The sequence below is a fragment of the Microbacterium amylolyticum genome, assembly GCF_011046975.1.
Classification (GTDB): domain Bacteria; phylum Actinomycetota; class Actinomycetes; order Actinomycetales; family Microbacteriaceae; genus Microbacterium; species Microbacterium amylolyticum.
This window is the reverse complement of sequence record NZ_CP049253.1, coordinates 2,400,304-2,512,670: the sequence shown is the minus strand read 5'-3', so window position 1 is coordinate 2,512,670 and position 112,367 is coordinate 2,400,304. Positions and strand designations below refer to the sequence as shown.

Sequence of the window (112,367 nt, the reverse complement as noted above, 5' to 3'; positions counted from 1 at the left end):
GCTTGCCCTTGTCCGCGAGACCAACGCGTTCGAGAGCCTCGGGGACCGCCGATCGAACGACGGCACGCGGGCGACCGATGACCTGTAGCGCGAACGCGATGTTCTGCGCAACAGTCTTCGAAGGAAGCAACCGGAAATCTTGGAAAACCGAGCCGATGCTGCGGCGAAAATAGGGTGTGCGGCGGTCGCTGAGGCTTCGGGTGTCCCTGCCGAGAACGAGGACACGCCCCGTTGACGGGACACCCTCGCGCAGCATGAGCCGCAGGCAGGAGGACTTGCCGGAGCCTGAGGCGCCGACAAGGAAGACGAACTCGCCTCGCGCGACCTCGAAATCTACGCTGTCGAGGGCGGGGCGCTTCGTACCGCGATACCGCTTGGTGACGTTCTCGAACCGGATCATGACCCCACGAGATTACGCGCGCGTCTCGCTGCTCAGCGGATCGACACGGCGGACCGGCGCCATCCTCAGGACGTGTTCAATTCCGGCGATCGCGTCGTCCCTGTGCGCAATCACGATCACTGTCATGTCGCGCCGCGCCGCAATCGCTCGACGAACCGCCGCCTGCGTCGCGGGGTCCTGATGGCTTGTGGCCTCGTCAAGGACGAGGACCCGCGGAGAACGGGCGAGGGCGCGAGCGAGGCTGAGCCGCTGACGTTGCCCACCGGACAGGGAGAGCGCATCCTCGGAGAGCTTCGCGCGGAGACCGTCGGGATGTGCGCGAACGTCGTCGGCGAGCGCTGCATCTTCCAGGGAGCGCCAGGCCTCGTCCTCGGTGAGGCGTGAGTTTCCCAGGCGGAGATTGTCGAGAACAGTTCCCGCGATCAGCACGGGACGCTGTTCGACGACGGCGATGGCGGCGCGGAGATCAGCAAGGGAGATCTGGCGCGTATCGACGCTTCCCTGCGCACCCGTGAGCACGATGGTTCCCTCGTCGGGGTCGCGCGCACGAACAAGAAAGCTCACGAGCGTCGATTTTCCGCTTCCCGATTCACCGACGATCGCGAGGCGTCCGCCGGCGGGAACGTTAAAGCTGATGCCGTCCACGACGCGTTCCCCGGAGAATGCGTGACCGAGGTCCGCTGCCGCCACGCCGAGGGGGCCGTTCGGAAGCGCTAGCGGTTGACGCGTATCGACCACAGAAGGCTCACGGCGCAGGACATCGAGGTAGCGTCGCGCCGAACCAAGTGCGTCCGGAAGGGTGCGGGCGAAAGCAGCGGTCGCGGAGGCGGCGGGCGCGGAACCAATCACGGCAAGCGCGGCGCCAACATGCGCGACAAGGTTGTCCGGACGAGCGACCGCAATAATCGCGATGGCCGCGGCGAGGGGCCAGGCGAGATCGATTGCGGCGCGAGGGGCCTGGACGCGGGCGCCGGCTCGCAGGGATTGCGTCACAACATCCTCTTCGCGGCCCAGTCCGCGAAGCCGAGTCTCCTCGGCGCCCATGCTCCGGATTTCTGCGAGACCTGCCTGGTCTTCCGCAAGATGACGAGCGATCCGCGAGCGTGCCAAAACGGCATCGTGCGATGCTTTCGTCGCTGTGCGTGCGCCGACGAGCGGAACAACGACCGCCCCGACGATGTATGCGCCCGCTGCGATGAGAGCCGGCCCTTCGCCCGTTGTCATGGCAATGCTGATGACGACACTGCCGGGGACGATAACGGCTGCCGCCGCCGGCACGATCGTATGGGCGAAGAACACTTCGACCCTGTCGATGTCGCGAGTGGCGATGGCCGTGAGCTCACCGGACTCCGCGCTCTCGTCCGCGGGCGTCAGCGGCGCAACGGCATCGAAGAAACGCAGCCGCATATCGGCGATGAGATCGAACGCTGCTCTGTGGCCGAGATAGTGCTCGAGGTACCGAAACGCTCCCTTCGCCGCCGCAAGCGCGATGAGGACCAGCGCCGTCGCGACGAGGTGGGGCGAGGGATGGGAGACCGCCAGCCAGGGGATCACGAGCAATGCGACCCCGATGAGGAGATTCAGCACGCGCGCGATCAGCGATCCCGCGAGCCACGGCCACGCGGGCCGGGCGATGCCGACGAGAGCGCGAATCATGCGGGCCGCCCTTCCGTGATCTGCGCAACGCGGCCCTCAGCAAGCGTCACGATGCGATCGGCGCGGGCCGCCTCGTCCGGCCGGTGGGAGATCATCACGACAGCGTGGTCTCGGGCGAGATCACGGAGGGTGTCGAGAACGAGGAGGGATGTCACGGGGTCGAGATTCGCGGTGGGCTCATCGGCGACAATCACGGGGCTTCCGGTGAGCAGGACCCGGGCGATGCTGATCCGCTGCGCCTGTCCGCCGGAGACACCGCTGGCGCCCTCCCCAACGCGTGTGTCGAGCCCGTGAGGCAGTTCGTGGCCGCCGCGAGAGAAACCCGCGCGGCGGAGCGCGGCGTGAAGAGTCTCGTCTCCCGCGTCCGGGGCCGCGAGGTGCAAGTTCTCACGAACGGTTCCTCTGAAGAAGACGACACGTTGCGGAACAGTGGAAACGGCGCGCCGAAGCTGGTGGGCAGAGGCGGGTTCGCCGCCGAGCAGGATGCCGTCGGCCGCGATGAGTCCCGCTATGGCCATGGCGAGCGAGGACTTTCCCGCGCCCGAGCGGCCGACGATCGCGAGCAGTCCACGTTCGGGAATCGTCAGGTTGACCCCGCGTACGGGGAGGGCTTCCCCCCGACGCACATGAACATCGTCAAGCGTGATCGTGACGCCACCGCGCATCTCCTCCGGCGCGTCGGCCGGGAGATCATCCCGGGCAGGGTCCTCGAGAAACGCCATGACGCGGTCTCCGGCAGCTCGTCCCGCGAGGCCGACGTAGAACGAGCGGCCGAGCCGGTCGACCGGCTCCCGCAGCAGTCCAGAGAGAAGAAGAAGGGACACGGCCGCTCCGGGCGTCAGCCACCCTGCCGCTGTTCCTGCCACGGCAAATGTCCCCAGCACGGCGAGAACGACGATGCCGAAAAGCGCATCGGTGGCCAGAATCACCAGCTGATTGCGGCGCAAGAGGCGCATGACTTCCTGCCGTACCGCCTCGGCCTGTTTCGCCAGCCGTTCCCGGCGAGAGGGGACGGCGCCGAGCGCCCGCACCGTGTGGCGCACTCGCATGGACTCGAGGAACGTCGCCGTGAGACGGCCGGACAGCATGCGGTATCGGCCGCTCGAGGCTCGGAACCGGGCGAAGAACCAGGCCACCATCGGCGGAATCACTGCGGTGCAGACGGCGAGTCCCACGGCCAGACCAGCGGATATCGCCGCTCCGATGATGAGCAGGACGACAACGGGGACGACGAAAGCCGCGACGAGCGGACCGAGAAACGCCGTGCGATAGTGCGCAAAGCGCTCGACCTCTTCTCCGGCCCGTGCCACAACCGTTCCGGCCGGCACCGCGCTGTCGATCGGCTCGGCGAAACCTTTCCGTGCGACGCGTTGACGCCACCGTGCTTCTTCCCGTCCCTGCGCCGCCGGCGGTATGTATGCCTCCGCGCCCGCCGCGAGAGCCGCGACGAGGAGGAGACCCGCAGCGAGGGCCCACGTCACGCCGGCAGGGGCACTCTGCGCGATGAGGTCAATTCCTCTTCCGGTGAGGAGCGCGGCGCACGCGAGCGCTGCGGAGCGGACGACGGCGAGGGTCACGACACCCCAGCCGGAACCCGGGAGGTCGCGTAGCGTGCGGAAGAACATCAGGCGTCCATTCTCCCCTGCCGGCAGTTCTGGTCCGTACGTAACATTCCGGTCGACACTCGTCTGCGATGTGCGGCAGACTGACGCCATGACGACCTCCGAGCCCCTCGTGTCTGACGATCCCCGCGCGATGCGAAGCAGGCAGCGTCTTCAGGAAGCTCTGCACCGCCTTCTTCCCACGGCGGCACTCGGTGAGATTGGTGTGGCCGAGCTGTGCCGGGAAGCAGGAGTTCACCGAACGACGTTCTACGGCCACTATGCAACCGTTGGTGACCTCGCTGCCGATGTGTACGCGGAGATGATTGACCAGGTGAGTGCCGTCGACGCCGACAGTGACCTCACAGCGCAGGGCGTTGTGCGGGTTTACCACGAGACGATGGTCGCGATTCTCGTCCGGGTGATGCGCGAGCGCGACGCGATTCGTGCTCTGTTCGAGTCGTCGGTTTCCATCGGTTTCCGCCGCCGTCTGCGCGAGTACTACGTCGGTCGCGTTTCCGTGGCGATCGACACATTGCGCAGAGCGAACCTTGCGGCCCCCGCGCACGCCGAGGTCGCGGCCGCGTTTATCGCTGGCGGGCTGGTGAGCGCCATCGAGTCGTGGGCGTTGTCGGAAGAGACGGATGCTGATTCCTTCGCACGCGCGATTCTGGAGAACATGCCGGTCTGGTGGCCGGAGCACAGCCTATGATCATCCCGAGATTGTTTCGGGGAGGTTTCGGAGAGATCACATGATCAGATCCGCTCTCCGAACGGCAGCGGCGGCCACTCTCGCCACCGCGCTCGTCGTTACGGCAGCGACACCCAGCCTCGCCAGCACAGGAGAGGGGGTGACGCCCCCTCCCCCGCGCCCCTCACTTCTCCCGCAGAAGACGGCCGCTATGTGGTTCTTCTGACGGACGAACCTCTCGCGCCTACCTCGCGCACCTCCGCAACGAACAACGCAAGATCGCCCGGGACAACGGCATTGAGCCAACGCACGAATACGGCGTGACCGTCAACGGTTTCAGCGCCGAGCTGACGGCCAAACAGGTCTCCGAACTCCGTGCCAACGACGCCGTTCTCACGGTTGTGCCCGATGAACTGCACAAGCCGACGGCACAAACGGGAACCGACTTCATCGGCCTTGGCGACGATGCCACGGGCACCGGAGGCGTCTGGGACCAGCTCGGTGGCATCGAGGCCGCCGGCGAGCGAATCGTCGTTGGCATTATCGACACCGGAATCGCCCCTGACCACCCCTCGTTCGCAGGGGAACCGCTCTGAACCGAGCCCGTGAAGACCACCTCGTCGAAACCCAGTAACGGCAAGGCAAAGGGACACAACAAGGGCAAGAGAGCTCGCGCGGCGACATGTCGCAGGGCTCGGTGCGCTCTATCTCGGTGAGCACCCGAACATGGCACCGGGCGATATCAAATCGGCTCTGATGACCACGTCCTACAACACGCTCGATGGCGCGGGGAACCCCTTCACCGATCCCTTCGCCCAGGGCGCAGGACACGTTGATCCGACCGCGATGTTCGAGCCCGGTCTGGTCTACAGCAACGACACCTCCGACTGGCAGGGCTATCTGCAACCGCACGCGCCGGTGTCCCTGGCATCGACGTCGTGGTGTCGCCGTCCGTTCTCACACTCGCCGCGGGCGAGAGCGCCGACATCCAGATCACGTTGACCGCTGGCTCTGCTCCGGCCGAGCAGTGGGCAACCGGCTTTTTGACCTGGTCGGGCGGCACGAACGACGTCCGGTCGCCTGTTGCGGCCTTCCCGGTCACGGCGGATGCCCCGGCCGAGGTCTCCTTCACGGGCGTCTCGGGAACAGGTGACGTGACAATCGTCTCGGGAATCTCGGGCGACATGCCGCTGCGCGTGGCCGGTCGCGCGGCGGAGCAGACCGTCGCCTCAGGTACGCAGGATTCGATCCGCCACACCTACACGGAGGTCACAATCGAGGAGGGGACGAAGCGTGCCCGCTTCGACCTTCTGACGGACGACGAGCAGGGCAGTGATAGTGCCGGCGAGGGTGAGCTCACAGCGCAGCCGAATCCCCTGACGGTCTCGCAGGGCGCTGAAGCGACCTACGAGGTCTCCTGGAGCGGACTGACGCCGGAGACGACCTACTACGGCGTCGTCAGCTACGCCGATTCCGATGTCGCGACGATCGTGAAGGTCATCGCCTCTGAGTAACTAACGCGGAGAGTGCCCCGGACGGAGACAAACCGTCCGGGGCACTCGTCGTTTCACCGTTGTGTCTGAGCCGCACGAACCCGCAATTCGCGGGCAAGGTGATCACGCTGCTCGATCACCAGACGCCGCAACGCGCCAGGCGCATCTTCGTGAGCAGCGAGCCACGCGTCGACAGCATCGGTCGAGTCTCCTGACGGGAACATCCCCGTCACCAGACGCCGAGATATCTCGATCGACCGCGACTCCCATACGCCAATGAGGCGCGCGAAGTAGTCGTCATCACAGTGCTGGGTCAGATCGCGTCGTCCGCCCGCGCGGAACCCGGCGATGACCGCAGCTAGATGATCGTTCGACAACGAGGTGTCCTCCCACGCGGACGTCCATGCGGCCGCCCTGACCTCGCGTTCGGGGAGCGACGCGTGCGCCTGGATCGCTTCCGTCCGGCCCGACATCGTATTGTCGCTTTGCCGTTCAGCCTCAATGTCCGCGCCTTCCACCCGACCGGTTGCGGCGAGCGCCTGCGTCCAGATCCACCGCAGATCCGCATCGAAGGGAAGCCCGTCCGGCCCCGCCTGATCACCGATGAGAATCGACCGCATGTCGTCGGCGCGCGCGGCGTCGAATGCCGCGGCGTGGCCGACCGCGCGCGCCCACACGAGCTGTCCATCACTGCCGGCAGCCGCGCCCTGAAGCCCCTGCCAGGCCGCGTCGAGCCACGTGGCGGAAGCCGCGTCCCTGTCGGCGTCCGCGACGTAGTGACGCACGGCGAACAGTGCATTCGCCAGCACCCCGGTGAGCAGGCCGACATTGGTCTCCGCGTGTGCGTGCCGCGCGACGATGTCGAGGAACCGCGATGCCGCCAGTTCGCCGTCGCGGGTGGCGTTCCACAGGGCAGACCAGATCAGGCCGCGGGCGAGAGTGTCGTCGAGCGACGACAACGACCGTTCGACGGTCCGCAACGATCGCTCATCCAGCCTCACCTTGGCATACGTCAGATCGCCGTCGTTCAGCAGAATCAGATCGGACTCTTCGCCGTCGATCTGCGGCACGCTGATCGACGTTCGCTCCTGATGAATGTCCACATCGATGCTCTCGCGCCGCACGAGCGCGCCGTCTTCTTCGCGGAACAGCCCGACGCGCAAACGGTGCGGCCGCGGGTCGGTCTGGACGATGTCCCGCGCCTCGCCTGCCCCCTCGAGTGAGAGGGTCGACATTCCGGTGGTCTCCAGCCAGGCGCGTGACCAGGCACGAAGGTCGCGTCCCGATGTTTCCTCCAGGGCGAGCAGAAGATCCTCGAGCGTTGTGTTGCCGTAGGCATGGCGAGCGAAATAGATCTGCGCGCCGCGGAAGAAGGCTTCCTCGCCGACATAGGCGACGAGCTGCTTCAGAACGGACGCACCCTTTGCATAAGTGATGCCGTCGAAATTGAGCTTGGCGGCCTCCAGATCGGGAATATCCGCGACGATCGGGTGCGTGGTCGGAAGCTGGTCCTGCTGATAGGCCCAGGCCTTTCGCCGGTTCGCGAACGACGCCCATGCGTCATGAAACCGGGTCGCCGCGACGGAGGCGTGAGAGCCCATGTAGTCGGCGAACGATTCCTTCAGCCACAGGTCGTCCCACCACTGCATCGTCACGAGGTCGCCGAACCACATGTGCGCCATCTCGTGGAGGATCGTGTTTGCACGCCCCTCGTGCTGAGCGTCGGTCGCGGCTCCGCGGAAGATATATGCCTCGGTGAACGTGACAAGTCCCGGGTTCTCCATCGCACCGAGGTTGTACTCGGGGACGAAGATCTGATCGTACTTGCCCCACGGATAGTCGAAAAGGAACGCATCGGTGAAAAAGTCGAGGCCCTGGCGGGTGATCTCAAGGATGTTCGCGGCATCGAAGTGTTCGGCCATCGATGCCCGGCAGAACGCTCCGAGCTCGACGCTGTGTCCAGCGCGCGTCCACTCCCCCGTGACCCGGTGATACGGGCCGGCGGCGACGGCGGTGATGTACGACGAGATCGGGAGCGTCGGAGCAAATTCGATGGTCTGCGTCGCCCCTCCTCCTGTTGTCACAACGGGCCGTTGATTGCTGAGAACGCGCCAACCGGTGGGAGTCGTGATGACGAAGGTGTACCTGGCCTTCATATCGGGTTGTTCGAAACAGGCCATCACCCGCCGAGAATCGGCCGGTTCGTACTGTGTGTACAGGTAGGTTTCGCCGTCGGCCGGATCAACAAAGCGATGCAGGCCTTCTCCCGATCGGCTGTATGCCCCGCGTGCTTCGACGGTGACCTCGTTCTCGCTCAGCAGACCGGACACCGTGATGCGCGCACCATCCCAGACAACGGGGTGATCAGCGCCATTCACGATGACGCGGCTGACCTCTTCTCCGAGGAAGTCAATCCACGTCGATTCTGCTGTTGCGTCAAACCGGAGGGTTGTCGTTGTGAGAAACCCGGTGGTGTCGGCATCGGGCGCCGTCGTCAGATCGAGTTCGACCCGCGCGTCGTGAAGGGTGATGGACGATGACCTGGCCGCCGTTTCTTCGCGGCTGAGGTTGGCGGCATTGTGTGCGCTCATTCCCCCATCGTAGGAACACGCGAGGTTTTCCTCAGCTTCGCAATGAGCCCGTGGCGCGGGGCGAACATCCACACCGCGACAAACACCGTGCCCTGGACGAGCACAACGAGGCCGCCGGAGGATGCGTCCAGCCAGTAACTGAGATACAGACCCGTCACCGAACAGGCGGCGGAGATCGTCGGAGCGATCACGAGCATTCGGCCGAAGCGGTTCGTCAGCAGGTAGGCGGTCGCGCCGGGAATGATGAGCATCGCGACAACGAGAATCACGCCGACCACCTGAAGCGCGACGACCGAGGTCAGGGCGAGAAGGCCCAGAAGAATGGCCGCGAGCAATCGCGGGTTCAGCCCGATGGCATGCGCGTGTGTGCGGTCAAACGCGAACAGCTCGAGGTCGCGCCGCTTGACCACGAGAATCGTGAAGCTGATGGCCGCGATCACCGCGATCTGCCAAAACTCGGCCGGGCCGACGCCCAGGATGTTCCCGAAGATGATGTGTCCGAGGTCTGTCTGGCTGGGCGTCACCGATACCAAAACGAGGCCGCCCGCAAAAAGCGTCGTGAAGACGATGCCGATGGCGGCATCTTCTTTGACGCGTGTCGTCCCGCGAATTGCGCCGATCGTACCGACCGCAAGGAACCCGAACGCAACGGCGCCGACAGCGAACGGCCAACCGAGGATGTATGCGATGACAACGCCGGGGAGAACCGCGTGCGAGACCGCGTCTCCCATCAGCGACCACCCGATGAGAACGAGCCAGCACGACAAAACGGCGCACACAACGGCCGCGATCACGGTGGTCGTGATGGCGCGCAGCATGAATTCGTACTGCAAGGGCTCGAGGAGCACATCGAGAATCATGCGAGATTGCCTTTCGTCACGAACCGTCGCCGCGGAGAAAACCGAGAGCGGACACGCTGAGCGGAGCGCACGGCTACGCCTCCAGGCCGAAGGCGCGGGCGAGCGTCGTCGGTTCCAGCGCGTCCTCGACCGCTCCGTGGAAAAGGACGCTGCGCATCAGCAAGACGGCCTCGTCGGCGAGTTCGGGAAGCGCGTGCAGGTCGTGCGTGGAGACGAGAACCGTGTGGCCGGAGGCCGCCATCTCCCGCAACAGCCGAACGATCATCGCTTCTGATCGCTTGTCGACACCGGCGAACGGCTCGTCCAGCAATAGGATCCGCGCTTCCTGGGCGATGCCACGTGCGACGAATGCCCGTTTTCTCTGCCCGCCGGAGAGCTGCCCGATCTGACGATGCTGTAGGTCGGTGAGGTCCGTCCGCTCGAGAGCCTGGTCGACGGCGTCGCGGTCAGCGGGGCGCGTACGCCGGGTCATCCCCTGATGCCCATACCTCCCCATCATCACGACATCGCGGACGGATACGGGGAACGACCAGTCGACCGCCTCGCTCTGCGGGACGTACCCGACGAGCCCTTTCTTTCGCGCCGCGGTTGGCGTTCCTCCCGCAATCGTCACGGATCCGGCGTCTGGACGCACAATGCCCATGATCGTCTTGAACAGCGTCGACTTGCCGGAACCGTTCATGCCGATCAGGCCCGTGACACGCCCCTCTGTGACGTGAAGGTTCACCCCGTCGAGCGCAACGACGTCACCGTAGGCCACACGGAGACCGACAGCTGAGAGCGCCGCTGTCACTCGGCCCCTCCCGTTAGCGCAGCCGCGATGACCTCGGCGTCGTGTCGCAGGAGGTCGAGATAGGTGGGAACGGGGCCGTCAGCCTGGGACAGGGAGTCGACGTAGAGCGTTCCGCCGAAAGACGCGCCTGTCTGTGCGACGACCTGCTGCATCGCCGCGTCGCTCACGGTCGACTCACAAAACACGGCGGGAATGCCACGCTCCAGGACAACATCGATAACGGCGGCGGTTTGGCGCGGTGTGCCTTCCTGCTCCGAGTTCACCGGCCAGAGGAAGTACTCATCGAGACCCGCGTCACGCGCCAGGTAACTGAATGCCCCCTCGCACGTGACCAGTGCCCGCGCGGCATCGGGGACGACGTCAAGAGTCGCGGTGAGTTCGTCGTGAACCGCGCGAAGCTGAGCGGAGTAGTCGTCGGCGTTGTCACGGAAGTCCTCGGCGTGTTCCGGGGCGAGCTCAGCGAACGCGTCAGCAATGTTGTTCACGTAGATTTCAGCGTTTGTCGTCGACATCCATGCGTGCGGATTCGGCGCGTCCGTTCCGGCGATACCGATCGGCACGATGCCCTCCGTCGCGAGAAGGTGCGGCGCATCAGCCGAGGCGAGGAACTTCGTGAACCAGTCCTCGAGCCCGAGCCCATTATCGATCACGAGGTCCGCTTCGCTGGCCCGCGCAACGTCACCCGGCGTCGGTTCATACCCGTGTACCTCTGCGCCGGGCTTCATGAGCGACTGCACCTGAATATGCTCTCCGCCGACATTCTGAGCGATGTCGGCGAGCACCGTGAACGTGGTGAGCACAACGGGTCGCTCATCCGACGCGCCTCCTGTCGCGCTTTCCGTTGCCGAACACGAGGCCGCCACGAGGGCAACAGCGGGAAGGACAAGGAGGGCAGACAGTCGATTTTTAGGCATACCGAAAAATGTACCGCGTCCGGATTCATCTCGCAGGCAGGTGTGCAGTTTTCGCAACACCACGCGTGCTGTTCACCACAAGCAATCCGGCTCAGCCGCTCGTCTCGCAGCACCTACGCACGCTGCGTCAGGCGGGGCTTGTCTCGCCAACGCGCAGCGGCAAGGAGGTGACGTACGAGGTGGCCGACCATCACGTGACCCACGTCATCACCGATGCGTTGACCCACGTCCGTGAGCCAGCGGACGCACATCGCACGAACGACGAACGAGGAGCGCCATGACCACGGAAACGCTCGCAGAGCACGCCCCCGCAGAGCACGCGCACCCCGCGTTTTATGCGCTCAGGCGGCGGTATCGCTGGAGCCGTCGCACGCCGGCGGCCCCCGCCGTCGGCCCAGACACCACTCCCTGAAGTCGGCGTCGCACCTCCTCGATATCCAGGTCCACGCCGATAGCGACGAGCGCGTTCTCCCCCTGCCCTGATCTCGCCGTTCGCACATGAATCGAACGGCCGACCAGGTTCACCAGGTAGCGCCGAGAGCACACCGGAACGGTTCCCTTGAGGCGGTACACGCCGCCCGGCGGATCCTCAAGCAGGTCAACGAGCGCCCCCGCGTCGACGGATCCAGACACTGGAACCGACACGGCGTCGGCGTGGACATGGTCACCGTGCCCGCGATGCTCTTCCCGCAGCAACGCCGCGATCGGTAGCTCGTCGACCGGGTCCTCCTTCTGCGCCACGTCAAAGACGAGCGCGGGATCGATCCGGCCGCGCACGGACGCAATGACGGGAACATGCGGGTTACGCTCGCGAATGCGTTCCGTGATCCGCGCACGGCGCTCCTCCGGATCTGCCACGGCATCCAGTTTGTTGATCACGACGAGCGTTGCCGCCGCATAGCGCGCGAGAGGAACGCCGCCCGTATCAACCGTGTGCTCGTGCTCAATCGCGTCGACAATGTCGATGACACCGCCCAGCCGAGCATTCTCCGCGCCCGAGAAGCGCACGAGACGCGCGAGCGCGAGGGGCTCGGCAACGCCCGACGCCTCGATCACCACCGCGTCCAGTCGGAGCTGAGGATCCGTGAGTTTCGCAAGCGCCTGGTCAAGACCGCCGTCGTCCGGCAGGCAGCAGATGCACCCGCCCGCGATGGACGCCGCCTCGTCAATCTGTCCGACGACAAGCCCGGCGTCAATATTGACGGCGCCGAAATCGTTGATGACAACGCCGACGCGTGCACCCGGCGCCGACAGCAGGTGATTCAGCACCGTCGTTTTGCCGGCGCCGAGGTGCCCCGTCAGGGCGATCACGGGAACTGACATTGGTGCGGTCCTTTCAGCGATGCTCGAATACACAGATCACACACCGTACGCTATTGATAATGATTCTCATCTGGTGCATGCGCCAGGAAAGCACGGTGACATGACTTCTTCTCCGCACCCCCTCGATTCTCTCGTGATCGGAGCGGGCCCCGCCGGGATCGGAACAGCGCTCGCTCTCGATGCCGTCGATGGACTCGCTCATAGCATCGTGGAACGTAGCGCGATCGGCCAAACCTTCCTCGACTGGCCGCGGGAGCAAACCTTCCTCACACCGTCCTTCACCGGAAACGGATTCGGCGCAACGGACCTCAACGCCGTCCACCACCGGACATCGCCTGCGTTTAGCCTCGCAACGGACTACCCAACGGGAGCCCAGTACGCCGCGTATCTGCGCGGCGTGGTGAAGGCCTTCGATCTTCCTGTTCTGCGTGACACCGACGTCGAGGATGTCACTCCTGCCGTCGATGGCAGCTATGAGGTGTCGACCTCCTCCGGCCCCATCCATGCGCGAACGGTTGTGTGGGCGGGCGGAGAATTCTCCGACCCGACGCCCCCGCGCGTTGCGGGCGGAGCCCTCGCCGTCCATAGCTCCGAGCGCGATGCCTGGGAATCGCGCCCCGGGGAGGTTGTCGTTATCGGCGGCTACGAGTCGGGTATCGACATTGCCTGCCACCACGTCGAGCGCGGTTCCTGCGTGACCGTTGTCGACGGCGAGGCGCCGTGGGATGCGGGACACGGCTCCGATCCGTCTTTCAACCTCGCTCCGCGATCACGAATGCGCCTGAAGAGCGCGCTGGCAACCGGCCGGCTCACCCTCACCGAGGCACACGCGGCGCGCATTAAACCGGACGGCGACGGTTTCATCCTGCTGCTGTCGACGGGTCAGCGATTGTCAACGCCCCACCGCCCGATCGCAGCCACCGGGTTCGGCTCGGGACTCGGGCCCGTCTCGGCCCTGTTTGCGCGCCGCATGGATGGATGGCCGGAACTCACAAAGGACGACGAGTCGACGATCGCGCCCGGCCTGTTTCTTGCCGGCCCGGCGATGCGCCACGGCGGGCTGAAATTCTGCTTCGTGTACAAATTTCGACAGCGCTTTGCCCACGTCGCGAACGTCATCGGCACACGCCTCGGCAAAGACTGCTCGGCCCTCGAGGAATGGCGTGAACAGGGCATGCTCACCGACGATCTCTCGTGCTGCGGAGTGGAGTGCGCGTGCTAAGGCGCGAGGCGCCCGCTTGGGCGATGACGGCGCTCCTGCTCACCGCGATCGTCCTCGGGAGCACCATCGGTGTAATGTCGCCGCGGGCGGGGGACGCCCTGCAGGAGGGAGTCGATCCCCTGATCCTCCTCCTCATCGGCGCTCTCGTCTTCGCGGTGCGTGTTGACGCCCTCCCGTCGCTGCGACGTGCGCCGCGCACAGCCCTGATTGCCATCGGGCTGAACTTTCTCATCGTCCCGCTGATCGCCGTGCCCCTCACGCTGATTCTCGTTCCCGACGACGCGCTGCGGCTGGGCGTTCTCATCTACTGTCTCGCGCCATGCACCGACTGGTTCCTTGGGTTCACACGCCTCGCCGGAGGCGATATGGCGACCGGCGCCGCGCTGATCCCCGTGCAAATGCTGTTGCAGCTTGCGCTCTATCCCGTGTGGCTGATGGTGTTCGCCGGTGAGCAGGTGGGCTCCGTCTTCGGGGAAGCCGGGGAATCGCTGCTGTTGTGGTTCGCCGCTCCCGTCGGCCTGGCCATCGCGCTGCGTATCCTTCTCCGCTTTGCCGCACGGTCATCGCTGCGAAGGCGCCTCACGCCCGTTCCGGCTCCGACACGACGAACACGCCCTCGTCACGATCACCACCTCGGCGCGAAACGCTCCGGTGATGCTCGGCGTGACGCTGGCGGCCTTCCCGGATCGCCCCGTCGTCGCCGCGGCCATCGTTCTGGGCATGCTGATCGAGTTCCCGCACCTGACAGCTGTCACACATCTGCTCCGACGACGCGTTCCCGCGGATGATCAGCCTGCTCCCGCCACTGCGGCGACAGGACAGTGAAGAAACCTGCGAGGACGGTCCTTCCCGCCGCGTTCCTCCGCGGTGTCGGCCCGGCGTTACATCGAGACGATCCCACCGAGGCGCCGGAACGTGCGGTCAGCAAACACCAGTGGTTCACCCGGTTCGCCATCGTCGATCTCGTCGACCTCGAGGACGACGAGCATCGAGCTCCCCACCGGGATCGTTCCCGCAATCTTTCCCGCCACCCGCGCACGGGCGCCGTCCAGGCGAGGCGAGCCATCCGCGTCGAACGACCACCCTTGTTCGGGCGTAAAACGCTCATCACCCGACCGGGCAAAGCTCATCGCCACCCCCGCGTGCTCCGGCGTCACGAAATGCACCTGCAGGCGTTCTGCGCCGAGCAAACCGCCCGCGGAACCGGTTGATCGCGTCACAGAAAACGACAGGGCCGGCGGATCGACCGCCACCGATGCCACGCTCGATGCGGTGAGGCCAACAGGGCCATCGGCGGTAATCGCCGTGATCACGGTGACGGCGGCCGGGTGATCACGAAAGACGGCCTTAAAGAGGTCGCCGAGCGGTGCGTGCTGCATACAACGACCGTATGCGCTGCTGATGGGAGGAGAGCGGAAATGGCCGGTTTCCCGGCCGTCCTTCACTTCGCGTCGCGATAGCGCAACATCGTGAGTGTCCCGAATACGACCACCAGTCCGGCCGCCCAGGCGAGCGTGAAGAACACCTCGCTGCCAACGGGCGTGCCTCCCATCAGCGAGCGCACGGCTGTGACGAGGTGTGAGATCGGGTTCACGGAGACAAAGCCCTGCAACCAGCTCGGCATCGTGCCGGGGTCAACAAAGATGTTGCTCACGAACGTCAGCGGCATGATCACCATCATGCTCACGCCCATCACAGCTCCGGATGAGCGCACGACGAGGCTGATGAAGGTCCAGACCCAGCCGATCGCGAAGGCGAACACCAGGGTGAGCAGAACGCCGAGGACGATTCCGATGGCACCGCCCTGCGGCCGCCATCCGATCACCAAGCCCAGCAGACAGATGATCAGCGACGCCAACGAAAACCGAACAGCATCGCCGAGCAGCATGCCGACGAGAGGCGACGGCCGCCAGATCGGCAGCGAACGGAAACGGTCGAAGACGCCCTTCTCGAGATCGGTGCGCAGCGTCGTTCCCGTGTACATCGTGATCATGATCACGGACTGCACGAGAATGCCGGGCAACAGGAACTGAATGTAGTTCTCCACGCTGCCGGCGATCGCGCCGCCGAAAAGGTACGTGAACATCAGCGTGAAAATAATGGGGAACAGCGTCACATCGAACAGCTGCTCCGGCACGTGTTTGATCTTCAGCAGTGCGCGCCACCCGAACGTCAGCGATGTCGAGAGGGCGCTGGGCCGCGGCGGACGATCGCGGTTGGCGAGAACATCGACGATCGCCTCGCGGCGCACCTCTTGTGTTTCGCTCATGCCGCCTTCTCCTGCTCTTCTTCCGCCGGGTGGCCCGTGATCGAGAGAAACACCTCGTCGAGAGTCGGCTGTCCCAGCGAGAGCTGCGCCAGGTCGATGCCCTCACGCTGCAAAGCGGCGAGCGCTTCTGTCGCGGCCGCCGAGCCATCGACGGTTGTCGTCAGAGCGAAGGGGTCGGCCTCCTCGCGCATCTCGGTGCCCAGAACGCGGTCGAGGATCTCCTTCGCCCGTTGGCGCTCAACGGCGTGGACAACGCGGACAACGAGTGAACCGGAGCCGACGGATGCCTTGAGCTCGTTGGATGTGCCTTCCGCCACGACGCGTCCCCGGTCGATAACGCTGATCCGGTCGGCAAGCTGGTCGGCTTCCTCCAGGTATTGCGTCGTGAGCATCACGGTTGTTCCGCCCGTCACCATGGCGCGGATCACATCCCATACCTCGTTGCGGCTGCGCGGGTCCAGCCCCGTTGTTGGCTCGTCGAGAAACAGCAGCTCTGGCGTCACGATGAGTGACGCCGCGATGTCGACGCGGCGCCTCATCCCTCCCGAGTACTTCTTGATCTGCCTGTTGGCAGCGTCAGTGAGTGAAAAGGCCTCGAGCAGTTCATCGGCGCGGTTGCGGGCGCTGGCACCGGAGTAGCCGAACAGCCGACCGATCAGTCGCAGATTCTCGCGCCCCGTGAGGTCTTCGTCCACGGAGGCGAACTGGCCGGTCAGGCTGACCCGCCGGCGTACCTCCGTTGCTTCGCGCACGACGTCTCGCCCCAGGACGAGCGCGGTGCCCGCATCCGGGCGCAGCAGAGTCGCCAGCATCCGGATCACGGTGGTCTTTCCGGCACCGTTCGGAAGAGGAAAGGGGTGTTATCGCTGAGTATCGCCCGGCGCGCCACGCTCGCGAAGCAGGACCAGCGCCTCGCGGAGATCACGCTGAAGATCGCTGACCTGCGAACGCAACTCGGCCATTTCGCTTCGCGTCTCGTGCACCTCTTTTTCCGCTTCGCTCTCATCCGGCCACGCATCGGGAACCTCGCGCAGGTTCTGCATCGAGTCGACGATCACCGCCACAAAGAGGTTCAGGACCGCAAAGGCCGACAGTACGACGAAGGGGACGAAGAAGGCCCACGCCCACGGATGGACCTCCATGACGGGACGAGCGATACCCATCGACCAGCTCTCCAGCGTCATCACCTGAAACAGGCTGTACGCCGATGCACCGACGTTGCCGAACCACTCGGGGAACGTCTCGCTGAACAGCGAGGTTGCCATGACGGCGCCCACGTAGAACATCAGGAGGAGGAGCGTTCCGATCGAGGCAATGCCGGGGATCGCGCCGGCGAGCGCCTCGATAACAAAGCGCAGACGTTTGACCAACGAAATCAGTCGCAGAATCCGCAGCGTGCGAAGAACGGCAAACCCACCGGCGTCGGGGACGAGGGCGACAGCGACAACGAAAAAGTCGAAGACGTTCCATCCGGACCGGAAGAAGGCAAACCCCTTTCCGTACAACTTGGCAACGATCTCCGTCACGAACACGACCAGACAGATCGTGTCGAGCACCATGAGCGTGCTGCCCACGCTCCCGCTGGCCCAGGACGTCGTCTGCAGCCCGAGAATAATCGCGTTCGCGATGATCACGACGATGACGATGCGCTGAACGACGGCGCTTTCTACCCAGCCGTCCACCCTGGCGCGCAGGCTGGGCGTAGCGGGAGGCTGTCGGTCTTTGGCGGTGATGGACGCGTTGGCACCGGTATCCGTCGAGACGTATTCCATGCTCAGCTGCTCCCCGTGAGTGTTGTCGTCACCCGCTCCAGGATAATTCGTGCGTGACGTCCGGAGCTGATCGTTCCGGAGGACGCCCGCACCTCGTCATCACCTGTAGCGTGAAGGCATGCGTTCGCCGTTTTTGTCACGCCTCGCCGATTCCGGATCGGTTACCCACGGAATCGCGACAACGGCGGTGATCGGAGGGTTATCGCTACTCTCTCCGCGACGGCTCTCCCCCACGAAACGATTGGCATACCGCCTCGCAAATGGCGCGATTGCCGCGTGGATGACGGTGGCTGAGTTCCGTTCACACGGACGAGGAGTTCTGTCTCGTGGCGCAGCCGCGGGCGCGGTCGTCGGTATCACCGGCCTCACGATCGGACTGTCGGAAGCCAGCGAGGCCATCGACGAGAGAATCCAGCAGCGCCTGGAGAAACGCGGTGTTTCTCACCCCCGGGTGTGGATCGCTGCGGCGAGCGTCGTGTTCGCCGCAGCAAGCTGGGCACTCGGTGCCATCAGCGCGCGCCGCGGGAGCCGCGAAACAATCTGGATGGACGGCGACGACGAGATCCTCGCCCTCACGCACGTTCCTCATGACGTACGTTCCCTGACAGAAGCACTTCTCGGCACGACATCGTCGTACGGCGCACCCGCGTTGCGACAGCAGTTGGCGTCGGCACGCGTCTCGGCCGACGATGTCGCACAGCATGATCGCCTGTCCGTCACGTTTGTTGTCTCAAGCGGAACAGACCTCGCGGTCCCGCACGATGGAGTCTTCCCGCACGCCGGCCAGTTCTCCGATGGGGACGGTAACACCATGCTGGTGCGCCTCACCGTGACGGCCGGACAGCTCGATACGCTCTTCGTCGAGTCTGCCGACGGAGAGAACGTCGATGCGACCACGTTCCTGCCTGCCGCCGACACCATCACATTGGTGGCCGAAACTCCGTACGGCTTCGAACCCGTCACGGAAGATCGTTGACACGTCGGTCTGATCTCGCGGGCATCGCCGCCGTCAGCGTGACATCACTCCTCTGGGGAACCACGGGAACGGCCGCAACGTTCGCGCCGCAGGCGGGACCGCTCGCAATCGGCGCGGCCGCCCTCGGAATCGGCGGGCTATTGCAGGCCCTGATCGCCCTTCCTTCCCTCCGGCGGGAGCGGAACACGCTCATCGCTCACCGAGCTGTTGTTCTCACGGGGGCCGTCGGCGTTGCCATCTACCCCCTCGCCTTCTACAGCTCCATGCACCTCGCCGGCGTGGCGATCGGGTCCGTCGTCTCGCTCGGCTCCGCTCCTCTGATGTCGGGCCTGATTGAGCGGATCGTGGATCGGCAGGCGTTGAGTCGACGGTGGATGCTCTCAGCAGGGCTGGGCGTGGCCGGCGTCGCCTTGCTCTGTGTGTCGAAGCTCGATCCCGCATCGATGTCCTCGGAAGGCACTCTTGCCGGCATCGCCCTGGGCCTGCTGGCCGGTCTCACCTATGCGACGTACTCGTGGGCGGTGCGCCGGCTCATGGGAAGCGGAATGGGGCGGGCGGCGGCGATGGGCGCCGTGTTCGGGGCAGGGGGTGCTGCGCTCATGCCCGTTCTTGTCCTCACGGGAGCTCCCCTCCTTGCCAGCGCGCATGCCTTCGGCGTCGCGGCGTATATGGCTCTGGTGCCGATGTTCGCCGGCTACGTTCTGTTCGGCTTCGGCCTCGCGCGTATTCCCGCGAGCACGGCCACAACCGTCACGCTCATGGAGCCGGCGATCGCGACGATCCTCGCCGTTGCGGTGGTCGGTGAGCGGCTCTCCCCCGTGGGCTGGTTGGGTCTCGTTGTGATCGCGGGCGTTCTGGCTATTCTGACCACCGCTCCCGCGGACAGTGCCCCGGCCCTCACCCGTCCCGTTCGTTGACGCTTCGCCGACCCCGGACATCACGAACAACGCGAGAACGACGCCTGGCAACAGGCTCCTCTCCGGAACCGACCGTCACCAGACGTCGTTCTCGTGTGTCACGCGCTACTTCTTGAACGCGTCCTTGACGTTCTCTGCGGCGTCCTTGACGTTTTCCGCGGCGTCCTTGAGGTGCCCCTTAAGCTGGTCAGCTTTGCCCTCAGCCTTCAGCTCCTCGTTGCCCGTTGCCTCGCCAGCGGTTTCTTTCGCCTTCCCGCTGATCTTGTCCGCCGCAGCCTGGAACTTGTCTTCAATACCCATCACGTTCTCCCTCTGATGGCCATGCCCGGTTGTCGGAAGCGGAATCGCCTTCCGTGAGTGATTCGACATCCTCGATGCTGCATTGTCAAGGCCCTCGTCACGCTTCGCCGCGGCCTCTAGCCTTCCGATCACGACACACACAACAGCGACGATGAGAAGAGGATCACGATGTCGGACGAGGCGCTGGCAGACGAAAGCCCGAACACCCCCGAACCAACAACAACCCACGCCGAGTGGGGCGCCGGCAACCCCCGTCTGATTGTGACGGCGGAGGGAGAGCGGTTCGTCCACGACCTCGACGTTGACGAGCTGACAATCGGATCTGCGGCCGCGTGCGGGCTCGTTCTGCCCGGCCTCGATGCTCTTCACGCCACGATTCATCACGATGCGCGAGACGAATACGTTCTGACGTTGCACGGGCCCGGCGAGACGAGCGCCAAACTCGTTGCGCTCGCAACGCACCCTGACGAGCACAGTCAGACGTTGCGCACGGGCGCCCAGTTTGCAGCCGGTGCCTGGCGATTTGTCTTCCACCGCGAGGAATACGCCGATCACGGCCGTCCGTACGGCGGCCGCCAGGGCGGCGAATACGCTGTGCAGCGTCCGCAGCCTCCGCGGCCCGATTACTCCGGCCCCGATGCGAACAGCACGGGCGAAGGGTCAGACGATACGACGGCGTGACGACTGCTCGGCAGCGGCCGTCACGCGGCGCCGTCCGCGTCCGCCTGGACGCCCCCCTCGAGGTGCTTCGGATCGAGCCGGATACCACCGGTTGAGTGCGACGACCGCACGAGATCGTCGAGCCACGCGGGGTTAAGTTCAGCGGGTTCGACATCGTCGAAGACGAACCACAGCGGGATGGAGGGATGGAGCCAGATCGTGCTGCGCCCTCCCGGTTGGTCGTCCGGATGGTCCCAGGACACCGTGAAGCTCTCGTCCCGACGGAGTTTGGTGGTGATAACCACCTTGAGATGCGCGAGAGCGACGTCGTCGATGACGATCTCCTCGCCGACTCCCCCGTATCGAAGTTTGCCCATGTCACATTTCCTTGCGTACGTCGTCGAAAAGGGATCCGCCGGTGCGTCGAAGGCTCAGCACGTCATTCACGCCGTCGCCGGTGCGTCGGCTGCGACAGGGGCGTCTTGCGGTTCAGACAGAACCCGCAAGCCCGACGGAGAATTTGCGGCGAATGCGAGGGCATCGATCCATGCCGGGTTCAGCGCGGGTCGACGACTTCCATAGAAGCGAAACACAAGAGAAGCCCCGGGGTGAAGCCACACGCTTGTGCGACCATCGCCGACGGACGCATCCTCACGCCAGGTGAAGAACATCGGCTCGCTCCGCCGGAGTTTCGTGCTGATCACGGCTTGGAGGTGCGCAAGTGCGCGGTCCTCGACCTCCAGCGACACCGTTCCGTCGTAGATAAACTTGCCCATCATTCTCCTCCGGTGTCGACACCGGTCCTTCCCGGCATGACTGCAGAGAAGGACACTTGTCGCTCAGAATGACACCGAGCGCTCAGAAAAGCACATATGCCGGCCGTCTTCGGGCGAATCCTCAGCTACGAGGTGAGGGAGAGTCCTGTCAACCCCCGCGACAAGGCGTACGGACATCGATACGGTGCCCACACGGTCGCCTGTCTCGTCTCAATTGGAACGTCACTCCCCCACGCACGGATGGACCAGACCGCAGTCCGGGACTTCTTCGCGGACCAGCCGGGCGCCGTCGTGCTTGTCGTGTGCACCGATCTGTGTTCGCTGCACCTGCGAACATCCGACGATCCGGAACAGATCGACGCCTGGGCCGTGCATCCGGGAGAACGGAGCATCCTCGATCGGGTGCAGAGCGGTCTGGACCTGCCGGATTCCGCTCCGGCTCCGTCGCGCGAAGTGCTGCGAGAGACGGGGAACATGTCCAGCGCAACGGTGCTGTTCATCCTGCAGCGCATCCTCGACGATTCCGCACTGCCCGAAGGAGCACGCGTGGCGGGAGTCTGTTTCGGCCCGGGGCTGACGGTCGAAAGCGCCCGGCTCACGCTCCGTGATGCACAGACGTGATGCGGCGCTGTCGATGACCTTGCGGACGCGGGATGAGCACCTCCGTGAGTTGATGGACGATCCGCTGTGCGCCCCGGCACGGCTCCGCCGCACGCTCCAACGGTTCGGCATCGTCAACCGCGCGGTGTCCTCCTGGGGCCGGGTCTATGAAAACCGCATCCGTCCCGTGCTGGCAGATGCAGCGAAACCGGCGTGCGTCCTGGACATCGGGTGCGGAGGAGGCGACGTGCTTCGTCGTGTCGTGAAGCGCGCTCGACAGGACGGTTTCAGCATCGAGGGTCTCGGCATCGATCCGAACCCCGGTGCGCTCGCCGTCGCAAATGAGCCTCGCCGCGCCCTCGCCGCGGTGAGCTTTCGGCTGGCCTACAGCCACGACCTCGTCGCGGACGGCGCATCATTCGACATCGTCATGTCCAATCACCTTCTGCATCATCTCGACGCAGATGCCCTGCCCCGTCTGCTGAGCGACTCGGAACACCTAGCGACCCGGATAAGCCTGCATTCCGACATCGCGCGCGGACGCCTCGCCTAGGCCGGGTTCGCCGTCGGCTCCGCGGCGATCGCCCCGGGAACGTTTCTCCGTGTCGATGGTCTGCGTAGCATCCGCCGCAGCTACACCCGCTCCGAGCTGGAGGCGTGCACGGCCCCGCTCTGGCGGCCATGGAGGCCGGCGGAGTCACGGTGGCGGCGCAGTCGAAAGACGGCACCATGACCACGACAACCGGGCGCGCCGTTGTTGTTGCCTCGGGAGCGGCCGCTCGGGATCTCACGGATCCGTCGATGCATCACCGGCTGCGGCCCGGACGGGACCGATATCTGATGTCTGATGTTGAGTCCGCGCCCGGAGAAGTCGCAGACGCCGCAACAATACGACTGTGTGTGTCCGAGCGGCGTTGTCGAGTCTTTTCCTCTTCCCCCGGGAGGGCGACGGATCGTCGCGTGGGATGAGGGGCCGCGACGCTCGGAAACGGATGATGCCCGTGCGTCACGCCTTCGCCGCATTCTCTAGGATCGCGGCGCGGCGCCCGAACTAGCCGAAGCCGTCGAGTCGGCAACGGCCTTCGGAATCCGCCGCACGATCGCCCGGCAGATGAAACGAGGACGTGTCTTCCTCATCGGCGACGCCGCTCACGAGGTCAGCCCGATCGGTGGCCAGGGCGTGAACCTCGGTCTTCTCGATGCAGCGACGCTTGCTCCGCACCTCACCGCGTGGTTACGCAACGAGAGCCGTAGCGCCGCTCTCAACGAGTGGCAGAAGCGGCGACTCCGCTCCGCCCGCACCGCCTCCGCCGAGACGAATACGAGAATAGGGTGTCCCCGATCTGACTGGGCGCACCGCACTCTCATCCTGGGGCTCGAACGGGCGATGAGAGCCCCCGTGCGACGGGTCGCGGCATCCGCGTTCTCCATGGGCTACGACCGCGACGCAAAGAGCCCGTTCTGACATAGACGAGACCGGCCGGCCGCAGGGGGCCAGCCGGTCTCGTCTTCGCGGATCGACGATCGCGCGATCAGATCACTTCTTTGCGCTTCGCCCCACGATCAGGCCGTAGATCAACAGAACAACAATCGATCCGCCGATCGCGAGCAACCAGCTTTGGATCGAGAAGAATCCTTCGAGATCGACATCGAAGAGAACGCTTCCGAGCCATCCGCCCACGATCGCTCCGATCACTCCGAGAACGAGGGTGAGTATCCACCCGCCGGGCCCTTTGCCCGGGAGGATGAGCTTCGCGATCGCACCAGCGATCAAACCCAGAAGAAGAAAGCCGAAGAAACCCATGGGGTCCCCCTTTCATCGAGACGGCTGAATGGGCGTGGCGCGCCTCCGAACGGAGGCGCGCCACGCGAGGACGTTACTTGTCGAAAGCGTCCTTGACGTTGTCCGCGGCGTCCTTTGCGGCTTCCTTGGCGTCGTCGGCGGCCGCGCGCATGTGGCCCTTGGCCTGGTCTGCCTTACCTTCGGCGACGAGGTCGTCCTTACCGGTTACCTTTCCTGCGGTCTCCTTTGCCTTTCCAGAGGCCTTTTCTGCCGCTGCCTTGATCTTGTCCTCTGCGCTCATCGCGTTGTCTCCCTTTTCTCGTGGTCCGCCGGATGACGGGGACCGCTCGGTTGGCGACGGATCTGCCGCCGGGTCGGTGCGGTGCAGGCACGTCGTGCCTGTCGCGGGACGAACGAGCGTGGCCGCGGTGGCGGTCCGCTCGGATGCGGTTGTGGGTTCATTCGACCGCATTCCAACGAATCGCTCAAGGGGGTTCCGCATGGTGCCCGGGATGCGATATAGGGGCGCACGCGCGCGGCGGAAGGCGTTCAGACACGGTCGCAGCGTCATGTGCGTATCTCTGCCACATCGGCGATATGGTCGACACACGGACCAGGCGCTGTCGGTCGAAGGAATAACCATCGGCCTCAGCACGAGGACATCTGACCTACCGCGTCGCCGACAGATAGTGAAGGGAGCAGGTCGCACCATGAGCACAGATCGCATTGTCGTTGCGGGATCATCCGGCTTGATTGGGACCGCCCTCGTATCGTCACTGCGAGCCGACGGCATTGATGTCACGACTCTCGTGCGGCGGGCACCGCGTGATGAAAACGAAATCGAGTGGCAACCCGACCGGCTCCAGCTCGACCCCGCAGCTCTCGCCGGCGCACGAGCTGTTGTGAACCTCTGCGGAGCCAGCATCGGAAAGCTCCCGTGGACTCGAGGCTACCGCGCACAACTCGCCTCATCCCGACTGCGGCCCACGCGCACGATCGCGGCAACGCTCCGCAGCCTCGGCCCGGATGCACCGGCCTTCGTTTCCGCATCGGCCGTCGGCTTCTACGGCGACCGCCCTGGTGAACGACTCACCGAAACCAGCGAGGCGGGCGACACCTTCCTCGCCACCCTCAGCGCTGATTGGGAGCATGAGGCGCTGCAGGCAGGACCTGCTGCCCGGGTCGCTCTGTTGCGCACGGCCCCTCTTCTGCACCCTCGCGGGGTACTGAAGCCACTGATGCTTCTGACCAAACTCGGCGTCAGCGGTCCACTCGGCCGCGGCGATCAGGTGTGGCCGTGGATCACTCTCGAGGATGAGGTGCGCGCGATCCGGCACATCATCAACGAGGGCATCACCGGCCCCGTGAATCTCTCCGGTCCCGAGCACGCAATGGCGAATGACATCGGCAGAGGTCTCGCGCGCCGACTTCGTCGCCCGTTTTTCCTTCCGGCGCCCGCGTGGGCGTTGCGGCTGGGGTTGGGCGCGGACGCGGCTGACTCACTTCTGTTGTCAGACGCGATCGTCGCCCCCGATGTGTTGCTGACAACGGGGTTCCGGTTTATGCACGGCACCCTGGACGAAGCGCTCGACGCGGCAACACCCTAGGCTCGCGCTTTAATTTCTTCGTACGCAGACAGCGCGCGAGCTCGGCTGGAACGCAGATCGACAAGGGGCGATCGTGACGCGCTGTCCGGCGCCCAGCGATTGGTGTAGTCGCCCTCTGGGTCGAAGCGTTCCTGCTGCGTGACCGGATTGAAGATCCGGAAATACGGCGCCGCGTCCGCGCCACATCCCGCGACCCACTGCCAGTTAAAGGGATTACTGGCGGCGTCCGCGTCGACGAGGGTGTCCCAGAACCATGCTTCGCCGATCCGCCAGTCGACGAGGAGGTTTTTCGTGATAAAGGATGCCGTGACCATCCGGACTCGGTTGTGCATAAACCCGGTCTGCCACAGCTCGCGCATACCGGCATCCACGAGCGGAAAGCCGGTCTCTCCGCTGCGCCATGCGGCGATGTCTTCGGACGCATCCTGATTCCAGGGAAACTGATCGAATTGCTGGTTGAGTCCGTGGAGGTGCAGCGCGGCATGATGATATGCCGTGTGCCGGGCGAATTCCCGCCACCCGAGTTCCGACAGGAACTTCCCGACGTCCATGCCCGAAGCAAGGGCGCGCTGCCACACGGTGCGCGGGCTGATCTCGCCCCAGCGCAGATACGGTGACAGCTCCGAGCCAACATCCGCCGATGGTCGGTCCCGCTGGTCGACGTAGCGCGTCGCCGCTTCATCGAGAAAGCGAACAAGGCGCCGCACCCCCTCGTCCTCACCCGGGGTCCACCGTTGGGCGATCCCCGTCGCCCAATTCGGCGACGACGGCTGCAACGCCCACGAGTCGAGGTGGTCGCTGTGAACAGGCACCCGAGACGCGTGGATGCTCTCCGGTTGGGGAAGCGGCGCGGCCGGAGCGGGCATCGCGAGGCAGGCGCGCCAAAATGCCGAATAGACGCGGTAGGGCCCGCCCGCCTGTGTGGAGATCGTCCAGGGTTCGAACAACACGCTGCCAGGGAAAGAACGCACCGGCGTCCCTGATTCGCGCAGGGCGGTCTTGATTCGTGCGTCGATGTGACGCTCTGCTCCGTAGCGACGGTTCCAGAACACGCCGTTCGCTCCCGCTTCCTTGGCGACGGCCGGGACGATCGTCTCCGCGTTGCCGCGACGAAGAACGAGGGGAACACCGTACGAGGCGAGGGCATCCGCGAGCCGCACAAGCGACTCATGGAGCCACCATCGCGCGGCGCCGCCCAAAGGCCGAACGCCCTCGGATTCTTCGTCCAGAACATAGAGCGCGACGCATCCGTCGGGGTCCTGGGCCGCGGCGCTGAGCGCCGCGTGATCCGTGAGCCGCAGGTCGTCTCGGAACCACACAACACTCGTCACGTCGCCATCGTACGCGTCGGGTGGCGCAGTGGTTATCCGTTCGGCGTCGGGTGCAGTCGCTGTTCCGCCAGCGGGCAGGTGAACACGTCGCGTTCGCCGAGACCGACACGGTTGATGTAGCGCACGACGATGGCGTACGACGCCAACAGCTCTGTTTCCGTGTACGGCACCTCATACTCTCGGCAGTATGCGGCGATCAGCGGTGCTGCGTGACGCAGGTGAGGGCGCGGCATCGAGGGGAAGAGATGATGTTGGAGCTGGTAGTTCAGCCCGCCCATCGCGGTGTCGAGCATGCGGCTTCCCCGAATGTTGCGGCTCATCATGACTTGCCGCCGCAGAAAATCGATCGTGGCCGAGCGTGGCACGAGCGGCATTCCCTTGTGGTTCGGGGCGAATACCATCCCCATGTAGAACCCGAAGAGCCGGAAAAGCGCCTTCCGCAAACAGCAGGCCATGTGGTAGGCACGGCACATGACTACCGCACTTTCCTCAGCGGCCTCCCTCCTTCTCCCGGTGACGGCATGAACCGCCGCGAGGCCGACCTGATCGTCATCGGCGCCGGCGCTGTCGGCGAAAACGTGGCCGACCGTGCCGTGCAGGGTGGGCTGGAGACGGTGATCGTCGAAGCGGAACTCGTCGGCGGAGAGTGCTCGTATTGGGCCTGTATGCCGTCGAAGGCACTCCTGCGTTCCGCGCAGGTTCTCGGCGCCGCCCAGGCTGTTGCCGGGGCGGCGAAAGCTGTCACAGGACAAATCGATATCCCGGCCGTCCTCGCGCGCCGCGATGACTTCACGAGCCATTGGCAGGATGAGGGGCAGGTGCGCTGGTTGGAGGAAACCGGCATCAGCCTCATCCGCGGAAGGGGCCAGATAACGGGCACCCGCGAGGTGACCGTCACGGCCGCGGATGGATCGATCACGGTGCTCACCGCGCGGCATGCCGTCGCCGTCGCAACCGGATCAACCACATCCCTGCCCGAGATTCCGGGGATAGCGGATGTCACACCGTGGACGACCCGCGACGCGACCAGCACGAAGTCGATCCCCGCCTCGCTCGCTGTCATCGGCGGCGGCGTTGTCGCGACGGAAATGGCCACGGCGTTCGCAGCGCTCGGGAGCATCGTGACGATCATCGCCCGCACGGGGCTGCTCACGAAGCTCGAACCCTTCGCGCGTGAGCAGGTCACGAAGGCGCTCGAACATCGCGGAGTTCGGGTTCTGTGCGACACAACCGCACTCGGCATGCGCCGCGATGCCAACGGTGTCCACATAGAGACGACGCAGGGAAGCGTGTCTGCCGAGCAGGTCCTCCTCGCCACCGGCCGGACGGCGGCCACAACCGACCTGGGTCTCGAATCGATCGGCCTCGAACCCGGCGAGTGGCTCAAGACCGACGACTCACTCCGCGTGAAGGGTCATGACTGGTTGTACGCCGTTGGCGATGTCAACGGACGCGCTCTGCTGACACACCAGGGGAAGTATCAAGCGCGGGCTGCAGGAGATGTGATCGCGGCTCGCGCAACGGGCAAGCCGGTCAGCGATGCGCAATGGGGTACCCACGTCGCCTCGGCCGATCATGTCGCTGTTCCCCACGTCATTTTCAGCGACCCCGAGATTGCCACCGTCGGGCTCACCGCGGCGCACGCGCGTGAGGACGGGCGCGATGTCCGCGTTGTCGACTACGACCTCGGACAGGTCGCCGGCGCAAGTCTTCAGCGGGACGGGTACAAGGGAAGCGCACGGATCGTTGTCGACGAACGGCGCCACACGATCATCGGCGCCACGTTCGTCGGCCCGGACGTCGCCGAGCTCCTGCAAGCCGCCACGATGGCCATCGTCGCCGACATCCCGATCGACCGTCTTTGGCACGTCGTCCCTGCCTATCCAACGGTCAGCGAGATCTGGCTCCGCCTGTTGGAAACATACGGTCGCCCCGGCGCCGGGGCCTCCGGCTGATGCCAAGTTCTTAGGGAAAGCCCGCTAGCCTCGTTGCATCGCCGCCGTGACGGCCACGACGTTGCTGAGGATGATCGTCGTGAGTGTGTGAGTGACGGCCGTGACCGCGGCTTCCGCCCCCAGTGTCAGTCCTTGAGCTCTTCGGCGCGCGCGATCACGGGCGATGACCACGGAATGTCATGGTTGAACTGCGGCAGGGTCCCGCTGGCATAAACCAGCGCGGCGGTCCGCGGCGCCGACTATGCGTGGGCCAACTCGCTCCGACTGCAGGCCGCTCTCGACCAGGCTCGGATCGACTACCGGCACCACCGCGAGCTTGCCCCCACCACAGAACTGCGTCAGCTCCAATACGCCGAGGACGACCGTCAAGGCGTCGGCAAGCGCACGCGCCGCGCACTGGCCACGGACTACACTCGCCGCTACACCGCAGAGATTCTGAGCCACGCCGATCTCGCGCCGGTGCTCGCCGACTTCCCCTCCTCCGGCTATGCCGCGCTGCTGTGCGTCGAACGCGACCCCGAAGCGTGTCACCGTTCCCTCATCACCCAGCGGCTCGTTGAGCGCTTCGGCATCGCAGCCGAACATCTCCTGCCCCGATGACGGGGAACCTGGACTGCCTGGTTGCGCCAGCACATCTCCCGCACGCGAGTCGCCACCACGCTGCCGCGGCCGTCTGACTCACTTGCCGCCGGGCGGGCCGATCAGCAGCAGTGCTACGTAGAGCGCGACGATGCCGGTGATGAGAAGGATGGCGAGTACCCATGGGCGTCGCAGGAACCAGCGCATCGCCCGGTCGTACCAGCGGCGATCGCGCGGATCCTCCGTGGCTTCCGGGCGCCAGTCGCCACGCAGTCTCTCTGAGCGATGCAGCCAGACGTCAACGGGAACCGTTGCGTACGGCACGACGGCGCTGATCACGGCAAGCGCACCCACTCCGGGGTGCCAACGCTGGTTGACGGCGACCAGCAGCGCGGTTGCAGCGTAGGCCAGGAAGACGAAACCGTGAATGCCTCCGCCGATGGTCACAACGATTGCCGAGGCACCAACGGCTCGGGCGATGATCGCGGCAATCAGAATCGTCCATGTGATCGCCTCGGCGATCGCAAGAACTCGGAACAGGCGGGCGGGGGTACGAAACACGGCGCTCCTCGGGGTCATGCGTGTCTCCAGCCTATGCGCGCGCAGCCGCCGCGCCGGCGCGGCGGAATACGTACTCGCGTCGCGTCGTTTCTCACCGCATGACCTCGATTGATCCCGCGGCCCTCGAACAGGTGCTCACATCCATCGATGTGGCGATCGGCACCGCACGGCGGGTGCGCCTGCAGGCTGCGGCGCTCTTGCCTCTCGCACCGGGCACCGCACTGCTCGCCTACGTCGCAGACGGGGTCGTTCACGGCGTTCCAACGGGTCCATCCGGGTGCGTCCTCGACGTCGATGCAGAATCGAAAACTGTCGCCGTCCGGCGCGCGGGCGATTCCGCACTCTGTGCCGGGGACGTGTTCGTCACGTTCGGCGCAGACACGTTCGTCCTCCCGGACCGTCGGTGATGCGCAAAGAAAAGACCCGGCGCCAGAGGCGCCGGGTGGTATGGCCCCACGCTAGCACTCGTCACCATGGTGCGGGCTTCGTGATCCGGGACGAGATCACGTTCGGGAGCTGATGCGCGTAGAGGTCATCGGGCTCAAGACGGTACCACCAGTGGTTGCCTGCGCCTTCGGTCGGCGTCCCTGCGAGCTTGCCCGCGCGGACCCCTTTCGTCGGGTTGATCAGGCCGACGGGAACGTGCTCGCGCGCGACGCCGATCGGGTAGGCGAGGTCGCTGTCATTGCTGATGACGACGGCCGCATCCACCCTACGGGTGAGCACGTCGATCAGCAGATGGGAGGCGACGTTCACGTCGCTGCCCTTCTCCTCGCGCCGGGCAACGGAGGCCATGAACGTCGCGCCCGGGACGTCCTGGCCGCTGTGGTCCTGGATCATGATCGGCCAGTCCGGTTCGACGAGAACAGGTTTGCTGTTGCGTCCTTTGACAGCCAGCGGCGCCGTCGACACGCGCGCGACGTACGTTCCGAAGCTGATCCTCGTCGCCGAGCCCGTGTGCGCCAGAGCCCGCAGGTACACGTCCTGCTCCCGCTGCCCCTCGGGGTTGCTCGCACCACTGATCCGGGCCGTGCAGTAGGTGACGTTCTCGATCGTCACCTCTCCCCAGTGCGAACGGGTGGCGATCACACTCTCGACCATGCCTCGCAGATCCAGCCCGCGCTATCCCGTCTGACCCCGACGAAGCAGTGGCTACTCCACGCGTTCCATCTCCCATCGAAGCCGCTGCGCAGGAGCGCCGTGGCCGAACACCGCCGCCGAATCGTCACACGCGATCGAGACCTGCCGAGGCGAGCGAGCGTCGCCTTCCAGGAGTTCCTCGACGCGCAGGAAGCCATCGATCACGACAGGCGAACGGCGCCTCCCGTGTCCCCGCGGCGCGGGCCGACGCGCGGCAGACGCGGCCGAGACGAGATCCGCCTCCGAAGTCTCGTCCGCCCCGAACCCGACGCGAAGCTTCTCGCGCAGGCGCTGTTGCTCGCCTGGACAGAAAGCACCTCGGGGAAACCCGACGACGATCCGCCTGGTTGACTTCCCACAAGGTGCCTGACGGGAAAGAAAACAAGACGAACCCTGGATTCACGGCGTAGCCAGGTATTTCTCTCCGAACTGTTGCCGAGATGGCGACGAGTCCTTCACTCTCAACACAAGAGTCAAGGTTGCAAGAAGAAGCCCCTTATCAGGCATTTTCTGACGTCCAATGAGAGACTTCCTCGTGTATCCGTCGGCCTTGTCCACCTCTGTTCCACTAATTCGCTAACAGGGGTGAGGACGGCGGATCTGCGCCAGATCCGGGCGCGTCGCAGCGCCAGGAACGAAGCCACTCGAAATGCGCCGCAGCCTCGCCGCAAGTGGAGTCGGCTGAGCGACGAAGCACGGGCTTCTGTGATCGCCCGCTACTCCGCGGGAGACACGACGACACGGCTGGCGGAAGACTTCGACGTCGCCAAGTCCACGATCCTCGGCATCCTCCGGGCGAACAACGTAGTGGTCCGGCGACAGCCGTTGACAGTAATGCAAGTCGCCGAAGCGGCGCAGCTCTACGAATCCGGCTTGTCCCTCTCGCAGGTCGCCGAGCACCTACAGGTGAATCAGGAGACGATGCGGGTCGCGATCCTCAAGGCGGGCATCACGATGCGGGCGCCCACTGGGGCGTGAGCGCCGTCCTCTAGAAATCCGTCCGCTCAGCGACCTACAGCTGACTAGCTATCGAGGAGCTCTCGCAGATCACGCTTGTAGAGCCGGAAGGCGATCCGACCATCTTCACTGAGCCGGATGTACGTGACCGCGGAACGCCCTTCGAGAACCTTCTCGATCGTGACGTAGCCGCTCTCCTCAAGCTTGCGTAGATGCGTGGCGAGATTTCCCGAGGTGACGGAGATGATCTCCTGGAGCCGCGGAAAGGCAAGCGAATCACCCGGTCCGAGAGTATCCAACACTGTCACGATCCGTAGACGGGCCTGGACGTGGATGACCGGATCGAGCTCACGCATCTGGTGCACGGTGAAGATCCCCGGCCACGAGATTCGGCCGGACGGCCGCGATTCCTGCCAGCGCCAAGTATCCAACCCCGCCGATCACGCCTGCTAGCAGGAGGTGTGGTGCGGGCAGAACGATCGAGAGTAGGCCAGCGATAATCGTCCACGATCCGAAGACCAACTGCGACCGGTCATTCCACAGCGCTGAACCGACGAGACCGAGCACTCCAACGATCAGGCATGGGACAGCAACCCAGTAGGGCAGCAGCGTAACCAGCGATAGGCCATCGCTGGCGAGCCTGCCTCCCAACAGCCCCATCATCGTGAACGCAACGGCGTACGTATTTCCGTAGATCGCGCCCTGCAGCCGTGAGGGCCCCCGCGAGCCCGTGGCTCTGCGCGTGACATGCGCACTGGACACCCAGATCCCAACGAGCAAGCTCACAACCCCGATACCCATCGCCAGCGGGAGCGGGAGAATCGGCTGCGCTTCAGGGACGAACGCGAGATACATGGCGAGGAAGCCGACAATCCACGCGAAGCCCCACACGAGGAACAGCAGTCGCGCGTCGGGCGTGAGGAATCTCTTCGCGCTCTCGGTGTCGTCCGCAATCGAGCGCAGAATCGACGCTGGATCCAGCTCCCCTGGCCGAGCCATGCGCCCTCCTCTCAGTTAGCGATGCTGTCGAGCACCTGCTCACTTTCTAGCACACGCGACTTTCCGCGACAGGCAACTTTCTGGTACAAAGTTCAGAGCACACGCTCCTGATGTGAAAAGCACATCAGCGAACCGGTTGACCTAGGTCGAGACTTCACTCATAGTCAAGGGCACAACTGAACAGGAGAACCCAAATGACGACGACCAGCAAAGCTTCAACGAAGACGACCACCGCGGAGTGGTTCGGTACCGCCGCGCGCTACGTCTCTCCACTCCCCCTCATCATGGGCTTCTTCATGCTCGTCTACGCCTTCTGGTTCATCCCCGCATGGGGCCTCCTCGGCGGGATCATCTTCGGTGCGCTGGCTGTGTACGCGGTCATCTGCGGGGCACTTGCGATCCGCAACATCAAGCACGCTGTCCGCCACCCGAGCATCAAAACCCCTGAAGGCGAAGCACAGGGAAAGAAGATGGCGGTGCTTAGTGGGATCACCTACCCGCTCCTCTGGCTGTCGGTCATTGCACTGCCTCTACTTGGACAGGCTCAATTCATCATGCAGGCCGTCGTCATCATCATCGGCCTTCACTTCATCCCGATGGCCAAGATCCAAGGACGACGCATCGACTACGTTCTCGGCCCGATCTCCGTTCTCTTCGGAATCGTCGGAGTCTTGATCGCGCTGAACAACTCAAGCGATTGGCAGCTCGCCTTCGCCGTTGCCGGAGTCGGTGGCGCTGGGGCGACCTTTGTCTACGCGTTCTACAACCTCATCGGCTACCGAAAAATGTCCGAACAAGCCCACGCGCTTCCGCTGTAGATCCGCAGGCGTCAGCGCGCCCCTCAGTTGCGGTTGAGACCGTGTCGTCGTGAGTCGAGCGCGACCTTGAAGTGGCTCTCGGCGGCGTCGATCTCTGGTGTCGGTGTCGACGGGTCGAAGACGCGCAGGAGCGAGTAGCGAAAAGTAGATGGATCGATTCCGCGTAGCTCGACGTTCCCGCCGTGACCATTCGTTGCGTAGACGCTCCAGCGCTGTCTCACACTCTCGACGCCATCCGCTTTGCCGACGTACTGACGACCGTCGCGGGTGTCGGTGATGAGGTAGATACCAACAACCGACGAAAGCGCGGTCCGCCACGATGCGTAGCGATGGTCGCGCATCACTGCTTGAAGGCGCGAGTAGTCGAGGACGAGACGATCGAATCCCGGGAAGGGGATCGGCTCTGCGTCGGCTGGGCTGACCCCGTTGCGTAGGTCCGGTGGTTCTGAGAGTCGTCCTGTTGCCCGAGGGTTCGGGCAGGGAGACTGGTCAGATCATGTCGAACAGCAGGAAGCGTCACACCCCGGAACAGGTCGTTCGCAAGCTCGGGCAGGCCGACAGGATGCTCGCCGATGGCGCGGATGTCGCGGCGGTGTGTCGGGAGCTCGGGGTGTCCGAGCAGACGTACTACCGGTGGCGGAACCAGTACGGCGGCCTTAAAGCCGACGACGCGAAGCGCCTGAAGGAGCTTGAGAAGCAGAACGCGACGCTCAAGCGGCTGCTCGCGGAGGCGGAACTGGAGAAGGCCGCGCTCAAGGAATTGGCTGAGGGAAACTTCTAGGCCCGGGCAGGCGCCGCGCCGCCGTCGCTCACCTCAAGCGCAAGCTGCGGGTGAGCGAACGGATGGCGTGCCGTCTGGCCGGGCTCTCACGCTCCGCATACCGACGCCCGCTCAAGGGCGACACGGTCGCGGACCCGGACCGGGCGTTGCGGGACTGGCTGCGCGCCTGGGCGAAGAGCCATCCCCGCTACGGGTACCGACGCGCGTATCACGACGCCCGCGCCGAGGGGTGGGTGGTGAACCACAAGAAGATCCAACGCCTCTGGCGTGATGAGGGTCTGCGCGTCCCGCAACGGCGTCATGGCCCTCTTGGGGAACGGAGCGTGGTTCTGGGTCAGACAAGACCGCTCGCCAGGAGGAAGATGCCTGATCCGTGAGCGAGGGTTGCTGGGATCACGCCACGCCGCATCCGCAGGAAGGCGCATATCAGGCCTTCGTAGAGTGTGAAGAGCATGAGCGGCCAGCCGACCGTGGTGACTGTGGTTGCTAGATAGGCGTGACACGCGGCGAAGAGTACGCCAGAGAGCAGTGCCGAGCGCAGCGGGGTCATGGTCTGTTCGAGCCGGCCTTGCAGGAAGCCTCGGAAGATGACTTCCTCGCCGAGGTTGCCCGACAAGGCAAGGAACGCCAGCGCTGGCAGCAGGGCTAGCGGGACCTCCCCACCCCGGCTCTCAACCGGCGAGAGCAACGAGAGCGCGAGGACTGGTGCGGCCACGAGCACGCCACCGCCCAGCCCGAGCGCGACTGTCGACACGTCGGGTCTGCCCCAGCGCACGAGCGCCCTCAGCCCGGGCATGGCGGCCAGTAGTCCAGCAGTCAGGGCGAGCGAGCCACCGCCAAACATCACGAGCACCAAGACATCGTCGGTAAACCGCAGCCAGGGCACCCCGTTGGACGCACCGAACTCCCAGAAGCCCGCCGGTGTCATAGCGTCGCGGATCAGGACGAAGCCGAGGATGAGCAGCATGACCCGGAACAGCAGATCGCGTTCCGGCCGCGCTAGAACGATCGCCGCACCGATGAGCAGCAACCCCGGCAAAACGAGCAGGCTGTAGTCGAGCATCAGTCCGGATCACACTCCTGTATACGTTTGACGCATGTTCGATGGGGAGCAACGGGCTTCGGTCGTCAAGCGGCGTTGACCCGATAGGCCCGAAGGAATGCTTGACTGCCTGCGGTGATGGTCTCGATCAGTTCCTGCTCGCCCAGCGGCATCGTCGCGGCGAACATGGTCTGGTTGCTGGGGATCCACAACAGCAGCCCTGCGAAATGGTGAGCCGCGAGGCGCGCTTCCGGGATCTCCATCATCCCGCGCTCGTCGAGGATCGACAGGCAGCGCGCAACCGAGTTCACGACGCGCAGGAACCCCTCCTCCCAGTACAGCTGCCCAAGGTCCGGGAAGCGGGTCGCCTCGGCGATCACCAGGCGCCGCAGCTGCTGCACGTACGGCGACATGATCGAGCGGCTGAACTGCGTCGCCATCAGCGCAACGGCGTCATCGGCCGAGTCGATATTGCGCATCTGGTCCACCAAGGGGGCGAACGGGTCGTCGACACGATCGCAGGCGAATCGGATCAGCGCCGCGAAGACGCCCTCTTTGTCGCCGAACTCCTTGTAGAGCGTCTGCTTCGACACCGACGCGGCGGCGGCGAGCTGATCTGTGGTGGTCCCGACATAGCCGTGCGCAACGAAGACCTCCAGAGCGCGCTCGAGGATGAGCTCGCGCTTCTGAACTGACCTGGCGGCATCCATGCGGACCCTCGACTTTCGTTGCAGGGATCGAGACTTGACAGTAGCACTGAACAGTACCGTACAGCGGAGTACTGATCAGTACTTTACCTGGAGGAATGAATCACATGACAAGCGACACGGTCCTCAGCGCCGACGGGACAACGATTGCCTTCGACGTGGAGGGAAGCGACTCCCACCCCGTGCTCCTCCGAGTAGACGGGGCAGCCTCGCACCGAGCGTTGGACCCCGGGCGTGCTGAGTTCACCCGCCGACTGGCCGACCGGTTCCGCGTGGTCTCCTACGACCGTCGCGGACGCGGTGGCAGTGGCGACCGCGACACCTATGCGGCGGAGCGCGAGATCGAGGATGTCACCGCGCTCCTGGACCGCTTCGGCGGGCGAGGATTCGTTGTCGGCCTGTCTTCCGGCGCGGTACTGGCGCTGCGATGCGCCGCTGCCGGTCTGCCCATCGACGGGCTCGCCTGCTACGAACCGCCCTTCGTCGTCTCACCGGACCGCGCGCCCGTCGCAATCGACTACGCGGAGCGGTTACAGACCGAGATCGACAGCGGCCGGCCGGCCAACGCGATGAAGCTCTTCATGACCGAGGCCGTCGGAATGCCGGCCGCGATGGTGGACGGGTTTGAACCTGCGACCCCTTGACATCACCGCTGGCAGAGACCGCCTGCTTGCGCAGGTGAACGCACGGGCATCACGCCAGGTCAGTCATTGTGATCACTTGTCGGCAACTAACGGTGCTTGGTGTAGATGTGTCTCGTCTGCCCCTGGCGAAGATGTACGCGGCCGCGTTCGCGCGGGAAGGCCTGACGCGGCCGGGTTCGCGGCTTCACGATTCCCTACCCTCGAGCAAACCCGTATCACGGCGCACTGCCGCACGTGATGCGGGTCGAGCCGGCGAGGACATTCCCACGTTGATGCGTCAGCCGAGCCGCATCCGTTCCATCGACTCCTGGATCGCGACGGCGGCGGCACCCCTTGCCCACGCGCGGAACCCGGACACGTCGACGTGGATGTCGATCGGGGCGGCCTGCGCGTCGCGTCCCGCTGCGAGCGCGTCGCGCACCGCCCGTTCCGCGACCCGGAACAGGCCGATGCCCTCCCCCGAGAGCACCACGGCGGACTGCAGGCTGAGGTTCGCGGCGAGCGCGATGAACCGTCCGAGGGCTGTGCCCGCGGCATCCACCACCGCCCTCGCGGCGGGGTGGTCGGACGCGGCGAGCCGGAGCGTCTCGTCGTAGTCGACCGCCCGGCCGAGCGCTGCGGACACCTGCGTCGTGATCGACCCGGCCGACAGCATCGCCTGCGCGCACCCGCGGTGCCCGTCGCTGCAGACGGGTCCGTAGGGGTCGAGCGGAATGTGCCCGCCGGTCCCCGTCGTCGCGTCGGGGGTACGGACGACCTCACCGGCGACGACGAGCCCGTAACCGACGCCCGCGCCGATCGTGATCGTCGCGAAGCCGTCGAGTCCCCGCCCGGCGCCGAACCAGCGCTCCGCCTCGGCGAGCGCGACGACGTCGTTCTCGACGCTCACGGGCACGCCGAGCTCCGCCTCGAGGGTGGCGCGGACGTCGACGTCGATCCAGTCGAGGAATGGAGCGAACACGGCGACCCCTCCCTGGACGACACCGCCGACGCTGACGCCGACACCCCGCAGGTCGGTGAGACCGAGGCCGCGGATCGTCGCTGCGACGAGGGCGAGGACCGCATCCGGAGCGTGATCGGACAACGGGCGTTCATCGCCAGCCACCGATTCCGCCCGGATGTCGGTGCCGACCGCGATGATCTCGTCGCCGGTGATCTTCACCCCGGCGAAGGTGCCGAGTCCTGGTGCGATGTCGAGGGGGCGCGACGGTCGCCCGACCGAGCCGTCGGTCACCTCGTCGAGCTCGATGAGGAGACCTCGCTCGAGCAGCGGCTTGGCGAGTCGGGTGAGGCTCGCCGGCGACAGGCCGAGCCGAGCAGTGAGGTCGCGTCTCGAGAGCGGGCCGTGGATCAGGACGGCACGAGCGACGGCGGTCTCACTCTCACTCATGACCACTCCTTCTGACGTTGATTTCATTCTGGCACGAATACGAGGCCCGATCGCGATCGGATCAGCCGCGGAGGGCACTCTTGACGTCGGAATATTTCCCCTGTAAAACTAATCTCATGATCGACCATGACGACGTCGTCCCCGTTCCTGCCGCGGCCACAGCGCCTGCCGTCGCTCACCTCCGCTCCGGCGGGACGAGCGTGGTCGTCGACCTCGGCGCCGCCGTCCCCGCCATCGCCCATTGGGGCGAGGACCTGGGCGACGCCCCGGAGGAGACCCTCGTATCCCTCGCGGTCGCGTCGCGTCTGCAGCGCGTCTCGGGCGGTCTCGACAGCACCGCCCGCCTCGGCGTCGTCGCCACCGCCGCCTCCGGCTGGCTCGGCACCCCCGCACTCGAGGGGCACCGCGACGGCGAGTCCATCAGCGCGCTGTTCGCCCTCACGGATTTCCGCGCGACGGACGACGCCCTCGAACTGCACTTCACCGACACGGAGACCGAGCTCTCGGCACGCTACGAGCTGCGCGTCACGGCATCGGGTCTCGTCCGCGCCCGCACGACCGTCCGCAACGACGGCACCGGGACCTACACGGTGCAGGCCCTGCACACGACCCTTCCGCTGCCGTGGGACGCCACCGAGATCCTCGACACGACGGGTCGCCACCTCCGCGAGCGGTCGGCACAGCGCCACGAGCTGACCTTCGGCACCCACCTCCGCGAGTCCCGGCGCGGTCGCCCCGGCGCCGACGCGACCCTCCTGCTCGCGGCGGGCACCCCGGGCTTCGGGTTCGAGCACGGCCGGGTCCACGGTGTCCACCTCGCCTGGAGCGGCAACTCGCGCATCTTCGCGGAGCGCATCCCGACGGGCGAGTCCTTCCTCGGGGCCGGCGAGCTGTACTTGCCCGGCGAGATCCGCCTCGCCTCCGGCGAGGAGATCGCCTCGCCCGAGCTGCTCGGCTCGTGGGGCGACGGCCTCGACGAGCTCGCCGTCCGCTTCCACGACGAGTGGCGCGCCCGACCGCAGCACCCCACGCGCCCCCGACCCATCACCCTCAACACGTGGGAGGCGGTCTACTTCGACCACCGCCTGCCCAAGCTCATCGCCCTCGCCGATGCGGCGGCCGAGATCGGCGTGGAGCGGTACGTGCTGGATGACGGCTGGTTCCGTCACCGCCGCGACGACACCGCCGGCCTCGGCGACTGGTACGTCGACGACACCGTCTGGCCCGACGGTCTGCACCCGATCGCCGACCACGTCGTCGCGAAGGGCATGGAGTTCGGCCTCTGGTTCGAGCCCGAGATGGTCAACCCCGACAGCGATCTCGCCCGCTCTCACCCCGACTGGATCCTTCGTGGCCGCACCGATCTGCCGCCGTCCGCCCGTCAGCAGCAGGTACTGAACCTCGCCCACCCCGAGGCGTACGCCCACATCTTCGGCGTCATCTCCGACATCCTCGCCGCCTACCCGATCTCCTACATCAAGTGGGACCACAACCGCGACCTCGTCGACGCCGCGGCCGGCCCCGGCGGAGCCGCGAAGGTGCACGCGCAGACGCTCGCCGTCTACCGCCTCATCGACGAACTCAAGGCCGCCCACCCGGGCCTCGAAATCGAGAGCTGCGCATCGGGCGGCGCCCGCGTCGACCTCGGCATCCTCGACCGCACCGACCGCATCTGGACGAGCGACTGCCTCGACCCCGTCGAGCGCCTCGAGAACCAGCGGTACACCGCGCTGGTCGTGCCGCCAGAGATGATGGGCATGCACCTCACCACCCCCCACGTGCACTCCACCGGCCGCACCGTGTCGCTCGCGATGAGCGGCGCCGTCGCACTGTTCGGCCACTTCGGCATCGAGTGGGACGTCACGACGCTGTCCGAGACGGATGCCGCCGAGGTCGGCGCGTGGGTCGCGCTCGCCAAGCGTGTGCGCCCCCTCGTCGCGACGGGCCGCGTGATCAACGTCGACGTGGCCGACCCCGGGCTCGACGTCCGCGGCGTGGTCGCGGCAGATGCGGCATCCGCCTTCTTCACCGTCACGCAGTCGCAGACGCTCATCTCATCGCCGACCGGCCGCGTGCGCTTCCCCGGGCTCGACGCCGACCGGACCTACCGGATCCGGATCGTCACCCCCGGCGGCGTCGTGCACAACCCGGCGCAGTCGCCGCTCGAGTGGGCCCACCACGACACCGTCCTCACGGGACGTCAGCTCGCCGTCGTCGGCGTGCGCCCGCCCGTGCAGAACCCTCAGCAGTCCACCGTCATCGAGATCACCGCCGCGTAGTGCGCGGCACTCGCGCAAGGAGGCGCACCATGAGACCCAGATCCATCCGCACCGCCGTCGCGGGCACCCTCATCGCCGGGCTCGCGCTCGGCATGGGCGGCTGCGCGACCGACGGCGGCGGCGAGGTCACCACACTCGACTTCTTCCAGTTCAAGGGCGAAGCGCTCAAGGACTTCGCCGACATCATCGACGCCTTCGAGGCCGAGAACCCCGACATCAAGGTCGTGCAGAACCAGGTCGCCGACTCGGAGACGCTCATCCGGACGCTTCTCGTGAAGGACCGGACCCCCGACGTCATCACGCTGAACGGCAACGGCAACTTCGGCAAGCTCGCCGAGGCCGGCGTCTTCTACGACTTCTCCGACGAGCCGGTGCTCGAGACCATCAACCCCGGCGTGCAGGACATCCTGGCCGACCTCGGCAACTACGGCGACGAGGTCAACAGCCTCGGCTACGTCAACAACGCCAACGGCATCATCTACAACCAGGATCTGTTCGAGGCGGAAGGGCTCGAGGTCCCGGAGACGTGGGATGAGCTCATCGCGCTCTGCGACACGCTCGAGGAGCGAGGCATCACCCCCTTCGCGACATCGCTCTCCGAGAACTGGACGGCGATGCCCTCGTGGAACGGCATCGGCGCGTACTACGCGCAGGGCGGCTTCTTCGACGAGATGCGCGCCGAGGGCGACACCGTCGGCGCCGACTCCCCCGTCTCATTCGAGAAGGACTTCCCCGAGGCGATGGAGCGTCAGGCCGAGCTCTTCCAGTACTCGCAGGAGGGCTATCGGGGCGCGTCGTACGACGACAGCACGTCGCTGTTCGCGAACGGCGGGGCGGCCATGATGCTGCAGGGCATCTGGGCGCTCAGCCCCGTCAAGGCGGTCAACCCCGACATCAAGGCGGCGATCTTCCCCTACCCCGTCTCGGAGGACCCCGAGGACCGGATGCTGGTGTCCGGCGTCGACGTCACGGTGACGATGGCCCGCAACACCCCGCACAAGGAGGAGGCGCTGCGCTTCATCGAGTTCATGTTCCGCCCGGACGTGATCGAGGAGTTCGCGGCTTCGCAGACGATGGTGCCGTCGGTCGAAGGGGCGGAGCTCAGCGACGACCCCGCGCTGCAGTCGATCGCGCCGTACTTCGATGCGGGCAGGATCACCGGCTTCATCGACCACCAGGTCCCGACCGCCATTCCGCTCGTTGGCGTCGTGCAGCAGTTCCTCTACGACGACGACACGCAGGGCGCCCTCGGGACCCTCGACAACGAGTGGCGCAAGGTCGCCGCCCGCACGATCACGACGAACGAGGAGGACTGAGATGGCCACCGTCACCGCCGACGGCACGCGCCGCGCCGAACGGGTTCGACCCGCGGCGCCGGACGCGCGTCGCCGCTCGAAGCTCGCGCCCCGCGCGTACTACTGGTTCGTCTGGCCGGCGGTCATCGCCTTCGCCGGCTTCCACACCGTGCCCGTCCTCATCGGCGTGTTCTTCAGCTTCACGAACTACGCCGGGTACGGCGCGTGGGACTTCGTGGGCATCGCGAACTACGTCAACATCTTCCGCGACGACCGGGTGCTGCAGGCATACGGGTTCTCGTTCCTCTTCGCGATCGTCGCAACCGTCTTCACGAACGCGATCTCGCTCGCGATCGCGATGGGGTTGAACGCGAAGATCCGGGCTCGGAACTTCTGGCGCGGCGTCTACTTCGTGCCGTACATCCTCGCGGTGCTGGTCGTCGGCTACGTCTTCCAGTTCCTGTTCTCGAACTCGCTGCCGAGGATCCTCTCCGGCATCCCGCTCTTCCGCGACAACATCCTGGCCAACCCGGACTGGGCCTGGACTGCGGTCGTCGTGCTGGCGGTCTGGCAGGCCTGCGCGTTCTCGATCATCATCTACCTCGCGGGCCTGCAGACGATCCCCGCGGACATCTACGAGGCGGCATCCATCGACGGGGCGACCCCCGCCCGCCAGTTCCGCTCCATCACGTTCCCGCTCATCAGCGCGTTCTTCACGATCAACGTCGTGCTGAGCCTGAAGGGCTTCCTGCAGGTGTTCGACCCGATCATCGCCCTCACGAACGGCGGACCGGGCACCTCCACCGAGTCGGTCACGATGCTGATCTTCCGCGGCGGCTTCTCGGGCGGCGAGTTCGCCTACCAGACCGCCAACGCGGTGATCTTCTTCATCGTCATCACGATCGTCTCGCTCCTCCAGTTCCGGGTCCTTCAGCGCAGAGAGGCCGACTTCTGATGTCCAGCTCCGTCACCACGCCCGTCGAGGCGGGCCCCACCACCATCGCCGTCGTCGTGCCGCGCAAGCGTCGCTTCTCGGGCGGCTACGATCCGTCCGACACCCGCCGCACCAACTGGTGGGCGACCGCCCTCATCGCCGTCTGCTCGCTCACGGTGCTCATCCCGCTGTACCTCGCGGTCGCCGTCGCCCTCAAGACGCCGGCGCAGCTCGCCGGCGGGACGGGCTTCGAGCTCCCTTGGCCGATCAACTGGGAGAACTTCGCCGTCGCCTGGGAGCGCACCTCGTTCCCGCAGGCGCTGATGAACACGGCCATCATCACGGTCGGCTCGGTGGTGCTCACGCTGCTGACGAGCTCGCTCGTCGCCTACGCGCTGGCGCGCAACCTGCACCGGCCGTTCTTCAAGGGCGTCTTCTACTACCTGCTGGCGGCGCTGTTCATCCCGTTCCCGATCATCATGCTGCCGCTGGTGAAGCAGACGTCGCTCCTCGGGCTCGACAACCCCGCGGGCATGATCGTGCTCTACACGATCTACGGCCTGAGCCTGAACATCTTCATCTACACCGCGTTCATCCGCTCGATCCCGATCGAGCTCGAAGAAGCGGCGCGGATGGACGGCGCATCGACGTGGCGCGTGTTCCGGCAGATCGTGTTCCCGCTGCTCATGCCGATGAACGCAACGGTCGGCATCCTCACCTGCGTCTGGGCCTGGAACGACTTCATCATGCCGCTCGTCGTGCTAACCTCGCCCTCTGACCGGACGCTGTCGCTCGCGCAGTACGTCTTCCAGGGGCAGTACAACACCGACTACACCGTCGCGTTCGCGTCGTACCTCATGGCGATGGCTCCGCTGCTGATCGTCTACATCTTCTCGCAGCGCTGGGTGATCTCCGGCGTGATGCGCGGGTCGATCAAGTAGTTCCGGACGGATGCCGCCGTCCCGCCGGCCGTCGCGGCTGCGGGACGGCGGTGGCGCTGCTCGCCCGATCGGACGAGTCCGCGGAGCGCATCGAACGGTCCTGGAGCGTCCCGGAAGGCATCAGCACCCGCGGCCGGGTGCTTCCATAAACCCCTCCGAAAAGGACAACAGAAACGACGAAGCCCAGGTGAGAAACCTGCTCTCACCTGGGCTTTTCTGTCGGGATGACAGGATTTGAACCTGCGACCCCTTGACCCCCAGTCAAGTGCGCTACCAAGCTGCGCCACATCCCGTTGTTTTGTTGTTGCCACGTGGACAACTCGAAAAGTCTACCTGACGCCGGGACGGTGTGCGAAACGGGGCTCTCGCCGGGCGCGTCTGCGCAAGAATGGTCGGATGGCAGATCCAGCTTCCGTGCGTATCGACGTGTGGCTGTGGGCCGTGCGCATGTACAAGACCCGTTCGAATGCGACCACCGCGATCCGCGGGGGTCATGTGCGCGTGGGCGGAGAGCACGTTAAACCCGCCTACAAGGTGAAGGTGGGCGAAGAGGTGCGCGTCCGCATCAGCGGCTTCGATCGGATTCTCGGTGTGAAGAAGCTCCTGCTCAAGCGCGTGGGCGCGCCCATTGCGGCGGAGGCTTATGAGGATCGCACTCCCCCGCGCCCGCCGCGCGAGTTCTACGCGCCGATCGTCACGCGCGATCGTGGTTCTGGGCGTCCTACCAAGCGCGAACGGCGCGAAATCGATCGCCTGCACGGGCGCGACGCCGACTAATCCGCGGCGCAAAGCGGCCCGCGGTCACTGCGGTCTGGTGGCCTTGCCGTCCAGCCAGAGGGTGTCGGACGCATCACTGTGCGATCCGCCGCTGCCGACGTGCTTCGCGTCGATCTTCGGGCCCCTCTTAATCACGTGCACGAGCGCCATGCCGTGTCCGCGCCCCAGGCCGTAGTCCTCCTTCAACCACTCGAGAATCCTCCCGGCCTTCACATCAGGCGCGTCGCGGGCGCCTGGTCCAGCAGTCTTTTCAGCCAGCTCACTCCCCGCACGTCCGCGCCCGCCTGCTCCAGCCGGCCCGTCAGCGCTCGGTCGCTCGTTACGGCCGTCACCCGCAGCCCCGCCGCAGCGAAGTCCGTCGCCCGGAAGACCAGCTCGTCATCGCCGGCCCCATTGGCGCGCACCAGCATCACCCGGCCGGCCGCATCGCACACGCCGTTTGCCTTCCCCTCCGTGACCATGACGATCGCGGGAAACCACTGCTGAAGCCCGAGGCCCAGCTCGCCCGACGCGACGCCGGATGCGGCGAGCGCCTCGAGCCGCGCGTACAGATTGTCGGCGGCAGCGACGCGGTCTTTCCACCATCGATTCGGAACCGATCCGACAACGTTGGCGGCGTCGATGAGCAGAACCGGTCGCACGCTGAGAGCGTCGCGCAGCGCGGGCCAGGCGGCTCCGAACCCCGGGTGCAGGGGCTTGTCGTCCACCTGATCAACGGGCACCCACTCGAGGGCGAGCGACTCCGGATCGGTGATCTCGGGGGCGAACGGCGCGACAACGTCTCCGGCCACCGTTGTGTATGTCCACACCCCGGCGTCGAAGACGTGGGTGAACCGCGGGACCATCACGCCGTTCGGCACTCCGGCCTCTTCCTGCGCCTCCCGCAGCGCGCCGCACACGGCGGATTCGCCCTGATGCATCGCGCCACCCGGCAGCCCCCACGTACCACCGAAGTGGCTCCACCCCACCCGGTGCTGCAGGAGAACGCCGCGCACGGGATCAACCGCGAGCAACCCCGCCGCCCCGAACCGCCCCCAGTACCGTGCGCCGTTCGGCGCCTCCACCCACGCGTCGCCGGGGTCGCGGGGCTGAGAGTCGAGGGGATGGCGCGTCACACGCCCACCCTATTGCCCCGGCCGTGCCGCTGCGCGGGACAAACACACCGCACACGACGAACGGCCCGGCCAGATGGCCGGGCCGTTCGGGGCATCATCAGCGCTTGCGGCGTTCCCGCACACGCATGTTGACAACGATCGGAGTTCCCTCGAAGTCGTACAGCTCGCGCAGGCGGCGCTGCACAAAACGGCGATACCCCGGGTCGAGGAAGCCGGTAGTGAACAGCACGAATGTGGGCGGACGCGTCGACGCCTGCGTGCCGAACAGAATGCGCGGCTGCTTGCCACCACGCAGCGGGTGGGGGTGCTCGGCGACGAGTTCCGAGAGGAACGCGTTGAACTTCCCGGTGGGGATGCGGCGGTCCCAGTTCTCCAGGGCTGTTTCGAGCGCCGGAACCAGCTTGTCCAGGCGACGACCGGTTTTGGCGGAGATGTTCACGCGCGGCGCCCACGCAACGTGCGCGAGGTCCTGTTCGATCTCACGCTCGAGGAAGCGGCGACGCTCCTTGTCTTCCATCTCGGGGGTGTCCAGCATGTCCCACTTGTTGAAGGCAAGAACCAGCGAACGGCCCGACTCCAGAACCAAGTCGATGATGCGAACGTCCTGCTCGCTGATCGGCTGTGTGACGTCGATGACGACAATCGCCACCTCGGCCTTCTCCAGCGCCGTCGACGTGCGCAGGGAAGCGTAGAAGTCGGCGCCCTGTGCCATGTGAACGCGGCGGCGAATACCGGCCGTGTCCACCAGCGTCCACAACTTGCCGCCGAGCTCGACAATCTCGTCAACCGGGTCACGCGTGGTGCCGGCCAGGTCGTTGACAACAACGCGCTCTTCGCCCGCAGCCTTGTTCAGCAGCGACGACTTGCCCACGTTCGGTCGACCCAGAATCGCCACCCGACGCGGGCCGCCGATCTCGTGCTTCGCGATCGCCGAGAGCTTCGGGGTCTTCGCCATCACGGCGTCGAGCATGTCCGCAACGCCGCGGCCGTGGATGGCCGAAACGGGGTACGGCTCGCCCAGACCGAGGTTCCACAGCACGGCGGCCTCGGCCTCGTGTGAGGCGTCATCAACCTTGTTCGCGATGAGGAAGACGGGCTTGTCCGACTTGCGCAGCAGACGAACAACGTGCTCGTCGGTGGCCGTCGGGCCCACCTTCGCGTCGACGACGAAAAGGATGACATCGGCCAGGTCGATGGCCACCTCGCTCTGCGCGGCAACGGAACGATCGATGCCCTTGGCGTCGGGCTCCCACCCGCCCGTGTCCACCAGCGAGAACTTCCGGTCCAGCCACTCGGCCTTGTACGTCACGCGGTCGCGCGTGACACCGGGGGTGTCCTCCACAACCGCCTCGCGGCGGCCGATGATGCGGTTGACAAGAGCCGACTTGCCCACGTTCGGGCGACCGACGATTGCCACAACGGGAAGAGCCGGAACGTACTCGTTGCCCTGCTCATCGACGTGGATGTCGGCCAGAAGCTCGGCGTCCTCATCGTCCAGCTCATAGTCGGCGAGGCTCGCGCGCAGGGTCTCCGCGCGTGCCTCGATCAGCTCGTCGTCGAGCTCCTCCAGGCGCCCCGCGAGGTTTTCGGCCCCCGCGGGCCCATACTCGTCATACTCGTTGTTCGCGGCCATCCTGGCCTCCCTTGCGCTTGCCGTCGATCACCGCGATGACGGCCTCAACAGACTGTTCGAAATTCAAATGTGTTGTATCGACGATGTCCACGCCCTCAGCTGCCGTGAGGAACTCCGACACCGTGGCATCGGAAGCGTCGCGGATCCGGATCGCCTCGGCCACTGCCGCAACATCCGCCGAGCCCATCTCGCGGCTGCGGCGCGCGGCGCGCACGTCGGGGTGCGCCGTCAACAGGATGCGGGCGGGGGCGTCGGGCGCGACGACCGTTGTGATGTCACGACCCTCCACAACAACGCCCGAATAGCTGGCCTCCGCGACGATCGCCCGGAAGAGGTGGTTGATACGCTCGCGCACCACCAGGTTTCTTGCCACACCCGCAACCGCGGCCGTGGTCTCGGGCGAACGAATAACCGACGTGACGTCGACGTCACCAACGCGCACATCACGCACATCGGGGTCGAGCGAAATCCGCGGCTCGAAGGCGTCGAACGCCGCGGCCACGGCCGTCTCATCGTCGGTGGCATACCCGAGGTGCACAACGTGCCAGGCAAGCGCCCGGTACACGGCGCCCGTGTCGAGGTACCCGAAGCCGAGCACCCGCGCCACCTGCTGGGACACGCTGGACTTCCCGGAGCCCGCCGGGCCGTCGATACCCACGAAGAATGTCTCAGTCACTGGTGCTCGCAATCCGCCAACCGCGCGCGGTCAGCCCATCGACGGCGCTCTGCAGCGTGGCCGGATCGACCGACACCTCGGCCAGGCCCAGCTGGGCGCCCGGCGAGTGCTCCAGACGGAAGTCCTCCACGTTCACGCTCAGCTCACCCAAATCGCCGAAGAGGCGACCCAGCTGGCCGGCCGCGTCGTCCACCATGACGACGAAGTTCTCGAAGGTGCGGCGCTGACCGTGCTTACCCGGCAGCCGTTCCACGCCGATGTTGCCCTGGCGGATCGCATCGGCCGTGCGGCGGCGCGCGCCGGGCGCATCGGGAGAACGCAGGGCGTCGGCAACGGCGCCGAGGTCCGCGGCGAGCGCGTCCAGCTGCTCGACCACCGGGGCGGCGTTGGCGGCAAGGATCTGCACCCACAGCTCGGGCGCGGACGCCGCGATGCGGGTGGTGTCGCGCACGCCCTGTCCGGCAAGGCTCAGCGACAGCTCGGGGGCATCGGCGAAGCGCGCGGCCAGAAGCGAGGCCACCACCTGCGGCACGTGCGACACGAGGGCAACGGACCGGTCGTGCTCTTCCGGTGTCATCTCAATCGGAACGGCGCCCAGGTCGAGCGCCAGATCTTCGATCAGGGCGAGAGCCGCGGCGGGCGTTTCGCCATCTCGGCAGATCACCCACGGCCGTCCCGTGAAGATATCGGCGCGGGCCGAGATCGCCCCGCCCCGTTCGCGGCCGGCCATGGGGTGCGAGCCGATGTAGTTGGCCAGGTTCAGGCCGCGATCACGCAGTTCGCGCAGCGGCTCCAGCTTCACGCTGGCGACATCGGTGACAACCGCCTCGGGGAAGCGCGTCAGCTCGGCGGCAACGGCGTCGGCAACGACATCCGGGGGTGTGCACACCACGACGATCGCCGGGGCGTCGTCTTCCGCCGCGGGACGACCGGCGCCGTAGTCAACGGCGAGGCGCAGCTGTGCGGGCGAGGTGTCAGTCAGCGCAACGTCAACACCGTTTTTGCGCAGCGCGTGGCCAATGCTCGATCCGAGCAGTCCCGCGCCCACAATCCGGACCGTTCCGCCCACGCGGGCACGACGACCGGCGACAAGAACCTCGTGCGGCTCACGCACGATCGAACGATCGCTCATCCGGTCTCCTCCCCGTCCGACGTCTCACCGCCGGAAACGGGCGATTCCTGCGTGGTCTGGCGCGCGAGAGTCAGCAGCGCACCACGTTCTACCTTATCGAGTTCCCGCGTGCGTCCGGCGGGGAGTGTTCCCAGGTGCAGCGGGCCGAACTGGCGGCGCACCAGCTCGACAACGGGGTGCCCCACCTCGGCCATCATGCGCCGCACAATGCGGTTGCGGCCCGAGTGCAGCGTCAGCTCCACCAGGCTGGAGCCGCGGGAGGAATCTAGCAGCCGCGCCTTGTCGGCACGAATGGGTCCATCCTCCAGATCGAAGCCCTTGGTGAGCAGCCCGATCGTCTGCGGTGTGACGGTTCCCTCGACCTTGGCGATGTATACCTTCGTCACCCCGTAGCGGGGGTGGGCGAGAACATTCGCCATCTCGCCGTCGTTCGTGAGAACGAGCAAACCCGAGGTGTCGGCGTCGAGGCGGCCGACGTTGTACAGCCGCTCCGGCCAATCGCGCGTGAACTCCGTCAGATCACGGCGACCGCGATCGTCCTTCATCGAGCTGACAACGCCCGTGGGCTTGTTGAGCAGCACATAGCGCTTGGTGGCGTCGAGCTGAACGGCCTGGCCGTCAACATCGACCAAATCGGTTTCCGGGTGGATGCGGTTGCCGAGTTCCGTGACAACCTTCCCGTTCACGCGCACGCGGCCGTCAACGATCAGCTGCTCGGAAACGCGACGTGATGCGACGCCCGCGTTCGCGAGCACCTTCTGCAGGCGTACGCCGTCTGCTGCGGGATCCATCTCAGACATCTCCCCATCATGACGGATCCACCTGGTCAGACGCAGGACACGGCCCGGCTCACCTACGTGATGTCGATTCCGTCGAAGCCATTTGCCCCGTCATCCAGCAGCGGCGAAATCGGCGGCAGCTCATCCAGGCCGTTGATTCCGAGCTTCTGCAACAGCAGATCCGTTATTCCGTAATGCATCGCCCCGGTCTCCGGATCGGCGTGCATCTCGGTGATCAGCCCCCGCCCCAGCAGGGTGCGCACAACGGAATCGACGTTCACGGCGCGGATCTGCGCTACCTGCGAGCGCGTGACGGGCTGTTTATACGCGATCACCGCGAGCGTTTCGAGAGCCGCCTGCGACAGCCGCGACGGCGCCTGACTTCCGACAAAGTCGGCCACAACGCGGTCCAGCTCCTCGCGCACGTAGATGCGCCATCCCCCGCCCACTTCGCGCAGTTCAAAGCCGCGGCGCGGGCCATCACTCTCGCCGTCATAGTCGGCGCGAATCGCCTGGAGTCCTGCGCGCACCTGGGGAACCGGCGCGTTCACGGCCGTGGCCAGGTTCACAACACTCATCGGCTCATCGGCAACGATCAGCATTGCCTCCAGTCGCTGCTGCAAAGAAAGATCATGCGTCATATTCGGCTCCCAGTGCGGCCAGGCTTTCGTCGTTCCACGTTTCGGCCGTCCACCGCACGGTGAGTTCGCCGAGCGGTTCGAGCTGCTCGAAGGCGACCGCATCGTGCCGGTACAGCTCGAGAATCGAAATGAACCGCGCCACGATCACCCCCGGGCCATCCGCGTTCGCGATCAGCTCCCGGAATGTCAGCGCGGTGTGCGTGCGCAGCGACGACACAACAATCGCCGCCTGCTCTCTGACCGACACCTGCGGAGCGTGCAAGTGGTCGAGGCCCACCGTGGGAATCTCCCGCGGCGCGAAGGCGAGAGTGGCCAGCGCCGCAAAATCCTCGGCGGTAAGCGTCCACTGCAGCTCCGGCGTCTTCGCGCGGTGCTTTTCTTCCAGCGGCACCTCGCGGGTGATGCGCCGATCCTCCCGCTGAATGTTGCCGGCGAACCATACCGACACCTCTTTGAAGGCGCGGTACTGCAGCAGTCGCGCGAACAGCAGATCGCGCGCTTCCAAAAGCGCGACGGCATCGGCGTCGACCAACTCGCCCTGCGGCAACAGACCCGCGATCTTCATATCCAGCAGCGTTGCGGCAACAACGAGAAACTCGCTCGCCTGATCCAGCTCTTCCGGGCCGTCCAGGTGCGACAGATAGGTGATGAACTCGTCCGTGACGGCCGACAGCGACACCTCGGTGATATCGAACTCACGCTTGGTGATCAGACTCAGCAGCAGGTCGAACGGGCCATCAAAATTCGACAGCGATACCCGAAAGCCGGAATCGCCCTCGCGCGCCTCCGAGAGGTCGCCGGCGGGATCAGCCGGCCGCGACACGGCTCTGCTGAGGCGCCCGCACCCGGCGGCGCATCGCTACGCGACCGCCCCGCGGTCGACGAGCTCGCGTGCCAGCCGCAGATATGCCTGCGCGGCGGGGTGCTGAGGCGCGTACTCGATGATCGGAACGCCCGACACCGATGAATCAGGGAACTTCACGGTACGCCCGATCACGGTCTCGAACACCTTGTCGTCGAACGTCTCAACGATGCGGTCGAGGACCTCACGCGAGTGCAACGTGCGCGAGTCATACATCGTCGCCAGCAGACCGTCTAGCTCCAGCGACGGGTTCAGGCGGTCCTGCACCTTCTCGATCGTCTCGATCAGCAGGGCCACACCGCGTAGGGCGAAGAACTCACACTCGAGCGGAACAAGAACGCCGTGCGCCGCCGTGAGCGCGTTCACCGTGAGCAGCCCCAGCGAGGGCTGGCAGTCGATGAGAACAACGTCGTAGTCGTTTACGACCTTGCGCAAAACGCGGGCGAGGATCATCTCGCGAGCGACCTCGTTGACCAGGTGCACCTCGGCCGCAGACAGGTCGATGTTGGCGGGGATGATGTCGAGACCCTCGACATGTGTTTCGACGATCGCGTCCTTCGGGTCGCGCTTGGTGTCGAGCATGAGGTCGTAAATCGTGGGGATGTCGTGCGTTGGCACGCCCAGGCCCGCCGACAGCGCGCCCTGCGGATCGAAGTCGATCGCCAGCACCTTCCGGCCATACTCGGCCAGCGATGCCGCCAGGTTGATGCTGGTCGTCGTCTTGCCGACGCCGCCCTTCTGGTTACAGAGGGCGATGATTCGCGCTGGTCCGTGGCGGTCCAGCGTCGGAGGGGTGGGGAAACCGCGGTACGGGCGTCCCGTTGGGCCCAGAATGACCTTGTCATCCGCGTTTGGCTGGTTGTTCTTCGCCACCGATGATCCTCCTGATACGACTGGGGCGAGTCTATCCGCACGGAGTTCGAAGAGGGCGAGAGGATCGCCGGGCATCGGGCACCCTGATCGCTGGCCGGCACCCAGCACACAGAACGCCAAGGCGGTACCGGAAACCTGTGGCTTTCGGCACCGCCTCGGCGCGTCTGTGCTCCGCTAGTTGCCGCGGAGCGCCGTGACCGGTTCGACCTTCGCCGCGCGGCGCGCCGGATACCAACCCGAGACCCAGCCGACGATGGCGCCGAGAGCAACGCCCGCGACGGCGAGGAGCGGATCGACAACGGCCGTCCACTGCTGGATCGCCGCAACGCCAACCACCCCCGCAACCCCCAGCGCCGCTCCGATCAGCCCGCCGAGCAGGCCGATCACCACCGACTCCACCGTGAACTGCGCCTGAATCTGTTTTCGCGTTGCGCCGAGGGCGCGCCGCAGACCGATCTCACCGATGCGCTCCGTCACCGACAGCAGCGTGACGTTCGCAATACCCAGGCCGCCGGCCAGGAGCGAAACGGCGCCGACGATGAGGAACAGCACGTTGACATCCGACTGCACGGCCGATCCCAGCTCGGACCCCGCCGACGGTGCACGTACCTTGAGCGTTTCGGGATCACCCGGCGCCAGGGTGAGAGGCGCCTGCTCCGCGATCTGTGGACCTGCCCCCACCGCGATACGCACAATCGCCTCACCGGGAGCGGACAGACCGAAGTCTTTCCGCGCCGCTCCGTCGGGAATGATCACGGCATCGCGCAGCTCCCCACGCGTGACCGTCTCCCCCACAACGCCGATCACGGCGTAGGCCAGACCGTCGATGAAAATCGACGGCTGGCTGTCGACACGCGTCACGTTCAGGCGTTCGGCAACGCGCTCTCCGAGAACCGCAACACGATCGCCGCGGGCGTCGTGCCCGTCGTCGAACATCCGGCCCATCGACAGCTCGCCCGAGATCACATCGATCAGGCCCGATGAGGCGGCCTTCACGGGCGGGGCGGCGAGCTGCGCCGCCGAGGGATCGTTGATGGGCACCGAGGTGATCTCGGCCTCCCCCAGCGGAACATCGGACAGCAGCGCCGCGCTATGCGCGCCGGCGAGCCGTTCCAGCCGCTCGGGAGCATCCCACGGGATGCGCCCGATTGCGCCCGACGGACCGTTCGATCCCAGCGAGCGCTCTTCGGGCGTGATCATGACCTGCGTTGCCGCCACCGCATCGAACTGGCTGGCGATCTGCGCCGACGCCGTCTGTGCGAACCCCCACGTCGCCACAAGCGAGCCGATTCCGAGCACAGTGCCCAGAATCGTCATGATGAGACGACCGGGACGCGAGCCGATATCGGCCGTCGCCTCGACGACGAGGTCGCTCGCCGAGAAGCGATCGCCCCGAGCAACGGGCTGCAGCAGATCCTGAGAAGCGCTCTCGGGCGCCGTGCGGCGGCCGAGGATGCCGCGGCGGCGTGGCCCCGGCTTCTTTTTCTCCTTTACGCGGCCCATGCCACCTCACTCAGACGCCCATCCGAAATACGAATAGAGCGACGCGCCCGTTCGGCGACGGCCTGATCGTGCGTAATCACCACGAGCGTGAGCCCATCGGCGTTGAGCTCTTCGAACAGCTCCATCACCTCGGCCGAAGTGCGCTGGTCGAGGCTTCCCGTTGGCTCATCCGCCAGCAGCATCTTCGGCCCGCTGACAACGGCCCTGGCCACGGCCACGCGCTGCTTTTCGCCGCCCGATAACGTTCCGGGAAGGAAATTCACGCGGTGGCCGAGGCCCACACGGTCAAGAGCAGCGCGTGCACGCTCCTCGCGCTCACCGCGCGGAACACCGCTGTAGAGCATCGGCATCAGCACGTTGTCGAGAACGGTTCGCCGCGGCATCAGGTGAAACGCCTGAAAGACGAATCCGATGAACTGCGCACGCGCAGCTGCCCGCTCATCGTCCGTCAGCGATCCCGTCGACGTGCCGTTGAGCCGATAGTCCCCCACCGTCGGACGATCGAGCAGACCGAGGATGTTGAGCATCGTCGATTTTCCCGAGCCCGATGGCCCAACGATCGAGAGGTACTCCCCCTCCTCCAACGTCAGGGACACGCCCTTGAGCGCCTGCACCTCCGGAGGACCAGGGAAAGAACGCGTGACGTCGCGCAGCTCAACGATCGGGGCCGTCACGACCCAACCACCACGAGATCGCCGGGAGCGAGCTCGCCATCGGTGGGAGTGATCTCCACGTATCCCCCGGCGGCCAGGCCCGTGTCCACTGTCACGAGAACCGTTTCGGCCTGATCACCATCACGAGGATCGCCCGTGACAACCTCCACACGAGAATCCCCACCGGGTCCGGCCGTCAGCGCGGCATACGGAACCGAAAGCACTTCGCCGTCGGTGGCGCCCACGGCGATCTCGAGACGCACGTTTGCCCCGCGCACCTCGTCCATCTGTTCCGGTGTGAAGGGATCGGGATCGAAGATCACCGTTGCGCGCTCTCCGCTCGACGTATCGATCTCGGCGATTTCCGCGCGATGGGGCGTCCCATCGGGCAGCTCGAATGTCGCCTCGTCACCCACCTCGAGAAGCTCGATGTCGGCCTGAGCGGCCGTTCCCGTGAGGCGCACGTTGGCACCGGAGACGGTCATCGCGGCGCCCTCAAGGGAGGAGCCTCGCGAAACACTGACCGAGTCGACACGGCGCGGCAGCTCCTGGAGGAACAGCACCTCGCTCGCGGGCAGATACGGGAGCGCGTCTTCCCGGGCAGCGGCGAGCGCCTCATTCGCCGCGGCGACGGCCTCAGTGGCACTGGTGACCATCGACTGCTCAACGCTGGTGTCGCGCGGGGCGTCGAGCGCCTGGCGCTGCAGCTTGGCGATCTCCAACTGGTCACGCAGGTCACGCGCGTCTTCGCCCTGGTTCTCGAGGGCAACGATCTGACGCCAAATGCTGTCGACCTGGCTGTCGGCCTCGCGAACGGCGATCTCGCTCGGGCCCTGGCCCGCTTCGGCAAGAGCCGACCGCGCGTCCACCAGCTGCTGTTCCGCCGCTCGCACGCCGTCTTCCGCCGCACGAACCGACTCACCAGAGCCCTCTTCCGGCTCGGGAGCAGGGTACCCGGCCTCGGTGTAGAGGACACCCACTGCCGAGGCAGCCGCGGCGTCGAAAACATCGGACTCGACGTTGCCGGGGTCGATCCCCACGTCGGCGAGCGCCTGCTTGAGCTGAAGAACGTCCGGCCCGGAAACGCCCACCCGAAGCGTGCGATAGGCGGGCAGGTCGCCGGGTAGCACGATCACGGGACGTCCCGTGACCTCCAGCGCGATCGACATCTTGTCGAGCTCATCGCCGACCGACGGAACCTGCCCGGTGACGATGGCCGCACCGGTGAACGACGTGGTGTCGAGGGTGAGGGAGACGGCGTCGGCGTACGCGACATCGCCGCGCATCGTCACGTCATTGCTGAGTTCGCCGAACTCCACCGGCACCGTGACGAGGCCGGGCTCAGGAGCTCCCGCGCCCGCCGCCGCGTCGAGCGGAGAGATCACGAAGCGACCAACGACGAGACCGGCGGTGAGGGCGATAACAGCGACGATCGCGGTGATCCACAGGGCACGGTTGCCCGTGAGAACGCGTCGCCATCCGCCGCCGCGGCCCGCTGTTTTCTCGGAAGCACCAGATTCCGCGGTTTCGGCGTCGCCGTCCGCCAGCATTTCGTCGAGTTCTTCTGGCGCGATCTGTTGTGTGTCGGTCACGGATCAGCTTGCCTGCTCGGCAGCCGATCGGAACGCCTCCAGGTCAGCCCGGTTGTCGTTGATGAACCGCTCTTCCAGCTCGAACTGAATCTCCAGCTGCGTTTCCCGATAGTTCAGCTTCTCGCGGCAATCAAAGTCTGCGAGCGCCGTGGCGATCTCTTCTTCGGCGGCTTCCGCCCACTCCGGCGACTGCATGGGGTCATCGGACGTCTGCGCTTCCAGCTGCTCGATCTCTTCTTCAGTGATCGTGTCCCAGTCGACGCCTTCCCACATCTCGTTCTGGGCCTCCCAGAACGGCTCCTGCTTGTCGTAGAACGACTGCTCCACCTCAGACTGCTTGGTGTACTGCGCGTAGCCGCTATCGGCCATGCACGACGACCACTCGGCGTCGAGCTCGATCATCTCGGGAGCGTTCTGTGCCTCGTCGTAAACGGCGAACATGCGCTCCATGAGCGGCTCGAACTGCTCATAGACGGCTTCCATCTCGTCGCCACCGTTCATCACGGCGTAGCCCTCGCCCCAGCAACCCTGAGGAAGCGTGCTCCAGTCGAAGTCCGGATCTTCCAACTGCTCATCCGTGGGGTTTCCGCCATGCAGAACCTCGTAGTAGGCGGTCTGCTCGGCTTCGGAAAGCGACTCGACATAGTCGGCGTTGGGGTCGACCCATTCGTCAACCGGCTGTTCTTCCTGCGGCTGGTCGTTCCACGGGTTATTAAAAACCCCGTATCCGTACTGAGCGACCCAGTCGCGGTCGTCCGGGTTCCACTCGACGTCATCGCCGAACGATACGGAGGACGAGCCCGTTTCGGGGATGTACTCGAAGCCCTCCGCCTGCATACATGCGGCAATGATGTCCTGCGCTTCTTTTTCCTGCTCGGCGTACTGCTCTTCCCAGTCTTCGGGAGACATGTCAGAGCCGTAGAGCGCCGCAAAGAACTCCGTGAGCGGTGAGTCCTCCTGAGTCGGGGTGGCCTGACCGCCGATCATCCCGCAGGAAGACAGGGTAAGCGCGGCTGCGGCTGTCGCTGCGACGGCCAGAACGGTGCGTGTGGAGCGCATGGAATTCCTCATCAGTGAAGTGCTGTGGTGCAGAACGCGAATACGTCTGGTTATACGTTTCCAGCAATTCCATACTGAGTACATCCCCCCAGAGGATGATCTTGGGGTGAACTTCAGACGGACGCGCGCGCCGCGCGCATCGCCCGTCAGGTCGCGCGTGGATGCGCCTGCTGATACATGTCCCGCAAGGTGTCGGCCGTGACGTGCGTGTAGATCTGCGTTGTCGCCACCGACGCGTGGCCCAACAGCTCCTGCACAACGCGCACATCGGCGCCGCCCTGAAGAAGATGCGTGGCGAACGAGTGCCGCAGCGTGTGCGGTGACACCGAGGACATCAGCTGGGCGTGCTCAGCCGCTTTCTGAATCACCAGCCACGCGCTCTGGCGCGACAACGGAGCTCCGCGCGCCCCGAGGAACAGTCTCGGCGTTGCCTTCCCCTTGGCCGCAAGGCTAGGTCGCACGCGTGTCAGATACGCATCGACCGCGTCGCGCGCATACGACCCCACGGGAACGATCCGCTCCTTGTTGCCCTTCCCGCGCAGACGCAAGACCTCCCCGGTGCGCAGATCGTCCACGTCAAGAGAGATCGCCTCGCTCACCCGTGCCCCCGTCGCATACAGCAGCTCAAGAAGAGCGCGATCACGGATCCCCAACGGCTCCTCCGAGCTGGGCGCCGCGAGAAGCGCCTCGACCTGATCGATCGTCAGCGCCTTCGGGAGCTTCTGCGCCTGCTTGGGCGGAACGATGCGGGCCGACGGATCATCATCCGCAATGCCCTCGCGCGCCAAGAAGCGGTGGAAACCGCGCACGGACGACTGCAGGCGAGCAATCGATGATGCCGCTGGCGGAGGAACGGCGCTGGACCGTTCCGCCGAGAACTCCGAAACGAGTCGTTCTGTGACGGCGTCGGTCTCGGCGATGCCCTGCTCCGCCAACCATCCCGAGTACACGGCGAGATCGCGGGCATAGGCCTGAACGGTGTGATCGCTCAGCCCGCGTTCGATCGCAATATGGCGCAAATACGCATCGACGGCGCGATCAAGGAGCACATCAGCTCCGGTCTCGGCGCAACCGCTCCGCCGTCATCAGCACCCCGACCATCAGGGCCGCATTGCGCATCCGGCCCGACATCACGGCAGCGACAGCATCCTCGAGCGGCACCCACTCGGCACGAATATCGGCCTCCTCAGCGTCCCGCGCGAAGGTCTCCCCAGACGAGGCGATGCCGCGCGCAAGAAACAGGTGGATGACCTCGTCCGAGCCACCGGGGGTGGGCGCCAGCTCACCCAGCCGTTCCCAGGAGGACGCGGTCAGATCAGCCTCCTCCGCGAGCTCGCGCGCCGCCGTGATCTGCAGATCTTCGCCGTCGACGTCGCGGAGTCCCGCCGGAATCTCCCAGTCGCGCGTCCGAATCGGATGACGATACTGCTGAATCAGCAGGACGCGGTCGTCCTCGTCCAGCGCAACAACCGCAACGGCACCCGTGTGATCGACATAGTGACGCACGATCTCATCGTCGCCATACCGGAAACGATCTTCCCGGATATTCCAGACGGCACCCCGGTAGGCGAGCTCGCTCGAGATCACCTCGACCTCGAGCGGCTCGTCCCGAAGGAGTTCCGTCACTCGGAAACCTCGAACAGCGCGCTGGCGCGCTGGCGCTCCAGCGCCGCGCCGACGAGGCCGCGGAAGAGGGGATGCGCCTGTGTGGGGCGCGACCGGAGCTCGGGGTGAGCCTGCGTTGCGATGTAGTACGGGTGGACCTCGCGCGGCAGCTCAACGAACTCGACCAGGTCGAGCGTGGCGTTGATCCCGGAGAAGTTCATCCCCGCCGACGCGATCTGCTCGCGGTAGGCGTTGTTCACCTCGTAGCGGTGGCGGTGACGCTCCTCAACGGACGTGTCGCCGTAAACCTCAGCAGCGATGGAACCCTGTGCGAGCGTTGCGGGGTACAGGCCGAGGCGCATCGTGCCGCCCAGGTCGCCTCCCTCGAGAATCTCGACCTGCTCCTGCATCGTCGCGATGACGGGAGCAGCGGTCTCGGGGTCGAACTCGCTCGACGACGCGCCCTCGATACCGGCGACGTTTCGGGCGTATTCGATAACCATGCACTGCAGACCCAGGCAGAGCCCCAGCGTAGGAATGCCCTGTTCGCGCGCAAAGCGCAACGCGCCCAGCTTTCCGTCAATGCCGCGGATACCGAAGCCGCCGGGAACACAGATGCCGTCGAGGTGTGTGAGCTGCTCGCGTGCGCCGTCTTCTGTTTCGCAGAGGTCGGAAGGAATCCACTCGATGTTGACCTTCGCGTCCCGCGCGAAACCGCCGGCCTTGATCGCCTCCGTCACCGACAGATACGCATCGGGCAGGTCGATGTACTTGCCCACCAAACCAATTGTCACCTCGTGCTTGGGGTGATGAACGGCGTCGAGCACCTGCTGCCAGCGGGTCCAGTCGACCTCGCCGGCTTTCGTCAGGCCGAGCTTGCCGACGATGTAGCTGTCGAGGCCCTGCGTGTTGAGGGTGGAGGGGATGTCATAAATGCTGGGCAGATCAACCGTGTTGACGACGCCCTCCAGGTCGACGTCACACATGAGAGCGATCTTGTTCATGTTCGACTCGGTGACCGGGCGGTCGCTGCGCAGAACGAGCGCGTCGGGCTGGATACCCACCTGACGCAGGGCAGCAACCGAATGCTGCGTCGGCTTGGTCTTCTGCTCCCCCGATGCGCCCATAAACGGCACGAGCGAAACGTGAACGAAGAACACATTGTCGCGGCCGAGCTCATGACGAATCTGACGAGCTGATTCGAGGAACGGCTGCGACTCGATGTCACCAACGGTTCCTCCCACCTCCGTGATGATCACATCGGGCTTCGGGTCGTCCTCAGCCTGCAGGCGCATGCGGCGCTTGATCTCATCCGAGATGTGCGGGATGACCTGCACGGTGTCGCCCAGGTACTCGCCGCGCCGCTCGCGGGAGATCACCTGCGAGTACACCTGTCCGGTGGTCACATTGGCGGCCGCGGTGAGGTTGATGTCGAGGAAGCGCTCGTAGTGGCCGATGTCGAGGTCGGTTTCCGACCCGTCGTCCGTCACAAAAACCTCGCCGTGCTGGAATGGGTTCATCGTGCCCGGATCAACGTTGAGGTACGGATCCAGCTTCTGCATGACCACGTGGAGACCACGCGCCGTCAGCAGATTGCCGAGGCTCGCTGCCGTCAGGCCCTTGCCCAAAGAGGAGACGACACCGCCCGTCACAAAGATGTGTTTGGTGGTGTCGTTGCTTGCCGCGTCAGAAGTCTGCATCACGGGCTTCGATCCTAACGCTCATCTCTGGGCTTCCGGTGGGTACGGCTGAATGATGGTGGTGTACTCGCGCCGAAACGGAATTGACTACGAGCATACTCAGGGCTCCGTCTCGCGTCAGCGTCTATCGTTCGCCGAGGGCGAGAAGCTCACGCGCATGCTCGATCGCGGCGTCGCTGTCGGCCATTCCCGACAGCAGGCGCGCCATTTCTTCTTCGCGTTGTGCGCCGACCAAGCGGGTAACGCTCGACGCCGTGATCGATCCGTCACTCGACTTCACGACGCTCAGGTGGTTGTTTGCGAAGGCGGCGACCTGAGCAAGGTGTGTGACGGCGATCACCTGGGCATTTTCCGCCAGCTTCGCCAGCCGGCGACCCACCTCGATCGCCGCGGCTCCGCCGATCCCCGCGTCGACCTCGTCGAAGATGAAGGTCGGAACGGGATCTGTTGCCGCGATCACCACCTCGATCGCCAGCATGACGCGGCTCAGCTCACCGCCCGATGCTCCCTTGGCAACGGGAACAGAATCGGAGCCAGGATGAGGCGAGAGAAGAAAAGCCACATCATCGCGCCCTTTTCTGGTCTCCGTGCCCGGAGTGACGTCCACAACGAGGCGCGCGTCCGGCATCGCCAGAGAGCGCAGTTCCTCTGTGACCGCCGCGCCGAGCCGGCCCGCAGCTTCCGTGCGTTCGGTCGTCAGCCGGTCTCCCGCGAGGTCGAGGGCAGCGCGCGCCTCATCACGCAACGCTGTAAGGCGTTCGGTTCGATCGCCGTCGTCATCGAGCTCCGCCAGACGCGCCGATCCGCTCTCCTGCAGCGCCAGGGCGGCCGACAGCGATCCGTGCGCGCGAACGAGGCCGGCCAGAGCGGCTCGGCGCTCTTCCACCTCGGCCAGTTCCGCCGGACCGTGCTCGTCCAGATCAGCCAGGTAGCTCGACAGTTCGATGGCCAGATCGTTCGCGCGATACCCGAGATCAGCGATCTGAGCGTTAATGGTGTCGAGTGCCGGGTCGCTCACGCGATCCAGCGCCGCACGGGCCACCCCGAGAATCGCCGCGACATCGGGAGTCCCCTCCTCGCTCGACAGTGCCTCGCGCGCAAGCAGCCCGGCTTCGCGCAGTTGCTCCGCGTTCTGCAAGCGCACCGCACGGGCATCCAACAGCTCGTCTTCCCCGTCTTCCGGTGCGATTGCTTCGATCTCTCCCAGCAGAACGCGTAAACGATCCGCTTCCGCGGCTCGCGCATCGCGATCGGCAATGAGCTGCGTCAGATCGTGATCGATCGCACTCCACGCCTCAAAGGCCTCGGCGAACGTGTTCAGCGCGTTCTGCACAGCGGGCCCGCCGAAGCGGTCGAGCGCATCGCGCTGCGCAGCGCGGGACTTCAGCCGCAGCTGATCGGTCTGACCGTGAACGGCCACAAGCCGCTCCGCCAGGTCAACGAGAACGCCGGCCGGGGCCGCTCGCCCCCCAACGGATGCGCGGCTCCGCCCTTCCGCCGCGATGGTGCGAGACAGATACAGCTCGCTGCGCCCGCCGCCGATCGGTTCGAGCTCTCCGCCCGCGTCGCGCACACGATCGGCCACCGGGCCCTCAGAATCCACTTCCCAGATGCCCTCAACAGCGGCGTTCGACGCTCCCTTGCGCACTGTTCCTCCGGCCGCACGAGCCCCGAGAAGCAGGCCGAGGCCGGTGACCACCATGGTCTTCCCCGCACCCGTTTCGCCGGTGATGGCGGTAAAGCCTGGCCCGATCGGCAACGCGGCATCGGCGATCACGCCAAGGTCACGCAGTCGCATCTCCTCGATCACTCAGATTCCTCCTCAGCACCCGATCGCGGCCCCGTCTCGGGGATCACTTTCACGGAGCTTGTCATCGTCGGTCCCATGGGTCCGCGCCAGCCCTGGACCGGAAGCTGGAACTTTCGAACCAGCCGGTCCGTGAATGCGGCCGGATGCAACCGCGCCAGGCGAACGGGGGTCTCGGCCCGTCGCACAGAAACGCGCGCTCCGGGCGGAAGGGGGTGAGATCTGCGCCCATCGCACCACAGGATGCCGCTTCCGCCGATCCCGCTCGCCAGTTCCACGGCCACCGCGTGCTCAGGTCCCACAACGAGCGGACGGGCGAACAGCGCGTGGGCGGAGAGTGGAACCACCACGATCGCCTGCACACTGGGCCAGATCACCGGGCCGCCAGCGGAGAAACTGTAGGCCGTCGACCCCGTCGGGGTGGCGATCACGCATCCGTCGGCGCCAAAAGCCGACAGCGGGCGCCCGTCGATCTCGATCACGAGCTCGATCATGCGCTCTCGAGAATCCTTCTCGATCGAGGCCTCGTTGAGCGCCCATGTCTCGTAGACCACCTCGCCCGTGCGATCACGCACACGAACGTTCAGCGCGAGGCGTTCTTCCACCCCGTAGTCGCCCGCGAGAATGCGATCGACGGCATCATCCATATCGTCGCGCTCGATCTCGGCAAGAAAACCGACGTGCCCCATGTTGATGCCCAGAATGGGGGCGGTGCCGCCGCGGACGAGCTCAGCGGCACGCAGAATCGTCCCATCGCCGCCCAGCACAATAGCCGCGTCGATCTCGGCCAAGGGCACATCGATGCCCAGCAGACGAACTGATCGCAGATCGGGGACAATCGCCGAAAGTTCTTCGCGATCGTCTTCGGCGAAAACCGGCGTCGCACCCTGCTCACGAATGATGGAGACGATGCGCGCGGCCGCCTCGACCGTGTCGTCGCGATACGCGTGCGCGACGATCAGAATGCTCCGACCGCTCATCGTCCTCCGTCCGATACGCTCGCGTCGCGGCGTGTGTGCCGGACGATCGCGTCTTCCCATTGTGTCGGATCGGAGCCCCTGCCCGGCGCGAGATGAACGACAACTTCCACGTTTCCGTGCGTGCCGAGCAGCGGGCTCGGCACAACGCCCAGAATGCCGAGGCCAAGAGCGCATGCCGCCTGGAGCACATCTCGAACTGCCTGTGCGCGCAGAGCCGCATCCTCCACGATCCCCGACCGAACGTTCGTTCTGCCCACTTCAAACTGCGGTTTGATGAGCAGAACAACATCGGCGCCCGGCGCGGCGACATCGGCTACCGCGGGCAAAACATGATCGAGAGAGATAAAGGACAGATCTCCCGTGATCACGCTCGGCAGCTCGGTGACCCCGGTGCGTGCGACAAGCGCCTCGCGCGTCATGAAACGGACGTTGAATCCCTCGACAACGTGCACGTGCTCATCGGCGGCGATGAGCGGCGCGATCTGATCGTGGCCGACATCGACGGCGAGAACCGGGGCGGCCCCGCGCTCACGGAGCACCTGGGTGAAGCCGCCCGTCGACGCTCCCATGTCGAGGGCAACGCGCCCCGCCGGGTCGATGCCGAATGCGTCGAGGGCCGCGATGAGCTTGTGGGCCGCGCGGCTGACGTACCGATCCGGTTCGTCGACGCAAATATCAGCTTCATCGGACACCCGGATGGATGCCTTCGTTGCTGTTGCACCATCAACCGTGACCCTGCCGTCAACGATCAGTCGCGCGCCGTGTGTGCGCGATCGCGCAAGGCCGCGCTCGGCCAGCGCGGCGTCCAGGCGGGACGTCACTCCGGTGCCTGCTCAAGAGTGCGCGTGAATTCCTCGTGAAGCCGCAGATACGACTCTGCACGCTCGGCAAGTGGCTGCGTTTCGATGACATCCAGCCGGGACACCAGCTCTTCACTCATGGGTCCAACGATACGGCTCCCCCGCGCCGGAGCCCTCGTGCGACGCCGATGCGACGAAGAAAGGCCCCGGGGCGGAAGAAGACGGGCTAAGGACGGTGGAAGGTGTCGCGGTACAGGCGCTCCGGAACACGGAACCCGAAGATCTGACGGCCCGTTGCCCAGATCGCGTGCGCACCGGCCCGAATCAGATCGAGGTCGTCGCTTCCCTCTGACTCGATGATCACATCGACGCCATCGATGCGAACGGACGCATCCCTGACCGTCGTGACATCACCCTTGTGGGTGACAACCGGATACGGCTCGAACATATCGCGCAGATCGCCGAGGATGTATGTCGGCCGCTGGTGGTCAAGTGCAGCAAGCACATGCTTCGGACGGTCGATTCCGGTGAGGATGATCGCCGAATCCACTCCGGCGGCCTGCGCCCCTTGAATGTCGGTGTCGAGCCGGTCGCCGAGCATCAACGGCTTCTTCGCGCCGAAGCGCGCGACCGCGGCGTGGAAGATCGGCGCTTCCGGCTTGCCCGCAACGGTAGCCAGGCGTCCGACCGCCGTGTGCACAGCAGACACGAGCGTCCCGTTACCCGGTGCGATGCCCCGCTCACGCGGAATCGTCCAGTCCGTGTTGGTGGCGATCCAGGGGATGCCGCCCTGATCCTCTGGCAGCGCAAGGGCGAACGCCGCCTCTGCAAGATGTGTCCACGCAACATCCGGGTTGAAGCCCTGCACAACAGCGGCAGGGTTATCCTCGGCGCTGCGGGTGACGACGAAGCCCGACTTCTCGAGCTCGACGACAAGGCCCTCGCCGCCCACAACAAGAATCGTCGAACCGGCCGGCACCTTCTCGGCGAGAAGCCGCGATGCCGCCTGCGGGCTGGTGACGACGTCTTCCGCCCGCGTACGCAGCCCCAGATCGGCCAGGTGCTGGGCGACAGCCGCATCTGTTCGGGAGGCGTTGTTCGTGATGTAGCCAAGACGGCGGCCCTCGTCCTCCGCGCGGTTGAGGCTTTCTACCGCGTGCGGAATCGCGCCAGGACCCGCATACACAACGCCATCGAGATCGGCGAAGAGGACATCGACGCCGTCGATGGGCGCGGGGCCAACCTTCTTCGAGAACAGACCCATTCGGTTACGCCTCCACCTGATCATCATCGTCGTCGTCCGTGATTCCCGCTGCCGCGAGGAGTTCCGTTACCTCGTCCTGGATCGAAGTGTCGTCGACAACAATGTCCTCAGGCGATTCCGGAAGGCCAGACTCATCGTCCGCCGGCTCTTCCTCGGAGTCGTCCTCAGCAGGGTCGAGGGGCAGGGAGTCCTTCCCCTCGTCAACAGCGTCTGCGTCTGCGTAAGCGGCCTCGTATGCAGCGCGCTCCTCGTCGGACATCTCGATTTCGATCTCGTCGATCACAATGGTGTCGTCTTCGGCGAGCTTCGCGGCGATCGCATCACCTGCGACCTCGGCGCGGTGCGCCCACATCTCTGCCTCCGATGTGCGACCGAGGTCTTCGAGAACCGCGGCGCGCGCAGCGTACAGACCGGCGCTCCACTCGAATGCGCGGCCCGGGTCGTCACCAGGAACATCGAGTTCGTGGAGCGCGAGCTCGGTCTGCCCCAAGTCGAGGCGTGCACCAGACATGGCGATCGCCAGCTCAACTCGCTGGCCGATGGGAAGCGATGCGAGGTCGGCCGAGCGGCCCTCTTCCAAGGCCTTCTCCGGTCGTCCAACACCGCGCTCGCTGTCAACAATCATCGCCACGTGATCGTTGCGTCCCGTGATGCGACGCACCGTGCGCAGCTCGCGCAGCGTCAGGGCGAAGTCACCGACGGTATAGGCGGTCACCGCGAGCGTCTCGCGGGCAACAGCAACACGTCCGGCGTGACGGACAGCCGCCTGCGCGTGCTCGTGCGCTAGCTCCGGGTCTTCCTCGATAACGGCGCTAGCCATCGCCAGGTGACGAGCGACGCGCTCCGCGTTCTCCTTGCTGAGAGTCTTCAGCTCGTTGCGCGCGGAAGGAAAGAGGTCCTTCGGCGTGATCTCATCCGGCAGTTCGGGGTCCGGAATGCGATCTGCCTGGGGCGGACGCGAGTTTCGGTCGTCGTCCCGGCGGTCGTCACGACCGTACGAGGGGCGACCGCCGCGGTCGTCACGGTTGTAGGACGGACGTCCACCACGGTCATCACGCGCGCCGTAAGGCTTGCGGTCCGAAGAACCGCCGCGGTCGTCGCGGTTGTACGACGGACGTCCACCACGGTCATCACGCGCGCCGTAAGGCTTGCGGTCCGAAGAACCACCGCGGTCGTCGCGCTTGTAGGACGGGCGTCCACCACGGTCGTCCCGGGAACCATACGGCTTCCGATCCGAGGAACCACCACGGTCGTCGCGCTTGTAGGACGGGCGTCCACCACGGTCGTCCCGGGAACCATACGGCTTCCGATCCGAGGAACCACCACGGTCGTCGCGCTTGTAGGACGGGCGTCCACCACGGTCATCGCGGGAACCATACGGCTTCCGATCCGAGGAACCACCACGGTCGTCGCGGTTGTAGGACGGGCGTCCACCACGGTCATCACGCGCGCCGTACGGCTTCCGATCCGAAGAACCACCACGGTCGTCGCGGCTATAGGGCTTCCGGTCCGAAGAACCGCCGCGGTCGTCGCGGTTGTAGGACGGGCGTCCACCACGGTCATCGCGGGAACCATACGGCTTCCGATCCGAAGAACGACCACGGTCGTCGCGGTTGTAGGACGGGCGTCCACCACGGTCATCGCGGGAACCATACGGCTTCCGATCCGAAGAACGACCACGGTCGTCGCGGTTGTAGGACGGGCGTCCACCACGGTCATCGCGGGAACCATACGGCTTCCGATCCGAAGAACCACCACGGTCGTCGCGGTTGTAGGACGGACGTCCACCACGATCGTTACGGGTGTACGGCTTCCGGTCCGAAGAAGCACCGCGATCGTCGCGGTTGTACGGTTTACGATCAGCAGAGCTACGCCCCTGGTATCCGCCGGAGGGGCGACCGGATCGGTCGGCGCTGCGGGAAGAGTCTCGGCCGCCTTCGCGGTCGAATCTCTTTCCGCCCCCACGGTTATCGCCACCGTCGCGTCGCGGGCGTTCGCCGCGCTCGTCGCCACGGCCCCGGGAGGGACGTTCGCCGCCATCACGACGTGCACGATCGCCGTCATTCCGGCGGTCGCGTGATTCTTTATTGTCGTCGGTGGCCATGTCCACTCCCCTATTGGCCGGTGTGGTTTCCCACCCAGCATATGTTGACTGCTGCGAAGCGGTCCCGGATGCTTTTGATCCTAGAACCTGCCCATAACGCACGAAAGGGCCGCCCTGCTTTGGGCGACCCTTTCGTCTCAAGTTAAGTCCGGCGGTGTCCTACTCTCCCACACAGTCCCCCATGCAGTACCATCGGCGCTGAGAGGCTTAGCTTCCGGGTTCGGAATGTAACCGGGCGTTTCCCTCTCGCTATAACCGCCGAAACACTCATCAACCAACCCAAAACGGGCGGTAAACCTATGCTTCGAACAGCAAATCACTATTCAAATATCAACAGCCCCCAGAACGGTGAAACCATACTCTGAGAACCACAAAGTGGACGCGCACACCCGCAGAAGGTGAAATGTTATCAAGTCATCGGCTTATTAGTACCAGTCAGCTACACACATTACTGTGCTTCCACATCTGGCCTATCAACCCAGTAGTCTGCTGGGAGCCTCTCGGACCGAAGCCCATGGAAGTCTCATCTTGAGGCCGGCTTCCCGCTTAGATGCTTTCAGCGGTTATCCATCCCGAACGTAGCCAACCAGCCATGCTCCTGGCGGAACAACTGGCACACCAGAGGTTCGTCCAACCCGGTCCTCTCGTACTAGGGTCAGATCCTCTCAAACTTCCTACGCGCGCAGCGGATAGGGACCGAACTGTCTCACGACGTTCTAAACCCAGCTCGCGTACCGCTTTAATGGGCGAACAGCCCAACCCTTGGGACCTACTCCAGCCCCAGGATGCGACGAGCCGACATCGAGGTGCCAAACCATGCCGTCGATATGGACTCTTGGGCAAGATCAGCCTGTTATCCCCGAGGTACCTTTTATCCGTTGAGCGACAGCGCTTCCACAAGCCACTGCCGGATCACTAGTCCCGACTTTCGTCCCTGCTCGACCTGTCAGTCTCACAGTCAAGCTCCCTTGTGCACTTACACTCGCCACCTGATTGCCAACCAGGTTGAGGGAACCTTTGGGCGCCTCCGTTACTCTTTGGGAGGCAACCGCCCCAGTTAAACTACCCACCAGGCACTGTCCCTGAACCGGATTACGGTCCGAAGTTAGATGTCCCAAATGACCAGAGTGGTATTTCAACAACGACTCCACACACACTAGCGTGAATGCTTCACAGTCTCCCACCTATCCTACACAAGCCATACAGAACACCAATACCAAGCTATAGTAAAGGTCACGGGGTCTTTCCGTCCTGCTGCGCGTAACGAGCATCTTTACTCGTAATGCAATTTCGCCGAGTTCGTGGTTGAGACAGTTGGGGAATCGTTACGCCATTCGTGCAGGTCGGAACTTACCCGACAAGGAATTTCGCTACCTTAGGATGGTTATAGTTACCACCGCCGTTTACCGGGGCTTAAATTCTGAGCTTCACCTTACGGTTAACCCGTCCTCTTAACCTTCCGGCACCGGGCAGGCGTCAGTCCGTATACATCGTCTTGCAACTTAGCACGGACCTGTGTTTTTAATAAACAGTCGTTCCCCACTGGTCTCTGCGGCCCACACACGCTTTCAGAGCAAGTCCTATACGCGCTGGGCGCCCCTTCTCCCGAAGTTACGGGGCCATTTTGCCGAGTTCCTTAACCACGATTATCTCGATCTCCTTGGTATTCTCTACCTGACCACCTGAGTCGGTTTGGGGTACGGGCAGCTAGAACCTCGCGTCGATGCTTTTCTCGGCAGCATAGGATCACCCACTTATCCTCATCACATCTCAGCCATCACGAGAGACGGATTTGCCTATCTCTCGGCCTACATGCTTGAACCAGGACAACCATCGCCTGGCATGGGCTACCTTCCTGCGTCACACCTGTTAATACGCTAACCGCACCAGCATGGGGTCGTGCGCTCCACCTCCCGGTGTCACCCGAAGGCAACGATAGAAGGTTTCGGGCACTTAGCACCACTGGATTAGCTTGGGCGGTTCTTCGCCGGTACGGGAATATCAACCCGTTGTCCATCGACTACGCCTGTCGGCCTCGCCTTAGGTCCCGACTTACCCAGGGAAGATTAGCTTGACCCTGGAACCCTTGGTCTTTCGGAGGACACGTTTCTCGCGTGTCATTCGCTACTCATGCCTGCATTCTCACTCGTGTGCCGTCCACGGCTGGATCACTCCGCCGCTTCACCCAGCACACGACGCTCTCCTACCCATCAACACGACTGGACCACGAAGGCCTATCGCATGTGTCAATGCCACAACTTCGGTGGCGTGCTTGAGCCCCGCTACATTGTCGGCGCGGAATCACTTGACCAGTGAGCTATTACGCACTCTTTCAAGGGTGGCTGCTTCTAAGCCAACCTCCTGGTTGTCTAAGCAACTCCACATCCTTTCCCACTTAGCACGCGCTTAGGGACCTTAGATGGTGGTCTGGGTTGTTTCCCTCTCGACGATGAAGCTTATCCCCCACCGTCTCACTGCTGCGCTCTCACTTACCGGCATTCGGAGTTTGGCTGACGTCAGTAACCTTTTGGGGCCCATCGGCCATCCAGTAGCTCTACCTCCGGCAAGAAACACGCAACGCTGCACCTAAATGCATTTCGGAGAGAACCAGCTATCACGAAGTTTGATTGGCCTTTCACCCCTATCCACAGCTCATCCCCTCAGTTTTCAACCTAAGTGGGTTCGGTCCTCCACGACGTCTTACCGTCGCTTCAACCTGGCCATGGATAGATCACTTCGCTTCGGGTCTAGAACACGCGACTCGATCGCCCTATTCAGACTCGCTTTCGCTACGGCTACCCCACTCGGGTTAACCTCGCCACGTATCACTAACTCGCAGGCTCATTCTTCAAAAGGCACGCTGTCACCCCTCAATGGGAGCTCCAACGGTTTGTAAGCAAACGGTTTCAGGTACTATTTCACTCCCCTCCCGGGGTACTTTTCACCTTTCCCTCACGGTACTTGTCCGCTATCGGTCATCTGGAAGTATTTAGGCTTATCAGGTGGTCCTGACAGATTCACACCGGATTTCACGGGCCCGGTGCTACTTGGGATACCTTCCACCGCAGAACACGCATGTCGACTACGAGACTCGCACTCTCTCTGGTCAGGCATTCAAACCTGTTCGTCTATACGCTTCTGTACGATCAAAACCACGGCAGCGATTTTAGGTAGGTCCCACAACCCCGAACGTGCAACGCCTGCCGGCTATCACACACGCTCGGTTTAGCCTCATCCGCTTTCGCTCGCCACTACTCACGGAATCACTTTTGTTTTCTCTTCCTGTGGGTACTGAGATGTTTCACTTCCCCACGTTCCCTCTACCCGCCCTATATATTCAGACGGGAGTCACTGGGATACGTAAACGCACCCAGCGGGGTTTCCCCATTCGGAAATCCTCGGATCACAGCCCGCTTATCGGCTCCCCAAGGCTTATCGCAGATTGCTACGTCCTTCTTCGGCTCCAGATGCCAAGGCATCCACCGTTTGCTCTTAAAGACTTGAAATCACATGAGTCACACAAAACAAAAGCCTTGTGTGTTCGCTTTCTTTAAGATGCTCGCGTCCACTGTGTAGTTCTCAAAGTACGGTCGCACCCACGCATCCACCACAAAGGCTTCAACACAGGGCGGAAAGCTGCAGTCAAACGACTGAGCCTTCAGGACCCAACAACGTGCACGCGCCCCCACCACACAACGACCCCGTTCCGACCAGCAAGCTGGTGTACTAAAAATCGCCCCGCAGAAGAGACGCCCTGTCAAATGTTCCACCCATGAGCAAACCCCTCCGAAGACATTCGCTCCGAACGAGGCTCTGGACACCCGAAAGTGTCAGAAGCTCCTTAGAAAGGAGGTGATCCAGCCGCACCTTCCGGTACGGCTACCTTGTTACGACTTAGTCCTAATTACCGATCCCACCTTCGACAGCTCCCTCCCAAAAGGGTTAGGCCACCGGCTTCAGGTGTTACCGACTTTCATGACTTGACGGGCGGTGTGTACAAGACCCGGGAACGTATTCACCGCAGCGTTGCTGATCTGCGATTACTAGCGACTCCGACTTCATGTAGTCGAGTTGCAGACTACAATCCGAACTGGGACCGGCTTTTTGGGATTCGCTCCACCTCGCGGTATCGCAGCCCATTGTACCGGCCATTGTAGCATGCGTGAAGCCCAAGACATAAGGGGCATGATGATTTGACGTCATCCCCACCTTCCTCCGAGTTGACCCCGGCAGTATTCCATGAGTTCCCACCATAACGTGCTGGCAACATAGAACGAGGGTTGCGCTCGTTGCGGGACTTAACCCAACATCTCACGACACGAGCTGACGACAACCATGCACCACCTGTATACCGACCACAAGGGGGCGACTGTCTCCAGCCGTTTCCGGTATATGTCAAGCCTTGGTAAGGTTCTTCGCGTTGCATCGAATTAATCCGCATGCTCCGCCGCTTGTGCGGGTCCCCGTCAATTCCTTTGAGTTTTAGCCTTGCGGCCGTACTCCCCAGGCGGGGAACTTAATGCGTTAGCTGCGTCACGGAGACCGTGGAAAGGCCCCCACAACTAGTTCCCAACGTTTACGGAGTGGACTACCAGGGTATCTAAGCCTGTTTGCTCCCCACTCTTTCGCTCCTCAGCGTCAGTTACGGCCCAGAGATCTGCCTTCGCCATCGGTGTTCCTCCTGATATCTGCGCATTCCACCGCTACACCAGGAATTCCAATCTCCCCTACCGCACTCTAGTCTGCCCGTACCCACTGCAGGCTGGAGGTTGAGCCTCCAGTTTTCACAGCAGACGCGACAAACCGCCTACGAGCTCTTTACGCCCAATAATTCCGGATAACGCTTGCGCCCTACGTATTACCGCGGCTGCTGGCACGTAGTTAGCCGGCGCTTTTTCTGCAGGTACCGTCACCCGAAGGCTTCTTCCCTACTAAAAGAGGTTTACAACCCGAAGGCCGTCGTCCCTCACGCGGCGTTGCTGCATCAGGCTTGCGCCCATTGTGCAATATTCCCCACTGCTGCCTCCCGTAGGAGTCTGGGCCGTGTCTCAGTCCCAGTGTGGCCGGTCACCCTCTCAGGCCGGCTACCCGTCGACGCCTTGGTGAGCCATTACCTCACCAACTAGCTGATAGGCCGCGAGCCCCTCCCGAACCGAAATTCTTTCCCACCAGAAGCGATGCCGCTCTGGTTCGTATCCGGTATTAGACGCCGTTTCCAGCGCTTATCCCAGAGTTCGGGGCAGGTTGCTCACGTGTTACTCACCCGTTCGCCACTAATCCACTCCAGCAAGCTGGAGCTTCATCGTTCGACTTGCATGTGTTAAGCACGCCGCCAGCGTTCATCCTGAGCCAGGATCAAACTCTCCATAAAGAAAAGATGCATACCACCGCGGGAAAACGCGGAAGCAGCGAGTTTGAACTGACCATATAAATAGATGTCATTGCTGACATCAAATGATCCAAAGGAATTCTCAAACACCCACAAAGTGAGTGCCGAGGATAATTTGGCATTTGACAAGTGCACGCTGTTGAGTTCTCAAGGATCAGACGCTCCCAGCCCCGACTCTTCCGAGCCGGCCCTCTGGGGCAACTTCTCTATCTTATCCGAAGCGATTCTCTCTGTCAAATCCGACACGCCGTAAGTTTCAAAGAAACCCAACAACTTGACGAATCAGAACCAGCAGAACCAAATCGGCGACAAGAAACTAACTTACTCGCTCTGCCTGAATGAATCCTGGGAGCGCCTCAAACGACAATCCCGATTCACATTCACTCCCGAAGAAGTAAAACCAGACCGAAACTCATAATAAGTTTTCCTGCCTGTCGCACGTCCTGGGGCGGGGAACCTTCCGGCTCAACCTCACCGCTTGGCGGCGACAAGGGATTACATTACGCGGAAATGGCCGCCCCGCCAACCCACCCCATCCCCGGGCGTGTCGTCAAGAGGCAAGGCATACCCGCACGTACACAGCCGCCCGCCCACACGAGGGGTCCTCGTCTGGGCGGGCGGCTGTGGTGACGGGCAAGGTCCTCTCGCCCTCAGCGTCGCGTGCGCATGCGCCACAGGAGCCAGAGGAAGTACGGGGTACCGATCACCGCGGTGGCCAGGCCCGCCGGCAACTGCGCCGGGGCGATCGCTGTCCGGCCGATCGTGTCTCCCATAACAACGAGCGTTGCGCCGAGCATCGCCGCAAGCGGTAGCACCCTCGCATGCCGTTTGCCAATCATCAGTCGCGCCGCGTGCGGAGCCACCAATCCAACAAACGAGATGACACCAACAGAAGCCGTCGCCACCGCCGTGAGCACAACGGCGATCGCAATGTGCAGAATCTGCGTGCGACCGAGATCGATTCCGAGCGTGCGCGGTGTGGTGTCGTCAAACTGCACGAGATCCAGATCACGGCCCGTTCGCGAGAGCACGACCCCTGCCGCCACGAGGACGACCAGCATCGGGAGCTGGTGCATGAGCGTCGCGCCATACGTCGATCCGCCGAGCCACGTGATCGCCAGCGTCTGGTTAAACGGGTCCGTGCGAACGATGAGCAGTGTTGTCAACGCGCCTGCCGCCGCCCCCACACCCACACCGACGAGAACCGTTCGGGCCGGAGACGCGCTGCGTCCCGTGCCCAGAACGAAAACCACAACTGCCGCGAGCGCAGCACCGAGGAGCGCCCCGCCCAGCGTCGACACGAAGCCGACGGAAGGAGCCGTGACGATCACCGCGACGGCTCCGAGCCCCGCGGCTCCGGAAATTCCGAGGATCCCGGGGTCGGCGAGCGGATTCCTTGTGACGGTCTGCACAAGGCAACCAGCGACGGCCAAGCATGCGCCAGCAAGCGCTGCAGCAAGGACGCGGGGCGTTCGCGTTTCCAACACGATCTCGATGTGAACCGAGGCGACTCCTCGCATCCAGTTCGTGACATCGCCGAGCAAAAGCGGGGTATCACCCAGCAGCGCACCGGTGACCGCGACGCCGACAAGAGCGATCGCGGCCGCGCCCATCACGACAGCCGGAAAGCGTCGCCCCCACCGCGTCCCCGCGCGCATTCCCGCGATGGCTTCGGAGGACACACCGGTGCGCACCGACTGCGCGAGCGCGATGAGGAAGATCGCTCCGATTAGGCCGTGTTGCTAAATCCATTGGAGGGCCGCGGAGAGGCAGAGTCCGGCCGCGTATGAGCGGGCGGTCTTGTCGTAGCGGGACGCGAGTGCTCGCCACTGCTTGACGAAGCTGAAGCATCGCTCGATCACGTTGCGGCCCTTGTAGCGCTCCTGCTGCTCGTCGCCGAAGTCGATCGGCCTGCCTCGCTTCTTGCGACGCTTCGCGATCTGGTCATCGCGCTCGGGGATCGTGGTCTTGATGCCGCGCTCGCGCAGCCAGGCCCGGTTCTTCTTCGACGGATACCCCTTGTCCGCGATCACGCGGTCGGGACGCCGGCGTGGACGGCCGCGTCCGGGGACGTGGATCTCGTCGAGTGGGTGAGCAGGTCGTCCCAGACGCCGTCGCTCGCCCATCGGCGGAAGTTCTTGTAGATCGTGTTCCAGTTCCCGAACCGCTCGGGCAGGTCCCGCCAAGCCGAGCCCGTTAGGAGTCGAGCGCGACGATCCGAATGTCGGAATAGTCGTAGCGAGCGTCTTCGGCGTTGGCCTGTTCGGCGAGCGCCTTCGCGAACCACACCGTCCAGTCCAATTCGTTCTGCTGCCACTGCCGGCCGCGCACCTCGTTCTGCGATGGCGACATGTAGGTGAACTCGATACCGAAGGTGTCATAGGCGGCCTCCATGGTTTCGAGATACCACGCGAAGCACTTGTCGTAATCGCCCTCCGTCCATGACGGTTCCGCCCAGCGCAACGCTTCGACGTTTATGTCGGGGTTGATCGTGCGCGCGTCCGCGACGAGGTGGAACCCGGCCCCGCGCAGCACGTCCGCCGGCTCGTCTTCTGCGCGCTTGGTCGCCGGTTCGGCTCCCGAGGACGTGTCGACATCGCCGCCGAGCTCGAGCTTGATGTGGTTCAGTCCCGCGCCGGTTTCCTCGTCGAAGATCGCGTGAAGGATGTTCCAGTAGACATCCGGGTGCTCTTCTTTGTAGTCGACCAGCAGGCTGGAGGTGTTGTTCGCCGAGACGGCTCCGAACCCACCGAACGTGTTGAACGGGGCTCCCGCCTCGTCGCGCTCGACGTCGTTTCCATCGACGATGATCTCTTGCCAGTCGATGAATCCCGGAGCATCCGATGCCGTCCCCTCGAGCGACATGTTGTTGACCTTGACGTAGGAGCCGGGCGTCTGGAAAACCACGCGGATTCCGGTTGCGTCCGGGGCGTCTACCGTGAGCTCGACGCGCCCGCCCGCGGGCGGCTGTTCGCTGGCGAGCTCGGTCCAGACGCCTTCAGAATCCCGCGCTTCCACCTGGAAGGACTGTGTTGTCCCTTCAATAATCGAAAACGACACGGAGCTGATGTTCCATGCGCCCGAGAAACCGGCCGTCAGGACGGCTTGCGCCGGGGCTCCTTGGTTCGGCGCCCAGGTGGACCAGGACGTCGAAGCTTTGCCATCACAGACGTTGCTCGCGGAATAGCTCGCACTTTCTGTGAACGATGCCGAAAGCCTTGTTCCCGAAGCAGAGCAGACGTCGACGACGGCATCGGCCGCAATCTCAACGGCCGCGGAGGCAGCGGGACGATGCCGAAGGCCCCCATGGACAGGGCCGTCGCAGCGCCGAGGGCCGATATCGGCACCAGCGATCATTTTCGATCATCTGCGCGGTCACACCGCGCACAAGGTCCTCAGCTCGCGACGAGAATCCCGAGAACGACGACGCCGGCGATCACCACGCCCGTCAGCGTCAGAAACGCAAAAACGATTCCCGCCATTGCTCCGCGGTCCTTGCCGTCGCGACGCAGACCCTTCGGCCCCGAGGGAAGCAGCTCAGCCGCGGCGGCGCGACGCTCTTCCAACGGCGACAGCTTGTCTCGCACACGATCCGCTAGCGCGGCCTGCGCATCACTCGTGTACTCACTCAGAAGCCTCGCCCTGCCCTCGGGCGTTCTCAGCGCCTCCGACTCGGCGAGAAGACGATCCGCAACGGGATCCGTGATCCCAAATTTCTCGGTTGCGTCACCCTTGACGTGGACGCCAAGTTCCCGCATTGCGGCAATACGCCCCTCCTCGCTGGACAGCTGGCGCACCTGCTCTAGCATCTGCGCCGCCTCGGGATCGCTCTCGAGCGCCGTTGCGAATCGGTGAGGGTCGCCGCCTTTCATCACATCAGCGCTCGCATCCGCCGCGCGATCGAGAATCGACGAACGTCGCTGCTTGTCCTTCGCCAGCTCCGCGATGCGCTCTGCGGTCTGATGCCACGGCATCGAAGAGGCCGATGGCGTCGGTGTTGTGCCCGTTTCGAGCTTGTCGCCGTTCTGCGCCATCGGTCTCTCCTCTGTTGTCATTCGACGTTAGCCGAAGAACACTCCTGCGAGTGCCTTCTTGCCGCGGCGAAGAACCGCAACACTGCCCGGCAGGCTTCCCTCGACAACGGCATCATCCGATGCCACCTTTTCACCGTTGACGGACACACCACCCTGTTTGATGGCACGCCGTGCCTCGGACGCGGACGTCACGAGTTCCGTTGCGACGAGCGCATCGATCACGGATGTTCCCTCGGTCAGCGTGGCGTTCGGGAGCTCAGCAAGCGCCGCCGCCAGCGTGCCGGCGTCGAGCGACCCGAGATCCCCCTTGCCGAAGAGCGCCTCGCTCGCCGCAATCGCCTTGACAACGGCGTCGTGTCCGTGCGCGAGCGTAGTTGCCTCGAGAGCAAGCCGCTTTTGCGCCGCCCGACGGAAGGGCTCGTCAACGACGAGCTGTTCGTACTCGCTGATCTCGGCGCGCGTGAGGAAGGTGAACACCTTCAGGCGCTCAATCACATCGCGATCGTCCGTGTTGAGCCAGAACTGGTAAAACGCGTACGGGCTGCACATATCGGGATCGAGCCAGATCGCGTTGCCCTCGCTCTTGCCGAACTTCGTCCCGTCGCTGTTGGTGATCAGCGGTGTTCCGATCGCATGCACCGAAACACCCTCAACGCGGTGAATGAGGTCGGTTCCGCTGGTGAGGTTGCCCCACTGATCGCTGCCACCGGTCTGCAAAACACAGCCGAAACGGCGGTACTGCTCGAGGAAGTCCATTCCCTGCAGCAGCTGGTAGCTGAACTCGGTGAAGCTAATGCCGGCATCCGAGTTGAGGCGCGCGCTGACGGCGTCCTTCTTCAGCATCGTGCCGACGCGATAATGCTTCCCCACATCCCGCAGGAAGTCGATCGCCGACAGCCCCTGCGTCCAGTCGAGGTTGTTCGTCATCCGCGCGGCGTTATCGCCGTCGAAGCTCAGGAAGCGCTCGATCTGGGCGCGAAGACTCTCTACCCACTCCTCGACCGTCTCCTTTGTCTGCATCATGCGTTCAGACGTCGGACGGGGATCGCCAATCAGCCCCGTTGCGCCGCCGACAAGACCCAGGGGCTTGTGACCGGCGAGCTGGAGTCGACGCATCAGCAGCAACTGCACCATATGACCCAGGTGCAGGCTCGACGCCGTCGGATCGAAACCGCAGTAGTAAACGATCGGCTCTCCGCCGAGAAGCTCGCGAAGCGCGCCCTCATCGGTGGAGACGTGAATGAGCCCACGCCAGACGAGCTCGTCCCACACATTCTCAAAGCTCGGGTCGTTGGCCTGCGCGGCAACAACCGCAGACGTTTCGCTCATGGGGTCCGATTCTCCTCACGGGTCAGGGCATGGAACGCGGCCTGAGCGCGTGTAGCCAGCTCGGCTCGCTGCTCAGTGACCCGCACGGGGGCAGTGCCGCCAACACCGGAGCGCGATGCCACGGATCCCTCGATCGTGAGCACCTCACGCACACCCGGCTTCAGGTGTTCCGAGACATCGGTGAGAAGCGCATCGTCTGCCTCCTCCAGGCCGATTCCTCGGTCTTCGCACGCACGAACGAGCGCACCCGAGATCTCATGCGCGTCGCGGAACGGAACGCCCGTTTTCACCAGCCATTCGGCGACGTCGGTCGCCAAAGAGAAGCCTTCGGGGGCGAGTTCGGCCATCCGCTCGGTGTGGAAGCGCAGTGTGGCGACCATGCCGGTGAACGCGGGCAGCAGCAACTCGAGCTGTTCAACGGAGTCGAAAATCGGCTCCTTGTCTTCCTGCAGGTCACGGTTGTAGGCCAAGGGAAGCGCCTTCAGCGTTGCAAGCAAGCCCGTCAGGTTCCCGATGAGCCGCCCCGACTTTCCACGAGCAAGCTCGGCGATGTCGGGGTTTTTCTTCTGCGGCATGATGCTGGAACCGGTGGAGTATCCATCGTCGAGCGTGACGAAGTCGAACTCTCGCGTGTTCCAGATGATGATCTCTTCCGCCATGCGCGAGAGGTCGATACCGATCTGCGCGGCGATGAAGGCGAACTCCGCGACGACATCTCGTGAAGCGGTTGCGTCAATCGAATTCTCTGCTGGACGGTCAAGGCCCAGCTCGGAAGCGACAAGGGCCGGGTCCAGCCCCAGAGTAGAACCGGCAAGAGCGCCGCCGCCGTACGGCGAGACACCGGCGCGCTCACGCCAATCGCGGAGGCGCTCGATGTCGCGCACCAGCGGCCAGGCATGTGCCTGCAGCTGGTGAGCCAAGAGCACCGGCTGCGCGTGCTGAAGATGGGTACGTCCGGGAAGAATCGCCTCGGGATGCGCCTCGGCCTGCGCGACGATCGCGTCAATGAGCTGCAGCAGCTCGCGCCCAATGACCTCGGCGTGATCGATCAGGTACATCCGGACGAACGTCGCGATCTGGTCGTTGCGGCTGCGACCCGCGCGCAGACGCCCGCCAAGCTCCTGGCCGACCTCGTCGAGGAGCAGCTGCTCCATCGCACCGTGGACGTCTTCGTCCGCCTGGCGCGGCTGAGCCTCACCCGATCGCACTTTCTGCGCCAGTCGCTCGAGCCCCGCGTGCATCTCGCGCGCATCGTCCGCCGACAAATACCCGGCACGTTCCAGAGCCGTCGTGTGCGCATGCGAACCACGGATGTCATACAGCGCGAGCTTCCAATCGAAATGCGTCGATCGGCTCAGCGCCTCGAGCGCGGGGCTCGGGCCGGATGCGAATCGACCGCCCCACAGGGCGCCGTCGTTCGTACCGTGTGCGGTGGTCTCAGACTCAGGCGTACTCACGCCCTCCAGCCTAGTCTCGTGTGTCCGAACGTCGGGCACGCCCAGCGCTCTCGGGAACGATGGCGCGCGCTGTGACCGCGAGCACCCATTCCAACGGCCCCCGCCCCACCAGCCAGGCCCACGCCGAGCAGGCCAGCAATATTCCCACCGTCAACGGCCAGAACGGCTCCAGGGCGACGAATCCAGCGATCGGGTCCACGAACTCCGTTCGGGCCTCCTCCCGCCAGATCCAGATGTTCCACACCATCAGCTGCGCCACATATGCCGTCAGCGGCATCGACCCGATCGCTCGTATCGGCCAGACGAAATAGCGCACGGGAGTGCGGCACATAAGAACGCACCCGGCGATGATCGCCACGGCAAGCCCGCCTGTCCCGACCGCCTCGCCGATACCGCCCGAGTGCGGCGCAGCGCTCAGTACGGGCCAGGCCTGTTCCCGTGCGCCGATCACATATCGCCCCAGAACCGCCAGCCCGGAGCCAACCATCACCAGGGCGATGGCGACACGGGGACGGCTCATCCGGGCACGGCCAATCGCGATTCCCGCCGCGATAAACGCGATCCACAGGACGAACGGATAGTGCCATCCGAGAAGGTCCGCCGCGAGATCGGAACCCGGCATCGCCCAGACCGCGGAGTCATTTATCGCGTACACGACAAAAGGCATGACGATCGCCGCCGTCACCGAGGTAGCGATCACCACTCCGGTCCGCAGCCTCAGCAGCGGTATCGCCACAAGAAACAGCACGCCGTATGCCGGAAGGATGACATACACCGGAACCGGCGTGAACACGAGCAGAACGCCGATGATCCAGATCATGACGGCACGCACAACGATCCGCCAGGAAGCGCCGGTCATCGCCGCGCCCCGCAAGCGCCTGTTCCCGCCCGTCAACAACGCGAGGGAAACCCCCGCGAGCGTGGCGAAAAGGATCGAGGAGGTGCCATTGACGGCCTGGACCCAGGTGGCGGGATCAGACCAGGTGAACGCCTCGGTCGGCATCGTCACAACATGCGCGGCAAACATGCCAAAAACCGCGAGCCCGCGCGCCAGATCGACGCCGGACTCGCGGCCGGGTGCGTCAAGAGAAGCTCGACGCAAAAAACGCATCGGACCTACGCCGACTGCTTCTGCTGACGCAGCAGCCACACCAGCAACGCCTTCTGGGCGTGCAGACGGTTCTCCGCCTCGTCCCAGATCACGCTCTGCGGTCCGTCGATCACCTCGGGATCCACCTCATAGCCACGATCTGCCGGCAGACAGTGGATAAAGATCGCCTCGGGGTCGGCCAGAGCCATCAGCTCCTGTGTGACCTTGTAGCCTCCGAGGTCGCGGAGACGCTCAAGCTTCTCCTCTTCCTTGCCCATCGACACCCAGGTGTCGGTGACCATAACGTCGGCGCCCGCAGAGGCTTCGATAACGTCAGTCATTAGCGTGACCGATCCGCCCGTCTCCTGAGCGATGCGGTCAGCGTCAGCAATCACATCGGCGCGGGGCGCGTACGACTCGGGGCTCGCGACCCGCACGTGCATGCCCGCCATGACCCCGGCGAGCACATACGAGTGCGCCATGTTCGACTTCCCATCGCCGAAGAAGGTCATCGTCAGGCCCTGTGTCGCGCCCTTGTGCTCGCGGATCGTCAGCACATCGGCCAGCAACTGGCACGGGTGGAAGTCGTCACTCAGCGCGTTGATGACGGGAACAGTTGTTCCCTCCGCCATCTCCTCGAGACCCTTCTGGGCATATGTGCGCCAGACGATCGCGGATACCTGACGCTCGAGAACGCGAGCCGTGTCGCTCGGGGTTTCCTTCCCGCCGAGCTGGCTGTTGGCCGTCGAGATGATCAGCGGCGAGCCGCCGAGATCCGCGATTCCCACGGCGAACGACACGCGCGTTCGCGTTGACGACTTGTCGAAAACGACCGCAACGGTCTGTGGGCCCGCGAGTATCTTCTCGGCCCAGCGATTCTTCTTCAGCTCGGCCGCAAGATCGAGGATCTCGGACTGCTCTGCCGGCGTGATGCTGTCGTCACGCAGGAAATGACGGGTCATGCTGTTGCCTCCACGGGGTGCTCCTCGCGAACGGCGGCGAGGGCCTGTCCGAACACATCGAGGAATTCGGTGATCTCGCTCTCCCCCACCGTGTAGGCGGGAGCAATTCGGATGACATCGGGCGCCGGAGCGTTGATGATCAGGCCGAGCTTGAGGGCCTCGGCGGCAATATCGGCGGCAACCGGCTCGGACAGCGTGATGCCAACGAGAAGGCCGGCACCGCGAGCGCCGGTGACGAAGGGAAGGTCGACCACGCTCGTGCGCAGCTCTTCACCACGGGCACGAACGTTCTCCAGCAGGTTTTCGCTCTCGATATAGCCGAGCACAGCGTTCGCCGCAGCGGATGCCAGCGGGTTTCCGCCGAAGGTCGAGTTGTGCATCCCGGGGGCGAACAGTTCGCTGGCGGCGCCGAAGGTGATCAGACCACCCATCGGGAATCCCGCCGCGATGCCCTTCGCGAAGGTCACGGCATCCGGCACGATGTCTTCGTGCTGGAACGCGAACCACTGGCCGGTACGACCCGAACCTGTCTGAATCTCGTCCAGGATCAGCAGCGCGTCGTTCGCCGTTGTCAGCTCACGTGCGCGGCGCAAGAAGCCGTCCGGAAGCTCGACGACACCGGCCTCACCCTGAATTGGCTCGATGAAGATCGCCGCGACGTCACCCGCTGCGAAGGCAGCTTCCAACGCCTCGATCGTGCGGCCGACAGCGCGCGTGCCGGGGACGAGAGGGGCGAAGGGATTCTGATAGGCCGCCTTTGGGGTCAGCGACAGGGCGCCCATCGAACGGCCATGGAACGCGCTGTCGAGGTGCAGAATCGTCGTCTTGCCCGTTTTCTGGCCGTGCAGTCGCGCCAGTTTGAACGCCGTTTCGTTGGCCTCGGTGCCCGAGTTCGCCAGGAACACCCGCCCCGCATCGCCCGTTCCCGCCAGGCGCTTCAGGCGCGCTGCCAGCTCCAGCTGTTGCGGCGTTGTGAAGTAGTTCGACACGTGAACGAGCTTCGTCGCCTGCTCGGCGATCGCCTCGGCCAGCACCGGGTGGGCATGACCGAGGCAATTCGTGGCGATACCGCCGAGAAAGTCGAGGTAACGGTTTCCGTCCGCGTCGTAGATGACGGAGCCGGAGCCGTGCGTGAACATTCGGCCGCGCGAGCCCAGACTCATCAGGTCGCGCTCTGCCGCCTGGGTCCAGTCGTTCGTCATGATGCGACGACCTCCGTTCCGATTCCGTTGCTGGTGAAAAGTTCCACGAGGACCGAGTGAGGCACCCGGCCGTCGATAATCGATGCCTTCTGGACGCCGCCGTCGACGGCGTCCAGGCACGCCTGCATCTTCGGAATCATGCCGGACTCCAGCTTGGGCATGAGGTCCCGAAGCTCGGACGATGTCAGGTGGGAGACGAGCGAATCACGGTTCGGCCAGTCGGCGTACAGACCGGGAACGTCCGTGAGGATCACCAGCTTCTTTGCGCCGAGAGCGCGCGCCAGCGCCGACGCAGCGGCATCCGCGTTGATGTTCAGGGTGTGACCGGGGTGATCGAGGTCGGGCGCAACGCCGGCAACGACGGGGATGCGGTCGGCCCTCAGGTGGTCGAGAACGGGCGTCGGATCCACCGTCTCAACGTTGCCAACGCGGCCAAGGCTCTCTTCGATGCCATCGATCATCACACCGCGACGACGTCCGCCAAACAACGCGGCATCCTCGCCCGAAATACCCACAGCGAACGGACCGTGCGAGTTAATTTTGGCCACGAGCTGCGGGTTGATCTGCCCCGTCAGCACCATACGCACAACGCTGATCGCCTCTGTCGAGGTGACCCGGTACCCGCCCTTGAACTCGCTCGGAATGGCCAGGCGATCGAGCATGCTCGAGATCTGGGGCCCGCCACCGTGAACGACAACCGGCTTGATACCGACATAGCGCAGATAGGCGATGTCTTCCGCAAACGCCTCCTGCAGCTCTTCCGAGATCATGGCGTTGCCGCCGTACTTCACGACGACAATCTGATCGCGGTATTGCTTGAGCCACGGGAGCGACTCGATCAGAGTAGACGCCTTGAACTCGGCTTCTTCGGGGCTTGTCTGTTGCAAGTCAATGGGTGTCATGAGCTGTATGCGCTGTTTTCGTGAACGTAGGCGTGCGTGAGGTCGTTCGTCATCACCGTCGCGGAGGAATCGCCCGAGAACAGCTCAACGAGGACATGGGTGTCGCGCGGAGTGAGATCGACGTCTTCGCGCGGGCGGTCGGGGCCACCCTGTGTGCACACCCGGACGCCGTTCATCGTGACATCGACGTTGTACGGATCGAACACCGCATCCGTTGTGCCGATCGCCGCAAGAACACGTCCCCAGTTGGGATCGTTTCCGAAGATCGCCGTTTTGAAGAGGTTGTTGCGCGCCACCGAGCGTGCGACCGTGACGGCGTCGTCCTCCGTCTCCGCGCCGCTGACCTCGATGCGGATGTTGTGGCTGGCGCCCTCGGCATCGCCCATGAGCTGGGTGGCCAGATCGAGGCACAGCTCCGTGAGGGTGTCGGCGAACACGTCGAGATCGGGGCTGACGCCCGAGGCGCCCGACGCGAGAAGCGTGACCTGGTCGTTGGTGGACATCGCACCGTCGGAGTCGAGGCGATCAAAGCTGACGCGCGTCGCCCGGCGCAGCGCTGTGTCCGCCTGCTCGGCGGTGAGAACGGCATCGGTGGTGACCACCACAAGCATTGTCGCCAGGCCCGGTGCGAGCATTCCCGCGCCCTTGGCCATTCCGCCGATCGTCCACCCGTCACGGTCGCGCACCGCTGTCTTGGGGACGGTGTCGGTGGTCATAATCGCGCACGCGGCGTCCTCGCCGCCATCATCAGAAAGCTGCGCGATCGCCCGTTCCGTTCCCTGCAGAACCTTCTGACGGAACACCTCGTCGCCGACACCGATCAGACCCGTCGAGCACACGACGACGTCGCCCGATGAGACATCGAGCAGTTCCGCGGCCTTCTCCGCCGTGAAGTGCGACGTTTGAAACCCAAACGCGCCGGTAAAGCAGTTGGCGCCGCCGGAATTGAGAACGACGGCCTCGACCCGACCATCCATGACAACGCGTTCCGACCACATGATCGGATTGGCCTTCGCACGGTTCGAGGTGAATACAGCGGCCGCGGTCTTGTACGGGCCACGGTTGACCACAACGGCCACATCGGGCTTGCCGGTCGACTTCAGTCCGGCGGCAACGCCGGCTGCCTCGAATCCTGCGGGTGCGGTCACGCTCACGGCGCCACTCCGTTCACGGTGAGTGCCGTTGCCTCGTCGAGGCCAAGGGCGATGTTCATGGATTGGATCGCGGCTCCGGCCGTGCCCTTTGCGAGGTTGTCGACCGCCGTGACGACAACAACACGATTCGCCGCGCGGTCAATCGCCAAGCCGATGAGCGCCGTGTTCGCGCCGACCACGTCTGCGGTTCGCGGCATCGCCCCTGCGGGAAGGAGCTGGACGAAGATCTCGTCGCCGTATGCCGCCTCCCACGCATCGCGGATCTGAGCGTCGGTGACACCATCAGCGATCGGCGCGGTGGACGTTGCGAGAATGCCGCGAGCCATCGGCACGAGAACGGGAGTAAAGGAGATGCGCGGGTCGGTGGCGCCCGCGGCGCGCAGCGCCTGCTGAATCTCGGGAATGTGACGGTGCGTTCCGCCAACGGCATACGGCGTGGCGGTTCCCATCAGTTCGCTGCCCAGGAGGTTCGTCTTGAGGCTCTTGCCCGCGCCCGATGGTCCAACCGCCAGAACGCTGACGATGTCTGACGAATCGATCACACCGGCCGCGACACCCGGCGCCAGGCTGAGTGACACGGTGGACGCATTACACCCCGGCGCCGCGATCCGCGTTGCGCCCCGAAGCACCTCGCGCTGTTTTCCGCCGGGAACGATCAGCTCGGGGACGCCGTACGTCCACGGCTCATTAAAGCCGTCGCCGTAAAACGCGTTCCAGTCGGATTCGCTCGTGAGACGGTGATCGGCGCCAGCGTCGATCACGAGCGCTGCATCGCCGAGAGCGTGCGTGTACTGACCAGACTGCCCGTGGGGCAGGGCAAGGAACACCACGTCATGGCCGGCAAGCACCTCGGGCGTTGTCGGCTGCAATTCCAGATGACGCAACGATCGCAGATGCGGTTGGTGCTGGATCAACGGGTCGCCCGCACTGGAGTGTGCGGTGACCGTGCGAATCTCCGCATCGGGGTGCTGCGCGAGCAGGCGAAGGATCTCGCCTCCCGCATAACCGGAGGCGCCGGAAACGGCGACCGAATACGTCATACCCTCTACCTTATTCGCCTCTCGCCGTGTGCCTGTGAAACGCCAGCGTTCCGGAGCCCGTCTGACGCTCGAAATCACCCCGATCAGTCGCGCTGCGTCGAGCGTGCGATCGCCGTTGCGTGAGCGATGACCGCGTGCCGACGCGTGGCCGCATCACGCATCACATCGGACAGCCTCACGAGGTTCCACTCGGCCAGAACGAGGGAGGTCACGGAGAACAACACTTCTCCCGCCACCCGATCGCACGCCCACGGCATCGCCCTGCGGATTCCCCTCTTCTTGTCGGCGCACATTTTTCGTCGCCGATCAGCCGACGCGGCTTCGTCCATTTCGAGGCTTTCCCAGGCAAGCAACCGTGCTGTCTCGGGGGATTCCCGAAAGCGGTCGAAGAGCGCCCCGGCATACGCCCCGAGCGCCTCGGGCCCCTCGCCGTCGATAGCGATGTCGTCGAGCAGGCGTGACAGGCGGTCAGCGAGCACCGCCTCGTACAACCCGTGCTTGTTGCCGAAGTACTGGTACACGCGCTCGGCGCTGATCCCGGCCTCGTTGGCGATTCCCTGTATGCGCGCTCCCGCATACCCTTTGGCCGCGAATTGCGTCGCACCGGCCGCGAGGAGGCGGGCCCGCGTTTCTTCTGTGTTCCAGGCCACGTGCTCACCCTACGCCGATATCCAAATATTCATTTGGTGAAAGTACGATTGACCGTAAGGTCATCTCCAATCACTCGTTTGGAGATTTCGATGAGACCGTTGCCCCTTCTTCCGCGCATCATCGTGACCGGGTACGCGATCTTTCCGCTGATCGCCACCGCACAGTACGCCCTGTCACCGTTGATCTCGGCATGGCCGCGGCTTGTGCAGACACTCGTCATGGTGACGATCGTCGTCCCCATCGCGGTGATCTGTGTCGTGCCGGTGATGTCCGCCGCCTACCGGAAGGTCTTCGCACAGGCCGCAGACTAACCCACGCCGAGCACATGTGCTCGGCTCACACGCAGCGAGCCCCCCTCGCGACGGGACGTGATCCCGAGACGAGAGGGGCTCGCTGCAAACGAGGTGCCGCGCTAGTCGCGAATGCGCGCGCCGAAGCGCTGCTCCGTCACCGCAACACCGGCCAGCTTCGCTTCGGTCGCCTCGGCAGCCGTCAGCGTTCGATCCGCCGCACGGAAACGCAGCGCGAAGGTCAACGACTTCTGGCCCTCATCAATACCCTGACCGCGGTAGTCATCCACAAGGGACACGCGCTCAAGCAAGTCGCCCGCCCCCTGCGTCAATGCATCCCGCACCGCGGCGGCAGGAACGTCGGCCCCGAGAACGAGCGAAACGTCCTGCGTTGCGGCAGGGAACGTCGACAGCGAAGACACGGTGACCCTCTCGCCCGCAAGGGCGATAACGCGATCGAGATCGAGCTCGGCAACCGTCACGCGCCCCATCAGATCGGCGTCCTTCGCCACCTGCGGCAGGAGCTCGCCAACGTAGCCGACCTCTTCGCCCCGGACCGTCAGAACTCCCGTTCGCCCGGGGTGAAGCGCTGCGCGCTCTCCCTGCGAGACGGAGATATCAACGCCGGCAGCGGACGCAATCGTTCGCACGGCGTCGATCGCGACCGAGAGACCTGCCGGCTCGGCAGCGTGACCGGGCTGCTTACCGGAAACGTCGCCGGCGAACAGCAGAGCCACGTGACGCGGCTGCGGAGGAATCGACGCGAGGATCTGTGCGAGAACCTCGTCTGAGGGCTTCTCAGCGCGTGCGGCGTTGAAGCTTGTTCCGTACGTCACCCCCGGCTCGGGCAGAAAAACGTTGCCGATCTCGAACAGCGACAGATCGGTTGTTCCGCGCGAAAGGTTGCGGTGCGCCACGTGCAGAAGTCCGGGAATCAGCGATCGACGCAGATAGGGCCGGGTCTGATCAAGCGCGTTCTGCAGTCGGACGCTGGGCAACACCTCACCCGACGCCGAACCGTGCAGGGCGTTCTCTTCATCCTTGACGAAGGGGAAAGCCTGAACCTCGACGAGGCCGGCCGCCGCAAGAGAGTTCGCCACCGTTCGACGCGCCTGCTGCTCACGGGTATATCCACGGCCCGAGGGGGCAATCGGCAGAATCGACGGAACCTTGTCGAGGCCGTCGACCCGCGCAACTTCCTCCGCGAGCGACCACTTGTCCTCAATATCAGGGCGCCAGGAGGGAGCCGAAACGGCGAATCCGCCCTCGGATGTCTCCACACGGCAGCCGATCGCCTCGAGAATCTCGCGAATGCGCTCCGGCGCATAGTCAACCCCGATGAGGCCGGCGACAAAACCGTCTGGCAGGTGAATGGTGCGCGCGGAAAAGGAATCGTCCAGCGACGCGCCCTGCTCGCCCGCTGTTCCTCCCGCCAGATCGACCATGAGATCGACAACGCGCTGCGCGGCGGCACGAGCGACGAGCGGGTCAACGCCGCGCTCGAATCGCTTGGACGCCTCGCTGGGAAGCTTGTGCCGGCGAGCCGTTCGCGCAATCGACACGGATTCGAAGGTGGCAGCCTCGACGACAACATTCGTCGTTTCGCCGCTCAGCTCGGTCGTCTCCCCACCCATGACACCGGCAAGTCCGATCGGACCGGACTCGTCGGTGATGAGAAGATCCTCGTCCGACAACACGCGCTGCGTGCCATCGAGCGTTGTGAGCTTTTCGCCCTCAGCGGCACGACGCACCGTGATCCCCCCTGTGAGGCGGTCGGCGTCGTAGCCATGGATGGGGTTGCCGAGCTCGAGCATCACGTAGTTGGTGATGTCGACGAGCAGCCCGAGCGAGCGAAGGCCGGCCAGCTGAAGGCGTGCGCGCATCCACGTGGGCGTGGGACGCGTCGGGTCGACTCCCGTCACGGTACGCAGAACGAACTGCTTCACGCCCTGTTCACCGCGGATCGGGTTGTCGTCGCGCACAGTGAGGGGGAAGCCATCGCCCGCCGCGATCTCTGATGCTGGGCGATCGGCGGGATCCGAGAACGCCGCGCCGGTTGCGAGAGCGTACTCCCTGGCGATACCGCGGATCGACAGCGCGTAGCCACGATCGGGCGTGACGTTCACGTCGACCGCGACATCGTCGAGGCCCAGAAGAGCGATCGCATCGGATCCGACCTCGGGGTCAAGCCCCCACTCGGACAATCGGATGATCCCGTCGGCGTCGTCGGTCAGACCCAGCTCGCCCGCGGCGGCGATCATCCCGTCCGAGGTGTGACCATACGTCTTGCGGGCGGCGATCGGGAACGGCCCTGGAAGAACCGCGCCGGGAAGCGTCACGACGACCTTGTCACCGGGGTGGAAGTTCTGCGCGCCACAGACGACGCCGCGAACGCCACCGTGTGCTTCGCCGACGTCCACCTGGCACCAGCGGATGTTCTTGCCGTTCTTCTGCGGCTCAACATCGAAAGACACCACCTGGCCGACGACGACGGGACCCGTCACATCGAAGCCAATGGCCTCTTCTTCTTCGAAGCCAACAGAGACAAGCGTTTCGAAGACATCGTCAGCCGTTGCCTCGCCGGGAACCGCGACATACTCACGCAGCCACGAAAGCGGAATACGCATCAGACCACCATCCCGAACTGCTCGCTGAAGCGCACATCGCCCTCGGCCATGTCGCGCATATCCTGCACATCGCTACGGAACATCAGCGCCCGCTCAATACCGATTCCAAAGGCAAAGCCGCTGTATTCCTCAGGGTCGATTCCGGCCGCGCGCAGCACGTTGGGGTTGACCATGCCGCAGCCACCCCACTCGATCCAGCGGGCGCCCCCCTTGAATGTCGGGTGCCACAGATCGAACTCGGCGGACGGTTCGGTGAAAGGGAAGTGATTGGTGCGCAGACGCGTCTTCGCCTCGGAACCGAACAGCTGCTGCGCGAGGTGATCCAGCGTGCCTTTGAGGTGCGCCATCGTGATGCCCTTGTCGATCACGAGGCCCTCGGCCTGCGTGAAAACGGGAAGGTGCGTCGCATCGAACTCGTCCGTGCGCGCAACCTTGCCGGGTGAAAGAACGTAGATGGGGACGTCGCGCTCGAGCATCGCGCGCATCTGCACAGGGCTGGTCTGCGTGCGCAGGACGAGGTGACGTTCGGCGGGCTCGACGAAGAATGTGTCCTGCATCTGGCGCGCAGGGTGGTCTTCGTCGAGATTCAGGGAGTCGAAGTTGAACCACTCGTGTTCGAGCTCGGGCCCCTCGACGATCTCCCACCCCATCCCAACGAAGATGTCGGTGATGCGCTCCTGCATCAGCCCCATCGGGTGGCGTGCGCCCTGGCGTGTGCGTGAGGCGACAGCCGTGATGTCGATGCGCTCGGCCTCGAGAGCAGCGGCGACCTCGGCGGCGGCCAGCTCCTGCTCGCGCGCCGCAAACGCCTGGTTGACGCGGCCACGAGCGGCGCCAACAAGCTTGCCGAACTCGGCCTTGTTCTCCTTGGGCACATGGCGCATCTGGGCGTTGAACGTGGCCAGCGCGCTTCCGTCGCCCTGATGGGCGGCACGCGCGGCTTTCAGCGCCGGGGTATCGGAGGCGGCACCGGCCGCAGCGAGCGCTTCGGCGACGGCGGCCTCCACCCCCTCGGGAGTGATCACAGGAACGTCAGACACGAGGCACGAGTCTACCGGGCGCGGATGACAGCTCCTTGCGGCCGCCGGTCCGGCACCGCTGCTCGCGTCAGCGGGCCTTCGGCGCGTGAAGCGCGACGCCCTCGTACGTCCAGTTGCGGTCGTTCTTGCGGATCCCGTCGGCCTCGGCGGCGTTGGCCGTGAAGAAGTGCTTGCGGAACTTATCGCTCCAGAAGCGATACACGGGAACGGTGTCTTTTGACCCGGCCGGCGCGGAGCAGAAGGCAATTCCCTCGTACGACCAGTTCTTATCCCCCGCGCGAATGTCGGACGCCTCAGCCGAGTTCGTTGTGAAGAAGTGCGATGCGAATGTGGACGACCAGAACCGGTGAACGGGCACCGTTCCCGACCGGCACGAGCCGCTCGAAACGGGCCAGACGCGGAAGTCGGTGCCCTGATACGTCCAGTTCGGGTCGGATTCCCTCAGCGTCTTCGCCTCGGCCGCGTTGACCGTGTAGAAGTGTGCGTTGTCGAACTTCGGGCTCCAGAAACGGTGAACGGACTGGCTATCGGCGGGATTGGGGCTTGCCGGGGTTTTGCCTGTTCCGCCTCCCGTCGGACCGAACCAGTCGGTGTAGTAGTTGTAGAAGTTCCGGTTGCCATACGACGCACACGGGTCGTTCGCCGCGCCGTATCCGGCTGCCAGCGAGGCCCGGTTGGGCTGGTACGGCGTGTAGTAGTACAGGGCAGCCGTTGCGTCATTCGCAATGTGCACCGGCCCGGATCCGCAGGAGCGATTGGGGTGCCACAACACCTGCGTTGTTTTGCCCACGGGATACCAGTTGAACGAGGGGTCCTTTGTGTAGCGCTGCAGCTGGTAGGCCGCCATGTACACCTGGTTCTGGAACCCGAAATACGAGGGGTCGCACGCCGCGTCGTCTGGGCACGCGAAGCCCATCGCGATGTCGTAGCGCCAATCGCTCGGCCAGGTGTGGGTGACGAGGCCCTGCTCCTTCTGGAGCATGACAATCAGCACTTTCTCGCTGACGCCACACGCACGAGACACCTTCGAAATGATCGTCGCCGCCGACTCCCGTGTGGCCCCCGAATAGGTGCCGCTGCAGTACGCGTTCGCCTTTTTCGTCACAGTCTTTTGGGTGAAGTCCTTCAGACACGTGTACTTCGGGTCGCAGCGGGAAACCTTCCCGTTGAAAAAACGCTGGATCTCCTGCGCCGACATCGTTCCCGATGTGTACATCTTCGCGTTACTGATGATGTTTCCCGCGGAGAAGCCAGCGAGTGACATCGCCCCATACCCGTCCACCTGCTCGGCGTATCCGCCGGGATCGGCCTCGTGCTGCGTCGTTGACCCGATGTATGCGCCGTCTTCCGGCGTCGGAATCTCCGCTGCGTCCAGAGAAACGACGTCGCTCTCCGCGGTTTCCGCGATCGCCGACGACGGCACGAGGGCCGCTGCCAGCACGCCGATCAAGGCGAGGAGAACAACGCCTCGACGCGTGCGAACGGAGTGCTGCGTGATCGTCTGAGGGCGCATGAAGCCAGTCTGTCAGAACCGGAACCGGCACCACTAAAGCGAAGCGCGCGGGTCCTGCTTCGCGATCACCGATGTCACGGTCGCGCCCTCGTGCGCTCGCGGGTTGGCCGCGGCCACGACGCCACGCACCTTGGGCGAGCTTCGCATCTGCTTCTCAACGCGGAAAGCGACATACGACAGCAGGATGCACAGCCCGATGTAGATCGTGCCGATGACGAGAGTGGTCGGGATGATCGGCGAACCGAAGTTCATGTTCGAGCCCAGCTGGCGACCGATGTAAAGCAACTCGGGGTACGTGATGATGAACCCGAGGGCCGTGTCCTTCAGGCACACAACAAGCTGAGCGATGATCACGGGCATCATCGCTCTGACCGCCTGCGGCATCAGGATGAACGTCATCACGCCGCTCTTGCGCAGGCCGATGGCATACCCCGCTTCGCTCTGCCCCGTTGGCAGCGAAACGATTCCGGCGCGGATCGCCTCGGCGATCACCGAACCGTTGTAGGCGATCAGCGCGATCACCACGGCCCAGTACGGCGTCATGGCAACGCCGATCACGGGCAGCCCGTAGTACAGAAGCATCATGCCGATCAGCACCGGAACGGCTCGCATGACCTCGGTGACCGCACCGGAGGGATAGCGCACAGTGCCGTGATGCGACAAACGCCCGACCGCGAGCGCGAAGCCCAGCACGAGCGATCCCACCGCTGCAACGGCAAAAGCGGACAGTGTCGCGCCGAGACCGCGCAGGATGCTCATCCACACGGTCGTGTATGTAAACAGCTCCCAGCGCCGCGATGCGAACTGGCCGGTTACCGTGAACCGCCAGATCACAAAGCCGAGAATGCCGAGCACAACCAGTACCGTCACGACGCCGATGATGCGGTTGCGAATAATGGCCCTGGGACCGGGCAGGTCATAGAGGACGGAAGTCATCGGGTCACCTTCAGACGTCGTTCCAGCACGTTCTGCAACCAGGAGAGGCCCATCACGAGGACTACGAAGATCGCCATCACCCACAGCAGAACTGCGAGCGAGCTCTCGCCGCGCTCGGACAGGTAGGCGCGGATCGATCCGAGGTTGAGCACCGAGAATCCGGCCGCAACCGTTGTGTTCTTGAGGAGCGCGATGAACACACTCATCATGGGAGGAATCACCGATCGTCCCGCCTGCGGAAGCACGACCTGCGTCATCACCTGACCGAACGTGAGACCGATGGCACGAGCGGCCTCCGCCTGACCGACCGGCACCGTGTTGATACCGGAGCGCACAACCTCGGCAACATAGGTGGCCGTGTACAGCCCCAGCGCCCAGATCGCGAGGACCTGGTAATCAACGCGGCCGGGAAACAGGAGCGGAAACCCAAAGGCGAAGAAGAAAAACACGAGCGTGAGGGGCGTATTGCGGACGAAGTTGACGTACACCGCCCCCACGGCGCGGGCAATCGGCACGGGGGAAACGCGCATTGCGCCGACGACAAACCCCAGGACGAGAGCAATGCCGCCTCCTGCGAGGAACAGCACGACCGTCCCCCACAACGCGTCGCCCCAGAGTCCGAGGTTATTGGTGATGGTTCCCACCGAGATCGCTCCTTGAGAGGTGTCGTCGGGCGGGGCACTCACGCCCCGCCCGACGACGACTGACGAACCTGACCGGTTTACTCCACCGCGTCGACGGTGGGCTGAACGCCATCAACGCCCGAGGCGCCGAGGTTGTGGTCGAAGATCTCCTGCCACGTTGCGCCGCCGTCGGTGAGAACCTCGTTGAGGTACTCGTTCAGGACAACGTCGTTGTTGGGCAGGCCGATTCCGTAGCGCTCCTCGCTGAAGGGCTCGCCGACAACCTTGAACGAATCGGGCTCAACTGCCGCGTAGCCGATGAGAATCGCCTCGTCAGTTGTGACGGCGTCAACCTGTCCGGTGCGCAGCGCCTCGATGCACTCGGAGTACGTCCCGAACTCACGCGTCTCGGCGTCGTAGTTGTCCTTGATGTTCTGAATCGGCGTCGAGCCGGTGGCCGAACACACGACAACATCGCTTGTGAGATCGGCGTCGGAGGTGATCGTGTCGTTGTCCGCGGCAACGAGCAGGCCCTGGCCGGTGAGGAAATAGGGGCCGGCGAAGTTGATCTGCTCGGCGCGCGACTCGGTCATCGAGTACGTGCCAACGTACAGGTCGACGTCCGAGTTCATGATCGCCTGCTCACGGTTGGCGGACTCGATCTCGGACCAGTTGATGTCCTCATCGGCGAAGCCCAGCGACGCTGCCATCCAACGGGCGATGTCGATGTCGAAGCCCGAGCGCTCGTTTGTCGTGGGATCGAGGTATCCGAGGCCGGGCTGGTCGGCCTTGACTCCGATGTTGATCGTGCCGCGGCTGGTGAGCGCATCGAACGTGGGGCTTCCGTCGAGCTCCGGCGAGGCGACGTCGAAGCTGACACCGCCAGCTGCGCCATCTTCCATGTCTCCGGGCTCGGCGCCCGGGGTTCCGCTGTTGCAGGCTGTCAGAGCGAAAAGAGCGGATGCGGCGATTCCCGCCACCGCGATGTTCCGAAACTTGCGCATGGTGTCCTCCTGGTAGTTGGTCGCGTCGCCACACGGGGCACGACGCGGGTAGAGAGCTGAATCAGTGCGTAATGAGTTTGGAGAGGAAGTCCTTGGCGCGCGAGGACTGAGGATTGGTGAAGAACTGGTCGGGAGTGGCTTCTTCCACGATCTCGCCCTCGGACATGAACACGACGCGGTCGGCGGCCTTGCGGGCAAACCCCATTTCGTGTGTCACGACGACCATCGTCATGCCTTCCTTCGCGAGCCCGACCATCACGTCCAGAACCTCGTTGATCATCTCGGGGTCGAGGGCACTGGTCGGCTCGTCGAAGAGCATCACCTTGGGGCGCATAGCCAGCGCACGGGCGATCGCCACGCGCTGCTGCTGCCCGCCGGAGAGCTGTGCCGGCAGTTTGTTCGCCTGCTTGTCGACGCCCACACGATCGAGAAGCACGTGAGCTTCGCTCTCGGCCTGGGCCTTCTTCAGCCCGCGCACCTTGATCGGCCCGAGAGTGATGTTCTCGAGGATCGTGAGATGGCTGAACAGGTTGAACGACTGGAACACCATGCCGACATCGGCGCGGAGGTTCGCGAGCCCCTTGCCCTCTTCCGGGAGCTTCTTCCCGTCGATCGAAATCGATCCGCTAGTAATCGTCTCCAGACGATTGATGGTGCGGCACAGCGTGGACTTCCCGGAACCGGAGGGTCCGATAACGACGACAACCTCTCCCCTGTTCACGGTGAGATTGATGTCTTTCAGTGCGTGAAAGTCCCCATAGTGCTTCTGGACGTCTTCAACGACGACGAGTGGCTCTGCCATGGAGCACACACTATGTGCCGGGCACCGCCCTGACCACGCGGTTTACCGAGTCGTAACACAACGTGTCGCGCGCATACCGCCCGTGCGCCGGAAAACCGTCAGGCAGTTCGTTGCGCGAAGGCGCTCTCGTACAGGCACACGCTCGCTGCCGTCGCCAGGTTGAGAGACTCGGCCTTGCCGTAGATCGGCAACTTGAGCGCGCCGTCACACAGGCCCAGTGCGTCGTCCGTCAATCCCCGCGCTTCATTTCCGAACACCCATGCTGTCGGCTTCGCCAGCGCATCGGACGCGCGCGCCCCGAGAAGGTCATCGCCCTTCACATCCGCCGCAAGAACCTGCAGACCGGCTCCGCGCGAGCGGGCAACAACATCTGCAAGGTCGCCATCCACGGCGAACGGGAGGTGGAACAGCGAGCCAGTGGTCGAACGCACCACCTTGGGGTTGAACGGATCAACCGTCCGCCCCGTGAGGATCACGGCGTCAGCCCCCGCTGCATCCGCAGCACGAAGGATGGTGCCAAGGTTTCCGGGGTCACGTACCTCTTCGCAGATCACGATCAGGCGCGGCTGGTCCCCGTCCGAGGGGAAGATGTCCTTCACAGCCGTCGGATTCTGGCGGGCAACAGCCACGAAACCCTGGGGCGTGACGGTGTCCGCCATCGACGCGAGGACCTCTTCTGTTGCGTATTCCCACCCGAGATCAGGGTTGTGCACCTGAGCGTCATCGATCAACGTGCGGATGCCGGGGTGACGTTCCATACCCGTCGGGGTGACGAAGAGTTCCTCAACGAGGTCCGGACGGTAGGTGAGCGCCTCGCGGACCGCCTGGGGCCCCTCCAGCAGAAAACGGCCGGTATCGCGACGCTCGTTTCGCTGTGACAGCTTGCGGACGTTGCGGATACGGGGGGCGCGGGGGTTTTCGAGCACGGACAAAAGTCTACGGACCCGACCTCAACAACTCCCTGGCACGCAAAAGGGGCACCCCTCGCGGGGTGCCCCTTTTGACGAAGAGCTTCTTACGCTGCCTTGGGCGCGTTGACGTCGCCGGGCAGAGCGCCCTTTGCGACCTCGACGAGCGTGGCGAACGTCGCGGGCTCGTTAACGGCCAGCTCAGCGAGCATGCGGCGGTCAACCTCAACGCCAGCCAGGTTCAGGCCCTGGATGAAGCGGTTGTAGGTAAGGCCGTTGGCGCGGGAACCAGCGTTGATGCGCTGGATCCACAGACGGCGGAAGTCGCCCTTGCGCTTACGACGGTCCCGGTATGCGTAAACGAGGGAGTGGGTGACCTGCTCCTTCGCCTTGCGGTAGAGACGCGAACGCTGACCGCGGTAACCCGAGGCGCGCTCGAGGATAACCCGACGCTTCTTGTGCGCGTTTACTGCGCGCTTGACACGTGCCATGAGATGTGTTCCTTACGAGTAACGAGTAACGAGCCGGTCAGATCAGCGGCCGAGGAGCTTCTTGACGGTCTTGACGTCGTTGCCCGAGACGATCTGATCCTGGTTCAGACGACGGGTACGACGGCTCGACTTGTGCTCAAGGTTGTGGCGCATACCAGCCTGCTGCTTCTTGAGCTTGCCGCTACCGGTGATCTTGAAGCGCTTCTTGGCACCCGAGTGGGTCTTCTGCTTCGGCATTCTTCGTGACTTTCCTTGACGTGTGCGCCTTAACGGCGACGTGGGGGCTGCCCGCCCGCGAGGCGGGAAGACTTCTGTGTGGGTCAGTCCTGATCGTCGGACTGCTGACGGGCCTGCTTCGCCTCGCGGGTGGCCTGGCGGCTCGCCGCGCGCTGCGCATTTTGCTCGGCCTTCGCCTCGGACTTGTTCTTGGCCGGCGCGATGATCATGACCATGTTGCGCCCGTCAATCGTCGGGCGAGACTCGACCGACCCCAGCTCAGAGACCTCTTCTGCGAACTTCATCAACAGGCGAACACCCATTTCCGGGCGCTGCTGCTCGCGGCCGCGGAACAGGATCATGGCTTTGACCTTGTCGCCAGCCTTGAGGAAGCCCTCAGCACGCTTACGCTTTGTCTCGTAATCGTGCTCGTCGATCTTCAGCCGGAAACGAACCTCTTTGAGGACCGTGTTCGCCTGATTACGACGGGCTTCCTTCGCCTTCTGAGCGGCTTCGTACTTGAACTTCCCGTAGTCCATGATCTTGGCTACGGGAGGACGCGACTCAGGCGCCACCTCGACGAGGTCGAGGTCGGCCTCCTGCGCAAGGCGAAGTGCTACCTCGCTGCGGACGACGCCGATCTGTTCGCCCCCCGGGCCGATGAGACGGACCTCGGGAACACGAATTCGCTCGTTGATGCGGGGATCGCTGATGCGGACTCCTAGGGTGCGATGTCGAGTAAGCCACCGCGGTGCGTTGGTCGCGCCACGGGCGGGAGAAAATCAGCATCCACCCGTGCAGCGCGCTCACTTGCGTGCGCACACAGTCCACCCAGAGAGCAAGGCCGAAGCCTTGCGCCAACTCTCCTCGCGGAGAGCGGAGTGTCACGTGACCCGGTAGCCTTAAGCGGCAAGCGCGGGTGGGATGAAGATCCTCTTTCGTCCGAAAAACATTTCGGAGCCCGCTAGAGACTAGCAGAAGGCAGTTCATGAGCACCACCTCGGGCGACCACGCCAGCCATTCTCACAGCTTCGATGCGGATCGGGTCGCCGAATGGGACGAGAGGGAGGCGTCGGCGGACTCCGCTGGCGCGGCACGCGACATTGCCGATGTGCCGGCCGTCGAGGTTCTCTCGACCGCATGTATCCACCTGATGAGCGCGGCGGCCGTCAAGCTCGGCCTCGGCGATGAAGAGGGGGCAGAGAGCTTCACCGACCTCGACGAGGCGCGCAAGCTGATCAACGCCCTGGCCGGCCTCGTTACCGCTGCCGCCCCGGAAATCAGCGACTCGCATGCACGTCCGATCCGCGACGGGCTACGCACCCTCCAGCTGCGCTTCCGGGAGATCTCGCTGATCCCCGACCCGCACGGGCAGGGACCCGGCGAAAAGTTCACCGGCCCCGTGAGCTAGGCACCTCAGACACAACGCGTGCGGCGCATGTCTTCTGAAGACATGCGCCGCACGCGTAAACGAGCGTCAGTCTTCGCTGGCTGCGAGCGTGACCTGCATGCTGTCGACGAGAACCGCAATGCGATCGTCGTTCGCCCAACGCTGGGCAAGGCGCTGAAGAACCGTGTCGAGTTCCGCGCGATCGAGCCCCTGCATCAAAGAAAGCACCACCCTGACCTCGGGTCCACGCAGGCGAGCTTCGGGGTCGCCCGGCAGCACGCGAAGATCATGAACCGCGAGCTCCTGCCCGATCGACGCATGGAACGCCGACACCACTTCGGGGTTGCCCCACGGTGGCATCCACGGCTGGGACTGGGCGATCGCCCACACCGCCGGCCGACGAACGACATACTCGGTTGCGCTGGTGGGGTCAATGACAACGAGGTCCGTTTCGTCCCCCGCGGCGGCAAGAGCCGCGCGCGTGCCCGCAACCGGAATCGGGCGAGCAAGCGGGTTCCAGCGACTCATCGTCTCGGTGCAGGTGAAAACCGGAAGAACCGTGCGTCCATCAGGAGCGGCGACCGTGACGATCGACAGCTCCTGTGTTTTGTCCACGGTCAGACCGGTGGGACCGACGCCCTCCTCGCCCTTCTCTGCGACAAGGGGCACGAGGAGGCGCGCCTCACGCAGGGCATCGACGATGCGCTCGTGAGAGCCCGTTCCTGCACGGAACTCGGTGAGTGCCTGCCACAAAACAGGATCAGCCGATCCGTCATCCCCGGCGGCAGGATTCGGTTGAAAGGCGCGCCCCTCCCAGGGCTGCCCCGCCGAGTCGGCGGCGCCCCCCGCGAGGTGCCGCAGATGGTCGGGAGGAGTCGCGCCCGCGGGGTCGTCAGACCCGCGCGACATCCAGAGCCTCGACGAGCGTGAACGCACCCGAGTAGAGGGCCTTGCCAACGATCGCGCCTTCAACGCCCTCGGGAACGAGATCGCGCAGTGCCGCGATGTCGTCAAGATTGGAGATACCGCCCGAAGCAACGATCGGCTTGTCGGTGCGCTCGGTCATCTCCCGCAGCAACTCGAGGTTCGGTCCGCGAAGCGTTCCGTCCTTCGTGACGTCGGTGACGACATAGCGCGCGCACCCTGATCGTTCCAGGCGTTCGAGGACCTCCCAGAGGTCTCCGCCGTCCTTCGTCCAGCCCCGTGCCGCAAGCGTCGTGCCGCGCACGTCCAGGCCGACCGCAATCGCCTCGCCGTACCGTGCGATCACGGCTTCCGTCCAGTCCGGGTTCTCCAGAGCGGCGGTGCCAAGGTTCACCCGCTCGGCGCCGGAAGCGAGAGCCGCCTCCAGGGACGCGTCATCACGGATGCCGCCGGAAATCTCGACGTTGACACCCTTCATGTGCTTGATGACCTTCTTCAGCAGAGCGGTGTTCGCTCCGCGACCGAAGGCGGCATCGAGGTCGACCAGGTGCAGCCATTCGGCTCCCTGGTCCTTCCACTGCTCAGCAGCTTCGACGGGGTCGCCGTAGCTCGTCTCCGATCCAGCCTCGCCCTGGGTCAGGCGAACTGCCTTGCCATCGGCGACGTCAACTGCGGGCAGAAGGGTAAGTCCCTGTGTAGACGCGAAGTCGTTCATTTCTCCTCGACGCCCGCAGGACTCTCCCGCGAGGACGCACGAGTCCCCACGTTAGACCCCCTACCGACAACGATCAAACCGGGCGTCGCCGCATGTCATTCTGGGCCGTGTGGGCGAGCCGTCGGAATCGCTCAGCGTGGCAACGTACCGATCCAATTCCTCAGGAGCTGAATGCCCGCTGCGCCCGACTTTTCGGGGTGGAACTGCGTCGCGCTGAGCGGGCCGTTCTCCACTGCGGCGATGAAAGGAACACCGTGTGTCGACCACGTCACCGCGGGCTGCGGGAACGGCGGGATGACGTCGAGCGTCCACTTCTGCGCCGCGTTGGAGTGCACAAAGTAGAAACGTTCGTCAGAAAGGCCGTCGAAGAGTCGTGAGCCTTCGCCCGCCTGCACGCGGCTCCACCCCATGTGCGGAACAACGGGCGCGTCCAAAGCCGTGACCTCGCCCGGCCACTCCCCCAGGCCCTCGGTATCAATGCCACGCTCGATGCCACGCTCGAACATGATCTGCATCCCGACACAAATGCCCATCACGGGCATTCCTCCGGCGAGACGTCGTTCGATGATCTCTCCGCCGCGGATCGCCGTCAGTTGTTCCATGACGGCGCTGAAGGCGCCAACTCCGGGAACCAGCAGCCCGGCCGCCTCAGCAATCAGCCCGCGGTCGCGCGTGAGCCGAGCATCAGCTCCCGCGGCCTGCAGAGCCTTTACGGCGGAGTGGACGTTGCCCGAACCGTAGTCGAGAACAGCGACGATCGGCGCCGCTACCGTCATCAGAGTGCGCCCTTTGTCGATGGCACGCCAACGACGAGCGGGTCAAGGGCCTTGGCCTGACGGAAGGCACGCGCAACGGCCTTGTACTCCGCCTCGGCGATGTGGTGAGGATCACGCCCGCCCAGAAGAGTGACGTGCATTGTCAGACCCGCGTGGAAGGCCAGGGCCTCGAATGTGTGACGCACCATCGAACCGGTGAAGTGACCGCCGATCAGGTGCATTTCAAAGCCGGCGGGCTCGCCCGTGTGCACGAGAAAGGGGCGACCAGAAATGTCGACGACCGCCTGCGCAAGAGCCTCATCCAGCGGCACAAGGGCGTCGCCGTAGCGCGAGATACCCGTTTTGTCTCCGAGCGCCTCACGAATGGCCTGGCCCAGCACAATCGCCGTGTCCTCCACCGTGTGGTGAACGTCGATGTGGGTGTCGCCCGTTGCCGTGATGCGCAAATCGGTCAGTGAGTGCTTCGCGAATGCCGTGAGCATGTGGTCGAAAAATGGCACGGAGGTGTTGATGGTGCTCTCGCCGGTGCCGTCAAGATTCAGCTCGAGCTCAATCGAGGACTCGCTCGTTGTGCGCGTCCGGCTCGCAGTGCGTGCAGTCGTCATATCAGTTCTCCTCAGCCGTTATGTCGCGAAGCGCGTCCAGGAATGCGGTCGTTTCTGCCTCTGTTCCTGCTGATACACGGAGGTGTCCAGGAATTCCGACATCGCGCACGAGAACGCCGCGATCGTAGAGCTTCTGCCAGACCGCGCGCGCGTCTGCCACCCCACCAAACAGAACGAAGTTGCTCCCGGTGCGGTACGGGTCGTATCCGAGAGCGGCCACCCCCTCAGAGATGCGGTCGCGCTGCAGAACGATGTCGGCAACCGTGCGAAGCATCTCCTCGCTGTGGCGGAGGGCGGCGAGAGCGGCCGCCTGCGTGACGGCGCTGAGGTGATACGGAAGTCGCACAAGACGAAGCGCGTCGATCACCACGGGATCAGCGGCCAGGTATCCCACGCGCGCACCGGCGAAAGCGAAGGCCTTGCTCATCGTGCGCGAGACGAGCAGGCGCTCCCTGCCGGGAAGAAGCGACAGCGCCGTGCCCGATTCGGCGGGCGCGAACTCGGCGTACGCCTCGTCCACAACAACAATGCCGCGGCTCGCTTCGTAGACCGCTTCAACCACGTCGAGCGACAGGGGCGTTCCCGTTGGATTGTTCGGCGAGCAGAGGAAGACAACGTCGGGGTTCGCCTCCCGCACCTGTCGCGCGGCGTCGGACGGCGACATCTCGAAGCGTTCGCCGCGCGTTCCTGCGATCCACTCAGACCCAACGCCGCGAGCGAGCAACGTGTACATCGAGTAGGTCGGCGTGAACCCCATGGCCGTCCGGCCGGGGCCGCCAAAAGCCTGCAGAACGTGCTGAAGAACTTCGTTCGATCCGTTGGCCGCCCAGATCTGCTCGGCGGTGAGGTCGTGCCCCAGATACCCGGCGAAGGCCTCGCGCAGATCGTAGAACTCGCGATCCGGGTACCGATTCAGGCCGGCAACAACCTCGGCCACCGATCGTGCGATGTCGTCGGCGACGACGGGCGGGACCGGATGCGTGTTCTCGTTGACGTTCAGCGCAATGGCGAGCGGCGCCTGGGGCGCGCCATATGGCGTCTGGCCGCGCAGGTCGTCGCGAAGGGGCAGGTCGTCGAGAGTTACCGTCACACCCCTATCGTAGAGGGATCAGTTGCCGTAGACGGCGGGGAGAAACAGCGTCTGCCCCGCGTGAACGCTCTCTCCGCCGATCTGGTTCAACGCGGTGATCTCGGCGATGACGTCTCGGGGATCTGCCGTGGGATCGATACGCTCGGCGATGGACCACAGCGAGTCGCCGGCGAGCACCGTGACGGACGGGAACGACTCGAGAGACATTCCCTGATCGGCCGATCCTGCGGCGCTGCCGCCCGCGAGAATCGCGAGCGCTGCTCCCGCCGCGATGGGAAGAGACGCGAGAGTGGAAAGAACGACCCGTCCTCGGCGCGTAATGCGCAGCCGCGTGGACGTACCTGCGGATCGTGCTGTGCTGCCTGCCGTCGTCATCGCTCGCCCTTTCGTTGGTGTGTTCCGAATATATCTTCGATTGTTCGACGCTGTCAACGCTTTTTCGAAGATCACTCCGATGGAAACACGACACACTCGAACAAAACTGCCGAATATTCCCGCACTTCCGGTACTTTCGGGGTAACGCATCACCACCTCACCAGGGACCCCTGACATTCGAAGGTCCTTGCCCCGCAAAAGGAGCCGCCGATGAGCGACGACCAGCAGCCAACCCCCCTCCGCGGAAGTCGTCGCCGCAAGAACCTCAGCGAGAAGCAGCTCGCGATCCTCGAGGTGATCCAGCGCTCGATCCAGGTCAACGGTTATCCGCCGAGCATGCGGGAGATCGGTGACGCGGTCGGCCTGAAATCGCTCTCGAGCGTGACGCACCAGCTGGGCCAGCTCGAGCTCAGCGGCTACCTTCGCCGCGATCCCGGCAAGACACGCGCCATGGAGGTCCTCATCGACCTGCCCGGCACCTCCACGGAAAATCCCGCAGACTTCGCCCCCTCGGTCGGCGACGCCGCCCTCGTGCCCCTGGTCGGGAACATTGCCGCCGGCGTTCCAATTACGGCCGAACAGCACATCGAGGAAGTCTTCCCCCTCCCCCGGCAGCTGGTCGGGAACGGCGACCTCTTCATGCTCCGCGTTTCCGGCGAGTCGATGATCGATGCGGCGATCTGCGATGGTGACTGGGTGGTGATCCGCGCGCAAAGCTCAGCGGAGAACGGCGAAATCGTCGCAGCGATGCTCGACGGAGAAGCAACCGTGAAGACGTTCCGGCAGCGCGATGGTCACGTGTGGTTGCTCCCCCGCAACTCCGCGTTCGAACCGATTCTCGGCGATGAAGCCGTGATCCTCGGCCGCGTCGTGGCGGTCATGCGCGCCGTCTGACACGCGTGCGCCTGAATAGCGAAGGGCCGGGATCCGATGTGATCGGATCCCGGCCCTTCGCTATTCAGGCTCGGTTGGCCACGCCGCCGCGCGCCGCGCGCAGCCGAGCACCGGTCAGATCGCTGACCCCTCGCCGAGGCGGTGCCAGGTCCGGTTGTGGTATACCAACGGCCCGCCTTCGTGGTCCGCGTCGCGATTGATCTCTCCTTCGAGCGCGTGGGCGACGATAACCGTCGATCCGCCCGCTTCCATCCGGCCGGTGATCGTCGCACGTGTCCACGCACGAACCCCGCGATACAGAGGTTCGCCCGTGACCAGGCGCGTCCACTGGTCACGATCCGCGAATCTCTCGGCGCCACTTGTTGAGGCGAGCACGGCGATATCGAGGTCGTGGGCATCAAGCAGGTGCACAACAACCGAGTCCGCGGCGACGATCGCCGCAGCTGCCGAGGCCATCGCGGACACCGAGAAGATCATCAGAGGAGGATCAACGCTGATCGAGGAAACGGAGCTTGCGGTGAGGGCAACAGGGCCGTCGGGCCCCTCCGCCGTGATCACTGCAACGCCACTGGGGTGACCACGAAACAGCGCCTTGAAGCCATCCGCATCGATCGGCGTCGCGGAAGAACCGTTCTCGACGCCCTCTGCGCGAGCTGCTGTGATGTTCGTCATCCGGTGTGCTCCGTCCTGCTGCGGAGTCCGCTCACGACAGTTCCGCTCGGACGATCTCTGCGCCCGCGGCGAGCGCGATCATTTTGTCTCGCGCAATGTCTCGCGCAAGAGGTGCCATCCCGCAGTTCGTGCTCGGGAAGAGCTTGTCGGCATCGACGTAGGGGAGAACGCTTCGGAGCGTCGCCGCGACCTCTTCGGGTGTTTCGATGTCGTTGCTCGCGACATCGATCGCACCGACCATGACGTTCTTGCCACGAAGGAGTTCGATGAGCTCGACCGGCACGTGTGAGTGATGCGCCTCGAGCGACACCGTGTCAATCGTTGACTTCTGGAGCAGCGGGAAGGACTCCTCGTACTGGCGCCACTCGGACCCGAGCGTCGCCTTCCAGTCGGTGTTGGCTTTGATGCCGTAGCCGTAACAGATGTGCACGACGGTCTCAGCGTGCAGGCCTTCGGCGGCGCGCTCCAGCGTCTTGACGCCCCACTCGCGGACATCGTCGAAGAAGACGTTGAATGCCGGCTCGTCGAACTGAATAATGTCGACGCCCGCTGCCTCCAGTTCCTTGGCTTCCTGATTCAGAAGCGTCGCGAACTCCCATGCGAGCTTCTCGCGCGAGCCGTAGTACTTGTCAGCGAGCGTGTCGATCATGGTCATCGGGCCGGGAAGCGCCCATTTGATCGGCTTGTCCGTTTGTGCGCGGAGCGCCTTCGCGTCCTCGACGAATACCGACTTCTCGCGGCGCACGGGACCGATCACCGTGGGGACGCTGGCGTCGTAGCGGTCACGGATTCTCACCGTCTCGCGGTTCTCGAAGTCAACGCCCGTGAGGTGCTCAATAAACGTTGTGACGAAGTGTTGACGCGTCTGCTCTCCATCGCTCACGATGTCGAGACCCGCGTGCCGCTGCACGTCGGCCGCGAGGGTGAGGGCGTCCCGCTTCCCCTCGGCGAGCTCGGCGCCGTCGAGGCGCCAGGGCGACCACAGCTTCTCGGGCTCCGAGAGCCAGGCGGGCTTGGGCAGGCTACCGACGATCGTGGTGGGCAAGAGTGTACTCATCGGGAAATCTCCGTGTATCAGATCAGAGGGAGCGGCTGGCGGCCCACTGGGAAAGAAGCTCCCCGTGGGGCTTGATGAAATGCTCCTCGGTGAACTTGCCCTGCGTCACGCCCAACCGGCTGCGCTCCTCACGGTCGTACGTGACATCCGGCACGACGAAGTCGGGGTTGTCGAGCGCGGGTCGGTACACCTCTCCTGCGGGCGACGAGGCGTTGTAAATCTCCGGTCGGTAGATCTTCTGGAACGCCTCCATCGTGCTGATGGTGCCGATCAGAGCGAGGTCTGAGTAGTCACCCGTGAGATCGCCCCGATGGTAAAACGCGAGGGGCGCGGCCGATCCGCGCGGCTGGAAGTAACGCACCTTCAGGCCCATGCGACCGAAGTACAGGTCCGTCAAGGAGTCGGCGTCGTGGTGGTACTCGTGTCCCAGCACCGGGTGCTCGTATCCCGTACGGGTATACGTGCGGCTCGTCGAGACGCTGATGCACACCACGGGCGGCAGGGCGAATCGCGCGCGGTACGCCTCCGACTGGACAAAATGCTCGAACAGCTTTCCGTGGAGCTCACCGAACCCGTCCGGCAAGCCGGGCTGTGATGCCTTGTGCTGCGGCAGAACGACGCTGAAGTCGTAGTCGCGCACATACGACGAGAAGTTGTTTCCCACGATCCCGGGGGTGCGAGCTCCGGTCTGCTTGTCGAGGATCTGCACGTCCAGCATCTCGATCAGCGGGAATCCCGGGCCGCCCTGTTCCTCCTCGAGGTGCAGGTCAGCGGAGACAATGTTGAGCTCAACCACGTAGCGGTCCCCGTTCGGGTTGTCCTCGCCCGCAAGCTCGTTAAACCGGTCGTCGATCATCGCCAGCACGTTTCGGAGATTCTGCTGTCGGTGTTCACCTCGCGCGAGGTTGGCGAAGTTCGTCGTGGCGCGCGAATCCGACGCGGGTGTGTAGTCCTCGTCGAAGCGGGTGGTGCTGATACTGAACGTTAGATCGGCCGTCAAACTCATCCGATTCCTCGTCTCCTTGCCGTGGGCCGCGGGAATGTCCCCGCTGAGGAGATCAGCGTAAGCACGGAGACCAGTTATAGCCTCATTCGGAACCTTAACCCTGAGACATAGTCAAAACCTATGTCAAGAGTTCGACGCCGAATCCCGCGACAACATCGCGCATTTCGGCGACGAAACGCTCCGCCTGTCCCGTCAGCGCAGAAGAGCTATGGCCGATCCACCCGATCTCGATGCGTTCGTCCACGTCGAGGGGCACGGCCACGATCGACGGATCCAGGTCGTCGGAGACGATGCCCGTCGAGATCGTGTATCCATCGAGGCCGATCATGAGGTTGAAGATCGTGGCGCGGTCGCTCACCCTGATGTCCTGCTTGGCCGACCGTGTGGAGAGGATCTCTTCGGCGAAATAGAACGAGTTGTTGGCGCCTTGGTCGAAGGTGAGTCGCGGCAGATCCTCGAGGTCATCAAGCGTGACTCGCTCGCGCCCCGCGATCGGATTCGACCGCGCGATGAAGATATGTGGCGTAGCGCGGAACAGCGGCGTGAACGCGAGACCTGACTCGCGAAGCAACTTGTCGATGACGTTTCGGTTGAAGTCGTTGCGGTAGAGCACGCCGAGCTCGCTCCGGAGCGTTCGCACGTCCTCGATGATGTCCCAGGTGCGCGTCTCGCGAAGAGTGAACGCATATTCCGGAGCATCGGACGCCCTCACCATCCGCACGAACGCGTCGACGACGAAGGAGTAGTGCTGAGCCGAAATAGCGAGCAGGCGGCGCGATGGTGGACGGCCCAGGTACTGCTGCTCGAGGAGCTCCGCCTGCTCGACCACTTGACGCGCATAGCCGAGGAACTCCGTCCCGTCCTCCGTGAGCGTGACGCCGCGAACCGAGCGGACGAGAAGGGCGCGGCCCACCCGGCGTTCGAGATCTTTCATGGCCGCGGACATCGTCGGTTGCGAAACGTAGAGCAGATCGGCGGCCGCCGTGATCGAACCTTCTGCCGCGATCTCGACGAAGTACCGCAGCTGTTGCAGGGTGATGCCGCTCGCCGTCCCGGCATTGTCGCGCGTCATAGCCACAAGCTATCCCAGGACACGAGCAGAACAACAACCTCGATAAAAGCCCGCCGGGGCGGCGCGCGATCGCCACCCCGATCACACTTTTCGCTCGCCCTGCTTCGTCACATTCGGTGATCGAATAGCGTGGGGGACATGGCGCGCACACTCCCGTACGGCACCTGGCCCTCACCGATCTCAGCGGCTTCGATGCCGGAAGGATCCCTCCGGCTCGGGAGGGCACAATACGTTGCGGATTCGGTCTGGTGGGCCGAGTCAGTTCCCCAGGAGCAGGGACGCACCGCCATCATGCGCGGCGACGGCGAACACGTCTTGTCCGCGCCGTGGAGTGCGAGAAGCCGCGTTCACGAGTACGGCGGTGGCCCCTGGGTGTCGCTCGACGATGAGCGCTTTGCGTTCGTGAACCAGAAAGATCAGCGGGTCTACCTCGCCGCGGGCATGACCGAACCCCTCGCGATGACGGCGGACGACGCACGCGAGTCGTACGGTGACCTCGTCTGGGCAGAAGGTTCGCTCTGGGCCGTGCGCGAGACTCATAGCTCGGCGCATACGACGCCCCGCCGAGACATCGTCACGATCCCCCTCGACGGCTCGCACCGTGTCGTCAGCGTTGTGTCTGGCAGCGACTTCCTCGCCTACCCTGCTCCGCGCGCAGGCCGACTCGCCTGGATCGCGTGGAACCACCCCGACATGCCGTGGGATGCCGCGGAACTGCGCGTGGGCACACTCGCCGGAGGCGTTGTGACCGAGTGGGTCACGGTCGCCGGTGGCCACGGCGCCGCCAGCGACAACAGCGTGAGCGCGCTCCAGCCCGAGTGGACAGGCGACGATGAACTGATGTTCCTGCAGGACCCGCCGCTCCTGCTTCCCACACCGACGGGCGATCACCCCGCCCGTTGGAACCTTTTCTGGGCACGATTCGACGAGGGCATTGCCCCTCTCAGCCTCGAGGCCATCTACCAGGCCGACACCGACACGGGCGGCCCACTGTGGCAGCTCGGTGCCCGCTGGTACGCACCGCTCGATGACGGCCGCGTTCTCGCCGTGTCGACCAACGGACGATCGGCGCTGGTCCTCATCGATCCGACCAGCGGGGCCGTAAGTGAACTCGAGACGCCCCTCACGGGGGATGTGCACATTCACGACGTGCGCGGCGCACGAGTGCTCCTGACGGGTGGCGGCAGCAGCGTCACGGGCGGACTGTGGGAACTCGACCTCGACGGGCACTCACTCGAGGCGCTGCGCGGCGGAACTCCCGCGACCGGCGAACTGTGGTCGATCGCCACTCCCCTAACCTTCCCCGGACCGCGCGGTGATGTTCATGCCTTCTTCTACCCGCCGCACAACCCCGACTTCACCGCCCCCGAAGGCGAACTTCCGCCCGTCATCGTTCTCGTCCACGGCGGACCGACCGGACACGTCACCGGTGATCTCTCGCAAAGCACGGCATTTTGGACCAGCCGCGGCATCGGCGTTCTCGATGTGAACTACGGCGGATCGTCGGGGTACGGCCGGGCCTACCGCGAGCGCCTCCGGCACACGTGGGGTATCGCGGATGTCCACGATGTTGCGGCCGCGGCACAGGGCCTCGTCGATGGGGGCCTCGCCGACCCGAAACGCCTCGCAATCAAGGGCGGCTCGGCCGGTGGCTGGACGGTGCTGTGCGCTCTCGCCGATACTGACGTTTTCTCGGCCGGCATCAGCCGGTACGGCGTCGCCGATCTGCGACTTCTCCTGGCCGAAACGCACGATTTCGAGGCGCGTTACATCGACAGCCTCGTCGGCCCGTGGCCCGAATCCGAGGACGAATACGTGCGGCGCTCTCCTCTGTCACGTCCAGAATCGCTACGCACACCGCTGCTGATCCTGCAAGGCTCGGAGGACCCCGTTGTTCCCCCTTCGCAGTCAGAGGCTCTCCGTGACGTCATGAGCGCAAACGGTGTTCCCCACGCGTATTTGCTCTTTGACGGCGAAAGCCACGGTTTCCGCGGCGCGGAAACCATCACCGCTTGCTTTGAAGCGGAGCTGTCCTTCCTCGGCCAGGTGCTCGGTTTCGAGACACCGGGCGTTCCCACGCTCGATCTACATTGATGCTGTCGGCCCGGAGCGATCGCTCCGGGCCGACAGCATTCGCGTTACGCCGCGAACGGAGCGAGTTCGCTGGCCAGCTTCTCGCCCACTCTGGCGCGAACGAGTGTTCCGCGCTCTTCGTGGGATTGCTCGAGGAACTGCCCCGTCTCGTGGATCTGCGAAATGAGGTCGCCTCGCTCATACGGAACCAGCACCCTCACCTCGACGTCCGGAACGGGAAGCGCCGCTTCGACGACGGAACGCAGCTCGTCGATCCCCTCGCCCGTGTGCGATGAGACGAAAACAGCATCCGGAACAAGGCCGCGCAGCACGAGCCGCTCGGAATCGTCGATGAGATCGACCTTGTTGAAAACGACGATCTCGCGGACGTCTCGTGCGCCAACGTCGGCAAGGACCTCGCGCACCGTCGCCAGCTGACCAGCCGGGTCTGGGTGACTTCCATCGACAACGTGGACGATGACGTCGGAGCCACCGACCTCCTCGAGCGTCGAACGGAATGCCTCAACAAGCTGATGCGGCAGGTTGCGCACGAATCCAACGGTGTCCGCCAGCGTGAAGATGCGACCGTCGGACGTTTCCGTTCGCCGAACCGTCGCATCAAGCGTGGCGAACAGGGCGTTCTCAACGAGAACTCCAGCGTGTGTGAGCCGGTTGAGCAGACTGGATTTTCCGGCGTTGGTGTATCCAGCGATCGCAACGGACGGAACCGTGTTGCGGTTCCGCTCGGCACGCTTGGCCTCTCGGGCCGGTGCGAAGTCGCGAATCTGGCGCCGCAGAACAGCCATGCGTGTGCGGATACGACGGCGATCGAGCTCGATCTTCGTCTCACCGGGACCGCGCGAGCCCATACCGGCGCCTCCGGCACCCACCTGACCACCAGCCTGGCGGCTCATCGAGTCACCCCAACCGCGCAGGCGCGGCAGGAGGTACTCGAGCTGTGCGAGCTCGACCTGCGCCTTGCCCTCGCGGGTTTTAGCGTGCTGGGCGAAGATGTCGAGGATGACGGCCGTTCGGTCGATCACCTTGACCTTGATGACATCTTCCAACGCACGGCGTTGGCTCGGCGCCAGCTCGGTGTCGGCGATAACGGTGTCAGCGCCTTCCGCCTCGACGATCGCTTTGAGTTCTTCCGCCTTGCCGCGTCCGACGTAGGTTGCCGGGTCGGGGTGCGCACGTCGCTGGAGCATGCCATCGAGCACAACGGATCCGGCGGTTTCGGCCAGAGCAGACAGCTCGCGCAGAGAGTTCTCGGCGTCGACGAGGGAATGCCCCGAGTACACGCCAACGAGAACCACGTTCTCCATGCGCACCTGGCGGTATTCCACCTCGGTGACATCTTCGAGCTCCGTTGACAGACCGACAACGCGGCGAAGAGCGCGCCGTTCCTCACGATCGAGCTGATCGCCGTCTCTGTCGTCCGAGTGGGCGGTGCTGTTGTCTTGAAGTGCCTGTGCGTCGCCGAAGATCCGGGCTGATGAGCGTCGCTGCTCGCGTGCGAGAACGCGTTCAACGGCGTCATCGCCATGCTCCGCGGGGCCGGACGGAACGGTCGTATCGATGGTGTCGATCGGAATTCGCCTCTCATAAGGGGTGCTTAGCCCTTCAGGATACCGCGAAACGCCCGGGTGCAGGCGGTTCATCACACCCATTCCCCTCTCAGCGCTCCTCCGGTAGAGTCGCCCGCCATGGGGGATCACTATTTCAGTGCCGAGCCCTCGAGTCAGGAACAGCTCCGGCGCCTCGCTGTGACCCTCGCGGATCGCGATGTTGACGTCACAACAGCGGGTGGTGTGTTTAGCCCCGATCGACTCGACAAGGGCACGGACGTACTGCTGGCAAATACGCCAGAGGCGCCGGCTGGCGGGGACTTCCTCGACATCGGGTGCGGCTGGGGACCAATCGCGCTGTCGATGGCGATTCAGGCGCCGCGAGCGCGAGTCTGGGCGCTCGACGTCAATGAGCGCGCCCTCGACCTGGTGCGGCGCAACGCCGCCGATCTCGGCCTCGAGAACGTCCATGCCGTGACAGCCGATCAGATCCCCTCAGATGTCGTCTTTCGCACGATTCGCTCGAATCCCCCGATCCGCATCGGCAAGCCCGCGCTCCACGAGCTTCTCGAAACGTGGATCCCTCGTCTCGACCGCCACAGCGACGGCTACTTCGTCGTGCAGAAGAACCTCGGCAGCGATTCGCTTCAGCGCTGGATGGACGCAACGTTCGCCGATGGTTACTCGACCAGGCGCCACGCCACGGCCAAGGGCTTCCGCGTTCTGAAGGTGCGCCATCACGGCGATCCCCCCACCGGTCCTCTCGACCAGATCTGACGCGCGCCCCCGCGAGCTCGATCAGGCGAAGGCAATACCCGCGGCGAGCGCCATCATGCCGACGGCGATGATGCCATCGAGAATCTGCCACGACCGTGGCGAGCGCAGCCAGCGCGCCGCGTAGCGCGCAGCGAAGGTGATAAACGCGAACCAGATCGCGGATCCGGTGATCGCACCAACGGCGAACATGCTCGCGGCTTCTCCGTAGTGGGTCGACACCGACCCAAGCAGCAGAACCGTGTCGACGTACGTGTGCGGGTTGAGGAACGTGATCGCCAGGCAGGTCAGAACGGCGGGGAGCAGCGCGCTCTGCACCGCCGGAACGACCCGCGTGAGAGTAGCTGTTGCCACGGCTCCCGTGCGCAGGCTCTCCCCGGGCTCCGGAGCCGGCTCGGCGGGCGCTGTGAGAGTTGCTCCGCTGGGGCGGAAGGCGCGCCACGCGGCCATGAGGCCGTAGCAGGCGAGGAACGCGACGCCGCCCCATTTGGCAACGTCGAACAGCCACGGAACGCTCTCAACGATCACTCCGAATCCCGCAACACTCGCGGAGATGAGGACGACGTCGCTGACGAAGCACACGGCGGCGAGGGTGAGCGCGTGC

General features: G+C 64.7%; 115 protein-coding genes, 1 tRNA gene, 3 rRNA genes and 3 pseudogenes (2 of these 122 only partly in view). 32 read left to right on the top strand and 90 right to left on the bottom strand.

Annotated elements, in window-relative coordinates:
• The 3 genes in view from ftsE to G6N81_RS12150 are tightly spaced (at most 12 nt apart) and all read right to left on the bottom strand, a layout consistent with a single transcriptional unit that may run on beyond the window.
• On the bottom strand, positions 1–400 hold the beginning of the coding sequence (ftsE, locus tag G6N81_RS12160) for a cell division ATP-binding protein FtsE (RefSeq protein WP_165137412.1). 572 nt of this gene lie to the left of the window's left edge; the window shows 400 of its 972 coding nt (coding positions 1–400); it begins with the start codon at positions 398–400; its stop codon lies off the left edge, out of view.
• 12 nt (positions 401–412) lie between these two features.
• Positions 413–2,056 (bottom strand): amino acid ABC transporter ATP-binding/permease protein, encoded by a 1,644-nt coding sequence (locus tag G6N81_RS12155; protein ID WP_165137409.1) that lies wholly within the window; start codon positions 2,054–2,056, stop codon positions 413–415.
• Entirely contained in the window at positions 2,053–3,681 is a 1,629-nt protein-coding gene (locus G6N81_RS12150) for an ATP-binding cassette domain-containing protein (protein WP_165137406.1), read from the bottom strand. Before G6N81_RS12150 ends, G6N81_RS12155 begins: the two co-directional genes overlap by 4 nt.
• 88 nt (positions 3,682–3,769) lie before the next feature.
• Between G6N81_RS12150 and G6N81_RS12145 the strand changes: the two genes are divergently transcribed.
• The 4 genes from G6N81_RS12145 (at position 3,770) to G6N81_RS12130 (ending at position 5,862) form a co-directional block, all read left to right on the top strand.
• Positions 3,770–4,369, top strand: coding sequence for a TetR/AcrR family transcriptional regulator (locus tag G6N81_RS12145; RefSeq protein WP_165137403.1), 600 nt, complete (start codon positions 3,770–3,772; stop codon positions 4,367–4,369).
• A gap of 40 nt (positions 4,370–4,409) precedes the next feature.
• A complete protein-coding gene (locus tag G6N81_RS12140; RefSeq protein ID WP_165137400.1) occupies positions 4,410–4,574 on the top strand; it encodes a hypothetical protein in 165 nt (54 codons plus the stop codon).
• A 94-nt stretch (positions 4,575–4,668) separates the two neighbouring features.
• Positions 4,669–4,944 (top strand): protease inhibitor I9 family protein, encoded by a 276-nt coding sequence (locus G6N81_RS12135; RefSeq protein ID WP_241244987.1) that lies wholly within the window; start codon positions 4,669–4,671, stop codon positions 4,942–4,944.
• A 342-nt stretch (positions 4,945–5,286) separates the two neighbouring features.
• Positions 5,287–5,862, top strand: a complete 576-nt coding sequence (locus G6N81_RS12130; RefSeq protein WP_165137397.1) for a hypothetical protein — start codon at positions 5,287–5,289, stop codon at positions 5,860–5,862.
• Between the two features lie 53 nt (positions 5,863–5,915).
• Here the strand turns inward: G6N81_RS12130 and pepN are convergent, their stop codons facing one another.
• From pepN to G6N81_RS12110, 4 genes are all read right to left on the bottom strand, one after another.
• On the bottom strand, positions 5,916–8,432 hold the full coding sequence (gene pepN, locus G6N81_RS12125; protein ID WP_165137394.1) for an aminopeptidase N: 2,517 nt from the start codon (positions 8,430–8,432) through the stop codon (positions 5,916–5,918).
• On the bottom strand, positions 8,429–9,292 hold the full coding sequence (locus G6N81_RS12120; protein ID WP_165137391.1) for a metal ABC transporter permease: 864 nt from the start codon (positions 9,290–9,292) through the stop codon (positions 8,429–8,431). Before G6N81_RS12120 ends, pepN begins: the two co-directional genes overlap by 4 nt.
• 73 nt (positions 9,293–9,365) lie before the next feature.
• Positions 9,366–10,085 (bottom strand): metal ABC transporter ATP-binding protein, encoded by a 720-nt coding sequence (locus tag G6N81_RS12115; RefSeq protein ID WP_165137388.1) that lies wholly within the window; start codon positions 10,083–10,085, stop codon positions 9,366–9,368.
• The gene (locus tag G6N81_RS12110; RefSeq protein WP_165137385.1) at positions 10,082–10,999 is read right to left on the bottom strand and encodes a metal ABC transporter substrate-binding protein; all 918 of its coding nucleotides are present in this window, start codon (positions 10,997–10,999) and stop codon (positions 10,082–10,084) included. The genes G6N81_RS12115 and G6N81_RS12110 overlap by 4 nt, the downstream gene beginning before the upstream one ends.
• Positions 11,000–11,064: 65 nt before the next feature.
• Here G6N81_RS12110 and G6N81_RS12105 point away from each other — a divergent pair, with 65 nt between their 5' ends.
• Positions 11,065–11,280, top strand: a complete 216-nt coding sequence (locus G6N81_RS12105) for an ArsR/SmtB family transcription factor (protein ID WP_241244986.1) — start codon at positions 11,065–11,067, stop codon at positions 11,278–11,280.
• A 52-nt stretch (positions 11,281–11,332) separates the two neighbouring features.
• On the opposite strand, the gene G6N81_RS12100 is transcribed toward G6N81_RS12105, so the two are convergent.
• On the bottom strand, positions 11,333–12,322 hold the full coding sequence (locus G6N81_RS12100) for a CobW family GTP-binding protein (protein ID WP_165137379.1): 990 nt from the start codon (positions 12,320–12,322) through the stop codon (positions 11,333–11,335).
• A 100-nt stretch (positions 12,323–12,422) separates the two neighbouring features.
• On the opposite strand from G6N81_RS12100, the gene G6N81_RS12095 reads away from it, so the two are divergent.
• Together G6N81_RS12095 and G6N81_RS12090 are read left to right on the top strand one after the other, a co-directional pair.
• The gene (locus G6N81_RS12095; RefSeq protein WP_165137376.1) at positions 12,423–13,544 is read left to right on the top strand and encodes an NAD(P)/FAD-dependent oxidoreductase; all 1,122 of its coding nucleotides are present in this window, start codon (positions 12,423–12,425) and stop codon (positions 13,542–13,544) included.
• Between the two features lie 23 nt (positions 13,545–13,567).
• Positions 13,568–14,332: an arsenic resistance protein gene (locus tag G6N81_RS12090; RefSeq protein ID WP_165137373.1), complete on the top strand. Its 765-nt coding sequence runs from the start codon at positions 13,568–13,570 to the stop codon at positions 14,330–14,332.
• A 93-nt stretch (positions 14,333–14,425) separates the two neighbouring features.
• Here the strand turns inward: G6N81_RS12090 and G6N81_RS12085 are convergent, their stop codons facing one another.
• From G6N81_RS12085 to G6N81_RS12070, 4 genes are all read right to left on the bottom strand, one after another.
• Complete coding sequence (locus G6N81_RS12085; protein WP_165137370.1) at positions 14,426–14,923, bottom strand: flavin reductase family protein; 498 nt, start codon at positions 14,921–14,923, stop codon at positions 14,426–14,428.
• 62 nt (positions 14,924–14,985) lie between these two features.
• Positions 14,986–15,813 carry an ABC transporter permease gene (locus G6N81_RS12080; RefSeq protein WP_165137367.1) on the bottom strand — a complete coding sequence of 276 codons (828 nt, stop codon included), beginning with the start codon at positions 15,811–15,813 and terminating at the stop codon, positions 14,986–14,988.
• On the bottom strand, positions 15,810–16,625 hold the full coding sequence (locus G6N81_RS12075; protein ID WP_165137364.1) for an ATP-binding cassette domain-containing protein: 816 nt from the start codon (positions 16,623–16,625) through the stop codon (positions 15,810–15,812). The genes G6N81_RS12080 and G6N81_RS12075 overlap by 4 nt, the downstream gene beginning before the upstream one ends.
• A 48-nt stretch (positions 16,626–16,673) precedes the next feature.
• Complete coding sequence (locus tag G6N81_RS12070; protein ID WP_165137361.1) at positions 16,674–17,585, bottom strand: ion transporter; 912 nt, start codon at positions 17,583–17,585, stop codon at positions 16,674–16,676.
• A 118-nt stretch (positions 17,586–17,703) separates the two neighbouring features.
• Here G6N81_RS12070 and G6N81_RS12065 point away from each other — a divergent pair, with 118 nt between their 5' ends.
• Entirely contained in the window at positions 17,704–18,561 is an 858-nt protein-coding gene (locus G6N81_RS12065) for a hypothetical protein (RefSeq protein ID WP_165137358.1), read from the top strand.
• Positions 18,558–19,478 carry a DMT family transporter gene (locus G6N81_RS12060; protein ID WP_165137355.1) on the top strand — a complete coding sequence of 307 codons (921 nt, stop codon included), beginning with the start codon at positions 18,558–18,560 and terminating at the stop codon, positions 19,476–19,478. The genes G6N81_RS12065 and G6N81_RS12060 overlap by 4 nt, the downstream gene beginning before the upstream one ends.
• Before the next feature lie 105 nt (positions 19,479–19,583).
• Here the strand turns inward: G6N81_RS12060 and G6N81_RS12055 are convergent, their stop codons facing one another.
• Positions 19,584–19,778 (bottom strand): CsbD family protein, encoded by a 195-nt coding sequence (locus tag G6N81_RS12055; protein ID WP_165137352.1) that lies wholly within the window; start codon positions 19,776–19,778, stop codon positions 19,584–19,586.
• A gap of 168 nt (positions 19,779–19,946) precedes the next feature.
• On the opposite strand from G6N81_RS12055, the gene G6N81_RS12050 reads away from it, so the two are divergent.
• Positions 19,947–20,459 carry an FHA domain-containing protein gene (locus tag G6N81_RS12050; RefSeq protein ID WP_165137349.1) on the top strand — a complete coding sequence of 171 codons (513 nt, stop codon included), beginning with the start codon at positions 19,947–19,949 and terminating at the stop codon, positions 20,457–20,459.
• A gap of 20 nt (positions 20,460–20,479) precedes the next feature.
• Here the strand turns inward: G6N81_RS12050 and G6N81_RS12045 are convergent, their stop codons facing one another.
• Together G6N81_RS12045 and G6N81_RS12040 are read right to left on the bottom strand one after the other, a co-directional pair.
• Positions 20,480–20,815, bottom strand: coding sequence for a DUF7882 family protein (locus G6N81_RS12045; protein WP_165137346.1), 336 nt, complete (start codon positions 20,813–20,815; stop codon positions 20,480–20,482).
• 66 nt (positions 20,816–20,881) lie between these two features.
• Positions 20,882–21,214: a DUF7882 family protein gene (locus tag G6N81_RS12040; RefSeq protein ID WP_165137935.1), complete on the bottom strand. Its 333-nt coding sequence runs from the start codon at positions 21,212–21,214 to the stop codon at positions 20,882–20,884.
• Between the two features lie 240 nt (positions 21,215–21,454).
• Between G6N81_RS12040 and G6N81_RS12035 the strand changes: the two genes are divergently transcribed.
• The 3 genes from G6N81_RS12035 to G6N81_RS12025 all read left to right on the top strand — a co-directional run bounded on the left by G6N81_RS12035 (position 21,455) and on the right by G6N81_RS12025 (position 23,279).
• A complete protein-coding gene (locus G6N81_RS12035; protein ID WP_378730797.1) occupies positions 21,455–21,835 on the top strand; it encodes a 3-oxoacyl-[acyl-carrier-protein] synthase III C-terminal domain-containing protein in 381 nt (126 codons plus the stop codon).
• Positions 21,822–22,367, top strand: coding sequence for a methyltransferase domain-containing protein (locus G6N81_RS12030; RefSeq protein ID WP_241244985.1), 546 nt, complete (start codon positions 21,822–21,824; stop codon positions 22,365–22,367). The genes G6N81_RS12035 and G6N81_RS12030 overlap by 14 nt, the downstream gene beginning before the upstream one ends.
• Before the next feature lie 558 nt (positions 22,368–22,925).
• Positions 22,926–23,279, top strand: coding sequence for an FAD-dependent oxidoreductase (locus tag G6N81_RS12025; protein WP_241244984.1), 354 nt, complete (start codon positions 22,926–22,928; stop codon positions 23,277–23,279).
• 72 nt (positions 23,280–23,351) lie between these two features.
• On the opposite strand, the gene G6N81_RS12020 is transcribed toward G6N81_RS12025, so the two are convergent.
• Positions 23,352–23,618: a GlsB/YeaQ/YmgE family stress response membrane protein gene (locus G6N81_RS12020; RefSeq protein ID WP_165137340.1), complete on the bottom strand. Its 267-nt coding sequence runs from the start codon at positions 23,616–23,618 to the stop codon at positions 23,352–23,354.
• 73 nt (positions 23,619–23,691) lie between these two features.
• Positions 23,692–23,898, bottom strand: coding sequence for a CsbD family protein (locus G6N81_RS12015; RefSeq protein WP_165137336.1), 207 nt, complete (start codon positions 23,896–23,898; stop codon positions 23,692–23,694).
• 409 nt (positions 23,899–24,307) lie between these two features.
• Here G6N81_RS12015 and G6N81_RS12010 point away from each other — a divergent pair, with 409 nt between their 5' ends.
• Positions 24,308–25,204 (top strand): TIGR01777 family oxidoreductase, encoded by an 897-nt coding sequence (locus tag G6N81_RS12010; RefSeq protein ID WP_165137333.1) that lies wholly within the window; start codon positions 24,308–24,310, stop codon positions 25,202–25,204.
• Here G6N81_RS12010 and G6N81_RS12005 read toward each other — a convergent pair.
• The gene (locus G6N81_RS12005; protein ID WP_165137330.1) at positions 25,201–26,535 is read right to left on the bottom strand and encodes a cryptochrome/photolyase family protein; all 1,335 of its coding nucleotides are present in this window, start codon (positions 26,533–26,535) and stop codon (positions 25,201–25,203) included. The two genes, G6N81_RS12010 and G6N81_RS12005, sit on opposite strands and share 4 nt — an antisense overlap.
• A gap of 32 nt (positions 26,536–26,567) precedes the next feature.
• Positions 26,568–26,957 (bottom strand): annotated as a pseudogene (locus tag G6N81_RS12000) (fatty acid desaturase family protein); the annotation flags it as partial.
• A 99-nt stretch (positions 26,958–27,056) separates the two neighbouring features.
• On the opposite strand from G6N81_RS12000, the gene G6N81_RS11995 reads away from it, so the two are divergent.
• On the top strand, positions 27,057–28,490 hold the full coding sequence (locus tag G6N81_RS11995; RefSeq protein ID WP_165137325.1) for a dihydrolipoyl dehydrogenase family protein: 1,434 nt from the start codon (positions 27,057–27,059) through the stop codon (positions 28,488–28,490).
• Positions 28,491–28,754: 264 nt separating this feature from the next.
• On the top strand, positions 28,755–29,090 hold the full coding sequence (locus tag G6N81_RS13000) for a DUF488 family protein, N3 subclade (protein WP_165137933.1): 336 nt from the start codon (positions 28,755–28,757) through the stop codon (positions 29,088–29,090).
• 78 nt (positions 29,091–29,168) lie between these two features.
• On the opposite strand, the gene G6N81_RS11985 is transcribed toward G6N81_RS13000, so the two are convergent.
• Entirely contained in the window at positions 29,169–29,630 is a 462-nt protein-coding gene (locus G6N81_RS11985) for a DUF3817 domain-containing protein (protein WP_165137932.1), read from the bottom strand.
• Positions 29,631–29,728: 98 nt separating this feature from the next.
• On the opposite strand from G6N81_RS11985, the gene G6N81_RS11980 reads away from it, so the two are divergent.
• Entirely contained in the window at positions 29,729–30,037 is a 309-nt protein-coding gene (locus tag G6N81_RS11980; RefSeq protein ID WP_165137322.1) for a hypothetical protein, read from the top strand.
• A gap of 61 nt (positions 30,038–30,098) precedes the next feature.
• Here G6N81_RS11980 and G6N81_RS11975 read toward each other — a convergent pair whose 3' ends face one another.
• Complete coding sequence (locus G6N81_RS11975; protein WP_206527876.1) at positions 30,099–30,731, bottom strand: PIN domain-containing protein; 633 nt, start codon at positions 30,729–30,731, stop codon at positions 30,099–30,101.
• A gap of 99 nt (positions 30,732–30,830) precedes the next feature.
• On the opposite strand from G6N81_RS11975, the gene G6N81_RS11970 reads away from it, so the two are divergent.
• The gene (locus tag G6N81_RS11970) at positions 30,831–31,121 is read left to right on the top strand and encodes a hypothetical protein (RefSeq protein WP_165137319.1); all 291 of its coding nucleotides are present in this window, start codon (positions 30,831–30,833) and stop codon (positions 31,119–31,121) included.
• A 354-nt stretch (positions 31,122–31,475) separates the two neighbouring features.
• Complete coding sequence (locus tag G6N81_RS11965; RefSeq protein WP_165137316.1) at positions 31,476–31,748, top strand: hypothetical protein; 273 nt, start codon at positions 31,476–31,478, stop codon at positions 31,746–31,748.
• A 44-nt stretch (positions 31,749–31,792) separates the two neighbouring features.
• Here G6N81_RS11965 and G6N81_RS11960 read toward each other — a convergent pair whose 3' ends face one another.
• Positions 31,793–32,083, bottom strand: a complete 291-nt coding sequence (locus tag G6N81_RS11960) for a transcriptional regulator (protein WP_165137313.1) — start codon at positions 32,081–32,083, stop codon at positions 31,793–31,795.
• Positions 32,076–32,726, bottom strand: a complete 651-nt coding sequence (locus tag G6N81_RS11955; RefSeq protein ID WP_165137310.1) for a hypothetical protein — start codon at positions 32,724–32,726, stop codon at positions 32,076–32,078. Before G6N81_RS11955 ends, G6N81_RS11960 begins: the two co-directional genes overlap by 8 nt.
• A gap of 194 nt (positions 32,727–32,920) precedes the next feature.
• On the opposite strand from G6N81_RS11955, the gene G6N81_RS11950 reads away from it, so the two are divergent.
• Complete coding sequence (locus G6N81_RS11950; RefSeq protein ID WP_165137308.1) at positions 32,921–33,544, top strand: hypothetical protein; 624 nt, start codon at positions 32,921–32,923, stop codon at positions 33,542–33,544.
• A gap of 23 nt (positions 33,545–33,567) precedes the next feature.
• Here the strand turns inward: G6N81_RS11950 and G6N81_RS11945 are convergent, their stop codons facing one another.
• Positions 33,568–33,885, bottom strand: coding sequence for a GIY-YIG nuclease family protein (locus G6N81_RS11945; protein ID WP_241244982.1), 318 nt, complete (start codon positions 33,883–33,885; stop codon positions 33,568–33,570).
• A gap of 155 nt (positions 33,886–34,040) precedes the next feature.
• Here G6N81_RS11945 and G6N81_RS11940 point away from each other — a divergent pair.
• Positions 34,041–34,624 (top strand): annotated as a pseudogene (locus G6N81_RS11940) (transposase); the annotation flags it as partial.
• A 35-nt stretch (positions 34,625–34,659) separates the two neighbouring features.
• Here G6N81_RS11940 and G6N81_RS11935 read toward each other — a convergent pair.
• Together G6N81_RS11935 and G6N81_RS11930 are read right to left on the bottom strand one after the other, a co-directional pair.
• Entirely contained in the window at positions 34,660–35,388 is a 729-nt protein-coding gene (locus tag G6N81_RS11935; RefSeq protein WP_165137307.1) for a CPBP family intramembrane glutamic endopeptidase, read from the bottom strand.
• 65 nt (positions 35,389–35,453) lie between these two features.
• Positions 35,454–36,077 (bottom strand): TetR/AcrR family transcriptional regulator, encoded by a 624-nt coding sequence (locus G6N81_RS11930; RefSeq protein WP_165137306.1) that lies wholly within the window; start codon positions 36,075–36,077, stop codon positions 35,454–35,456.
• A gap of 104 nt (positions 36,078–36,181) precedes the next feature.
• On the opposite strand from G6N81_RS11930, the gene G6N81_RS11925 reads away from it, so the two are divergent.
• Entirely contained in the window at positions 36,182–36,718 is a 537-nt protein-coding gene (locus G6N81_RS11925; RefSeq protein WP_165137305.1) for an alpha/beta fold hydrolase, read from the top strand.
• Between the two features lie 277 nt (positions 36,719–36,995).
• On the opposite strand, the gene G6N81_RS11920 is transcribed toward G6N81_RS11925, so the two are convergent.
• A complete protein-coding gene (locus tag G6N81_RS11920) occupies positions 36,996–38,108 on the bottom strand; it encodes an ROK family transcriptional regulator (RefSeq protein ID WP_241244981.1) in 1,113 nt (370 codons plus the stop codon).
• Between the two features lie 116 nt (positions 38,109–38,224).
• On the opposite strand from G6N81_RS11920, the gene G6N81_RS11915 reads away from it, so the two are divergent.
• Genes G6N81_RS11915 through G6N81_RS11900 form a run of 4 tightly spaced genes read left to right on the top strand, consistent with a single transcriptional unit; the run spans position 38,225 to position 43,557 of the window.
• Positions 38,225–40,387, top strand: a complete 2,163-nt coding sequence (locus G6N81_RS11915; protein WP_165137303.1) for an alpha-galactosidase — start codon at positions 38,225–38,227, stop codon at positions 40,385–40,387.
• Between the two features lie 29 nt (positions 40,388–40,416).
• Positions 40,417–41,703, top strand: a complete 1,287-nt coding sequence (locus G6N81_RS11910) for an ABC transporter substrate-binding protein (RefSeq protein ID WP_165137302.1) — start codon at positions 40,417–40,419, stop codon at positions 41,701–41,703.
• Position 41,704: 1 nt separating this feature from the next.
• Positions 41,705–42,637 (top strand): carbohydrate ABC transporter permease, encoded by a 933-nt coding sequence (locus G6N81_RS11905; RefSeq protein ID WP_165137301.1) that lies wholly within the window; start codon positions 41,705–41,707, stop codon positions 42,635–42,637.
• Complete coding sequence (locus G6N81_RS11900) at positions 42,637–43,557, top strand: carbohydrate ABC transporter permease (RefSeq protein WP_165137299.1); 921 nt, start codon at positions 42,637–42,639, stop codon at positions 43,555–43,557. The genes G6N81_RS11905 and G6N81_RS11900 overlap by 1 nt, the downstream gene beginning before the upstream one ends.
• A gap of 219 nt (positions 43,558–43,776) precedes the next feature.
• Here the strand turns inward: G6N81_RS11900 and G6N81_RS11895 are convergent.
• Positions 43,777–43,850: transfer RNA gene (locus G6N81_RS11895), tRNA-Pro, on the bottom strand.
• A 103-nt stretch (positions 43,851–43,953) separates the two neighbouring features.
• On the opposite strand from G6N81_RS11895, the gene G6N81_RS11890 reads away from it, so the two are divergent.
• Positions 43,954–44,334 carry an RNA-binding S4 domain-containing protein gene (locus G6N81_RS11890; protein WP_165137288.1) on the top strand — a complete coding sequence of 127 codons (381 nt, stop codon included), beginning with the start codon at positions 43,954–43,956 and terminating at the stop codon, positions 44,332–44,334.
• Between the two features lie 24 nt (positions 44,335–44,358).
• Here G6N81_RS11890 and G6N81_RS11885 read toward each other — a convergent pair whose 3' ends face one another.
• The 39 genes and pseudogenes from G6N81_RS11885 to G6N81_RS11700 form a co-directional block, all read right to left on the bottom strand.
• Positions 44,359–44,592, bottom strand: a complete 234-nt coding sequence (locus G6N81_RS11885; protein WP_165137931.1) for a DUF4287 domain-containing protein — start codon at positions 44,590–44,592, stop codon at positions 44,359–44,361.
• The gene (locus G6N81_RS11880) at positions 44,544–45,449 is read right to left on the bottom strand and encodes an NUDIX domain-containing protein (protein ID WP_241244980.1); all 906 of its coding nucleotides are present in this window, start codon (positions 45,447–45,449) and stop codon (positions 44,544–44,546) included. The genes G6N81_RS11885 and G6N81_RS11880 overlap by 49 nt, the downstream gene beginning before the upstream one ends.
• Before the next feature lie 97 nt (positions 45,450–45,546).
• Complete coding sequence (der, locus tag G6N81_RS11875) at positions 45,547–47,082, bottom strand: ribosome biogenesis GTPase Der (RefSeq protein ID WP_165137286.1); 1,536 nt, start codon at positions 47,080–47,082, stop codon at positions 45,547–45,549.
• The gene (gene cmk / locus G6N81_RS11870) at positions 47,060–47,758 is read right to left on the bottom strand and encodes a (d)CMP kinase (RefSeq protein WP_165137284.1); all 699 of its coding nucleotides are present in this window, start codon (positions 47,756–47,758) and stop codon (positions 47,060–47,062) included. The genes der and cmk overlap by 23 nt, the downstream gene beginning before the upstream one ends.
• Positions 47,751–48,890, bottom strand: a complete 1,140-nt coding sequence (locus G6N81_RS11865) for a prephenate dehydrogenase (protein ID WP_165137282.1) — start codon at positions 48,888–48,890, stop codon at positions 47,751–47,753. Before G6N81_RS11865 ends, cmk begins: the two co-directional genes overlap by 8 nt.
• A complete protein-coding gene (locus G6N81_RS11860) occupies positions 48,887–49,681 on the bottom strand; it encodes a pseudouridine synthase (RefSeq protein WP_165137929.1) in 795 nt (264 codons plus the stop codon). Before G6N81_RS11860 ends, G6N81_RS11865 begins: the two co-directional genes overlap by 4 nt.
• 62 nt (positions 49,682–49,743) lie before the next feature.
• On the bottom strand, positions 49,744–50,310 hold the full coding sequence (scpB, locus tag G6N81_RS11855; protein ID WP_165137280.1) for an SMC-Scp complex subunit ScpB: 567 nt from the start codon (positions 50,308–50,310) through the stop codon (positions 49,744–49,746).
• A complete protein-coding gene (locus tag G6N81_RS11850) occupies positions 50,300–51,133 on the bottom strand; it encodes a segregation and condensation protein A (RefSeq protein WP_165137278.1) in 834 nt (277 codons plus the stop codon). The genes scpB and G6N81_RS11850 overlap by 11 nt, the downstream gene beginning before the upstream one ends.
• A 36-nt stretch (positions 51,134–51,169) precedes the next feature.
• A complete protein-coding gene (locus tag G6N81_RS11845; RefSeq protein WP_241244979.1) occupies positions 51,170–52,045 on the bottom strand; it encodes a ParA family protein in 876 nt (291 codons plus the stop codon).
• 174 nt (positions 52,046–52,219) lie between these two features.
• Complete coding sequence (locus G6N81_RS11840) at positions 52,220–53,548, bottom strand: ABC transporter permease (protein ID WP_165137274.1); 1,329 nt, start codon at positions 53,546–53,548, stop codon at positions 52,220–52,222.
• Positions 53,536–54,222, bottom strand: coding sequence for an ABC transporter ATP-binding protein (locus tag G6N81_RS11835; RefSeq protein WP_165137272.1), 687 nt, complete (start codon positions 54,220–54,222; stop codon positions 53,536–53,538). Before G6N81_RS11835 ends, G6N81_RS11840 begins: the two co-directional genes overlap by 13 nt.
• Positions 54,219–55,793: an efflux RND transporter periplasmic adaptor subunit gene (locus G6N81_RS11830; RefSeq protein WP_206527875.1), complete on the bottom strand. Its 1,575-nt coding sequence runs from the start codon at positions 55,791–55,793 to the stop codon at positions 54,219–54,221. Before G6N81_RS11830 ends, G6N81_RS11835 begins: the two co-directional genes overlap by 4 nt.
• A 3-nt stretch (positions 55,794–55,796) precedes the next feature.
• Entirely contained in the window at positions 55,797–56,852 is a 1,056-nt protein-coding gene (locus G6N81_RS11825; protein ID WP_165137270.1) for a hypothetical protein, read from the bottom strand.
• Positions 56,853–56,998: 146 nt separating this feature from the next.
• Positions 56,999–57,901, bottom strand: coding sequence for a site-specific tyrosine recombinase XerD (xerD, locus tag G6N81_RS11820; RefSeq protein ID WP_165137268.1), 903 nt, complete (start codon positions 57,899–57,901; stop codon positions 56,999–57,001).
• A gap of 1 nt (position 57,902) precedes the next feature.
• A complete protein-coding gene (locus tag G6N81_RS11815) occupies positions 57,903–58,478 on the bottom strand; it encodes an NUDIX domain-containing protein (RefSeq protein WP_165137266.1) in 576 nt (191 codons plus the stop codon).
• Entirely contained in the window at positions 58,475–60,157 is a 1,683-nt protein-coding gene (locus G6N81_RS11810; protein ID WP_165137928.1) for a CTP synthase, read from the bottom strand. Before G6N81_RS11810 ends, G6N81_RS11815 begins: the two co-directional genes overlap by 4 nt.
• A 124-nt stretch (positions 60,158–60,281) precedes the next feature.
• Entirely contained in the window at positions 60,282–61,967 is a 1,686-nt protein-coding gene (gene recN, locus G6N81_RS11805) for a DNA repair protein RecN (protein WP_165137263.1), read from the bottom strand.
• Positions 61,964–62,944 (bottom strand): NAD kinase, encoded by a 981-nt coding sequence (locus G6N81_RS11800; RefSeq protein WP_165137260.1) that lies wholly within the window; start codon positions 62,942–62,944, stop codon positions 61,964–61,966. The genes recN and G6N81_RS11800 overlap by 4 nt, the downstream gene beginning before the upstream one ends.
• On the bottom strand, positions 62,941–63,765 hold the full coding sequence (locus G6N81_RS11795) for a TlyA family RNA methyltransferase (RefSeq protein WP_165137257.1): 825 nt from the start codon (positions 63,763–63,765) through the stop codon (positions 62,941–62,943). Before G6N81_RS11795 ends, G6N81_RS11800 begins: the two co-directional genes overlap by 4 nt.
• Positions 63,762–63,884, bottom strand: coding sequence for a hypothetical protein (locus G6N81_RS12860; RefSeq protein ID WP_277602643.1), 123 nt, complete (start codon positions 63,882–63,884; stop codon positions 63,762–63,764). The genes G6N81_RS11795 and G6N81_RS12860 overlap by 4 nt, the downstream gene beginning before the upstream one ends.
• Before the next feature lie 86 nt (positions 63,885–63,970).
• The gene (locus G6N81_RS11790; protein WP_165137254.1) at positions 63,971–65,008 is read right to left on the bottom strand and encodes an HAD-IIA family hydrolase; all 1,038 of its coding nucleotides are present in this window, start codon (positions 65,006–65,008) and stop codon (positions 63,971–63,973) included.
• A 4-nt stretch (positions 65,009–65,012) separates the two neighbouring features.
• The gene (locus G6N81_RS12805) at positions 65,013–67,112 is read right to left on the bottom strand and encodes a primosomal protein (RefSeq protein WP_241244978.1); all 2,100 of its coding nucleotides are present in this window, start codon (positions 67,110–67,112) and stop codon (positions 65,013–65,015) included.
• A gap of 146 nt (positions 67,113–67,258) precedes the next feature.
• A 5S ribosomal RNA gene (rrf, locus tag G6N81_RS11780) occupies positions 67,259–67,375 on the bottom strand.
• A 142-nt stretch (positions 67,376–67,517) separates the two neighbouring features.
• A 23S ribosomal RNA gene (locus tag G6N81_RS11775) occupies positions 67,518–70,618 on the bottom strand.
• Between the two features lie 339 nt (positions 70,619–70,957).
• Positions 70,958–72,483 (bottom strand): 16S ribosomal RNA (locus G6N81_RS11770).
• The 16S, 23S and 5S rRNA genes sit together here, the layout of an rRNA operon.
• Before the next feature lie 668 nt (positions 72,484–73,151).
• On the bottom strand, positions 73,152–74,183 hold the full coding sequence (locus G6N81_RS11765) for an iron chelate uptake ABC transporter family permease subunit (protein ID WP_165137251.1): 1,032 nt from the start codon (positions 74,181–74,183) through the stop codon (positions 73,152–73,154).
• A gap of 60 nt (positions 74,184–74,243) precedes the next feature.
• Complete coding sequence (locus tag G6N81_RS11760) at positions 74,244–74,627, bottom strand: transposase (protein WP_241244977.1); 384 nt, start codon at positions 74,625–74,627, stop codon at positions 74,244–74,246.
• A pseudogene (locus G6N81_RS12995) lies at positions 74,597–74,788 on the bottom strand (transposase); the annotation flags it as partial. The gene G6N81_RS11760 and the pseudogene G6N81_RS12995, both read right to left, overlap by 31 nt.
• Complete coding sequence (locus G6N81_RS12800; RefSeq protein ID WP_241244976.1) at positions 74,698–75,858, bottom strand: glycoside hydrolase family 30 protein; 1,161 nt, start codon at positions 75,856–75,858, stop codon at positions 74,698–74,700. The pseudogene G6N81_RS12995 and the gene G6N81_RS12800, both read right to left, overlap by 91 nt.
• A 38-nt stretch (positions 75,859–75,896) precedes the next feature.
• Entirely contained in the window at positions 75,897–76,535 is a 639-nt protein-coding gene (locus tag G6N81_RS11745) for a hypothetical protein (protein WP_165137242.1), read from the bottom strand.
• A gap of 27 nt (positions 76,536–76,562) precedes the next feature.
• Positions 76,563–77,864, bottom strand: a complete 1,302-nt coding sequence (tyrS, locus tag G6N81_RS11740) for a tyrosine--tRNA ligase (protein ID WP_165137239.1) — start codon at positions 77,862–77,864, stop codon at positions 76,563–76,565.
• Positions 77,861–79,321, bottom strand: coding sequence for an argininosuccinate lyase (argH, locus tag G6N81_RS11735; protein ID WP_165137236.1), 1,461 nt, complete (start codon positions 79,319–79,321; stop codon positions 77,861–77,863). The genes tyrS and argH overlap by 4 nt, the downstream gene beginning before the upstream one ends.
• 10 nt (positions 79,322–79,331) lie before the next feature.
• Positions 79,332–80,432, bottom strand: coding sequence for a heparan-alpha-glucosaminide N-acetyltransferase domain-containing protein (locus G6N81_RS11730; protein ID WP_165137925.1), 1,101 nt, complete (start codon positions 80,430–80,432; stop codon positions 79,332–79,334).
• Positions 80,433–80,437: 5 nt separating this feature from the next.
• On the bottom strand, positions 80,438–81,373 hold the full coding sequence (argF, locus tag G6N81_RS11725; protein ID WP_165137233.1) for an ornithine carbamoyltransferase: 936 nt from the start codon (positions 81,371–81,373) through the stop codon (positions 80,438–80,440).
• A complete protein-coding gene (locus G6N81_RS11720) occupies positions 81,370–82,575 on the bottom strand; it encodes an acetylornithine transaminase (RefSeq protein ID WP_165137230.1) in 1,206 nt (401 codons plus the stop codon). Before G6N81_RS11720 ends, argF begins: the two co-directional genes overlap by 4 nt.
• Positions 82,572–83,477 (bottom strand): acetylglutamate kinase, encoded by a 906-nt coding sequence (argB, locus tag G6N81_RS11715; RefSeq protein ID WP_165137227.1) that lies wholly within the window; start codon positions 83,475–83,477, stop codon positions 82,572–82,574. Before argB ends, G6N81_RS11720 begins: the two co-directional genes overlap by 4 nt.
• Positions 83,474–84,631, bottom strand: coding sequence for a bifunctional glutamate N-acetyltransferase/amino-acid acetyltransferase ArgJ (argJ, locus tag G6N81_RS11710; protein WP_165137224.1), 1,158 nt, complete (start codon positions 84,629–84,631; stop codon positions 83,474–83,476). Before argJ ends, argB begins: the two co-directional genes overlap by 4 nt.
• On the bottom strand, positions 84,628–85,671 hold the full coding sequence (gene argC / locus G6N81_RS11705) for an N-acetyl-gamma-glutamyl-phosphate reductase (RefSeq protein ID WP_165137221.1): 1,044 nt from the start codon (positions 85,669–85,671) through the stop codon (positions 84,628–84,630). The genes argJ and argC overlap by 4 nt, the downstream gene beginning before the upstream one ends.
• An 83-nt stretch (positions 85,672–85,754) precedes the next feature.
• A complete protein-coding gene (locus G6N81_RS11700) occupies positions 85,755–86,321 on the bottom strand; it encodes a TetR/AcrR family transcriptional regulator (protein WP_165137218.1) in 567 nt (188 codons plus the stop codon).
• Between the two features lie 90 nt (positions 86,322–86,411).
• Between G6N81_RS11700 and G6N81_RS11695 the strand changes: the two genes are divergently transcribed.
• Positions 86,412–86,633 (top strand): putative antibiotic biosynthesis monooxygenase, encoded by a 222-nt coding sequence (locus tag G6N81_RS11695; protein WP_165137215.1) that lies wholly within the window; start codon positions 86,412–86,414, stop codon positions 86,631–86,633.
• A 101-nt stretch (positions 86,634–86,734) separates the two neighbouring features.
• Here G6N81_RS11695 and pheT read toward each other — a convergent pair whose 3' ends face one another.
• The 11 genes from pheT to infC form a co-directional block, all read right to left on the bottom strand.
• On the bottom strand, positions 86,735–89,239 hold the full coding sequence (gene pheT / locus G6N81_RS11690; RefSeq protein WP_165137212.1) for a phenylalanine--tRNA ligase subunit beta: 2,505 nt from the start codon (positions 89,237–89,239) through the stop codon (positions 86,735–86,737).
• Positions 89,239–90,279, bottom strand: coding sequence for a phenylalanine--tRNA ligase subunit alpha (pheS, locus tag G6N81_RS11685; RefSeq protein WP_165137209.1), 1,041 nt, complete (start codon positions 90,277–90,279; stop codon positions 89,239–89,241). The genes pheT and pheS overlap by 1 nt, the downstream gene beginning before the upstream one ends.
• 67 nt (positions 90,280–90,346) lie before the next feature.
• On the bottom strand, positions 90,347–91,792 hold the full coding sequence (locus tag G6N81_RS11680) for a hypothetical protein (RefSeq protein WP_165137206.1): 1,446 nt from the start codon (positions 91,790–91,792) through the stop codon (positions 90,347–90,349).
• A 33-nt stretch (positions 91,793–91,825) separates the two neighbouring features.
• Complete coding sequence (locus G6N81_RS11675; protein ID WP_165137203.1) at positions 91,826–92,728, bottom strand: amino acid ABC transporter permease; 903 nt, start codon at positions 92,726–92,728, stop codon at positions 91,826–91,828.
• The gene (locus tag G6N81_RS11670) at positions 92,725–93,372 is read right to left on the bottom strand and encodes an amino acid ABC transporter permease (protein WP_165137200.1); all 648 of its coding nucleotides are present in this window, start codon (positions 93,370–93,372) and stop codon (positions 92,725–92,727) included. Before G6N81_RS11670 ends, G6N81_RS11675 begins: the two co-directional genes overlap by 4 nt.
• A gap of 77 nt (positions 93,373–93,449) precedes the next feature.
• Complete coding sequence (locus tag G6N81_RS11665; protein ID WP_165137197.1) at positions 93,450–94,355, bottom strand: glutamate ABC transporter substrate-binding protein; 906 nt, start codon at positions 94,353–94,355, stop codon at positions 93,450–93,452.
• A 61-nt stretch (positions 94,356–94,416) separates the two neighbouring features.
• Entirely contained in the window at positions 94,417–95,157 is a 741-nt protein-coding gene (locus G6N81_RS11660; protein WP_165137194.1) for an amino acid ABC transporter ATP-binding protein, read from the bottom strand.
• Positions 95,158–95,255: 98 nt separating this feature from the next.
• Positions 95,256–96,083 carry a TrmH family RNA methyltransferase gene (locus G6N81_RS11655; protein WP_165137191.1) on the bottom strand — a complete coding sequence of 276 codons (828 nt, stop codon included), beginning with the start codon at positions 96,081–96,083 and terminating at the stop codon, positions 95,256–95,258.
• 89 nt (positions 96,084–96,172) lie between these two features.
• Complete coding sequence (gene rplT / locus G6N81_RS11650) at positions 96,173–96,556, bottom strand: 50S ribosomal protein L20 (protein WP_165137187.1); 384 nt, start codon at positions 96,554–96,556, stop codon at positions 96,173–96,175.
• A 42-nt stretch (positions 96,557–96,598) separates the two neighbouring features.
• Positions 96,599–96,793 (bottom strand): 50S ribosomal protein L35, encoded by a 195-nt coding sequence (rpmI, locus tag G6N81_RS11645; protein ID WP_165137184.1) that lies wholly within the window; start codon positions 96,791–96,793, stop codon positions 96,599–96,601.
• A gap of 83 nt (positions 96,794–96,876) precedes the next feature.
• Positions 96,877–97,485, bottom strand: coding sequence for a translation initiation factor IF-3 (gene infC / locus G6N81_RS11640; RefSeq protein WP_165137924.1), 609 nt, complete (start codon positions 97,483–97,485; stop codon positions 96,877–96,879).
• 275 nt (positions 97,486–97,760) lie between these two features.
• On the opposite strand from infC, the gene G6N81_RS11635 reads away from it, so the two are divergent.
• A complete protein-coding gene (locus G6N81_RS11635) occupies positions 97,761–98,183 on the top strand; it encodes a DUF1844 domain-containing protein (RefSeq protein WP_165137181.1) in 423 nt (140 codons plus the stop codon).
• A 66-nt stretch (positions 98,184–98,249) separates the two neighbouring features.
• On the opposite strand, the gene G6N81_RS11630 is transcribed toward G6N81_RS11635, so the two are convergent.
• The 6 genes from G6N81_RS11630 to G6N81_RS11605 form a co-directional block, all read right to left on the bottom strand.
• Complete coding sequence (locus G6N81_RS11630) at positions 98,250–99,071, bottom strand: SseB family protein (protein WP_165137178.1); 822 nt, start codon at positions 99,069–99,071, stop codon at positions 98,250–98,252.
• Positions 99,055–99,801 (bottom strand): bifunctional 1-(5-phosphoribosyl)-5-((5-phosphoribosylamino)methylideneamino)imidazole-4-carboxamide isomerase/phosphoribosylanthranilate isomerase PriA, encoded by a 747-nt coding sequence (priA, locus tag G6N81_RS11625; RefSeq protein ID WP_165137175.1) that lies wholly within the window; start codon positions 99,799–99,801, stop codon positions 99,055–99,057. Before priA ends, G6N81_RS11630 begins: the two co-directional genes overlap by 17 nt.
• 131 nt (positions 99,802–99,932) lie before the next feature.
• On the bottom strand, positions 99,933–100,577 hold the full coding sequence (hisH, locus tag G6N81_RS11620; protein ID WP_165137172.1) for an imidazole glycerol phosphate synthase subunit HisH: 645 nt from the start codon (positions 100,575–100,577) through the stop codon (positions 99,933–99,935).
• Positions 100,577–101,182, bottom strand: a complete 606-nt coding sequence (gene hisB / locus G6N81_RS11615) for an imidazoleglycerol-phosphate dehydratase HisB (protein ID WP_165137169.1) — start codon at positions 101,180–101,182, stop codon at positions 100,577–100,579. The genes hisH and hisB overlap by 1 nt, the downstream gene beginning before the upstream one ends.
• A 1-nt stretch (position 101,183) precedes the next feature.
• Positions 101,184–102,272, bottom strand: a complete 1,089-nt coding sequence (locus G6N81_RS11610) for a histidinol-phosphate transaminase (RefSeq protein WP_165137166.1) — start codon at positions 102,270–102,272, stop codon at positions 101,184–101,186.
• 18 nt (positions 102,273–102,290) lie between these two features.
• On the bottom strand, positions 102,291–102,647 hold the full coding sequence (locus G6N81_RS11605) for a LysM peptidoglycan-binding domain-containing protein (protein ID WP_165137163.1): 357 nt from the start codon (positions 102,645–102,647) through the stop codon (positions 102,291–102,293).
• Positions 102,648–102,857: 210 nt separating this feature from the next.
• Between G6N81_RS11605 and lexA the strand changes: the two genes are divergently transcribed.
• Positions 102,858–103,541 carry a transcriptional repressor LexA gene (gene lexA / locus G6N81_RS11600; RefSeq protein WP_165137160.1) on the top strand — a complete coding sequence of 228 codons (684 nt, stop codon included), beginning with the start codon at positions 102,858–102,860 and terminating at the stop codon, positions 103,539–103,541.
• A 114-nt stretch (positions 103,542–103,655) separates the two neighbouring features.
• On the opposite strand, the gene G6N81_RS11595 is transcribed toward lexA, so the two are convergent.
• The 4 genes from G6N81_RS11595 to G6N81_RS11580 form a co-directional block, all read right to left on the bottom strand.
• Complete coding sequence (locus tag G6N81_RS11595; RefSeq protein ID WP_165137157.1) at positions 103,656–104,213, bottom strand: flavin reductase family protein; 558 nt, start codon at positions 104,211–104,213, stop codon at positions 103,656–103,658.
• Positions 104,214–104,244: 31 nt separating this feature from the next.
• Positions 104,245–105,270, bottom strand: a complete 1,026-nt coding sequence (locus G6N81_RS11590) for a methionine synthase (RefSeq protein WP_165137154.1) — start codon at positions 105,268–105,270, stop codon at positions 104,245–104,247.
• 22 nt (positions 105,271–105,292) lie between these two features.
• Positions 105,293–106,270 carry a putative oxygenase MesX gene (locus G6N81_RS11585; protein ID WP_165137923.1) on the bottom strand — a complete coding sequence of 326 codons (978 nt, stop codon included), beginning with the start codon at positions 106,268–106,270 and terminating at the stop codon, positions 105,293–105,295.
• A 124-nt stretch (positions 106,271–106,394) separates the two neighbouring features.
• Positions 106,395–107,348, bottom strand: coding sequence for a LysR family transcriptional regulator (locus G6N81_RS11580; RefSeq protein WP_165137151.1), 954 nt, complete (start codon positions 107,346–107,348; stop codon positions 106,395–106,397).
• Positions 107,349–107,486: 138 nt separating this feature from the next.
• Here G6N81_RS11580 and G6N81_RS11575 point away from each other — a divergent pair, with 138 nt between their 5' ends.
• The gene (locus tag G6N81_RS11575; protein ID WP_165137148.1) at positions 107,487–109,442 is read left to right on the top strand and encodes an alpha/beta hydrolase family protein; all 1,956 of its coding nucleotides are present in this window, start codon (positions 107,487–107,489) and stop codon (positions 109,440–109,442) included.
• A 44-nt stretch (positions 109,443–109,486) separates the two neighbouring features.
• Here the strand turns inward: G6N81_RS11575 and hflX are convergent, their stop codons facing one another.
• Positions 109,487–111,091 carry a GTPase HflX gene (gene hflX, locus G6N81_RS11570; RefSeq protein WP_241244975.1) on the bottom strand — a complete coding sequence of 535 codons (1,605 nt, stop codon included), beginning with the start codon at positions 111,089–111,091 and terminating at the stop codon, positions 109,487–109,489.
• A 36-nt stretch (positions 111,092–111,127) separates the two neighbouring features.
• Between hflX and G6N81_RS11565 the strand changes: the two genes are divergently transcribed.
• The gene (locus G6N81_RS11565) at positions 111,128–111,766 is read left to right on the top strand and encodes a class I SAM-dependent methyltransferase (protein WP_165137145.1); all 639 of its coding nucleotides are present in this window, start codon (positions 111,128–111,130) and stop codon (positions 111,764–111,766) included.
• Between the two features lie 21 nt (positions 111,767–111,787).
• On the opposite strand, the gene G6N81_RS11560 is transcribed toward G6N81_RS11565, so the two are convergent.
• Positions 111,788–112,367, bottom strand: partial view of a LysE/ArgO family amino acid transporter gene (locus G6N81_RS11560; protein ID WP_165137142.1) — the 3' portion only. 116 nt of this gene lie beyond the right edge of the window; the window shows 580 of its 696 coding nt (coding positions 117–696); its start codon lies beyond the right edge, outside the window; its stop codon occupies positions 111,788–111,790.

What these genes read in the sequence shown, in the direction of transcription:
- G6N81_RS11995 (WP_165137325.1), top strand. Translation starts at nt 27,057, where the DNA reads ATGAACCGCCGCGAGGCCGACCTGATCGTCATCGGCGCCGGCGCTGTC.
- priA (WP_165137175.1), bottom strand. Translation starts at nt 99,801, where the DNA reads ATGAACGACTTCGCGTCTACACAGGGACTTACCCTTCTGCCCGCAGTT.
- G6N81_RS11825 (WP_165137270.1), bottom strand. Translation starts at nt 56,852, where the DNA reads ATGCGCTCCACACGCACCGTTCTGGCCGTCGCAGCGACAGCCGCAGCC.
- G6N81_RS11975 (WP_206527876.1), bottom strand. Translation starts at nt 30,731, where the DNA reads ATGGTCGAGAGTGTGATCGCCACCCGTTCGCACTGGGGAGAGGTGACG.
- G6N81_RS12150 (WP_165137406.1), bottom strand. Translation starts at nt 3,681, where the DNA reads ATGTTCTTCCGCACGCTACGCGACCTCCCGGGTTCCGGCTGGGGTGTC.
- der (WP_165137286.1), bottom strand. Translation starts at nt 47,082, where the DNA reads ATGGCCGCGAACAACGAGTATGACGAGTATGGGCCCGCGGGGGCCGAA.
- G6N81_RS12070 (WP_165137361.1), bottom strand. Translation starts at nt 17,585, where the DNA reads ATGGAATACGTCTCGACGGATACCGGTGCCAACGCGTCCATCACCGCC.
- hisB (WP_165137169.1), bottom strand. Translation starts at nt 101,182, where the DNA reads ATGACGACTGCACGCACTGCGAGCCGGACGCGCACAACGAGCGAGTCC.
- G6N81_RS11575 (WP_165137148.1), top strand. Translation starts at nt 107,487, where the DNA reads ATGGCGCGCACACTCCCGTACGGCACCTGGCCCTCACCGATCTCAGCG.
- G6N81_RS12040 (WP_165137935.1), bottom strand. Translation starts at nt 21,214, where the DNA reads ATGGGCAAGTTTATCTACGACGGAACGGTGTCGCTGGAGGTCGAGGAC.
- G6N81_RS12020 (WP_165137340.1), bottom strand. Translation starts at nt 23,618, where the DNA reads ATGGGTTTCTTCGGCTTTCTTCTTCTGGGTTTGATCGCTGGTGCGATC.
- G6N81_RS12140 (WP_165137400.1), top strand. Translation starts at nt 4,410, where the DNA reads ATGATCAGATCCGCTCTCCGAACGGCAGCGGCGGCCACTCTCGCCACC.
- G6N81_RS12045 (WP_165137346.1), bottom strand. Translation starts at nt 20,815, where the DNA reads ATGGGCAAACTTCGATACGGGGGAGTCGGCGAGGAGATCGTCATCGAC.
- scpB (WP_165137280.1), bottom strand. Translation starts at nt 50,310, where the DNA reads ATGACGCATGATCTTTCTTTGCAGCAGCGACTGGAGGCAATGCTGATC.
- G6N81_RS12860 (WP_277602643.1), bottom strand. Translation starts at nt 63,884, where the DNA reads ATGAGTGAAGAGCTGGTGTCCCGGCTGGATGTCATCGAAACGCAGCCA.
- G6N81_RS11920 (WP_241244981.1), bottom strand. Translation starts at nt 38,108, where the DNA reads ATGAGTGAGAGTGAGACCGCCGTCGCTCGTGCCGTCCTGATCCACGGC.
- G6N81_RS12075 (WP_165137364.1), bottom strand. Translation starts at nt 16,625, where the DNA reads ATGCTGGCGACTCTGCTGCGCCCGGATGCGGGCACCGCGCTCGTCCTG.
- argC (WP_165137221.1), bottom strand. Translation starts at nt 85,671, where the DNA reads ATGACGTATTCGGTCGCCGTTTCCGGCGCCTCCGGTTATGCGGGAGGC.
- tyrS (WP_165137239.1), bottom strand. Translation starts at nt 77,864, where the DNA reads ATGAGCGAAACGTCTGCGGTTGTTGCCGCGCAGGCCAACGACCCGAGC.
- argF (WP_165137233.1), bottom strand. Translation starts at nt 81,373, where the DNA reads ATGACCCGTCATTTCCTGCGTGACGACAGCATCACGCCGGCAGAGCAG.
- G6N81_RS11590 (WP_165137154.1), bottom strand. Translation starts at nt 105,270, where the DNA reads ATGAGTACACTCTTGCCCACCACGATCGTCGGTAGCCTGCCCAAGCCC.
- G6N81_RS12050 (WP_165137349.1), top strand. Translation starts at nt 19,947, where the DNA reads ATGTCGGACGAGGCGCTGGCAGACGAAAGCCCGAACACCCCCGAACCA.
- rplT (WP_165137187.1), bottom strand. Translation starts at nt 96,556, where the DNA reads ATGGCACGTGTCAAGCGCGCAGTAAACGCGCACAAGAAGCGTCGGGTT.
- G6N81_RS12085 (WP_165137370.1), bottom strand. Translation starts at nt 14,923, where the DNA reads ATGCAGCACGCACCGCTCGGCGACCTCTTTAAGGCCGTCTTTCGTGAT.
- G6N81_RS11930 (WP_165137306.1), bottom strand. Translation starts at nt 36,077, where the DNA reads ATGGATGCCGCCAGGTCAGTTCAGAAGCGCGAGCTCATCCTCGAGCGC.
- G6N81_RS11605 (WP_165137163.1), bottom strand. Translation starts at nt 102,647, where the DNA reads ATGACGACGGCAGGCAGCACAGCACGATCCGCAGGTACGTCCACGCGG.
- pepN (WP_165137394.1), bottom strand. Translation starts at nt 8,432, where the DNA reads ATGAGCGCACACAATGCCGCCAACCTCAGCCGCGAAGAAACGGCGGCC.
- G6N81_RS11955 (WP_165137310.1), bottom strand. Translation starts at nt 32,726, where the DNA reads ATGGCTCGGCCAGGGGAGCTGGATCCAGCGTCGATTCTGCGCTCGATT.
- G6N81_RS11925 (WP_165137305.1), top strand. Translation starts at nt 36,182, where the DNA reads ATGACAAGCGACACGGTCCTCAGCGCCGACGGGACAACGATTGCCTTC.
- G6N81_RS11840 (WP_165137274.1), bottom strand. Translation starts at nt 53,548, where the DNA reads ATGGGCCGCGTAAAGGAGAAAAAGAAGCCGGGGCCACGCCGCCGCGGC.
- G6N81_RS11860 (WP_165137929.1), bottom strand. Translation starts at nt 49,681, where the DNA reads ATGGATCCCGCAGCAGACGGCGTACGCCTGCAGAAGGTGCTCGCGAAC.
- lexA (WP_165137160.1), top strand. Translation starts at nt 102,858, where the DNA reads ATGAGCGACGACCAGCAGCCAACCCCCCTCCGCGGAAGTCGTCGCCGC.
- G6N81_RS11950 (WP_165137308.1), top strand. Translation starts at nt 32,921, where the DNA reads ATGACGACGACCAGCAAAGCTTCAACGAAGACGACCACCGCGGAGTGG.
- G6N81_RS12035 (WP_378730797.1), top strand. Translation starts at nt 21,455, where the DNA reads ATGGACCAGACCGCAGTCCGGGACTTCTTCGCGGACCAGCCGGGCGCC.
- G6N81_RS11935 (WP_165137307.1), bottom strand. Translation starts at nt 35,388, where the DNA reads ATGCTCGACTACAGCCTGCTCGTTTTGCCGGGGTTGCTGCTCATCGGT.
- G6N81_RS11910 (WP_165137302.1), top strand. Translation starts at nt 40,417, where the DNA reads ATGAGACCCAGATCCATCCGCACCGCCGTCGCGGGCACCCTCATCGCC.
- rpmI (WP_165137184.1), bottom strand. Translation starts at nt 96,793, where the DNA reads ATGCCGAAGCAGAAGACCCACTCGGGTGCCAAGAAGCGCTTCAAGATC.
- G6N81_RS11635 (WP_165137181.1), top strand. Translation starts at nt 97,761, where the DNA reads ATGAGCACCACCTCGGGCGACCACGCCAGCCATTCTCACAGCTTCGAT.
- G6N81_RS11565 (WP_165137145.1), top strand. Translation starts at nt 111,128, where the DNA reads ATGGGGGATCACTATTTCAGTGCCGAGCCCTCGAGTCAGGAACAGCTC.
- G6N81_RS11980 (WP_165137322.1), top strand. Translation starts at nt 29,729, where the DNA reads ATGACCTCGATTGATCCCGCGGCCCTCGAACAGGTGCTCACATCCATC.
- G6N81_RS12015 (WP_165137336.1), bottom strand. Translation starts at nt 23,898, where the DNA reads ATGAGCGCAGAGGACAAGATCAAGGCAGCGGCAGAAAAGGCCTCTGGA.
- G6N81_RS11760 (WP_241244977.1), bottom strand. Translation starts at nt 74,627, where the DNA reads ATGGGCGAGCGACGGCGTCTGGGACGACCTGCTCACCCACTCGACGAG.
- G6N81_RS12145 (WP_165137403.1), top strand. Translation starts at nt 3,770, where the DNA reads ATGACGACCTCCGAGCCCCTCGTGTCTGACGATCCCCGCGCGATGCGA.
- G6N81_RS11890 (WP_165137288.1), top strand. Translation starts at nt 43,954, where the DNA reads ATGGCAGATCCAGCTTCCGTGCGTATCGACGTGTGGCTGTGGGCCGTG.
- G6N81_RS11630 (WP_165137178.1), bottom strand. Translation starts at nt 99,071, where the DNA reads ATGTCGCGCGGGTCTGACGACCCCGCGGGCGCGACTCCTCCCGACCAT.
- G6N81_RS12110 (WP_165137385.1), bottom strand. Translation starts at nt 10,999, where the DNA reads ATGCCTAAAAATCGACTGTCTGCCCTCCTTGTCCTTCCCGCTGTTGCC.
- G6N81_RS12055 (WP_165137352.1), bottom strand. Translation starts at nt 19,778, where the DNA reads ATGGGTATTGAAGACAAGTTCCAGGCTGCGGCGGACAAGATCAGCGGG.
- G6N81_RS12800 (WP_241244976.1), bottom strand. Translation starts at nt 75,858, where the DNA reads ATGATCGCTGGTGCCGATATCGGCCCTCGGCGCTGCGACGGCCCTGTC.
- G6N81_RS11905 (WP_165137301.1), top strand. Translation starts at nt 41,705, where the DNA reads ATGGCCACCGTCACCGCCGACGGCACGCGCCGCGCCGAACGGGTTCGA.
- pheT (WP_165137212.1), bottom strand. Translation starts at nt 89,239, where the DNA reads ATGCGTATTCCGCTTTCGTGGCTGCGTGAGTATGTCGCGGTTCCCGGC.
- G6N81_RS12805 (WP_241244978.1), bottom strand. Translation starts at nt 67,112, where the DNA reads ATGGCCACCGACGACAATAAAGAATCACGCGACCGCCGGAATGACGGC.
- G6N81_RS11660 (WP_165137194.1), bottom strand. Translation starts at nt 95,157, where the DNA reads ATGGCAGAGCCACTCGTCGTCGTTGAAGACGTCCAGAAGCACTATGGG.
- hisH (WP_165137172.1), bottom strand. Translation starts at nt 100,577, where the DNA reads ATGACGGTAGCGGCGCCGATCGTCGCTGTTCTCGACTACGGTTCGGGC.
- G6N81_RS11960 (WP_165137313.1), bottom strand. Translation starts at nt 32,083, where the DNA reads ATGCGTGAGCTCGATCCGGTCATCCACGTCCAGGCCCGTCTACGGATC.
- G6N81_RS11730 (WP_165137925.1), bottom strand. Translation starts at nt 80,432, where the DNA reads ATGCGTTTTTTGCGTCGAGCTTCTCTTGACGCACCCGGCCGCGAGTCC.
- G6N81_RS11665 (WP_165137197.1), bottom strand. Translation starts at nt 94,355, where the DNA reads ATGCGCAAGTTTCGGAACATCGCGGTGGCGGGAATCGCCGCATCCGCT.
- argB (WP_165137227.1), bottom strand. Translation starts at nt 83,477, where the DNA reads ATGACACCCATTGACTTGCAACAGACAAGCCCCGAAGAAGCCGAGTTC.
- G6N81_RS11595 (WP_165137157.1), bottom strand. Translation starts at nt 104,213, where the DNA reads ATGACGAACATCACAGCAGCTCGCGCAGAGGGCGTCGAGAACGGTTCT.
- G6N81_RS11675 (WP_165137203.1), bottom strand. Translation starts at nt 92,728, where the DNA reads ATGACTTCCGTCCTCTATGACCTGCCCGGTCCCAGGGCCATTATTCGC.
- G6N81_RS12090 (WP_165137373.1), top strand. Translation starts at nt 13,568, where the DNA reads ATGACGGCGCTCCTGCTCACCGCGATCGTCCTCGGGAGCACCATCGGT.
- G6N81_RS11790 (WP_165137254.1), bottom strand. Translation starts at nt 65,008, where the DNA reads ATGGGTCTGTTCTCGAAGAAGGTTGGCCCCGCGCCCATCGACGGCGTC.
- G6N81_RS11680 (WP_165137206.1), bottom strand. Translation starts at nt 91,792, where the DNA reads ATGCGCCCTCAGACGATCACGCAGCACTCCGTTCGCACGCGTCGAGGC.
- G6N81_RS11900 (WP_165137299.1), top strand. Translation starts at nt 42,637, where the DNA reads ATGTCCAGCTCCGTCACCACGCCCGTCGAGGCGGGCCCCACCACCATC.
- G6N81_RS11810 (WP_165137928.1), bottom strand. Translation starts at nt 60,157, where the DNA reads ATGCAGACTTCTGACGCGGCAAGCAACGACACCACCAAACACATCTTT.
- G6N81_RS12025 (WP_241244984.1), top strand. Translation starts at nt 22,926, where the DNA reads ATGAAACGAGGACGTGTCTTCCTCATCGGCGACGCCGCTCACGAGGTC.
- G6N81_RS12095 (WP_165137376.1), top strand. Translation starts at nt 12,423, where the DNA reads ATGACTTCTTCTCCGCACCCCCTCGATTCTCTCGTGATCGGAGCGGGC.
- G6N81_RS11720 (WP_165137230.1), bottom strand. Translation starts at nt 82,575, where the DNA reads ATGACGAACGACTGGACCCAGGCGGCAGAGCGCGACCTGATGAGTCTG.
- G6N81_RS11945 (WP_241244982.1), bottom strand. Translation starts at nt 33,885, where the DNA reads ATGCGCGACCATCGCTACGCATCGTGGCGGACCGCGCTTTCGTCGGTT.
- G6N81_RS11800 (WP_165137260.1), bottom strand. Translation starts at nt 62,944, where the DNA reads ATGAGCGGTCGGAGCATTCTGATCGTCGCGCACGCGTATCGCGACGAC.
- G6N81_RS12080 (WP_165137367.1), bottom strand. Translation starts at nt 15,813, where the DNA reads ATGAGCGAAACACAAGAGGTGCGCCGCGAGGCGATCGTCGATGTTCTC.
- G6N81_RS11580 (WP_165137151.1), bottom strand. Translation starts at nt 107,348, where the DNA reads ATGACGCGCGACAATGCCGGGACGGCGAGCGGCATCACCCTGCAACAG.
- G6N81_RS11745 (WP_165137242.1), bottom strand. Translation starts at nt 76,535, where the DNA reads ATGGCGCAGAACGGCGACAAGCTCGAAACGGGCACAACACCGACGCCA.
- G6N81_RS12120 (WP_165137391.1), bottom strand. Translation starts at nt 9,292, where the DNA reads ATGATTCTCGATGTGCTCCTCGAGCCCTTGCAGTACGAATTCATGCTG.
- hflX (WP_241244975.1), bottom strand. Translation starts at nt 111,091, where the DNA reads ATGGGTGTGATGAACCGCCTGCACCCGGGCGTTTCGCGGTATCCTGAA.
- G6N81_RS12100 (WP_165137379.1), bottom strand. Translation starts at nt 12,322, where the DNA reads ATGTCAGTTCCCGTGATCGCCCTGACGGGGCACCTCGGCGCCGGCAAA.
- G6N81_RS12010 (WP_165137333.1), top strand. Translation starts at nt 24,308, where the DNA reads ATGAGCACAGATCGCATTGTCGTTGCGGGATCATCCGGCTTGATTGGG.
- G6N81_RS11695 (WP_165137215.1), top strand. Translation starts at nt 86,412, where the DNA reads ATGAGACCGTTGCCCCTTCTTCCGCGCATCATCGTGACCGGGTACGCG.
- G6N81_RS12155 (WP_165137409.1), bottom strand. Translation starts at nt 2,056, where the DNA reads ATGATTCGCGCTCTCGTCGGCATCGCCCGGCCCGCGTGGCCGTGGCTC.
- G6N81_RS12065 (WP_165137358.1), top strand. Translation starts at nt 17,704, where the DNA reads ATGCGTTCGCCGTTTTTGTCACGCCTCGCCGATTCCGGATCGGTTACC.
- G6N81_RS11915 (WP_165137303.1), top strand. Translation starts at nt 38,225, where the DNA reads ATGATCGACCATGACGACGTCGTCCCCGTTCCTGCCGCGGCCACAGCG.
- G6N81_RS11865 (WP_165137282.1), bottom strand. Translation starts at nt 48,890, where the DNA reads ATGAGCGATCGTTCGATCGTGCGTGAGCCGCACGAGGTTCTTGTCGCC.
- G6N81_RS12030 (WP_241244985.1), top strand. Translation starts at nt 21,822, where the DNA reads ATGCACAGACGTGATGCGGCGCTGTCGATGACCTTGCGGACGCGGGAT.